At 43.2% G+C, this 115,343-nt stretch carries 107 protein-coding genes and 3 pseudogenes (1 of these 110 running past the window's edge); 18 read left to right on the top strand and 92 right to left on the bottom strand.

The features are described 5' to 3' along the window. From ACXAFV_RS20335 to ACXAFV_RS20325, 3 genes are all read right to left on the bottom strand, one after another. A protein-coding gene (locus ACXAFV_RS20335) for a DEAD/DEAH box helicase (protein ID WP_475129150.1) crosses the window boundary here: on the bottom strand, nt 1-2,137 show its 5' portion. The gene continues 443 nt to the left of window position 1, outside the view; only the first 2,137 of its 2,580 coding nucleotides appear in the window; its start codon is at nt 2,135-2,137; its stop codon lies off the left edge, out of view. Nucleotides 2,138-2,367: 230 nt separating this feature from the next. Continuing rightward, entirely contained in the window at nt 2,368-2,823 is a 456-nt protein-coding gene (locus tag ACXAFV_RS20330; RefSeq protein WP_475129148.1) for a CoxG family protein, read from the bottom strand. A gap of 80 nt (nt 2,824-2,903) precedes the next feature. Next, entirely contained in the window at nt 2,904-3,689 is a 786-nt protein-coding gene (locus ACXAFV_RS20325) for an HAD family hydrolase (RefSeq protein ID WP_475129146.1), read from the bottom strand. A gap of 169 nt (nt 3,690-3,858) precedes the next feature. On the opposite strand from ACXAFV_RS20325, the gene ACXAFV_RS20320 reads away from it, so the two are divergent. Further along, nucleotides 3,859-4,155, top strand: a complete 297-nt coding sequence (locus ACXAFV_RS20320; RefSeq protein WP_475129144.1) for a DUF948 domain-containing protein — start codon at nt 3,859-3,861, stop codon at nt 4,153-4,155. A gap of 151 nt (nt 4,156-4,306) precedes the next feature. Here ACXAFV_RS20320 and ACXAFV_RS20315 read toward each other — a convergent pair whose 3' ends face one another. The 4 genes from ACXAFV_RS20315 to dcuS form a co-directional block, all read right to left on the bottom strand. After that, nucleotides 4,307-5,209 carry an AEC family transporter gene (locus ACXAFV_RS20315; protein WP_475129141.1) on the bottom strand — a complete coding sequence of 301 codons (903 nt, stop codon included), beginning with the start codon at nt 5,207-5,209 and terminating at the stop codon, nt 4,307-4,309. Between the two features lie 70 nt (nt 5,210-5,279). Then, nucleotides 5,280-6,602: a 2-hydroxycarboxylate transporter family protein gene (locus tag ACXAFV_RS20310; RefSeq protein WP_475129140.1), complete on the bottom strand. Its 1,323-nt coding sequence runs from the start codon at nt 6,600-6,602 to the stop codon at nt 5,280-5,282. 236 nt (nt 6,603-6,838) lie between these two features. Then, nucleotides 6,839-7,549, bottom strand: coding sequence for a response regulator (locus ACXAFV_RS20305; protein WP_475129138.1), 711 nt, complete (start codon nt 7,547-7,549; stop codon nt 6,839-6,841). Beyond that, nucleotides 7,527-9,143: a DcuS/MalK family sensor histidine kinase gene (dcuS, locus tag ACXAFV_RS20300; protein ID WP_475129136.1), complete on the bottom strand. Its 1,617-nt coding sequence runs from the start codon at nt 9,141-9,143 to the stop codon at nt 7,527-7,529. The genes ACXAFV_RS20305 and dcuS overlap by 23 nt, the downstream gene beginning before the upstream one ends. Nucleotides 9,144-9,336: 193 nt before the next feature. Here dcuS and ACXAFV_RS20295 point away from each other — a divergent pair, with 193 nt between their 5' ends. Next, the gene (locus ACXAFV_RS20295; RefSeq protein ID WP_475129135.1) at nt 9,337-9,987 is read left to right on the top strand and encodes an MtnX-like HAD-IB family phosphatase; all 651 of its coding nucleotides are present in this window, start codon (nt 9,337-9,339) and stop codon (nt 9,985-9,987) included. Between the two features lie 272 nt (nt 9,988-10,259). Here ACXAFV_RS20295 and ACXAFV_RS20290 read toward each other — a convergent pair whose 3' ends face one another. After that, the gene (locus ACXAFV_RS20290; RefSeq protein WP_475129134.1) at nt 10,260-10,736 is read right to left on the bottom strand and encodes a FixH family protein; all 477 of its coding nucleotides are present in this window, start codon (nt 10,734-10,736) and stop codon (nt 10,260-10,262) included. A 295-nt stretch (nt 10,737-11,031) separates the two neighbouring features. Here ACXAFV_RS20290 and ACXAFV_RS20285 point away from each other — a divergent pair, with 295 nt between their 5' ends. From ACXAFV_RS20285 to ACXAFV_RS20275, 3 genes are all read left to right on the top strand, one after another. After that, entirely contained in the window at nt 11,032-11,709 is a 678-nt protein-coding gene (locus ACXAFV_RS20285) for a response regulator transcription factor (RefSeq protein ID WP_475129132.1), read from the top strand. Next, nucleotides 11,706-13,118, top strand: a complete 1,413-nt coding sequence (locus ACXAFV_RS20280; RefSeq protein ID WP_475129131.1) for a sensor histidine kinase — start codon at nt 11,706-11,708, stop codon at nt 13,116-13,118. Before ACXAFV_RS20285 ends, ACXAFV_RS20280 begins: the two co-directional genes overlap by 4 nt. 146 nt (nt 13,119-13,264) lie before the next feature. Beyond that, nucleotides 13,265-13,825 (top strand): SCO family protein, encoded by a 561-nt coding sequence (locus ACXAFV_RS20275; RefSeq protein WP_475129129.1) that lies wholly within the window; start codon nt 13,265-13,267, stop codon nt 13,823-13,825. 134 nt (nt 13,826-13,959) lie between these two features. On the opposite strand, the gene ACXAFV_RS20270 is transcribed toward ACXAFV_RS20275, so the two are convergent. The 3 genes from ACXAFV_RS20270 to ACXAFV_RS20260 form a co-directional block, all read right to left on the bottom strand. After that, on the bottom strand, nt 13,960-14,532 hold the full coding sequence (locus ACXAFV_RS20270; RefSeq protein ID WP_475129128.1) for a cysteine hydrolase family protein: 573 nt from the start codon (nt 14,530-14,532) through the stop codon (nt 13,960-13,962). 182 nt (nt 14,533-14,714) lie between these two features. Continuing rightward, nucleotides 14,715-15,647, bottom strand: coding sequence for an NAD-dependent epimerase/dehydratase family protein (locus ACXAFV_RS20265; protein ID WP_475129127.1), 933 nt, complete (start codon nt 15,645-15,647; stop codon nt 14,715-14,717). A gap of 49 nt (nt 15,648-15,696) precedes the next feature. Further along, nucleotides 15,697-16,266: a TetR/AcrR family transcriptional regulator gene (locus tag ACXAFV_RS20260; protein WP_475129126.1), complete on the bottom strand. Its 570-nt coding sequence runs from the start codon at nt 16,264-16,266 to the stop codon at nt 15,697-15,699. 312 nt (nt 16,267-16,578) lie between these two features. Between ACXAFV_RS20260 and ACXAFV_RS20255 the strand changes: the two genes are divergently transcribed. Further along, a complete protein-coding gene (locus tag ACXAFV_RS20255) occupies nt 16,579-17,544 on the top strand; it encodes a quinone oxidoreductase family protein (RefSeq protein WP_475129125.1) in 966 nt (321 codons plus the stop codon). 60 nt (nt 17,545-17,604) lie between these two features. On the opposite strand, the gene rlmD is transcribed toward ACXAFV_RS20255, so the two are convergent. The 13 genes from rlmD to ACXAFV_RS20190 form a co-directional block, all read right to left on the bottom strand. Then, nucleotides 17,605-18,972, bottom strand: coding sequence for a 23S rRNA (uracil(1939)-C(5))-methyltransferase RlmD (rlmD, locus tag ACXAFV_RS20250; RefSeq protein ID WP_475129251.1), 1,368 nt, complete (start codon nt 18,970-18,972; stop codon nt 17,605-17,607). 310 nt (nt 18,973-19,282) lie between these two features. Beyond that, nucleotides 19,283-19,933 (bottom strand): thiamine phosphate synthase, encoded by a 651-nt coding sequence (gene thiE / locus ACXAFV_RS20245; RefSeq protein WP_475129123.1) that lies wholly within the window; start codon nt 19,931-19,933, stop codon nt 19,283-19,285. Beyond that, complete coding sequence (gene thiD, locus ACXAFV_RS20240; RefSeq protein ID WP_475129121.1) at nt 19,930-20,736, bottom strand: bifunctional hydroxymethylpyrimidine kinase/phosphomethylpyrimidine kinase; 807 nt, start codon at nt 20,734-20,736, stop codon at nt 19,930-19,932. Before thiD ends, thiE begins: the two co-directional genes overlap by 4 nt. Further along, nucleotides 20,723-21,544: a hydroxyethylthiazole kinase gene (gene thiM / locus ACXAFV_RS20235; RefSeq protein WP_475129120.1), complete on the bottom strand. Its 822-nt coding sequence runs from the start codon at nt 21,542-21,544 to the stop codon at nt 20,723-20,725. The genes thiD and thiM overlap by 14 nt, the downstream gene beginning before the upstream one ends. A gap of 231 nt (nt 21,545-21,775) precedes the next feature. Next, nucleotides 21,776-22,423 carry a pentapeptide repeat-containing protein gene (locus ACXAFV_RS20230; RefSeq protein ID WP_475129119.1) on the bottom strand — a complete coding sequence of 216 codons (648 nt, stop codon included), beginning with the start codon at nt 22,421-22,423 and terminating at the stop codon, nt 21,776-21,778. Nucleotides 22,424-22,706: 283 nt separating this feature from the next. Continuing rightward, nucleotides 22,707-24,503 carry an L-lactate permease gene (locus tag ACXAFV_RS20225; protein ID WP_475129117.1) on the bottom strand — a complete coding sequence of 599 codons (1,797 nt, stop codon included), beginning with the start codon at nt 24,501-24,503 and terminating at the stop codon, nt 22,707-22,709. 234 nt (nt 24,504-24,737) lie between these two features. Then, on the bottom strand, nt 24,738-25,511 hold the full coding sequence (locus ACXAFV_RS20220) for an IclR family transcriptional regulator (RefSeq protein ID WP_475129116.1): 774 nt from the start codon (nt 25,509-25,511) through the stop codon (nt 24,738-24,740). A gap of 60 nt (nt 25,512-25,571) precedes the next feature. Beyond that, a complete protein-coding gene (locus ACXAFV_RS20215) occupies nt 25,572-26,351 on the bottom strand; it encodes a fumarylacetoacetate hydrolase family protein (RefSeq protein ID WP_475129115.1) in 780 nt (259 codons plus the stop codon). Between the two features lie 112 nt (nt 26,352-26,463). Then, nucleotides 26,464-28,644, bottom strand: coding sequence for a malate synthase G (locus ACXAFV_RS20210; protein ID WP_475129114.1), 2,181 nt, complete (start codon nt 28,642-28,644; stop codon nt 26,464-26,466). Nucleotides 28,645-28,858: 214 nt separating this feature from the next. Then, nucleotides 28,859-30,325: an FAD-linked oxidase C-terminal domain-containing protein gene (locus ACXAFV_RS20205; RefSeq protein WP_475129250.1), complete on the bottom strand. Its 1,467-nt coding sequence runs from the start codon at nt 30,323-30,325 to the stop codon at nt 28,859-28,861. Continuing rightward, a complete protein-coding gene (locus ACXAFV_RS20200) occupies nt 30,325-31,677 on the bottom strand; it encodes a (Fe-S)-binding protein (RefSeq protein WP_475129111.1) in 1,353 nt (450 codons plus the stop codon). The genes ACXAFV_RS20205 and ACXAFV_RS20200 overlap by 1 nt, the downstream gene beginning before the upstream one ends. Beyond that, complete coding sequence (locus ACXAFV_RS20195) at nt 31,678-32,985, bottom strand: FAD-binding oxidoreductase (protein ID WP_475129110.1); 1,308 nt, start codon at nt 32,983-32,985, stop codon at nt 31,678-31,680. A 65-nt stretch (nt 32,986-33,050) separates the two neighbouring features. Continuing rightward, nucleotides 33,051-33,743: a FadR/GntR family transcriptional regulator gene (locus ACXAFV_RS20190; protein WP_475129108.1), complete on the bottom strand. Its 693-nt coding sequence runs from the start codon at nt 33,741-33,743 to the stop codon at nt 33,051-33,053. Nucleotides 33,744-34,534: 791 nt separating this feature from the next. On the opposite strand from ACXAFV_RS20190, the gene ACXAFV_RS20185 reads away from it, so the two are divergent. Further along, entirely contained in the window at nt 34,535-35,329 is a 795-nt protein-coding gene (locus tag ACXAFV_RS20185; protein WP_475129107.1) for a sporulation protein, read from the top strand. An 84-nt stretch (nt 35,330-35,413) separates the two neighbouring features. Here ACXAFV_RS20185 and ACXAFV_RS20180 read toward each other — a convergent pair whose 3' ends face one another. The 20 genes from ACXAFV_RS20180 to ACXAFV_RS20085 form a co-directional block, all read right to left on the bottom strand. Further along, nucleotides 35,414-36,304: an N-acetylmuramoyl-L-alanine amidase family protein gene (locus tag ACXAFV_RS20180; RefSeq protein WP_475129105.1), complete on the bottom strand. Its 891-nt coding sequence runs from the start codon at nt 36,302-36,304 to the stop codon at nt 35,414-35,416. A gap of 116 nt (nt 36,305-36,420) precedes the next feature. Then, nucleotides 36,421-37,194 (bottom strand): Cof-type HAD-IIB family hydrolase, encoded by a 774-nt coding sequence (locus ACXAFV_RS20175; protein ID WP_475129104.1) that lies wholly within the window; start codon nt 37,192-37,194, stop codon nt 36,421-36,423. Nucleotides 37,195-37,364: 170 nt separating this feature from the next. After that, nucleotides 37,365-37,604, bottom strand: a complete 240-nt coding sequence (locus tag ACXAFV_RS20170) for a hypothetical protein (RefSeq protein ID WP_475129102.1) — start codon at nt 37,602-37,604, stop codon at nt 37,365-37,367. Between the two features lie 152 nt (nt 37,605-37,756). After that, entirely contained in the window at nt 37,757-38,464 is a 708-nt protein-coding gene (locus ACXAFV_RS20165; protein ID WP_475129100.1) for an HAD family hydrolase, read from the bottom strand. Nucleotides 38,465-38,535: 71 nt separating this feature from the next. Continuing rightward, nucleotides 38,536-38,997: a GNAT family N-acetyltransferase gene (locus ACXAFV_RS20160; RefSeq protein WP_475129099.1), complete on the bottom strand. Its 462-nt coding sequence runs from the start codon at nt 38,995-38,997 to the stop codon at nt 38,536-38,538. A gap of 128 nt (nt 38,998-39,125) precedes the next feature. Continuing rightward, nucleotides 39,126-39,884 (bottom strand): AAA family ATPase, encoded by a 759-nt coding sequence (locus ACXAFV_RS20155; protein WP_475129097.1) that lies wholly within the window; start codon nt 39,882-39,884, stop codon nt 39,126-39,128. A 401-nt stretch (nt 39,885-40,285) separates the two neighbouring features. Next, complete coding sequence (locus tag ACXAFV_RS20150) at nt 40,286-40,924, bottom strand: 2OG-Fe(II) oxygenase (RefSeq protein ID WP_475129248.1); 639 nt, start codon at nt 40,922-40,924, stop codon at nt 40,286-40,288. A 466-nt stretch (nt 40,925-41,390) separates the two neighbouring features. After that, on the bottom strand, nt 41,391-43,478 hold the full coding sequence (locus tag ACXAFV_RS20145; protein ID WP_475129095.1) for a sigma-70 family RNA polymerase sigma factor: 2,088 nt from the start codon (nt 43,476-43,478) through the stop codon (nt 41,391-41,393). Between the two features lie 205 nt (nt 43,479-43,683). Beyond that, a complete protein-coding gene (locus ACXAFV_RS20140; protein ID WP_475129094.1) occupies nt 43,684-44,832 on the bottom strand; it encodes a metallophosphoesterase in 1,149 nt (382 codons plus the stop codon). A 180-nt stretch (nt 44,833-45,012) separates the two neighbouring features. Next, nucleotides 45,013-45,465 (bottom strand): GNAT family N-acetyltransferase, encoded by a 453-nt coding sequence (locus ACXAFV_RS20135; RefSeq protein ID WP_475129091.1) that lies wholly within the window; start codon nt 45,463-45,465, stop codon nt 45,013-45,015. Nucleotides 45,466-45,527: 62 nt separating this feature from the next. After that, on the bottom strand, nt 45,528-46,175 hold the full coding sequence (locus ACXAFV_RS20130; RefSeq protein WP_475129090.1) for a lysozyme inhibitor LprI family protein: 648 nt from the start codon (nt 46,173-46,175) through the stop codon (nt 45,528-45,530). Between the two features lie 127 nt (nt 46,176-46,302). Then, nucleotides 46,303-47,094, bottom strand: a complete 792-nt coding sequence (locus ACXAFV_RS20125) for an AAC(3) family N-acetyltransferase (protein WP_475129089.1) — start codon at nt 47,092-47,094, stop codon at nt 46,303-46,305. 200 nt (nt 47,095-47,294) lie between these two features. Then, a complete protein-coding gene (locus ACXAFV_RS20120; protein ID WP_475129087.1) occupies nt 47,295-47,588 on the bottom strand; it encodes a hypothetical protein in 294 nt (97 codons plus the stop codon). Between the two features lie 88 nt (nt 47,589-47,676). Further along, on the bottom strand, nt 47,677-49,227 hold the full coding sequence (locus ACXAFV_RS20115; protein WP_475129086.1) for a YndJ family protein: 1,551 nt from the start codon (nt 49,225-49,227) through the stop codon (nt 47,677-47,679). After that, nucleotides 49,202-49,813: a DUF4166 domain-containing protein gene (locus ACXAFV_RS20110; RefSeq protein ID WP_475129085.1), complete on the bottom strand. Its 612-nt coding sequence runs from the start codon at nt 49,811-49,813 to the stop codon at nt 49,202-49,204. Before ACXAFV_RS20110 ends, ACXAFV_RS20115 begins: the two co-directional genes overlap by 26 nt. Next, complete coding sequence (locus ACXAFV_RS20105; RefSeq protein WP_475129084.1) at nt 49,810-50,724, bottom strand: DoxX-like family protein; 915 nt, start codon at nt 50,722-50,724, stop codon at nt 49,810-49,812. The genes ACXAFV_RS20110 and ACXAFV_RS20105 overlap by 4 nt, the downstream gene beginning before the upstream one ends. Before the next feature lie 295 nt (nt 50,725-51,019). Beyond that, nucleotides 51,020-52,486 (bottom strand): sodium:solute symporter family protein, encoded by a 1,467-nt coding sequence (locus ACXAFV_RS20100; protein ID WP_475129082.1) that lies wholly within the window; start codon nt 52,484-52,486, stop codon nt 51,020-51,022. Further along, a complete protein-coding gene (locus ACXAFV_RS20095) occupies nt 52,486-52,707 on the bottom strand; it encodes a DUF3311 domain-containing protein (RefSeq protein ID WP_475129080.1) in 222 nt (73 codons plus the stop codon). The genes ACXAFV_RS20100 and ACXAFV_RS20095 overlap by 1 nt, the downstream gene beginning before the upstream one ends. Then, nucleotides 52,704-54,314 carry an amidohydrolase gene (locus ACXAFV_RS20090; RefSeq protein ID WP_475129079.1) on the bottom strand — a complete coding sequence of 537 codons (1,611 nt, stop codon included), beginning with the start codon at nt 54,312-54,314 and terminating at the stop codon, nt 52,704-52,706. The genes ACXAFV_RS20095 and ACXAFV_RS20090 overlap by 4 nt, the downstream gene beginning before the upstream one ends. A gap of 16 nt (nt 54,315-54,330) precedes the next feature. Further along, the gene (locus ACXAFV_RS20085) at nt 54,331-55,566 is read right to left on the bottom strand and encodes a hydantoinase/carbamoylase family amidase (protein WP_475129077.1); all 1,236 of its coding nucleotides are present in this window, start codon (nt 55,564-55,566) and stop codon (nt 54,331-54,333) included. A gap of 531 nt (nt 55,567-56,097) precedes the next feature. On the opposite strand from ACXAFV_RS20085, the gene ACXAFV_RS20080 reads away from it, so the two are divergent. After that, nucleotides 56,098-56,289 (top strand): hypothetical protein, encoded by a 192-nt coding sequence (locus ACXAFV_RS20080; RefSeq protein WP_475129074.1) that lies wholly within the window; start codon nt 56,098-56,100, stop codon nt 56,287-56,289. A 434-nt stretch (nt 56,290-56,723) separates the two neighbouring features. Then, nucleotides 56,724-57,446, top strand: coding sequence for a 3-ketoacyl-ACP reductase (locus ACXAFV_RS20075; RefSeq protein WP_475129073.1), 723 nt, complete (start codon nt 56,724-56,726; stop codon nt 57,444-57,446). Nucleotides 57,447-57,549: 103 nt separating this feature from the next. On the opposite strand, the gene ACXAFV_RS20070 is transcribed toward ACXAFV_RS20075, so the two are convergent. From ACXAFV_RS20070 to ACXAFV_RS20055, 4 genes are all read right to left on the bottom strand, one after another. Beyond that, complete coding sequence (locus ACXAFV_RS20070) at nt 57,550-58,176, bottom strand: hypothetical protein (protein WP_475129072.1); 627 nt, start codon at nt 58,174-58,176, stop codon at nt 57,550-57,552. Nucleotides 58,177-58,341: 165 nt separating this feature from the next. Next, nucleotides 58,342-58,773: a DUF4181 domain-containing protein gene (locus ACXAFV_RS20065; protein WP_475129070.1), complete on the bottom strand. Its 432-nt coding sequence runs from the start codon at nt 58,771-58,773 to the stop codon at nt 58,342-58,344. 169 nt (nt 58,774-58,942) lie between these two features. Beyond that, a complete protein-coding gene (locus ACXAFV_RS20060; RefSeq protein WP_475129068.1) occupies nt 58,943-59,341 on the bottom strand; it encodes a group-specific protein in 399 nt (132 codons plus the stop codon). 125 nt (nt 59,342-59,466) lie between these two features. Continuing rightward, nucleotides 59,467-60,093, bottom strand: coding sequence for a hypothetical protein (locus ACXAFV_RS20055; RefSeq protein ID WP_475129066.1), 627 nt, complete (start codon nt 60,091-60,093; stop codon nt 59,467-59,469). A 183-nt stretch (nt 60,094-60,276) separates the two neighbouring features. On the opposite strand from ACXAFV_RS20055, the gene ACXAFV_RS20050 reads away from it, so the two are divergent. Further along, nucleotides 60,277-60,609, top strand: coding sequence for a hypothetical protein (locus ACXAFV_RS20050; RefSeq protein WP_475129064.1), 333 nt, complete (start codon nt 60,277-60,279; stop codon nt 60,607-60,609). 214 nt (nt 60,610-60,823) lie between these two features. On the opposite strand, the gene ACXAFV_RS20045 is transcribed toward ACXAFV_RS20050, so the two are convergent. The 3 genes from ACXAFV_RS20045 to ACXAFV_RS20035 all read right to left on the bottom strand — a co-directional run bounded on the left by ACXAFV_RS20045 (nt 60,824) and on the right by ACXAFV_RS20035 (nt 65,112). Beyond that, nucleotides 60,824-62,752 carry an endonuclease MutS2 gene (locus ACXAFV_RS20045; RefSeq protein WP_475129063.1) on the bottom strand — a complete coding sequence of 643 codons (1,929 nt, stop codon included), beginning with the start codon at nt 62,750-62,752 and terminating at the stop codon, nt 60,824-60,826. A 455-nt stretch (nt 62,753-63,207) separates the two neighbouring features. Then, the gene (locus tag ACXAFV_RS20040; protein WP_475129061.1) at nt 63,208-64,512 is read right to left on the bottom strand and encodes a D-serine ammonia-lyase; all 1,305 of its coding nucleotides are present in this window, start codon (nt 64,510-64,512) and stop codon (nt 63,208-63,210) included. 141 nt (nt 64,513-64,653) lie between these two features. Beyond that, nucleotides 64,654-65,112: a GNAT family N-acetyltransferase gene (locus tag ACXAFV_RS20035; RefSeq protein WP_475129059.1), complete on the bottom strand. Its 459-nt coding sequence runs from the start codon at nt 65,110-65,112 to the stop codon at nt 64,654-64,656. A 258-nt stretch (nt 65,113-65,370) separates the two neighbouring features. Here ACXAFV_RS20035 and ACXAFV_RS20030 point away from each other — a divergent pair, with 258 nt between their 5' ends. Continuing rightward, the gene (locus ACXAFV_RS20030) at nt 65,371-66,081 is read left to right on the top strand and encodes a DUF3784 domain-containing protein (RefSeq protein WP_475129057.1); all 711 of its coding nucleotides are present in this window, start codon (nt 65,371-65,373) and stop codon (nt 66,079-66,081) included. Nucleotides 66,082-66,218: 137 nt separating this feature from the next. Further along, nucleotides 66,219-67,313, top strand: coding sequence for an MBL fold metallo-hydrolase (locus tag ACXAFV_RS20025; RefSeq protein ID WP_475129055.1), 1,095 nt, complete (start codon nt 66,219-66,221; stop codon nt 67,311-67,313). A gap of 549 nt (nt 67,314-67,862) precedes the next feature. Here the strand turns inward: ACXAFV_RS20025 and ACXAFV_RS20020 are convergent. The 9 genes and pseudogenes from ACXAFV_RS20020 to ACXAFV_RS19980 all read right to left on the bottom strand — a co-directional run bounded on the left by ACXAFV_RS20020 (nt 67,863) and on the right by ACXAFV_RS19980 (nt 77,081). Beyond that, nucleotides 67,863-69,086 (bottom strand): Bcr/CflA family efflux MFS transporter, encoded by a 1,224-nt coding sequence (locus tag ACXAFV_RS20020; RefSeq protein WP_475129054.1) that lies wholly within the window; start codon nt 69,084-69,086, stop codon nt 67,863-67,865. Between the two features lie 174 nt (nt 69,087-69,260). Next, complete coding sequence (gene helD, locus ACXAFV_RS20015; protein WP_475129052.1) at nt 69,261-71,594, bottom strand: RNA polymerase recycling motor HelD; 2,334 nt, start codon at nt 71,592-71,594, stop codon at nt 69,261-69,263. A 344-nt stretch (nt 71,595-71,938) separates the two neighbouring features. Continuing rightward, nucleotides 71,939-72,727 carry an ABC transporter permease subunit gene (locus ACXAFV_RS20010; RefSeq protein ID WP_475129247.1) on the bottom strand — a complete coding sequence of 263 codons (789 nt, stop codon included), beginning with the start codon at nt 72,725-72,727 and terminating at the stop codon, nt 71,939-71,941. Between the two features lie 21 nt (nt 72,728-72,748). Then, nucleotides 72,749-73,540: an ABC transporter permease subunit gene (locus ACXAFV_RS20005; protein ID WP_475129050.1), complete on the bottom strand. Its 792-nt coding sequence runs from the start codon at nt 73,538-73,540 to the stop codon at nt 72,749-72,751. Nucleotides 73,541-73,546: 6 nt separating this feature from the next. Beyond that, entirely contained in the window at nt 73,547-74,431 is an 885-nt protein-coding gene (locus ACXAFV_RS20000; protein WP_475129049.1) for an ABC transporter ATP-binding protein, read from the bottom strand. A gap of 19 nt (nt 74,432-74,450) precedes the next feature. Then, a complete protein-coding gene (locus ACXAFV_RS19995; protein WP_475129048.1) occupies nt 74,451-75,071 on the bottom strand; it encodes a TetR/AcrR family transcriptional regulator in 621 nt (206 codons plus the stop codon). A 164-nt stretch (nt 75,072-75,235) separates the two neighbouring features. Then, nucleotides 75,236-75,982, bottom strand: a pseudogene (locus tag ACXAFV_RS19990) (phosphotransferase family protein). A 95-nt stretch (nt 75,983-76,077) separates the two neighbouring features. Next, the gene (locus tag ACXAFV_RS19985) at nt 76,078-76,596 is read right to left on the bottom strand and encodes a GNAT family N-acetyltransferase (protein ID WP_475129046.1); all 519 of its coding nucleotides are present in this window, start codon (nt 76,594-76,596) and stop codon (nt 76,078-76,080) included. Beyond that, the gene (locus ACXAFV_RS19980) at nt 76,593-77,081 is read right to left on the bottom strand and encodes a GyrI-like domain-containing protein (RefSeq protein WP_475129045.1); all 489 of its coding nucleotides are present in this window, start codon (nt 77,079-77,081) and stop codon (nt 76,593-76,595) included. The genes ACXAFV_RS19985 and ACXAFV_RS19980 overlap by 4 nt, the downstream gene beginning before the upstream one ends. A 462-nt stretch (nt 77,082-77,543) precedes the next feature. On the opposite strand from ACXAFV_RS19980, the gene ACXAFV_RS19975 reads away from it, so the two are divergent. Further along, nucleotides 77,544-78,209, top strand: coding sequence for a peroxiredoxin-like family protein (locus ACXAFV_RS19975; protein WP_475129043.1), 666 nt, complete (start codon nt 77,544-77,546; stop codon nt 78,207-78,209). Nucleotides 78,210-78,263: 54 nt separating this feature from the next. Here the strand turns inward: ACXAFV_RS19975 and ACXAFV_RS19970 are convergent, their stop codons facing one another. From ACXAFV_RS19970 to ACXAFV_RS19960, 3 genes are all read right to left on the bottom strand, one after another. Next, the gene (locus ACXAFV_RS19970) at nt 78,264-78,761 is read right to left on the bottom strand and encodes a fasciclin domain-containing protein (RefSeq protein WP_475129042.1); all 498 of its coding nucleotides are present in this window, start codon (nt 78,759-78,761) and stop codon (nt 78,264-78,266) included. Between the two features lie 181 nt (nt 78,762-78,942). After that, on the bottom strand, nt 78,943-79,794 hold the full coding sequence (locus ACXAFV_RS19965) for a DUF2785 domain-containing protein (RefSeq protein WP_475129041.1): 852 nt from the start codon (nt 79,792-79,794) through the stop codon (nt 78,943-78,945). Nucleotides 79,795-79,982: 188 nt separating this feature from the next. Next, nucleotides 79,983-80,354, bottom strand: coding sequence for a VOC family protein (locus ACXAFV_RS19960; protein WP_475129040.1), 372 nt, complete (start codon nt 80,352-80,354; stop codon nt 79,983-79,985). Between the two features lie 288 nt (nt 80,355-80,642). On the opposite strand from ACXAFV_RS19960, the gene ACXAFV_RS19955 reads away from it, so the two are divergent. Beyond that, nucleotides 80,643-80,921 carry an ABC transporter gene (locus ACXAFV_RS19955; protein WP_475129039.1) on the top strand — a complete coding sequence of 93 codons (279 nt, stop codon included), beginning with the start codon at nt 80,643-80,645 and terminating at the stop codon, nt 80,919-80,921. Nucleotides 80,922-81,217: 296 nt separating this feature from the next. Here ACXAFV_RS19955 and ACXAFV_RS19950 read toward each other — a convergent pair. The 4 genes and pseudogenes from ACXAFV_RS19950 to ACXAFV_RS19935 form a co-directional block, all read right to left on the bottom strand. Beyond that, nucleotides 81,218-81,923 (bottom strand): annotated as a pseudogene (locus ACXAFV_RS19950) (M48 family metallopeptidase). A 327-nt stretch (nt 81,924-82,250) separates the two neighbouring features. Further along, the gene (locus ACXAFV_RS19945; protein ID WP_475129038.1) at nt 82,251-83,063 is read right to left on the bottom strand and encodes an LURP-one-related/scramblase family protein; all 813 of its coding nucleotides are present in this window, start codon (nt 83,061-83,063) and stop codon (nt 82,251-82,253) included. Nucleotides 83,064-83,638: 575 nt separating this feature from the next. Beyond that, complete coding sequence (locus tag ACXAFV_RS19940) at nt 83,639-84,382, bottom strand: ABC transporter permease (RefSeq protein WP_475129037.1); 744 nt, start codon at nt 84,380-84,382, stop codon at nt 83,639-83,641. 17 nt (nt 84,383-84,399) lie between these two features. Continuing rightward, nucleotides 84,400-85,311, bottom strand: a complete 912-nt coding sequence (locus ACXAFV_RS19935) for an ABC transporter ATP-binding protein (protein WP_475129036.1) — start codon at nt 85,309-85,311, stop codon at nt 84,400-84,402. 278 nt (nt 85,312-85,589) lie between these two features. Between ACXAFV_RS19935 and ACXAFV_RS19930 the strand changes: the two genes are divergently transcribed. Further along, a complete protein-coding gene (locus ACXAFV_RS19930) occupies nt 85,590-86,000 on the top strand; it encodes a VOC family protein (RefSeq protein ID WP_475129035.1) in 411 nt (136 codons plus the stop codon). A 513-nt stretch (nt 86,001-86,513) separates the two neighbouring features. On the opposite strand, the gene ACXAFV_RS19925 is transcribed toward ACXAFV_RS19930, so the two are convergent. Next, nucleotides 86,514-87,176, bottom strand: a complete 663-nt coding sequence (locus tag ACXAFV_RS19925; RefSeq protein ID WP_475129033.1) for an AraC family transcriptional regulator — start codon at nt 87,174-87,176, stop codon at nt 86,514-86,516. A 64-nt stretch (nt 87,177-87,240) separates the two neighbouring features. Then, complete coding sequence (dnaN, locus tag ACXAFV_RS19920) at nt 87,241-88,371, bottom strand: DNA polymerase III subunit beta (protein WP_475129032.1); 1,131 nt, start codon at nt 88,369-88,371, stop codon at nt 87,241-87,243. Nucleotides 88,372-88,605: 234 nt separating this feature from the next. On the opposite strand from dnaN, the gene ACXAFV_RS19915 reads away from it, so the two are divergent. Further along, complete coding sequence (locus ACXAFV_RS19915) at nt 88,606-89,718, top strand: hypothetical protein (RefSeq protein WP_475129031.1); 1,113 nt, start codon at nt 88,606-88,608, stop codon at nt 89,716-89,718. A gap of 357 nt (nt 89,719-90,075) precedes the next feature. Here the strand turns inward: ACXAFV_RS19915 and ACXAFV_RS19910 are convergent, their stop codons facing one another. The 6 genes from ACXAFV_RS19910 to ACXAFV_RS19885 form a co-directional block, all read right to left on the bottom strand. Further along, nucleotides 90,076-90,960 carry a GNAT family N-acetyltransferase gene (locus tag ACXAFV_RS19910; RefSeq protein ID WP_475129030.1) on the bottom strand — a complete coding sequence of 295 codons (885 nt, stop codon included), beginning with the start codon at nt 90,958-90,960 and terminating at the stop codon, nt 90,076-90,078. Nucleotides 90,961-91,168: 208 nt separating this feature from the next. Continuing rightward, nucleotides 91,169-91,576: a DUF4181 domain-containing protein gene (locus tag ACXAFV_RS19905; protein WP_475129029.1), complete on the bottom strand. Its 408-nt coding sequence runs from the start codon at nt 91,574-91,576 to the stop codon at nt 91,169-91,171. A 252-nt stretch (nt 91,577-91,828) separates the two neighbouring features. Then, the gene (locus ACXAFV_RS19900) at nt 91,829-92,152 is read right to left on the bottom strand and encodes a hypothetical protein (protein ID WP_475129028.1); all 324 of its coding nucleotides are present in this window, start codon (nt 92,150-92,152) and stop codon (nt 91,829-91,831) included. Between the two features lie 21 nt (nt 92,153-92,173). Beyond that, on the bottom strand, nt 92,174-92,551 hold the full coding sequence (locus ACXAFV_RS19895; protein WP_475129027.1) for a DUF2178 domain-containing protein: 378 nt from the start codon (nt 92,549-92,551) through the stop codon (nt 92,174-92,176). Further along, a complete protein-coding gene (locus ACXAFV_RS19890) occupies nt 92,548-92,751 on the bottom strand; it encodes a helix-turn-helix transcriptional regulator (protein WP_475129026.1) in 204 nt (67 codons plus the stop codon). The genes ACXAFV_RS19895 and ACXAFV_RS19890 overlap by 4 nt, the downstream gene beginning before the upstream one ends. Nucleotides 92,752-92,838: 87 nt before the next feature. Then, nucleotides 92,839-93,723 carry a LysR family transcriptional regulator gene (locus ACXAFV_RS19885; protein WP_475129025.1) on the bottom strand — a complete coding sequence of 295 codons (885 nt, stop codon included), beginning with the start codon at nt 93,721-93,723 and terminating at the stop codon, nt 92,839-92,841. Between the two features lie 112 nt (nt 93,724-93,835). Between ACXAFV_RS19885 and ACXAFV_RS19880 the strand changes: the two genes are divergently transcribed. Next, nucleotides 93,836-94,459 (top strand): class I SAM-dependent methyltransferase, encoded by a 624-nt coding sequence (locus ACXAFV_RS19880; RefSeq protein WP_475129023.1) that lies wholly within the window; start codon nt 93,836-93,838, stop codon nt 94,457-94,459. Between the two features lie 503 nt (nt 94,460-94,962). Here ACXAFV_RS19880 and ACXAFV_RS19875 read toward each other — a convergent pair. Then, a complete protein-coding gene (locus ACXAFV_RS19875; RefSeq protein WP_475129020.1) occupies nt 94,963-95,133 on the bottom strand; it encodes a hypothetical protein in 171 nt (56 codons plus the stop codon). Nucleotides 95,134-95,446: 313 nt separating this feature from the next. After that, the gene (locus ACXAFV_RS19870) at nt 95,447-96,856 is read right to left on the bottom strand and encodes a sodium:solute symporter family protein (protein ID WP_475129018.1); all 1,410 of its coding nucleotides are present in this window, start codon (nt 96,854-96,856) and stop codon (nt 95,447-95,449) included. 548 nt (nt 96,857-97,404) lie between these two features. Here ACXAFV_RS19870 and ACXAFV_RS19865 point away from each other — a divergent pair. Next, complete coding sequence (locus ACXAFV_RS19865; protein ID WP_446246625.1) at nt 97,405-98,082, top strand: DUF421 domain-containing protein; 678 nt, start codon at nt 97,405-97,407, stop codon at nt 98,080-98,082. A gap of 109 nt (nt 98,083-98,191) precedes the next feature. On the opposite strand, the gene ACXAFV_RS19860 is transcribed toward ACXAFV_RS19865, so the two are convergent. From ACXAFV_RS19860 to ACXAFV_RS19790, 15 genes and pseudogenes are all read right to left on the bottom strand, one after another. Beyond that, entirely contained in the window at nt 98,192-98,392 is a 201-nt protein-coding gene (locus ACXAFV_RS19860; protein ID WP_475129017.1) for an ATPase, read from the bottom strand. A gap of 784 nt (nt 98,393-99,176) precedes the next feature. Then, on the bottom strand, nt 99,177-99,299 hold the full coding sequence (locus tag ACXAFV_RS19855) for a hypothetical protein (protein WP_341981169.1): 123 nt from the start codon (nt 99,297-99,299) through the stop codon (nt 99,177-99,179). 210 nt (nt 99,300-99,509) lie between these two features. Beyond that, on the bottom strand, nt 99,510-100,358 hold the full coding sequence (locus ACXAFV_RS19850) for an SDR family oxidoreductase (protein ID WP_475129015.1): 849 nt from the start codon (nt 100,356-100,358) through the stop codon (nt 99,510-99,512). Between the two features lie 59 nt (nt 100,359-100,417). Continuing rightward, the gene (locus ACXAFV_RS19845) at nt 100,418-101,404 is read right to left on the bottom strand and encodes an SDR family oxidoreductase (RefSeq protein WP_475129013.1); all 987 of its coding nucleotides are present in this window, start codon (nt 101,402-101,404) and stop codon (nt 100,418-100,420) included. Continuing rightward, nucleotides 101,401-102,330: a bile acid:sodium symporter family protein gene (locus ACXAFV_RS19840; protein ID WP_475129011.1), complete on the bottom strand. Its 930-nt coding sequence runs from the start codon at nt 102,328-102,330 to the stop codon at nt 101,401-101,403. Before ACXAFV_RS19840 ends, ACXAFV_RS19845 begins: the two co-directional genes overlap by 4 nt. Then, nucleotides 102,330-104,078 (bottom strand): thiamine pyrophosphate-binding protein, encoded by a 1,749-nt coding sequence (locus ACXAFV_RS19835; RefSeq protein WP_475129010.1) that lies wholly within the window; start codon nt 104,076-104,078, stop codon nt 102,330-102,332. The genes ACXAFV_RS19840 and ACXAFV_RS19835 overlap by 1 nt, the downstream gene beginning before the upstream one ends. Before the next feature lie 94 nt (nt 104,079-104,172). Further along, nucleotides 104,173-105,342: an iron-containing alcohol dehydrogenase gene (locus tag ACXAFV_RS19830; RefSeq protein WP_475129009.1), complete on the bottom strand. Its 1,170-nt coding sequence runs from the start codon at nt 105,340-105,342 to the stop codon at nt 104,173-104,175. 18 nt (nt 105,343-105,360) lie between these two features. Continuing rightward, nucleotides 105,361-106,080 (bottom strand): GntR family transcriptional regulator, encoded by a 720-nt coding sequence (locus tag ACXAFV_RS19825; RefSeq protein WP_475129007.1) that lies wholly within the window; start codon nt 106,078-106,080, stop codon nt 105,361-105,363. A gap of 494 nt (nt 106,081-106,574) precedes the next feature. Next, nucleotides 106,575-107,072 carry a hypothetical protein gene (locus ACXAFV_RS19820; RefSeq protein WP_475129005.1) on the bottom strand — a complete coding sequence of 166 codons (498 nt, stop codon included), beginning with the start codon at nt 107,070-107,072 and terminating at the stop codon, nt 106,575-106,577. 849 nt (nt 107,073-107,921) lie between these two features. Next, complete coding sequence (locus ACXAFV_RS19815) at nt 107,922-109,493, bottom strand: SagB family peptide dehydrogenase (protein WP_475129004.1); 1,572 nt, start codon at nt 109,491-109,493, stop codon at nt 107,922-107,924. Nucleotides 109,494-109,513: 20 nt separating this feature from the next. Then, the gene (locus tag ACXAFV_RS19810; protein WP_475129002.1) at nt 109,514-111,460 is read right to left on the bottom strand and encodes a TOMM precursor leader peptide-binding protein; all 1,947 of its coding nucleotides are present in this window, start codon (nt 111,458-111,460) and stop codon (nt 109,514-109,516) included. Further along, a complete protein-coding gene (locus ACXAFV_RS19805; protein WP_475129001.1) occupies nt 111,457-113,367 on the bottom strand; it encodes a putative thiazole-containing bacteriocin maturation protein in 1,911 nt (636 codons plus the stop codon). The genes ACXAFV_RS19810 and ACXAFV_RS19805 overlap by 4 nt, the downstream gene beginning before the upstream one ends. A 147-nt stretch (nt 113,368-113,514) precedes the next feature. Further along, entirely contained in the window at nt 113,515-113,784 is a 270-nt protein-coding gene (locus tag ACXAFV_RS19800) for a heterocycloanthracin/sonorensin family bacteriocin (RefSeq protein ID WP_475129000.1), read from the bottom strand. A gap of 243 nt (nt 113,785-114,027) precedes the next feature. Next, entirely contained in the window at nt 114,028-114,165 is a 138-nt protein-coding gene (locus tag ACXAFV_RS19795; protein WP_475128999.1) for a hypothetical protein, read from the bottom strand. 792 nt (nt 114,166-114,957) lie between these two features. After that, nucleotides 114,958-115,343: pseudogene (locus ACXAFV_RS19790) on the bottom strand (glycosyltransferase family 2 protein); the annotation flags it as partial.

The raw sequence follows: 115,343 nt of genomic DNA, 5'->3' as shown, positions 1-115,343 counted from the left end.
GATCATACAGCTCTTTTTCTTCAGTCAAAGAAGCTTTTTCTGTACCATAAGGACTTTCAAACCGATCCCATAATTCAAAGAAGCTATCCAGATCATGATAGTAGCGCTGGAATCGTTCAAACACATTGCTTGTAGGGGCAATCGCAAATGTTTGGAGGGATGGGTCATCCTGATTGAGTAAATGCGACATTTTTTTTATGTCCTTGGTAAATGCTACTTTTCCAATATCATAAATGCCTTTACGCCCGGCTCTGCCTGCGATTTGTTTTACTTCCTGAGAAGTAAGCAGCCTTCTCCTTGTCCCATCAAATTTATCGTTTTCAAGAAAGACGATCCTTCTTATCGGTAGATTCAACCCCATACCGATTGCATCTGTTGCGACGATCACCTTTGTTTTTCCTTTAATGAATTGCATCATTTGTTTTTTTCTGGTCTCAGGAGGCATACTGCCATAAATCATACTGACTTTATGGCCGTTGTTCTGCAGCCGCGATGCTGTATCCAGTACTTTCTTTCTTGAAAAACAAACAAGTGCATCTCCCTGCCTTGCATGTTTTAATTTGAATTCTTTCTTTTCAACCTGTAATGGTATCTCTCTTTCATAATTGTGGATTTCAACTTGATCTTCTCCCACTAATTCCAACAGCAGGCTGCGTACATTCTCACTTCCGATGATATGGACTTCCTTTGCTCTCGCTTTCGTAATCGCCTTATACCAAGAGAAGCCTCTATCCTGATCAGCAAGCATTTGTGCCTCATCAATCACGACTACTTCGTATTGATCTTTTTCGTGGAACATTTCCACGGTGCATGCAACATGGCGTGCTTGATCGACCTCTTTTTCTTCCTCTCCTGTCTTGAGGTTGCATGGCACACCTTCATTGTTTAATTTATCAAACACCTCGAGCGCCAATAAACGTAAAGGGGCAAGGTAAATCCCGCTCTCAGCACTCATCATGCGGTTTAAAGCCTTATATGTTTTCCCGGTATTGGTTTCACCGATATGCAGGACGTATTTGATACCATTTCTATAGGATGGACTGTACTCCTGGCCGAATATGTCTTCAAGAATACGGGCCTCCTCTTCTTGTTTACGTCTTATCAAAGCTATCTCTTCAGCTTCGCGTTGTTCTCTCTTAGCCATCGATTCCTTAAATAAGGCAAGGTGGACATCTACATCAAAAGGCTTATCGGCAAGCTGTTCCAAGTCAATGACATATTCATCCTGAATCCACTTGAAAAAGAGAGACTTTTCCTTAAGGAGTACAGGCTGTGACCATTTGATCAAACGCTCTTGAGACAGCTCTTCCCCGAATATATTTTGATAAGAAACAAGGACATCAGCAGGGAGGTTTTCATATACAAAAGAAGTAATGATATGTTCTGTATAATATGAAATAAAACGTTCATAAGGAAAATGATACGTTTCATATTCCCATAGATTACGTTCCCATTGTTCGTTTTTCTTATGGATGGATCCTGTAAATTCCTTTAAGATTTCCGAAACGGTTTTAAAAACATGGCTGCTGAGAACCCCATCTTCTTCTAACTTGTCCTCGATTGCATATGATTCCATTTGTTTATATTTCGGCTTAGTATTCAAATCACTGACTAGCTTTTTGGCAAATAAGTACCTTAGCTCGATATACCAATAAAGCTCCTGCTCCTCCACTTTTTGTTCAAGGAAGTATAGGATTTCTTTTTGGACACTTTTTCTTTGAGAAGCCGTTATCTTTTCTGCCATTTCTGTTACATAACGTTCCCTCGCCTGACGATGACGCGATATCCATTGTTGTTCATCCGGTGTATGATCAATCACCCATTCCTTTACTGGAAAAGGGTGATCGTTTCGTATTTCATTTCGAAACATTTTATTTAAAAGCTTTTTATCTACCCCTTCAACTTCGTATCCCTTATTTCGCAGAAAAGCTTTTTTATGGCTTCTGAGAACATTGTTCGTTACTTTGTTCAACCAAGTATTCAACCAAATCTTATGAAAGAATTCACTTCGTTCAGAAAGATAGTCCTGGAAAGAAGGACACTTCTCATGTGATGCCAGAAAATGTGAAATATCTTCTTCAATTTTAACTTTTGTTTCCTCAATCGCTTTCTCGCGGATAGAATCAAGGTTTTGCATGATATGACCCCTTTTTAAAACTTACTGCTTATAGTTTATTTATTTTTACCGTTATTTTTCATTCTTCTCTGTGACGGACGTAAGCTAAATTATACCTTAGCATAACTTATGTTTTTTCTAAGAACAACTTTTCATTATTAATAGAGGGCGTTTTTTGAAAATAGCTTATAGAATAGGGCACTAAAGAAAGAACCAACGGATTCATACCCGCTGGTTCATCATTATCTGCTTTAACGGCGAGCAGAATATCGTTTTTCAATTTCACTGGCTACATTATTTGTTAACTCTCTTGTCATTTCAGGTACCGTTTTTTCAATGATTGGAGTAACTAGTTTTGCCATGGAGCTGTATGGACTTATGGATAGCCGTCCTTTTATATTTGTCTGGAATCCTGACACACTATTTGCTTCGAAAGAGCCGTCACCTGAAAACTTCTCGTTAAGTCCAGTCAACGTAAAAGTTACTCTGTTTGGCTTTTTCCATTCTTTGATTTCCACCTTTGCGTGGACTTTTTTCTTTAATAATCCAGTATCGACCTTAAACTTCCATTCAGATATTTCTTCACTGATAATCGTATGATTCATATATCCGGGTGCCAGTGGCGCCCAATGATCAAGAATGCTTACAAAGTCCCACACATCCTCGATCGCTGCATCCACCACCATTTCATGAATTCCATCTACCATCCGTGACGCCTCCTTTGTGGCCATAAAGTCATTATGCAGTGCTCATTTTATGAAATATGGACACCAAATATGAAGGGCTGCTAAAATTGTTTCATTAAATGGAGAAGTTCACTCAGTTCCTTTATTTCATAATCAGGGATGACCTCTGAAGACTTGCGGTCATGACGGTTGATCCATACATTTTTTATACCTGCCTGTTTCGCCCCCTTGATGTCTGTCAATAGGTTATCCCCCACCATAATCACATCTTCTTTTCTTAGGGAAAGTCTATCAAGCGCATGCAGGAACATCGCCGTGTCAGGCTTCCCTTTTCCGATTGATCCGGAAATGACGATTTCTTGAAAATAAGGAATCAGTTCCTTTGTCATTTGTAATTTCAGGTGCTGAAGTTGAGGGGAGCCATTGGTTAAGAGAACTAAAACGTACTCCTCTTTTAACGTATTCAATACATGAAAGGTATCTGGATAAACAAAAGGATGATTCTTTCTTTCAATCCTGAAACGTTCAGCTAATTCCTTCCCCAAAGCTTTGTCGTTTACCCCCAGACTTTCTAAACCGCCCGACCAAGCTTTTTCGCGATATCCAGGCACGAGTTCCTTCATTTTCATAAACTGCTCATGATGTTCATCCTGAAATTCACCCCATAATCCCTCAAAAGGATTGATACCGATCATTTGTGTGAATTCATATGTATCGTATGAGGAATACAATTCCCTTGCATTTCTTCTTACTTCTTCTTCTAACGTGAATGGGTCGACATCCACCCTTGAACTTGCATATCTACATGTTTCATCAAAAGCACTTTGAATACTTCTTGAATCCCATAATAATGTATCATCTAAATCAAAGAATACAGCTTTCACCATTCTCTTCCCCTCCGGTCTCATTAAACTTATCAATAGATTACTAGCTCCCTTCTCTTTAGTAAAGGGATACATAAGAATAAAATAATAAGAATACAAAAAATCAGTTAATTTTAAAGAAATTAGGGAAAATAAAAGACATCCTATTAAATCATGCAGAGGTGAAGAGAATATGTGGATTGTTTATATCAGTATCGCGGTGGTGATTGCGGCCCTTATCATGCTTGCCATGAGCATTGTGAAAACGCTCAAAACCACCCGTCCGATCATCAACTCAATCAATCATACCGTTGACAACATGCAGAAAAACGTGAATCAAGTCACTGCAGAAACAGAACAGCTCCAAACCATTCAGGGAGAAATTCAGGAAGACATTCAAATGAAAAAAAGTTCCATCATGCTTACAGTGGAAGAAGCAAAGAGAACCCCTGAGGTAGCAAAGGAGTTTGCAAAAAGCTTGAGAAAGTAGGTAGTGATTATCATCCTGATATGTATTAGGATGATAATTTTTCTTGATATCTGTTAACATAATATTATTATATTATTCCTCCCTTTTAACATGACTTAGACAACATTACAATTATAAAAAAGCTATTGAGAACGAACTCAATAGCTTTTGTTCATGATACAATGGCCAGCATGATCGGAATCGTTATAATACTCATTAAAGTGGTTACAAGTGTACTGGCCGAGACTAAATCAGGTTCCGTATTGAACTGCAAGGAAAACATCGTTGTATTCGCAGCAGTCGGCATACTGGCCAAAATAATGAGAATCGACCCCAGCAACGGGGAAATTGGAAGAAATGAAACGATGATAAGTGCAATGATGGGTGAAGCGACCATTCTCATGATGATAATGAATGATAATGCGCTTCTTTCCACCTTTTTACCTCCCAAAGTAGCCAGCTGCATGCCCAGCACCACCATGATTACAGGAATCGTTGCTTGTGATATTAAATCAATGGTCTGACTCATAAACAACGGGACATCCAGTTGCAGCAATTGAAAACCTAGTCCCATGAAAGCTCCGTGAAGAATAGGCATTTTGATAATCTTCATCCAGATTTCTCTAGATTCTCTGGTTTTATCACTGCCGCTTACCGCATAATACAATCCAATCGTATTCATAAGAAACGACTGGATCACCATCATGATGACTGCGTAGCGAAAACCGAGTTCCCCAAACGCAAACAGGATCACAGGTACTCCGTAGTTACCGCTGTTCATAAAAACCCCTGAAAGAATCATGGCTGACTCTTTCGGTTTCGAATATTTCCTGATTTTAGCCACTATTTTAATAGATATAATCAATATTAAACAAAGGGCTATACAAAAGAGGAAAATATAAAGATAATCCATATTCATTTCATTTTCGTAAAATGTTTTGAATGCGAGAAATGGATACATTAGATAAATGGCCATTTTTGAAATCGAATTGATTTCGAATCCGAGTTTCTTTTGTCCGATATATCCAACAGCAAAAACCAATAATGCAGGCAGTACAATCAATATGACGTCCATTTTTTTGTCACCACAATCCAATGAAATGAGATAGGCTTGACTACAAGAGTCAAGCCTTAGTGTATCATATTTATAACAGAGGTATGATTAATCCGGCTAATAAAAGGATAAGAGCGCCGCCCAAGCGTGATGAAATTTGCGCGAATGGCATGAGCTCCATTCGTTTTGAGGCAGATAATACGGCAACATCTCCTGTTCCTCCCATATTGGCCATACATAACCCTGCCGTGATCGCAGCTTCAATCGGGTAAAAACCAACCACCTTACCAAGGATTGCCGCCCCGATGATCGCACCAAGCACCACTCCGAATACAGTTAATATATATTGAAGAGTAAGTGCTTCAAGAACTGTATTCAAGTCAGTATAAGCAACGCCGATTCCAAACAATAAGGCAAAAGTCCAGTTACTTGCTACAAATTGATACCACTGACTTGCCCCTTCTATAACATTTTCAGGAATCATATTAGAAATCTTGGCTGCAGCCACAAGAATGATCATGATGGCATATGGATGGAGGGGAAGAACATTTCCGAGCAATGTCCCGACTGCAAAAAATGTCAATGCAGCAAGTAAACCGACTCCCATCTTTTCGACATTATATTTTTGCTTTGTTTTCTCATACGTAAAACCTTTCATCAACTGTCCATTCCCGCTTAATGAAGGAACCTTCTTCCCGATCATGTCCAGTACAGAGGCTAAAATGATTGCGAAGACATTTCCTAGCGCAAGAGCAGGCACAAGCATCGAAATATAGTAGCTAGGGTCATTTCCCATCATCTCAGAATAGATTTGACTCATCGGAACAGCTCCCGCTCCCATTCCGCCGCCCATGATCGGCATCGTGATCACAAGAATGGCTTCTTGAAGTGTAAACCCGACAAGGGATCCAAATAAACCGGCGATGATGACGGCTCCTGCTACAGCTCCAAAAATCGGCAGGAAATATCGCAGCCCCACTTTTACGAGAACTTTCGAATTCATTCCTAAAATACTTCCTGTGATTAATGCAGCAATATAAAAATTCAAGAATCCTCCTGACTTCATAAAGTCAGTCATGGAAGTGACCGTTGCTTCTGGCAATAAACCTGCGTAAACCATAAAGGCAGAACCAAAAATCGCAATGATTGCCCCTCCACCCAAAAACGTCTTCACGATAGGTGTACGATCTCCTGCCCAGCCCAACAATTCACCGAGTACCATCATGACAAGCAAGGTCCCGATCATTCCTCCAGGAAGATTTCCAGTATACAAGCTTATGAGAGTGATTCCTGTAAAGACCATGAACCAAAGAATCGGTATGTTGAAAATTTGCAGCATTTGATCTTTGGCAACCGTAACCCTTTCTTTAGCTTTCTCTTCCTTATATGCAAGTGTTGATGTTACTTGTCCCATCCTTTTCATCCCCTTTGCCAAGTTTTTTAAATCTTAATACTGAAGTATTCACCTTGCATGACTTGTCTGAATCCTACTGACTGCTCTCCCCTGCTTTTCTTCCCCAACAGAAACAATATCACCCGTAAGTAATCGCTTACAATGTATTTCAATCTTATGAAAACGCTTCATATTTTCAAAGATTATGAAATTATTGATTATCTTTTGAAATTAAAAAAAGCAGCCAAATGGGCTGCCTAAAGATAGTTTTGAAGTCGTGAGCTGTTTGGTTTGTTAAACGTATACCGATAAACCGGCCTTCCGATCCCATAGATCAAGGTTTCATCCACCACACCTATTCCCTTCAGAAACTTAAGGTATTTTCTTATCGACACCCGCGAAATAGTCGTCAACTCTGCAATATCATCTGTTGAAAACGACTTTTCGCCAAAGCTTAGAATCTCTTCGTAAATGGCTGATAATGTACTCCTTGTCAGCCCTTTAGGAAGCGCAGTTTTTTCTTCAGTTTCTTTTATTTCTTTCAGCAAAAGCAAATCAAGTTCGCTCTGATCGATGGTTGTTTGACTTTGAAGCACTTGTTTACTCTGACGATAAGATGTCAAAGCTTTTTTGAATCGTTCAAATTCGAAAGGTTTAATCAAATAGTCTACAACCCCCATTCGAAGAGCGATTTGTATGTTTTCCACTTCAGATGCCGCCGTAATGAGAATGACATCTATTTCTTGCTGTACCTTCCGGATTTGCTCTAGTAAGTCCATACCGGTTTGATCCCCGGGCATGTAGACATCCAACAGAATCAGATCTACCTTATACTCTTTCATCATACCCTTGGCATCTTCTATGGAGTTTGAAATTCCTATTAAATCAAATCCTTTTATATCCTCTAAATATGTCTGATTGAGCCTGGCCACCATTGGGTCATCTTCAACGATCAACACCTTTATCATACATTTTCCCCTCCTTATAAAAAGCTTGTGCTATCATAGTCGTCCCTGAGCCTTCTTTCGATTCTACATGCAGATTCCCTTTGAGTTTATTTAAACTTTCCTTCACTAAGAAGAGTCCGTAACCTCTCCCTTCTCCTTTTAAAGAATATCCTTTGATAAAAATGTCTTCAATCGATTCCTCAGGGATTCCTTTACCGGTGTCTGTTACAATCATCTCAAACAGTCCATTCCGGTAGGATAATTCCAAAAGCACCTCTTTCACATCGCGATCCGCCGTCGCTTCAATGCTATTATCCAATAGGTTCCCGATCACCGTGATCAATTCATGTGTAACAACCGGGTCTGATGGTTCCGGGATAAAATCGTGACAATCGATGGTTAACACAACATTCTTTTCCCTGGCATAGCTCAGTTTCCCCATGATAAATCCTGCTAGAGCAGGATCTTTGACCTTTGAAGAGACGGTGGTCACTTCATCCAGCCTAAAAGAAACGAGCTCTTTTATGTAACGATTTAACCTTGTATAGTCCTTCATCTTCTCCAGGCCCAGAATCACATGCATTTTATTCATGAATTCATGCGATTGTGCCCTCAGCGCTTCTGCATATGACTTTACTCCTGTCAGCTCTTCAGCCAAGCGATTCACTTCCGTTTTGTCCCGGAAGGTAGAAATGGCTCCAACGACTTCATCATTCACAATTAATGGAACTCGGTTTACCAGAATGGATACCCCATTGATCATTTGCTCTTCATCCAATTCAGGCTTCCCTGTCTCCATGACTCTCTCCAACCTTGTTTGGGGCATATAATCTTTAATGGGTAAACCGACTGGATCACTGCTTAAACCGGCTTTATGAAATATCTTCAGTGCAGATTTATTCACTAGTGAAATCGTTGTATCCCTATTTACGGCCACAACTCCTTCATGAACCGATTGAAGCATCGTATTGCGTTCTTCTAATATTTTCGCTATCGTAATAGGCTCGAGCCCAAATAATATTTTCTTTATGTATTTGGCAATAATTATGGCTCCAATGATTCCGACAATGATCCCAATGATAGATCCCACTAAAATATTCAGGTGACTTTGATTTAATGCTTCTTCCACCCTATTCAGGGAAATCCCTACAGCTACGGCTCCAATTTGTTGATTTTCATCATTATATACAGGTGAAAAAGCCCTCACTGATTTCCCCAAAGTTCCTTCTGAGATTGACAAACTTTCCTTCCCTTTGAGCACTTCTTTCTCATCCCCGCCGACAAAGTGCTTGCCGATTCGTTCTGGATTGGGGTGAGATTTTCGTATCCCATCCATATCCATCACCACTACAAACAAAACTTCTGCAGACTTTTGAATATCAAGTGTGTATTCTTGTATTCCATCAACATCTTCCTCATTCTTTAAACCATCCTTTACAATCGTCGAATGGGCGACCGTTCGGGAAACGATCTTTGCTTTTTCTTCAATGGAAGATTCGATGTTCGCATTGATCGTCCTTGATATGAGCAAGTCGGTAAGTAAAAGGGACAAAAGGACAACGATGCAAACGAAAAGAATGATGATAGTACTTAATTTAAGCTGCTTCTTTTTCACAGGAGTCACTCCAGGTTTTTTAGTATGATTATTTATTTTACATGATTTAATCGTGATGGACAGAGCCATATTTATAAGGGAGTATTCTTGCACTTTCTAAAAGGTTGATTTAGTATAATCATTCAAAAGGTATCCTTTATTGAAAAATGACAAGTATATGGAGAGAAATGTACATGCTGCAGGAGGTTTCAATATGAAAAAGTGGGCTTTTGTATCTGATTTCGACGGCACGATAACAAAAAAAGATTTTTACCATATCGTGATTGAGAAGTACTTTGACGATGGGAAAAAGCTTTATAAGCAATGGAAATCCGAAGAAATAAAAGATATAGATTTCTTAGCGGCTGTTTTCGGTTCCATTGATCAGGAGGAAAAGATCATCATTGATGATATCAAATCAATCGAGATTGATGAAGATGTCCCCTCCTTCATAAAAAAAGTTCAGGAAAACGATGGGGATTTTTTCATTTTAAGCGCGGGAACAGATTATTATATCCACCATCTTCTGAATAATTATGGGGTAGAAGGAGTAAAAGTGTTTTCCAATGAAGGGTATTATAAAGATAAAAACGTGCATTTGAACATTGACAGCAGCCATCCTCATTACTCTGAGAGATATGGAATTGACAAAGAAAAAGTGATAACTGAATTAAAAAGAGAATATGATACAGTTTACTTCGCGGGAGACAGTGAACCGGATTCGCATCCTGCGAAGGCAGCGGATGTAACGTTTGCCTTTTCACAGCTTCAAGAACTCCTGAGGGATAAATCATTGTCATCTATTAATGTAAACAGTTTTAAAGAGATTGTAGATCACTTGCAGAAAAAGGGGCTTATTGACTGACCTTTCATAATCGCCATGTGCTTTACGTTTACCGGTGATAAGTAGTATACTGAATATGCCTCTCCCGAACATTCGCTTGTTGCGGGACACTTAACCACTGTACGGACGGGAGAGGCCTCGAATATCACAATTTATTTGCTTCAATGATTTCGACAAAGGAGATCATTGAAGCTTTTTATATTTTAAAAAAGCGCATGCTTACGGCCACGAAAACATAGTACGTGGCCGTAAGCATGCGCCTAATTGCACATTTATTCACTCAAAAAAATTTTTTAATGTTGATGGTCACTTTCGCTGTGATCATGACCTGTTTCTTCTTCAAGCGATTTCAGCTCTTCTTCAGACACATTTCCTGCTACGATGTGTTTGATTGGCATTACGTGCATGTCACGTGCTGTGACGTGGGTTTGCACGTAGTAAATTCCATCTTCTTTAAACGTAGTTTTTACTTGGTAGATACCGTCTTCCATATGTTCGGCTTCAATCATTTCACTATCGTCCTTGTTACTGCCTTTCCATAATTCAAATTTCACTTCTTCAGCATCGTCAACATTTTCTTCCCCTTGGCTCACCTTTACTTTCAAGGTTGTTTCCTGGTTGAGGGAAACCTCTTCTGGCCCCATAATTTCTGCGTTGACTTGTTCAGGTACCTTTTCACTACTTTCAGGCTTAGCCTGGTCACTGCTTTCCGAGCAGGCCGACAGGATGATAGCAGTCAGCAAAATAAGTAACATAAATAATTTCTTCACTTCTTTTCCTCCGATCATACTATTTTCGCTTATCCAAGCTTTGGTCTTGGCATTTTAAATGAGCTAACAGAATACTAAGGTGCAGCTTCTTATTCTTTTCCCCGTAATTCTGTCTCATATTATCCCTTTTATGGTTATCATAACAAAGAATTGTGAAGAAAGATTGAAGTTGCCAATTATAATTGGATCCTGTATTTCTCACCCCATTTTACACCCCTTCTCACAAAAACTTCACATTTTTACGGTATAATAAGCTACGATAAATGTAAACGGGTTACTAGGAGGTCAGTTAGTGATGAGCACGACCATATTGATCATAGACGATGAAGAGCAAATGAGAAGGCTGGTTCAAACCTTTCTGCAAAATGAAGGATACAAAGTAGCAGAAGCAGCGAACGGGATGGATGCCCTTCATTATATCCGCCAGACTCCACCTGACCTTTTATTGGTAGATGTAATGATGCCATACATGGATGGCTTTACTTTTGCAGAAGAATTGAAGAAAACGCATGATATTCCCCTCATATTTTTGACTGCGAAAGGTGAGGAATGGGATAAGGTGCACGGACTGCGCTTAGGCGGGGATGATTATATCGTGAAACCCTTCCACCCGGGTGAGTTGATTGCAAGAATTGAATCGGTTTTACGAAGATCAAAATCAGCGGCTGTACAAACTGCCTCCTTCACGGCAGGTCCCCTTACGATAATTGTGGATTCTCATTCCGCTATACTTCATGGAAAACCACTTTCTTTGACCTTGAAGGAATTTGAACTACTACTGCTATTGATAAAAAATCAAGGAAAGCTCTTTACTAGAGAACAGCTTCTTCATTTGGTATGGGGTGATCACTATACAGGAAGCGAACGGACGGTGGATACACATATAAAAACGATACGTCTCAAATTAAAGAATGAGGGACAGCTGATACAAACGGTTTGGGGAAAAGGATATAAACTAGAGGTGCCGCATTGAAAAAACAAAAGAGTTCATTAAGTCAAAAGGTCTTTCTTCTCATATTGGGGAGTATTGGAGCGACTATCCTTTTTTCATTCTTCTTCCTTCATTTTCTCTATAAAGATTTGTACCTGGAGAGCATTCGCGATTCTGTACTCCATCAGGGTGAGAATACGGCTGCCCATTATCATTACGGCTCTTTGAACGAAGAAATCATCGAAAAAATTCACTGGTTCAATATTGTTTCTGAGTATGAAGTCATCGTTGTGAATAGCTTTGAGGAGCTTGGCGAGCACTTCCCTTATAATATCGAGAACAAACCTCTCCTCAGCGAGTCAGATCGGGTTAGACTTTCAGAAGGAAACTCTGTCTTGAAAGAAGGATATGTCAAAAATTTCGACCGGGATATTGTCAGTGCCGTGTTTCCCATTCAAGGTGAAACCGGTTTGATCGGGCTCGTATTCATCTATGTCCCCCTTGAGGCCATGCAGGAAGTCTTTCAAGCAAGCATGCCGATATTGATCCTTGCAGGAACGATTTATTTTATCCTGCTATTTCTAGTGGTCAATCGGATTCGACAATCATTGTTCAAACCGCTGCATGATATGCAGAAGCTTTCGCGGGAAGTCGCAAAAGGAAACTATTCCCACCGACTTCATCCAACAGAGTTTGATGAGGTCGGACAGCTTGCTGAAGCATTCAATATCATGAGTTCCTCCCTGGAGGAACAAGAGAATCGGAAAAAGGAATTCATTTCAAATGTAGTCCATGAACTCCGGACGCCTCTCACTTATATTAACGGGTATACAGAAGCTCTTAAACAAACTATGTATTCATCTAGAGAAGAAGCAGACAGTTATTTAACTACAATTCAGCGTGAAACAAACCGCCTAAATCAAATTGTCCATGACTTGATCGACTTAAATTATCTGGAAGAAAGCCTGTATGTCATCAACAACGAGCCCATCGCCGTCGCTCAACTCCTGTATGATACCCTTGATCTCTTCAAGATCCGCCTATCACAGAAACAGCTTCAAACAATCGTAAATATTGAAGAGGATCTGATCATACTGGGGGACCTAAAGCGGATGGAACAAGTCTTCTATAATCTTGTTGATAACGCGGTGAAATACTCACCGGATAATGAAACCATCATGATTGAATTGACCAGGATGGAACACCAAATGTATTTCAGGATTAACAATAAAGGCACGACGATCAATCAGGAAGATCTACCGCGGCTAGGTGAGCGCTTCTTCCGGACAGACAAGGCGCGAACCCGGGCAACCGGTGGTACAGGCTTAGGTTTGTCCATTGTGAAGAAAATCGTCTCTCTTCACGATGGAACGATTACGATTAACAGTGATGTAGAATTGGGTACGGAGGTTCTGGTAGTGTTGAAATTGATGGAGGATACATTTGATTGATGCTCATATGGCTCCTATAGATTTTATATATAAGGCTGGTTACATTGCTTTGGCACCGTTAGCAGTAGTCATGCCCTTAGGAATCGGGATCATCACACCGTAAGCAATGGACATGTGCAAGAATGCCTAATGAAAAGAGGTTTCTCATGAAAAATGTATACATCCCTTTTGTCCTGCTCCTGGTCATGCTGTTGGCAGGCTGCGGAATTGGCAAAAACAAAGAATACCAAATGAAGTCATTCACCTTTACCGACCAGAACGGCGAGCCATTTGGAACCAAAGACTTGAAGGGTAAAGTATGGATTGCTGACTTCATCTTCACAAGCTGCGAAACCGTATGCCCGCCGATGACCGCCAGCATGGCAGCACTGCAAGAGGAAATGAAAAAAGAAGGGGTTAAAGTGGAGTTTGTTTCTTTCAGTGCCGATCCCGAAATCGATACGCCGGAAAAACTGAAAACATTCACTGAAAAATTCGGCGGAGATGCCGGCAACTGGCATTTATTGACGGGCTATACACAGTCAGAAGTTGAAGCATTCGCAAGAGAAGAATTTCAGACACTCATCCAAAAGCCTGAATCATCTGACCAGGTCATCCACTCTACCAGCTTTTATGTCATCGACCAGTACGGCCGCATAACAAACAGCTTCGGCTTTCAGAAAAGTCACTTTGATGAAATCGTGCGGGAGGTTGAGAAGCTGGATTAAGATATTGTTCAGGTGTATCCTTCTTCCCTTTGATTTGAAACGTGTAGTCACATTAAATGATGTAAATGATACAAAAAAAAAACCTGCCGTCCCCTGTTGTATTCGTATGAATATATCGGGGACGGTTGCTTTTTTTACATTCCATATTCTTTTCTATAACCATTGTGGTTAGGTACAAATAAATCTTCATCTGAATGTCTCACGTCAGAGAAATGATCAACGTTATAATGACCATCGAGCACTTGGTTATGGTGCTTGATGATCTGATCCCCCGTCAAAACGGGCGAATCTTTAGTCGAATGACCATCCTCCACCAGCGTCACATCCATTCCGCTGACGGTTGCATATCTGACGGCTGTGTCGATGCAATGTTCAGTTTGACACCCCATCACTACGACATGCTTAACATCTTTATCTTTTAGATAGCTGAGCAATGGTGTTCCATGAAATGAATTCGTCGCCGATTTGTCAAAGATCACGGAATGCTCAGGGACATCGATTCCACTGTGAACCTCGAATCCTGCTCCTTTTCCTCCACCAACATCCAGATCACGAATGAATATGAGGCTCGCTTCGGCTTCAATTGCCTTCCCGATGACGTGATTGATCGTCTCGATCAGTCTTTCTTTCTGTACAACTGGCTGTTCCTTTTCGTTTCCCTCAATTAATTCCTGCTGAGCATCGATGACAAGCAGTGCCTGCTTCAAATGAATCTCCCCTTTTGTTCAATGTCATTCTTCAATTGTTTAGAGCTAATGAATGATTTTTCATAGAAAATTTCCTTATGAGGTCTATATCATTATGTTCGACCTGTGTGAAGGAGAATCCTTTCGGAATGATGATCCATCAGAAAAAATCAAAAAACTCTGCAAACTGTACAGCCTGTTTACTATGATTTCATGAAAGCAATCGTTTCCTCTATTCCCTTCTCATACGGAGTTCCATTCAGTTCACCCATGAACTTTTCTATTTTTTCACCTGAAAGAATAGTAGGTTCCGAGTTTATATACTGCATCTCGAGTGCTTCCCGCATCGCTTTCCCAGCGAAAATAGCGAAGATCGCGAACATCGGTTTTGTGATGAAATAGAGTTGTTTCTCAGCCCCGAGTTGTTTCTTCAGAATCTTCTCCAGGTCGTTTCCGGTTATCGGAGCAACTGCTGGAATATTAAAGCTTTGTCCATACGCATTAGGGCTGTTTGCCAAATCCACCATGATCTTCGCCCCATCTTTTGTATATATGAACTCTCGTGAAACATTCCCTGGTCCAACGAATCCTGCCTTCTTCTTTTTTAAGATCTGCTCCAATGTGTAGTGTATATATGTGTTTGTAGCATTAGGACCATAGAAGTCAGGAAAATGACAAATGAACGCCGGAACAGCAGATCCCTTGATCATTTGTTCTATTTCCAATCGCAGCTTCCCTTTTCGCGTATGAGGATTCTTCACTATATTCTCCGTCAGTTTAGTGCCTCTGCTTTTTCCATAAGAATAGATATTGTCCACCATTGCCAGCCTGGCATTATTTTTTTCCGCTGTTAAGATCACGTTTTCTGTTATGGCAGCTAATTTATTTTTCCATTCTTGATATGGAAGGTTCATTGCATGGAAAATGACATCACAGCCCTTTCCTGCCTCGATAAGCTGCTTTTTCACTTCTGCGTTGCCAGTATGGATTGTAATGAGGTCCATTTCGCCAAACAACCTGCTCAACTTCTCTTTTCCTCGTGCAAATGCAACCACTTGAATCCCCCGGTTGACCAACTCCATGACGAGCGCGTACCCCATTCCTCCAGATGCACCTACAACCATTGCCTTTTTCATCTTAAGTCCCCCTTTTAATTAACCATCGGTCAAATAGCCTCAAAAAATTTTATCCTAAGGATTTCAGGATAAAACTCACGTGGGAATGTGCCAGGTCTTTCACTTCTTCATATGTTTCATCACAACGGCAGTAGTGACTGACAAAACCGTGCAGCGACAGGAAAATAGACCAGGTCTGCTGGATGTTAACCTCGCTCTTACTAAGTTCTATAAGCGAGCGTGCAAATTTTTCATAAGAATCGTTCGGTCCTTTGTTCACATAACATTTGACTTCTTCATCAGCCAGCATGAACATCATTTCATACTGGCTTTTGTGGCTCAACCCGAAACGGATGAATGCCAGTAGCACCTCCCTCAATTTGCTATCGTTGTCCATTTCCTGATTCATCACGTCATCAAGCCACTGATCCAGAAGTTTAAAATCCTTTTCGATCATGGCAAAAAATAATTCTGCTTTGTTTTTAAAATGATAATAAATCGAGCCGTGACTGTATCCCAGCGCTGCCGCAATCTGTCTCATCGATACCTGTTGATAGCCTTTTTTCCTGAAAAGCTCACGGGAGGCGGTCATGACCATATCTTTTGTGAGTTCCCTTTCAACTGCTTTTCTTGGTGCCATTTAAAACATCATCCTTTTTATTGACCAGTGTTTAATTAAACTATATTCTGTTGACTACATTTAAGTCAAGAATATTTTTCCAATATTTCTAATTATTAAATACTGCTTTCAAACTTAAGGACAGTTGGAATATTAGGGGCCCCCTGCAAGCTGAGGTGTAGGATTTGTTTTTCCCTTCCCCTTACGTTATCATCTTTCTGTATCAGTTAAAGAATGGTTCCACTGTAGGAATCCCCTCACAGACTGTGATGTTGCAGTAAAGAGGTGCTGAAAGGCTTCCGATGGGGAAGGAATAGAGAAAAGAGGGAATTTATGAAAGCACTTGTATTTGAGGAATTTGGAGGACCAGAGGTTTTACATTATAAAGAAATTCCAGATCCATCTATCGGACCAAATGAAGTTCTTGTCCGGACAAAGGCTGTAGGCTTGAATTTCGCCGATGTTTATAGAAGAAAAGGGAATTATCATCTTTCAGGTCAGCCGCCTTACCTGCTGGGATATGAAGGTGCAGGAATCGTGGAAGGAACAGGGAGTAATGTGTCAGCCATCAAAAAGGGAGACCGGATTGCATTTGCCGATGTGCCTTTTGCGAATGCCGAACTGGTTGCCGTCCCTGTTGAAAAAGCGATACCTGTTCCAGTCACCATTTCATTCGAAACGGCAGCTTCCATTTTGCTGCAAGGGTTGACGGCCCATTATCTCGTTCACGACAGCTATGAGATTCAATCAGGCGATACGGCGATCGTCCATGCAGCCGCAGGCGGTGTCGGTCAATTACTCGTACAGATGATCATTCTGCTTGGCGGGAAAGTCATCGGTCTCACTTCTTCTCTTGAGAAAGCTGAAATCGCGCAACGAACCGGGGCTTCAGAAGTTTTTTTGTATAGCGACAATTGGGTGGAAAAGATTCTGGACGCCACTGGAGGACTTGGTGCGGATGTGGTGTTCGAATCGGTCGGATCCACATTATCTGATAGTTTCTCTGCTACGAAAATTGGAGGAACAGTCGTGTTTTTTGGAATGGCTGGCGGAGATCCTGAACCAGTGGATCCAAGAATGTTGATGGATACATCAAAAACAATTACCGGCGGAGACTTGTGGAATGTACTGACATCAAGCAAGGAAAGAATCACCCGTTCAAACCAGTTATTTGAATGGATAGCAGATGGTGATTTGAAAGTGGCAGATCCCGTGTTATTCGATTTGAAAGACGGCCGTAAAGCTCATGAACTGCTCGAAAGCCGCAAGAGTACCGGCAAGATCTTATTGATCCCATAAAAAGAAGGCCCGTCCCAGACTGCTTTAAAGCGTTAGCGTAGTCTGGGACGGGCCTTTCTATTATTTATTCAATGTCAATGTAGCGACACATTCAACGTGAACGGTATGCGGGAAAAGATCCACTGGCTGAACAGCGTCAAGCGTATAGCCGAATGGTTCAAGCTCCTTGATATCCGTAGCGAATGTGTCCGGGTTGCATGATACATAAACGATCCGTTCCGGCTGGGAGCGTCCGATTCTTCTCATGACTTTCCCGCCTGCACCTGAACGAGGCGGATCCAGCATCAATAATTCCGGATGACCGAAGCTTTCAAGCACCTGGTCGATCCCTTTGCGTGCATCCTTCGCCAGGAAGTACGTGTTTGTGATCCCATTATCCTCGGCATTGCGCTTAGCGGACTCAATCGAGCTTTCGACGATTTCAATGCCGGCAAGCTTCCCTACTCTGCTGGCGAACGGAAGGGAGAATGTACCGACTCCGCAGAAGAGGTCGATCATTTTTTCCGTTTTCTTCGGCTGGCTCATTTCCACCGCCAAGTCAACGAGTTTCTGGGCCTGCACCGGGTTCGTCTGGAAGAACGTATCAAACCACAGGCGGAAGCGGTATCCATCCATTTCGTCGTTGATATAATCGCGGCCGGCAAGCAGATGAATTTTCTCAGCCTGCGTACGGTCCGCCCAGTCTGTGTTTTCCATCCATAATAGACTTTTCACATGAGGGAACTTCTTCTCCACACGGGCTTTAAGGTCGTCCACTGCAGATTGCAGTTCACCTTCAGGACCCTTCGTAGAAAATACTGCAAGCATCAACTCACCAGTTGCAAAAGACTGACGCACCATCAAATGGCGAAGCAGCCCTTCATGGGTATCTTTGTTGTACCCTTCCAACTCATGATCTTTCACCCAGTCAGCCACTTCCATTGCTGCTTCCACCATTTGCTCGCTGGCGATCAGGCAGGTTTCGAGTGAAATGACTTTGCGGAAATTTCCCTGCTCATGAAGACCCATGGAGCCATCAGGAGCGAATGTGAATTCCATTTTATTTCGGTACTGCCAAGGCTCGTCCATCCCGATCGTGTCACGGACAAGAGCCGGGTCAAAGCCCTCGGCTTCAATCGCTTTCCTCACATGTTTCGTCTTTTCCTTCAGCTGTCCTTCGTACGTCCAATGCTGCCACACGCAGCCACCGCAGCGTTCAAAGTGTGGGCACGGCGCATCCGTCCGTTCAGGATGAGCCTCCACGATTTCATCAGGCATCGCTTTCCGTCTTTTTTTCTCGGGATGATCGACCGTCACGCGCACCGTTTCCCCCGGGAGCGTCTGAGGGATCATCAGTCTTAATTTCTTCGGATTTCCAAGTTCATTCTTTCGCCAAACCTCGGCTTGTCCTGAACCTTTCTTATCCAATCCATGTATAGTAACAACCATTTCTTCATTGGTATTAGGCAATTCCTGGTCCTCCTTGATACATACTGTCTAACTTAATACTTTATTAAATTCAGCGTGTGAATGCAACCTTTTTTGAAAGAGACGTGTGGACGGTTCCAATGCGATAGTGGGCTGCAGAGGGTATACAAAATAAGATTGTATTTAGAATATCTCCTCTTTGACCACTAGGGAGATGGTTGGTCAATATTAAAATAAAACATGGTTGTCTATCATCAAGCAAAATGTGATCAAAATAAATAAAGGACTGTCTATAAAGTGCTTTAATGCACAGTTAGACAGCCCCCTTTTTTTACACAACCGCTTTTTTTAATTCTCCCGTTGCTTTCTTAACATCTTCCGCCGCTGCGATGGCCGAAATCAACGAGACGCCGTTTGCGCCTGCCTGGATGACGTCCCGTGCGTTGGCTGCGGTGATGCCGCCGATTCCTACAATCGGGATGATAATGCCGCTTTTCCGGAAGTTTTCAATGATCGTAAGTCCACTGACCGCGCGTGCATCATCTTTGGAAATGGTCGGGTAGATCGGGCCGAGTCCGAGGTAATCGGCTCCGTCCTCGATAGCCTTCTCTGCTTCTTCGATTGTATGTGCCGATACGCCCAAGATCTTGTCTCCTGCCCTTTCACGGACAAAGTTTGCAGCGAGATCCTCCTGTCCGATATGAATGCCGTCCGCACCCATCTTCACGGCAAGGTCTACATCATCATTCATTATAAAAGGTATTCCTGCGTCGCTGCACACCCGCTGCAATCTTTCTGCGAGCCGCCCCTTTTCAATTCCCTCTAAGGCACCCTTGCCTTTTTCACGGAACTGGAAAAGGGTGATCCCTCCTTCGATCGCCTGTTCAAGGACGTAAACAGGATCCTTCTTGCAGTTCGTACTTCCCATAATAAAATAAAGCTGTAGCAGCTCTTCGATTTCCTGCTGTTGATATTTCGTCATCTGTTGCCCCCCCGTTTGTTATAAGCCCAATGATTCGTAGGACCATGGCCTCCGCCGATGCCAAGCTCGTCCTCAATGGCAGCGCGGATGAACTCTTTCGCTGTCACGACCGCATCCCTCATGGCCAATCCGTTGGCGAGCTGTGCCGTGATTGCTGCCGAGAAGGTGCATCCTGTCCCATGGGTATGGGGTGTGTCGATTCTCGGGGAAACGAGCTCTTCAAAGCTTGTACCATCATAGAATAAATCGACCACTTCCCCGTCATCGGCATGTCCACCTTTGATGACAACAGATTCAGCCCCCATTTCCACAAGAATTTTGGACGCTTTCCTGCGGTCATCCATTGATTCAATCTTCAAATCCGTCAGCACTTCTGCTTCCGGTATATTCGGTGTGATGACTGCTGTCAGCGGGATGAGTTTTTCAGTCATCGCCCGGACCGCTTCATCTTGCAAAAGTTTCGCTCCGCCCTTTGCAATCATGACCGGATCGACGACAACATTCTTCCATCCGTAATGATGAATGCGCTCGCTGACCGCTTCGATCACTTCACTGGAAAAAAGCATGCCTGTTTTCAGGGCATCTGTCCCTAAATCTTCTCCGATTGCATCGATCTGCTTCACAATCCCTTCAATGCTTACAGGGTATACCCCATGTACACCCAATGTATTTTGTGCCGTCACTGCGGTGATCGCAGACATCCCGTACGCACCTAATTCCTGGAACGTCTTGAGGTCCGCCTGGATACCGGCACCGCCGCCGCTGTCCGAGCCGGCAATCGTTAATGCTTTATTTACAGTCATTTTCAAACCCGCCTTTATTCATGATCGTTTCTATTTTAGCAAATTCTTCATCTTTTTCACCAATCATGGAAAGCTGATCGAGCAGTTCGATTTGAAAGCTTCCGGGGCCTTTTTCCGCTGATTCCCGTGCTGCTTTTTCTGCAGCAATCCCGTAAGCAGAAACAGCTGTGGTCGCAGCCATCACCGTATCTTTTTCAATCGCTGCAAAAGCACCGACGATCGATGATAACAGACAGCCTGTTCCCGTTACTTTCGTCAATAGCTGATGTCCATTTCCCACTACATTGGTCGTCTTCCCATTGGAGATGACATCCTTCTCGCCCGTGATCACAACCGTACAGCTGTACTGTACCGCCACTTTTTCAGCGAGTTGTGTGATACTGCCATTGCCGGCACCGGCATCGACACCTTTGATCGCCCATGTTTCACCAGCGACATTCGCCACTTCGGCAGCATTTCCCCTAATGATTGAGATCTTTATTTCCTTCAGTATTTTCTGGGACATTTGCGTACGGAACGCTGTTGCCCCTGCGCCCACCGGGTCGAGTATAACCGGTACACCTTGTTCATTTGCAGCTTTCCCCGCAATGATCATCGCCTCAACTTCTTCACGCGACAAAGTTCCGATATTCAGTACGAGCGCCCCTGCGATCCTTGCCATATCAGCCACTTCTTCTTTGGCATAAGCCATCACGGGTGACGCCCCGAGCGATAGAAGCCCATTAGCGGTGAAATTCGTCACCACGACATTCGTGATATTATGTACGAGCGGATTTTTTTCTCTTACTTTAGTCACCAATTCAAACATAAACGGTCCCCTCCCAAAAATGTTATCCCATTTCATCACTATTTTACCACTTCATCTCTTAAGAAGCCCGTCCCAGCCTGCGTTAACGCGTTAAAGAGGGCTGGGACTGGCCTTTCCTGGCAGTCGGATATGTCTTCACGAAACGAACCTGATCAGGCTAAAAAAGGGGAGAGCGCTTTGATTTAAGTCAGGCTTTTCACTGAAATCATGGGAAAGTCTTATAGCCGTTTTCTATTCTTTCACTTTCAGACCCAGCAGCGAGGCGAAGGAAACAGCCTGCTGAGGAGAAACAATGCATCCTCTCAGGTTATCAGCTTCTACGTTGATCTTCTCAAAGAAGCTTGAACTGATATCGATTCCTTTCAGATTGGTCACTGTAAAATCGATGTCGTTCAAATCACACTGATCAAATGAAGTTTTTTCTAATCGGCTTTGATAGAAATTTGCATTGTGCAAAGTAGATTTTTCAAACAGGACCTGTTTTAATCTCGCCTCTATGAAACTACTGATGTTCAGGATACAATTCTCAAACGAGACATTTTTCAAGTTCGCTTGTGAAAGGTCGATTCCAAGCAGTTTGCAATCTTTGAACGTTACTCTATGGAAAATCCCTTCTTCAAATCGGGTGTTGGATAGATCGCAGTTATCAAAGACTACATCAGTCAAATCCGCTTTACGAAAAGAGGAACTCAAAAGCCTTACACCCTTGAAATATACGCTCGATAAATTCAACTTTTCCAACTCTTCCGCTTCTACAAATGCATTCCGTATCTCACAATCTATCAATAAAGGGTCTTCTTCATAATAAACGTCTTCAAACTGTGCCTTTTTCAGATTTGATTGGATTTTTGGTTTGTCTAATTTATATCGATTCGTCATACTTGCTCTCATCCTTTCATGGTTTTCGAAGAGGTATATACCGTATTGTAGAAAAAGAAAAAATCAAATATAAGACTTTAATTTCGAATAAGACTCTGCTACTCATTGATATCACGCGGCTTCAGCAGCAAAAACAAGGCCCGTCCCAGCGCGCGTTAACGCGTTAACGCATGCTGGGACGGGCCTTTAAAAAAACCACCAGCCCATTCTTCTGGTCTGGTGGTTTTGGACATATATATACTATTTTTTTATACGATTATGTTTTACTCATCTAATCATAACACTATCCCTGCTTCACTTTCGGACCGCCGATATTATTTTTTGAAAGCAGTAAATTACTGCGCTTATTATTCGTGGCAATGATATACATGGCCGCAATGGCGATGGCCGCCACGATAAATGATCCGAGATTGAATAGTCCCTTTTGAGAGTACCAAACGATTGAATAGCCCAATGATCCTGCAAAGAGTGCATAGTAGGCAAACGGAAGCAGCGTTTTCCGAATGACGGCTCCTTCTTTCCCTACCAGCCCTACAACAGCCGACGCTGCCACGACGTTATGAACGCAAATCATATTTCCTGCTGCCCCTCCGACTGCCTGCAAGGCCACTATCCAGGTTGCATCGACACCTATCTGGGAACCTACATCAAATTGGAAAAGGGAAAACATCATATTACTTACGGTGTTACTTCCGGCGATGAAGGCACCGACACCGCCAATGAAGGTAGAAAAGATCGGCCAATACTCGCCGGCTAACGCTGCAACTCCGTTGGCTAATTCGATCGGCATTTTTTCAAAACCGGCTGCCCCGCCTCCTGTATTCAAAAATACTTGAACCATCGGAACGGTGAAGACAAGAGCTGTCGATGCAGCAATCATCGTTTTTCCGGACTGTGCCCATGCCCTTTTGTAGGCGCTTCCATTCATACCATGGAGGAAGAATGTAATCAACGATACGGCGATGAAGATGGTGCCCGGTAAATACAAAGGCTGGAAGCTTGAGCTGATATCCGTACCAAAAATGTTTGGAATCGTTACTTTCCACGCTTGCATCCACTCCAAGAATGGAAGCGATTTCAATCTAGTCAATACTAAAAACAGTCCTACGAGAATATATGGGGTCCAGGCACGAGTCATGCTCATGCTTCCGCTTTTATGAGCGATGTCCTTGATTTCGAGCTTGCCGCTCCATTCAGGATCCCATTTTGACCTTTCTTCAAAATCCCATGCTTCTTCTTTAGGAGGCATAAGAAATCCCTTTTTCGCAGCTGTAATCACGATGGCGAGTCCGACAAGACCACCAATCATGGATGGGAATTCAGGTCCAAGTAAATTCGCTACAAAAACATAAGGGATTGTCATGGCAAAAGCTGCAAAAATAGCAAACTTCCACACTTTGATTCCTTCTGAGAACGACTTGTTTTTCCCAAAGAACCTGGTCATCAACGCAACTACAAACAATGGAATAAGTGTACCCGTGACCATGTGCAGCAGCGCTACTTTCGTTCCGATATCGGTTACGAATGCCAGTAAGTTGGAGGTAATGCCTGCATCAGCCGACAAACCTGTCTGGACCCCCACCAGTATCGGTGTACCGACGGCCCCGAATGATACCGGTGTACTTTGAATCACCATTCCGGCAATAACAGCTGCCATCGCCGGAAACCCCAGACCTACCAACAATGGAACTGCCACTGCTGCAGGTGTTCCGAAACCTGCGGAGCCTTCAATGAATGAACCAAATAGCCATGCAATGATGATGACTTGTATCCTTCTGTCTGCCGAAATGTCGGTAAAGCCCTGACGAATCGTCTTGATGCCGCCACTCTCCTGCAGCGTGTTCAATAACAGGATCGCTCCGAAGATGATGTACAAAAGAGTCCCCGCGACAACCAGTCCGTTCAAAGAGGCTGCTGCCACATTGGCTCCAGGCACTTTCCATACAAATAATGCAAGCCCGACTGCGACTATGTAAGAAATGGGCATTGCTTTACTTGCCGGCCATCTAAGGCCAACGAGGAAAATACCGACAGCCAAAATGGGTAAAAGAGATAAAATGGCCAACATACCAGTACTCATGAAACGTTTCCCCTTTCCGTTTTGTAATACCAAACACTGTTTCCTAAAAACTGCATACTAAGCAACACTGTTATATAACCTATACAATCGTTGTTATATAACATTACGGAATCCTATATAAAATTATACATAGATTACAGCTTGTTTCAATCACTTTTTAGAAAATTTATAATTTTTAAACAAAAAAGCTCTATTTTACCTGAATTGGAAAAATAGAGCTTCTTCTCACTTCCTTTAATTCGTATGAACATGTCCTAGCCGCGCTGAAATCTGCTTTGCAATTTGCGGGATCCTTACTTTCAATTCTTCCATCCGCTGTCCCGACATACGCATAGTTGGACCGGAAATACTAAGGGCAGCAACTACCTTCTCCAGATGATCGAAGATCGGAGCTGCGATGCAGGTGATCCCGTACTCGTTTTCTTCAAGATCGAGGGCATATCCATTTTGCTTCACCCTGATCAGTTCTTTTAGAAATTGATCTTTATCGGTGATTGTTTGATCGGTGTGCATCGGCATTCCCTTGCGATCAAGTATGTTGACGACGTCGTTTGTCGGAAGGTGAGCGAGGATCGCTTTCCCTACCGACGTACAGTGCATGGGCGCCCTTTTTCCAACTTTAGAATGCATCCTCAGCACTTCATTGCCTTCAAGCTTCTCGATATACACCACTTCGCCCTGATCATACACAACAAGATGGATGACTTCATTTGTCTCTTCTTCAAGCTCCAGTAAAAAAGGCTTTGCCTCCTCACGCAGGTCAATTGATTCCAGTAACCTCGAGCTGATTTCAAGGAACTTATATCCAAGCTTATAACGTCCAGTCAATTCATCCTGTTCAATGAATCCGTACTGAACGAGGGTTGATAAAATCCGGTAAACGGAGCTTTTATTTATGTCGATTTGATTCGCGATTTCAGTCACACCCAAGCCGCCCTTTTTCATACTGATTAACAGGATGATATCCATAGCACGGCTGACGGATTTGACCATATTTTCTCTTTCCACATCTTTCACCTCTGCTGACAAAACATCTTGCTTTCCATTATATCACAATCGACAGTGCGCTTAGGATACCCCGACGTTCTTCCCGGCAGCCACAAATGTATTCTTCAGCGTCCCGATCTCTTTGATTTCACATTCGATCACATCTCCCGCTCCAACCATTTCCGCACCTACTGGACTTCCGGTCAGAATGACATCCCCCGGCTTCAACGTCATTACTTTCGTCAAATACGAAATCATCTCCCTGATGGGCACAATCAACAATGAAGTCGGACTATTTTGCTTTTCCTCACCATTCAGTCTTGCTGTAACGTTGATTGTAAAAGGATCGAGTTCTGTTTCAATCACAGGCCCGAGCGGAGTGAAGGTATCGAATGACTTCCCTATCGTCCAGTGACCAGCCTCGTGAAAGTATTGAGGAGCCGTAACATCATTTCCGACTGTGTAGCCAAATACATAATCGAGTATCTCTTCTTCAGATACATTCTTAGCTTCTCTTCCAATGACCACTGCGAGTTCCGACTCGAATTTTACTGAGTCAATGGTTTCTGGTATGACGATGTTTTCTTCGGGTCCGATAACAGATGCGGCCGGCTTGAAGAAAAACACAGGGATTTCCGGAATTGAGTCTGGCAGTTCCTCTTTCTTGGATACGAAGTTTGCTCCGATGCCTATTATTTGATTTGGTTCGAGAGGGGCGAGGAGCTTCACCTTATGTGTTTCGTATACATGCCCCGTATATTCCCAAGCTGAAAAAATATCCCCCGTGATTTGCTTGATGCTGCTGCCGTCGAGGACTCCGGCATATACTTCATTCTCTGTCTGGAAACGAGTGAATTTCATCGTGTGTTCTCCTTTCGGTGAGTTTTTCTTTAACAATACGTTCGTTTTCGTAACGAGGGTCCATTTTATAAAACAGGGCATTCCATATAACAGAATGCCCACCTCAAAGATCCTATTCTTGATTCACCGGATACTTCGCCTTTGCCTCAATTCGTCTTCGGTGCAGAATCGGTTCCGTGTAGCCGTTTGGCTGATCGTAGCCTTTGAATACAAGGTCGCAAGTGGCTTGGAAGGCGATGGAGTTATCATAGTCTTCAGCCATCGGACGATAGAACGGGTCGCCTGCGTTCTGCTCATCCACAACTTTCGCCATCCGTTTCAGCGTTGCCATCACCTGCTCTTCTGTGCAGATCCCGTGGTGCAGCCAGTTTGCCATATGCTGACTGGAGATACGCAGCGTGGCGCGGTCCTCCATCAGGCCTACGTTGTTAATATCAGGTACCTTTGAGCAGCCCACCCCATGCTCAACCCATCGGACGACATACCCAAGGATACCCTGTGCATTGTTGTCGAGTTCCTGCTGGATGTCTTCAGCAGACCATGATGTGTTCTCTGCTGCAGGGATCGTTAAGATATCATCACGAAGCTCCTCTGCTTTTTCAGCCAGCTGTTCCTGTACAGTCGGCACAAACACTTCATGATAGTGAAGGGCGTGTAATGTCGCAGCAGTCGGTGAAGGCACCCATGCCGTGTTGGCTCCTGCCTGGAGATGTCCGACCTTTTGCTGCATCATATCAGCCATCCTATCAGGCATAGCCCACATGCCTTTTCCAATTTGTGCGCGGCCCTGGAACCCTGCTGCGAGACCCACCTGAACATTTGATTTTTCATAGCCCTGAAGCCATTTTGTCGCCTTCATATCATTTTTGCGGATCATCGGGCCAGCTTCCATGGATGTATGCATTTCATCACCGGTACGATCGAGGAATCCGGTGTTGATGAAGACGATTCGTTCCTTCACCTTGCTGATGCAGTTCTTTAAATTAAGCGTTGTGCGGCGTTCTTCATCCATGACACCAATCTTCAGAGTGTTTCGTTCTAAATCAAGCAGATCCTCCACCCTGTTAAATAGTTCATTGGCAAAAGCGACTTCCTCCGATCCATGCATTTTCGGCTTCACAATGTAGACGGAGCCTTTGGATGTATTTTGATAGCTGCCCGTTCCTCGAAGGGTGTGCTTGGCTATTAAACTTGTAATCACCGTATCTAGGATTCCTTCATGTACTTCGCTTTCTTTTTGATCCAATACCGCGCTGTTTGTCATGAGGTGTCCGACATTTCTGACGAACATGAGTGAACGGCCGGATAAAGTGATTTCTTTTCCATCAGGAGACGTATACGTCCGATCAGAATTCAGCGTCCGTGTCATTGTTTTGCCTGCTTTATCAAAGACTGCTGCCAGATCTCCCTTCATAAGGCCCAGCCAATTGCGGTACACAAGTATCTTATCCTCAGCATCGACAGCAGCTACCGAGTCCTCGCAGTCCATGATGGTGGTGACTGCTGATTCCAGCACGATGTCTTTAATGTTGGCGTCATCCGACGAACCGATCGGATGCTTCCCGTCAAATTGGATTTCAATATGAAGGCGGTTATTTTTGAATAGGACGGCTGAAGGATCAGAAGCCTCTCCCTGATATCCTGCAAACTTGGATTCATCAACTAACCCGGCCGTTTTTCCATTTGAGAGCGTAACGGCTAATTTCCCATCGATGACTTCATACTTTAATGCTTCTTTGTGGGAAGCGTCAGTTAACGCAACCGATTGATCTAAGAAGTTCCTTCCAAAATCGATGACCTTTTCACCCCGGACTGGATTGTATGCACCTTTGCGGTCTGCTCCATCTTCTTCACTGATTGCATCGGTTCCATAAAGGGCATCGTACAGGCTGCCCCATCGCGCATTGGCAGCGTTGATGGCGTAGCGTGCATTATTCACAGGAACGACTAACTGTGGACCAGCCTGCAGAGCCACTTCCTCATCAACATTCTCAGTTGTCACGTTAAAATCTTCCACTTCCGGCTCTAAGTAACCGATTTCATTCAGGAACGACTTATATTCATTAAAATCAAATTCTTTATTCCCTTTATGCCAGTTGTGGATCTTTTCTTGATATTCATCCCTTTTGTGCAGCAGTGCTTTGTTTTTAGGAGTCAGGTCATGCACCAGTTCACCGAACTCCCCCCAAAAAGCGTCACTTTCCAGTCCGGTTCCAGGAAGGACTTCGGAATTAATAAATTCATATAACTGTTGATCTACCTTAAGGGACCCTGCATTTACATAATTACTCATTAGTCGATTCCTCCTATTTTTCAAAAGAGTGTTTCTTATTAAGAAACACCGTTTCATATATGTTAAAAAAATGATACCATGTTCAAACGCTACATTCAATTAATTTTCAAATAATTCCGCATTTTAATCATGGTTTTCTTGAGCTGTTCAATCAGAGTTGAAATTTGATTAGTTAGGTGAGAAAGTATATAGCATCCCCACCATTACAATTAAACTACAAGCGAACCGCTTCCTCCTGCGCTTTCAATTCTTTCTTGATTTCAACACAGCGCCCCGGGCTTGGGAATAATTTGCCGCCGTTCAATAGATTGTCAGGGTTGAAGACTTCCCTGATATTACTTTGGGCAATGATTTCATCATCATTGAATACAAAGCGCATTTCTTCTTTCTTTTCAATGCCGACACCATGCTCACCTGTGATTGAACCGCCTGCGTCTGCACAGGCCCTCAAACATTCGCTTCCGGCTTTCAATGCCTTTTCAGTTTCACCAGGGATCCTTGCGTCAAATAGGACAAGCGGATGCAGATTCCCATCCCCTGCGTGAAAAATATTAGCGATCCGCAATCCGTATTCAGCGCTGATATCGTTGATTCTTTTTAATACTTCAGGGAGCCTGCTCCGCGGGATGACACCGTCCTGGACGAGGTAGTCGGGAGAGATCGCTCCCATCGCTCCAAAGCCTGTCTTCCGGTTGGCCCACCATCTTCCTCTCTCAAGCTCGTCTTTCGCCACCTTCACTTCACGGACGTTTCTTGCTCTGCATACTTCTAAAATCTGATTGATTTGTTCATCGATTCCTGCTGATATTCCGTCAACTTCAATCAACAGAAGGGCTTCGATATCCCTTGGATGTCCCACCGGAAAGGCCGCTGCCTCGACCCCTTCAATCGCGATCTTATCCATCATTTCGAGAGCTGCAGGAACAATCCCTTTTGAGATGATGTCAGAAACAGCCTGACTTCCATCTTCCACCCGGTCAAAATACGCGAGGACCGTCTGCTTCGCTTCAGGATTTTTCAGGATGCGAACAGTGATTTTCGTGACGATTCCTAAAGTCCCTTCAGAACCAGTTAAAAGCCCCAGCAAGTCATACCCCGGTGCATCAGGGATTCCATTTTGTCCGATTTCTATGATTTCCCCGTTCGGCAGCACGACTTCGAGTCCAAGAATGTGGTTTGTGGTAACTCCATATTTCAGGCAGTGGGCGCCTCCGGCATTCTCCGCGACGTTTCCGCCGATCGTACAACAATATTGACTGGAAGGATCGGGTGCATAATAATAGCCCCTGTCAGAAATCGAGTTCGTAAGCTTCAGATTCACAAAGCCCGGCTCGACCACTGCCCGGCGATTTTCCAAGTCGACACTTAAGAGACGTTTCATCCGGACGAGGCTGATGATGACCTCCCCATTGATCGGGATCGCTCCGCCCGATAGACCGGTACCTGCACCTCTTGCAAGGAAAGGAAGTCCATTTTCCGAGCAATATTTTACAAGCTTAGAAACCTCCTCAGTATCTTTCGGAAACACAACCGCTTTTGGCAGATGCTTATGAAGGGTAAAGCCGTCGCAGTCATAGGCAATCAAATCCTCTTTGTGATAAAGGATACTATTTGTGCCGCTTACAAGCCGGGCCAGTCCTTTAATAAACGGGTCCTTCGTTTTCAGTTTCTTTATCCCCATCATTTCCCCTCCTCCTGCTCATCCTCTTTTTGATAAGCCCAGTCAAGCAGCTGCACTGTATGAACGACCTTTTGATTTTTGCCGTACTTTTTCACACCCATGGCCATTTGCAGCATGCAGCCCGGATTCCCCATCGAAATCATCTCGACATCTTCAGGGACATTCTGCATCTTACTTTCCAGGACGGCTCCAGCCATTTCAGGATTGGTAATATTATAAATCCCGGCACTGCCGCAGCAGCGGTCTGAATTTGGCATATGGACCATTTCCACACCTGGGATTTTTAAAAGGAGATCGCGCGGCTCCTCACGTACACCTTGACCATGCGCCAAGTGACAGGCATCGTGATACGTAATCCTTGTCTCCATTTCAGCCTTTGGTGTTTTGTACCCCGTATCATGCAGATATTTTGAAATGTCGACGACTTTGTCTGCGAATTCTTCAGCTTGCTCTTTCCATTCCTGATCTTCATGGAACAATTCCGGATAATCCTTCATCATACATCCGCATCCCGCTGCGTTTACGATGACCTTCTCACTATCCTTGAAAGCTTCAATGTTCTGCTTTGCAAGCTTGCGTCCCATCTCACGGTCTCCGGAGTGGACGTGGAGCGCACCGCAGCATGTTTGGTTTTTCGGGATAATGACATCATTCCCGTTTCTCGTCAACACATTGATCGTTGCGTCATTTATTTCACCAAACATTACATCCATCACACAACCCGTCAGGAAGGAAACCTGATGTTTTGATTCCCCTTTTGCTCTGACGACATCTTCATTCTTATATTTTTGACGGACGGATTGTTTGATCTCGGGCATGATTGCTTCCATTTCCACCAGATGTTTCGGCATCACATTGATAAGTCCAGTCTTTCTGACCAGGGACTGCGCACCGCTCTTTTGGTAAAACTTCAGCATGCCGCCTAACGCATTCAACCTGTTGGGATGCGGGAACAATCCTTCGAGGAATGTCTTGCTGACCATCCCTTTCCATCCCTTCAGCGGCATGGCCTGACGTATCTGGCCGCGCGCTTCTTCAATCAACCCGCCTACATCGACATCGGCAGGACATGCGGTCGTACAGGCACGGCAATCGAGACATGCATAGACGGGATCCATGAATTGCTCATTCACTTCTAGCTTTCCTTCAGCCACCGACTTGATTAAATGGACACGGCCGCGGGGCGAATGCTGTTCCTGTCCAGTGAGTTCATACGTCGGGCATGATTCCAGGCACATCCCGCAGTGGACACAGTCTGCCCATTTACTCTCGTCCGGTTTGTCACTCCATAAATAGTTGCTTAAGCTCGTGTCTGAACATGGGGGTGTTTTCGCAAGCTCTTTTACACTCACCTAGATCCCTCCTACAAATCGTTTGTGGTTCAATACTGAATTCGGGTCTACTTTTGCTTTGATGCCTTGGAGTAAAAAGAAATAAGAAGGGACATCCCCCCACACCTTGATCTGCTGGCGCTCTATAAAAGGCAGGCTTTTGACAACCATATACCCCCCTCGTTTCATGACTGCTGCCCTCAATTCATGAATGGCTGAGAGTACATCCCCGCCGGATCCTGTCAGATGCACGGAGCATAATCCATGGCCAAGTCCCCCGTGTGCATCGATTTTCACTTGATAACTGTCTTCGAGAATTTCCACTTCTTTTAAAACATGGAGTACATCGAGATTGATCACACCGATTTTCAATATGGCACTTACTTTGCCATCTGTATCACAGTCTGAGCCCAGCCTTGAGAAATCATCCCAAAATTGTTGGGCTCTACTCTCATCACAAATGAGAAACTCACTTCCCGCAGGCTTCATTTTCCGGACCATTTCCATTTGATAGCGCACAGAACTTTCAACATCCTCAAAGCTAATCGCGACTGTATAGTTCTTAACACCTGCGAGTTTTTCAGCGAGTGGCGGGTTAAGCAGTTCAAGAGAAGTCGGTTCAAGGGTAGAGTCCAGAATTTCAATGACAAATGAACGAATGTCTGCAGGTTCACCTGCCGGAAAAGATACGAGCACCAGACTTTCACACTTTGATATCGGCCGGAGTTTGAGCGTCACTTCACTAAGTACGCCAAGTGTCCCCATCGAGCCGATGAACAATTTGTTCATGTCGTAGCCTGCAACATTTTTCACGACCTTCCCGCCTGACCGGATGGTTGATCCGTCCGGATAAATGATGCGGAGCCCAATGACGTTATCCCGTGCAGACCCATAACCCAATCTTTTGGGACCGCTTTCATTCGCTGCGATGATACCACCGATCGTTGCCTGATCCGGCGAGGCTGGGTCAAGTGCAATCTTCTGCCCATGCTTCTCCAAATAGGTTTGAAGCTCCTTAAAAGTCGTTCCCGCTTTAACAGTCATCGTCAGGTCACCCGATGCGTGCTCCACCACACCTTTGTACTGTGCTAGTGAAAGAACAAGATCCGCGGATTCAATGAGACCGCCGAACCCCTTCTTCGTACCACCGCCTTCCACGATCAATTTCTTTCCATTGGCATTTGAATATTTTAATATTGAAGCAATTTCTTTCTCTGATGTTGGGTATATGATGAGACTTCCACCATTTCCAAAACGGTCAATCTTCCCCTCTTTGATCCGCTCCTCGGGTACTGCATGTTTTAACTCTGCAACAAGCTCAGTAAACATTTTTCACACTCCTTGTTTCGTAATAAGAAACATCGTTTCTGTAAAATGATTAAAAAAGAAACGTCTTATGTATGGATAAGTACGTTAGTTACTAATACCTTTTCAACATAGTTTAGATGAAGTATGATACTTTCCCTGGCTGTGTGAGGCTCACTGGATTGGATTGATTGAAAGATACGGTTGTGCTGTTCTTTGATCTGGCTCGATATCTCACCTTGGCTTTGGATATGCTGATGGACATCAATCATCGCTTTCCTGGTTGCGGCTGAAATGAACTCCATCAATTGTACGATAATCTGATTCCCTGCTATGCGGGCGATCCTCAAATGAAATTCGTAATCTGCTTCCCACTTGTTCCCGGATTCTTGAGTCAGAAGGCTCTTGAGGATCAATACGTCCTCTTCCGTTCTCTTTTCAGCTGCAATCTCAGCCAAACTTGGCTCGAGCATTTTTCTTACCTGAAACAGTTCCCTGATGTCCTTTGTGTCCGGAAGCATCAATTGAGAAGGAAAAAGGCTAGTGGAATCAAACGCACAAACATACGCTCCTTCCCCCTGCTTCACCTGAAGGATGCCCTTCCCTTTAAGTGTCGTCATCGCATCCCGAACCGCCGATCTCCCAACCTCGAACATTTCGCAAAGCTCACGGACACTCGGAAGCTTCTCACCGGATTTGAACATCCCCGACTGAATCATCCCCTCAATCTGTTCCTCTACCAGTTCGGAAACCTTCTTTGTGGAAATCTTGCATTTTGTCAATTTCTCACCACCTAGCTTTTTGATTTTTTTCTTAAGTTGTCACATATCTGATAAGTTAGTTATGACTCTATTTAAACACCAATAAATTGAAATTTCAATTAGTTTTTTGAATTTAGTTAAAATTCTAAAAATAACGGATAGATCGACCTAGCTTAAAAGTCGTGAAATATAAATTATCTGCTAAAATCGAAGGCCCGTCCCAGCATGCGTTAATGCACTAACGCATGCTGGGACGGGCCTTCAAATAATAGATAATAAAAAAGTGTTGAATGTGGAACTCTTTCAACACTTTGAATTCGATTCGTTTCTTTTTTCCGGAACATTTTTAATTATTATCATTTAATAGTAATATAGGGCAGTCATAACAATCGTCTCTTATACCTGTGCAGGTAGCGATGACCTTTTCTGAATCGTCGCTCCCCTTTGCCACGGAGATTTCTACGTTTACGTTCTTTTCCGTCCTGCTACATGAACCAGTCATCCGATATATTTCGCATAAGATAAAGATTCCCCCTTTGCTTTCATTAGGGCTTTACCCTATACAGGAATACGTAAACTAGATTCCTGAAATACTTTTAATATTATCAAAATCAATTCTCATGATTGTGAATCATTACTTATGCATTCTTTCATCCTTCATCGAGGGTTTGATGAATCATCTGCCCGTTCTCTTTCATTGTATATATACGGTTAAAGGCTGGGACGGCCTTTATTATGTTTCATTCATTAAATCGCTACTCTCATTCTCACAATCTATGTTACGATGATGGTACAAGAAGGGGGATGAATTCATGTCAATGTTCAGTAAAGTGATTGCCAGTATAGGAATTGGTTCTGCCATTGTGGATACAAAATTAAAGAGTGCCTATATTCAGCAAGGGGAGATACTCGAGGGAGTCGTAGAGATCAAGGGCGGTAACACAGATCAAAGGATAGAGTCTATCAATCTCAAATTAATGACGATGTACGGTCATGAAGGCAGCGACCGATTATCTCAGGGCACTGTGGAAGTGCACAAATTGAATGAACCATTCATGATTTCGAAGGGGGAACATAAAATCATTCCTTTCTCATTGCAGGTTCCTTTGGATACTCCTATTACAATGGTTGATCCCGAGACACAGAAGAATGTACCGCCGGTTTGGATTGAAACAGGCATCGATATCAAGAATGCGGTTGATCGCAGGGACAGGGATTTCGTATCAGTAGATCCGACAACCGTGCACGAAAACATCATTGATGCAATCAAGGTAATTGGCTTTAAATTCAGGCAGATGGAAAGTCAGAACACCCCTCAATGGATTAAAACGAACCGGCCATTTGTCCAGCAATATGAATTCATCCCTTCGTATGGAAAATACAGCCGGAAACTGGACGAACTCGAAGTCTACATTTTGCAAGGTGATCACGAAACAACAATATACTTTGAGATCGATAAACGTAGCAAAGGGTCAATGGCCGCGCTGAAAGAAAAGCTCAACCTAGACGAACACAGAGGAAGCGTCACCCTCGATAACCAGCAAATCCTTATTAACAGAAGCCGGATAAGCGACACATTCGAACAGATAATCGACGACGTTCTATAAATAGTCAAGGCCCGTCCCAGTGTGCGTTAACGCGTTAACGCACGCTGGGACGGGCTTCTTACTTTGATTATGGAGTATGAAAGATTAATTGTTGGACTCGATCCTCACATATTCAGGAGCTGCTGTCACATAATATACACGCCCCCTGGAATTCCTGACTTCATACATATATGCCCCTTCCACCTTCAGCTTTCTTAATATTATCGGGAATCCATACTGATACTTCAACGTCCCGGCACGGTGAACATCATTGAATGTCGGTCTGTAGTAAAAGTCAAGCCCTTCAACACCCCTGTAAATACTCTCAACCCTTTTTCCCATGTAGTCTGTCGGCACAGATTTTTTTTCAGATACTTCAACAGAACCTCCGCTTCCTGCCGTCACATAGGTAATACCGAAGTAATCACATACTCCTCGTGCCTGCTCTATAGCTGTTTCCCGCTGAAAATCTTCGTCAATCATTAGCAGTGCTTCTCTCTCATTATCCATAAACCCGTTCTCAATCAGTACCGCTGCCTTTTTGAACTCCCTCGTCACATGGAGATTCTGTTCAATAACTCCCCTATAAACCTGCTTTGTCCCTAATCTTAAATAGTTTGCAATAGATTCAGCAAGCTTCCTATCCTCCACATCGTTAAAATAAATATGAAGCGAATGTCCCTGTGGATCTCTTCTTCCGCCGTCGAACTTTCCATCAAAAGCATTAAAATGGTTTGATATCATTGCATCTGCTCCCATGAAATTCGCTAGATCGGTTCGCGACTTCAAAGGAGTATCCTCATCATCCGGCGCCGTCAATACCGTTCTGAATCCGCATCTTTCCAGTTCAGCTTTTAAAAAGAAAGTCACCTTCTTATTGAACTCATTCTCTCGGATCTCCCTTCCGATTGATTTAATATATGGCGTCCGTTTACCAGCTGTCCCGAGGCCATGTCCATCATCCAAAGCAATCAAATAATCACGAGCCATTGCCATTTCATTCAACTCCATTCTACTAGTTAAATAGTAAAATCTTTTACAAATAGACACCTAAACATAAAAAAAGAGCTGCGGGCGGCAGCTCTTACAATGTCCTTTTAAAATATATCTCCTTAAACAATCCCGAATTTCTTCAACGCATACTCAATCCCATCTTCACTCGATTTTTTCGTGACGAAATCCGCCACTTTCTTTAACTGATCATTCCCATTGCCCATGGCGATCCCCAGACCTGCCATTTCCAGCATGTCGATGTCGTTTTCTCCATCGCCAAATGCGATGGCTTCAGATTTATCTATATTGAAATGTTCCAGCACCTTTAAGATGGCCATTGATTTTGATACATCGTCTTTTAAAACATTCAATACGAAAGGGTGCCATCGTTTAAAGGTGAGATCTGGAAATCTGCGTATGTATTTTTTGACCGTTTCTTCATTAGCAAACAGACACATCAGATACACTTCTTGTGTGAATATTTCTTTCTCAACAATTGGATATTCATTTAGTGACAGCGTTTCTCTTAGGGCCTCCAATATCCCCTTATTCCTTACCCCATTCATACTGAAGCTTTCTGTATAGAATGAAAGTCCGTGATTTTCCCTATGTGAGAACTCAACCACTTCCTGGACAATATCCCTATCCATGGCAACTTTATGAAGCACTTCATCCCGGTGTTTCACGAACGCTCCGTTTGCAGAAATAAATGTATCAATCCCCAACTCTCTTATTTCGCTGCACATGGATAAGGGCCTCCCTGTTGCCGCGGCCACGATCACCCCTTTATCTTTTAATAATTTGATTACATCCTTTGTATTTTGTGAAATACTCCCATCTTCATGATGTGTAATGGTTCCATCAATATCGAAGAAAACAATTTTATAGTCCATCATAATCACCTTTTTCTTATATACAATATAAATTTATTAAACCACGATTGCTTAATTATCATGATATAAAAGTGAGCGCGATTCCCTTTTCATAGTGAATGATGTAATGATCTAAGAATGCAAATTACAATCCAATATGTGAGAGTGTTAAACAAGCTTTATCGGCACCGCTATTTTTTTGATAATACCGTTGCATCAATTGGTACCGTGGAATCTATAAAATCCTGATCAATGTTAAAGAAAACAGCTTTTAGCTTTTCTCTCCCACCCATCTTTGCAAACCAATTCCGTACTCGTTTTACATGTTCTTCATCACTTCTGACTTTCTCTTCAATTTCTTCATACTCTTCATGGCTGTTATACTGCCATATAGCGAAAATCTCCACTTCTCCGTCAGGCCGATTGTTCATCCACCTGCCGACTAACTTGCACCATACTTCAGCTGTGCAGACAATAGAGTTCTATTGAAGTGTTCATTAAATTCTTCTACAATGCTTTCGTCGATTATATATGTTTTTCTGCGGTAGATCATGGGATCACGCTCTTCCATAAGTTTTCAACTTTATTTGTTTAACAATACTGTTCTGAGCTCGGTAATTTCTGTGATAACTTCCAAAGGTTTGTGCGAAGTAGAAGGAGACGCATTACCAGTATTTAACCAAATCGCATCCATACCCATTTTAATGGGACCGACTACATCTTGATCCCAAGAGTCGCCTATGAAAATGGTTTGATCCGGAGCCGCATCGAAATGAGATAAGGCTGCTGTGTATAGTTCTGGATCAGGCTTTCTGTAACCAAGTTCTTCTGCTTGAAAGATGGTTTCTTTTTTAAACACATTGGAAAGGTTCATGCTGGAAATTTTCTTGATGGGATCGTAGAGGGCATTTGTCACTATACCGAGGTGGTAATGGTCCTGCAGCTCGTTCATTAAAGAATTGAGCTGTACATCTTCTTTGATACAACTCATGCCTGTTGTTAAGAACAATTCGTGGAATTCATCAATCGTGTCCTGGTCCGGATATATATCGAAACTGGAAAACGCTTGTTTCCACCTGGCCCTTCTAAATTCAAGTGGTGTCATTTCACGGTTTTTAAATTTATTTAATAATGGCAGCGGAACACTTAATTTCTTTTGGAGAAACAAATCTGCGTCGATGTCTATGGTCAGTGCATGAGACTGAATGGTTTTGATGATCCCCTCTTTGAACCACTCGCTTCCCAGCAGGGTTCCATCTAAATCGAAAAGTAGCAAGGTGTGCTTTTTCATTTTTAATTCCCCTTTACGTTTAGGAAAGGACATCCAGGTTTACAAATCTGCACATCCTTGAATCACCTTATTTAAACTCTTCGGTGACCACTTTTTCGAGCCTCAATGTATCCATAGTAGGTACATGTCCCATTCTCTGATAATTCCTTCACCGCGAACCCGCATTTTTCATAAAATGAAAAATTGTTGGATGAGGTATGAGCAAACCAATCACCATGAGGGAGCTTTTGAACACAGAGCTCCACAAGTTTTTGGCCGATCCCTTTTCCTCTGTAAGTGGATGAAACAATTAAATCCATGATATTCGCAGCCATGATTCGATCGGAAATGACCCTGACCATGCCGATCATTTTATTCCCATCCCAGACCGTAAATGCCCACGTGGAGTTCTTGAATATTAATGTGAATTTTTCTTTCTGCCAGTCCGGGGTATTCCTGACCCATCCTGCATCTTTAAACAGTTTCTCCACTTGATCGGCAGGAACCCCTTCTGTGCCTTCCCGGATGATTAGACCGTTGAAATAGTGATACATATATACTCTCCTTTCAAATCTTAGTGTCAGCCTTACATTCAAACCCCTAATCAAGTAATGTATTTTATTAAATCCCTCTTAAAATATTTTGATAAGCTCCACTATTAATAGTAAATAAACACCTGCAATCACTCTCTAAACAAATGAACAAGCAGCCGTTCACGGTCTTCAAAAAATTGCTTCATGATTGAATAGTGACCGGTATCTTCAAGCCTTGACTCTTTCATGCCGGTATCAGCCAGTTCGATGATCTTTGCTTCCGGGTATGCAATGAGGATCGGCGAATGAGTGGATATGATGAACTGGGAGCCTTGATTGACCAGTTCATTTATTCGGGCAAGCATGGAAAGCTGGCGCAGTGGTGAAAGAGCTGCTTCGGGTTCATCAAGGATGTAAAGGCCATTACCGCGGAAACGTTCGGTGAATGCCGCAAAGAACGATTCACCATGCGACTGTTCATGGAGCGACTTGCCTCCAAATGAGTCAATGATCTTTGCGCCAAAGGAAGGCTCACTGTCCATTTCTTCTATATTAGAAGCAACATTATAAAACGTTTCAGCCCTAAAAAAGAAGCTGTCCTTTGCTCTCTCAACACCCTTTATAAGACGTAAATGATGATGCAGATCCGAATGTGAATCGTAGCTTGAAAAATTAAAATTCAGCGTTCCTCCTTCAGGGTTAAATCCCAATGCAATCGCAATGCCTTCAAGCAGAGTCGACTTTCCCATCCCATTTTCGCCAATTATGTATGTGACGTTAGGGTGGAAAGTGATTTCATTGAAATTCTTCATAACTGGGAGACTGAACGGAAATTGCTTGTATGAGGGGATGCAATCTGTTTTAAGAGAGATTCCACGTATATACTGGGTATCGCGGGATAATTTCATTGTTGGATCATTCCTTTCAAATAGGTTGTACACAGCCCACGTTTATCTGTAATTCGATTGATACAGACTGATTTCCTCTAAAATTCCTTCCTTTATTCTGTATGGATGACTGTTTTTCTACAGTAAAGTACTCGTATGCTGACAAGTGGACTGTTATCTTACACCTTTCATCAATAATCTTGGAGTTTTTACTATTAATCTTTCAGTTGCTACGATTAATCTATGAGTTTTCCCCTTTAATCTTTCAGTTTTTAAGATTAATCTATGAGTTTTTCCCATTAATCTCTCAGTTTTTACGATTAATCTATGAGTTCGGTCCAATAATCTATTATTTTTCCATAAAAATCCAAGAGATACAACCCATAAAAATAAGCCCTCCCAAAAAAGGAAGAGCTTTCTGCTTATCTATAAACCTTTCTTCTCATCCACTGCGTTGCTGCCCATTTGTCGCCGATGACGACTGGACCGCCGCCGTGCAGGGTGAGGTCGTTCAATTCCTGATCTTCATAGAAATATTCAAAGTATACTGCCATGCCTTTATGTGGTGAAACAGAAAAATTCAGTTTAGGGAAGTAGGTTTCTCCGCCTTCCTCTACATCATTCAGATACATGACAAGTGTGCTGATTCTAGGATTGTTTACTGGTCTATTTGATGCCGACCGGAAAAAATCAAAGTGAGCCTTGTATTCCTCGCCGATTTTGTAATTCAGGACCTGTAGTCCTTCCCCGTGTTCAACTGGGATATTCATGATTTGAGAAACCCTTTTTTCGATTTTGGCCACTACATCGTTTTCAGCTTCTTCGAAGAACATGCTGCTGCTTGTTCGGAGATCATCTACATGACGGGTGTTGCCGATTCTTGACCGGTTCATCCGGTCTTTTGACAGCTGGATAAGCGTGTCACATTCTTCATCACTTAAGACATTACCCAAAACGACGATGCATGGTTCTTCCATTCTCGCAATGATTTGAATCTCTCTATCTTCGGTTTTGATTTTATTCCCGATGTGATGAAAAATACTTTGTTCCTTAACAGTCATTTCATTAGTTTCCAATGTCAACTTCCCTCAACCTCTTCACTTTTTTAATATTCCGAATACTTCAGGAAAACGAGTCATTCGGCAGGTTTTATAAACTAGAAATACTGAACGCAGCAATCTCAGTGACTGTAGTGGCTATATGTTGTATTTTCGTGTCCCCCAAATCTAATAAATCGTACATTTTTTGATTTTATTTTACACCGTGGATGAGGGAAAGAGAAGCATTTTTTTACCCTTCTATCGACCTATTTGTGACGATACAGGTACAATGAGTTTAGAAATTTCGAAGAACATGCTTGGAGAGCATTTTTTTAAGAAATAATCAAAAAGAAGAGCATTCGCAGGGTTAATGTGAACACTCTTCTTTATCAAATTAGCAATCTAGTTTTCTACATTGTGTTTATCTATGAATGACTTTGTGGATAATCCGGGTAAACCCTATTCTAGTAAGGAGCACCCCTACTTATCAATCCAGTTCAATCTTCACCTTTTCGTCCAAATATTTCGTTGTATTATATCCTTCGATCACAAGCTTGGTCGGTATCACTTTTTCTCCGGAAGTGTCATTAAAGAGTTCAAAGCTTTGAATGGTATGGAAATAACGTGGCTGGTCCAGTTCCTCAAATCTGTAAGGTCCTTTGCGGATATCATATTCCTTTCCATGTTTATCAACAAGGACTCCTTCTGAATTCATCCCCATTGACATCGAAATATTGTCACTTTCATTCTCCTTCTCCCCTGTAACATGGAACTGAAGTGATTCATATTCCCTGTTTTTCAACTCATGGTTACTGATGACGACTTTGGTAGGAAAACCAACTTCCACCTTGTCGATTGAAATGGTACTTCCCAAATACTCGAAGGTTTGTGGATATTTCTGGTCAGGATCAAGTTCAATGGTTTTTGGATCTTGGACTGTCAAATGCATGGATCCAAACTGGACATCCAGCTCCTTCACATCTTCACCGTATAAAGATTCAAAATGTGTTTGAAGTGTATTCCAATTTATATTTCCAGGTGCATCCACGAAAGAACTCCCATACAAGTCGGCATTAAATTTCTTATCGCCAACGTGGAGGCTATCAAAGTTGAGCATGCCAATTTGTTTATCAGGCTGATCGTTTTTAAAACTGTATTGCAGAATTGTTGCTGTTGGAGCGATGGTGAGTTTGTCGAATCGAACAGGGATGCCTCCAATTTCAGTTTCTTGATTCAATTCATGTTCGACTGCAGGTTGTTTTGTCACCGGAATCTCGAAACTCCAATCCCCATGAGCAAATTCCATTTCCTCTGAAGCCCATGGACTCAAATCACCAGAACTGTCAGCATCCTGAATCAGCTTTTGCAGTCTTGTGATCTTCAATTTAACAGTTCCGCTCTGCTCCTTGAGAGGCAGCAGACTCATCTTGCCCTGATAGACGTTCTTTTCATTATGACTATCCGTTTGGGTGACAGGCGGTGCGTACCTTGGATAAGCTGCGCGGTCCATGATTTCACCTTCATTCTGTACGAAAACACCATCATGGACATTCATAGCATATTGATTTTCTTCTTTCATATCGGTGATTTCATAAAAGACAAGTGTCTGCACTTCATCCGCAATCACACCTTTGATCTTGATTTTCACCCCTTCACTTTCTGCTTCTAAATTCAGACGTTCTCCAAGGTCATGCTGAAGATAGGTTCGCCATTCTTCCTGGTCTTCTGTCCAAGTATAGTATAGGCTGCTGAAGCTGCCGGTGACAAATCCTGTACATAGTAACAAAGCAAATACACCGGCAAACGCAAGCCCGATATGATTACGCCTCTTTTTCTTCAGCTGTCTCCGTTTTACTTTTTCCATCAGCCTGTGTTTCACTTTCTCCATGAAACCCGATGGAGCCTGAAAATCTTCTGTGATTCCTGAAAGAGTCAGCATGACATCCTGGAACGCAGCAAGATCCTCCTGGCAGTTCGTACAATGATAGATATGTATTTCAAATTTAACTTTTTCCGGCCTTTTGAGGATTCTCCCCAAATAATCGATATAGTTCTTATGGTATTCCCGACAGCCTGCGAAGTGTGTTCCGTAGCCCATTTCTTTTCTTAATGACCGGATTCCGTAAAATACCCGTTCTTTCACACTTTCTACATCAACCTGCAGAATACGGGATGAAGTATCTATAGAAAAACCCTTTAAATACGTTAACGCAATTGCTTCTCTTTCATCAGATTCTAATTGATCGAGGGCATCGAATACATCCTTCCTCGGTTCGCTTGTCTTTGTATCTTGCACACGATCCTCTTTAGAGAGCTCACGGCAGGTTTGTATAAAAATAGAAGAAGCCCATGTTTCAAATGAAGTCTCCTTTTTAAAACGCCGCAGTCCTTCATACACGTTAGTGATGGCTCGGTAAAAAAGTTCCTCTATTTGCCGCTGATTCCTTAAATATGACCAGCCGAGTGTGTAGAACGATTGTTGATGCTGTTCAAACCAGTCGATGATGGATTCAATGTCTTTCTCTCTTATCCTGCTGATATGAAAGGGATCTGTTTTAACTTTTGCTGAGATCATTTATGTCCTCCCTCCTTTATTGCTTTTCTTCATTGACGAAATATTAAAAATTTTCCCTTTGGTACTATGTTACCATATTCATCCATTGAAGATCATGCTTGTTTTTGAAATAAGCTAGCTATATTAAAATGAGTCATAGTTAAATAGTTAATGGAAATACCAATCTATGAGGACTGACCTTTTGGTGGAAGATAAAGATTTTCACCTATAAATGATCGGAACCCATCAAGTGAAGTTCCTTCTTTTCCCTCCTCTTCAACTTTTGGAGAATGCCTTTTGGAACCCATCCCGCCATCCCATTTTTTTTAATCAAATCGAATCCAGTGCAGGTATCATCCATCAGGGACACGATGTCACCTTTTTTCACGTTGATTTGTGTACAGGAAATATCAGACTTCGCAGTGAAATTGTCCTGTTCACCTTGGTGGATATACTCATTTTTCACCAGGAGCTTTTCATTGGTCCCTTCTTGCCTGCAAATGGTGAAATGTTCATATTTTTCAAGGGGCTGAAGTTCATAAGACGGGTATGAAATAGAACCGGTCATCTTTGACTCTGATTGAAAATCTTCCATCACTTCATATTCAGGGAACTTGTCGATATATGTATACGATAAGACGTCTCCATCAGGAGTCCGGTCAATGATAAAGGCATTCAGCTGTCCGGTCTCTTTTATGATGTTCCCGCCATCGATGGCGATGATTTTTTTGGCTTTATCAATGATTGGATTATGTGAAGCAATGTCCGAAGAGTAGTTTACCACCGGCCAGTGCCCGACAATGACAAACTTGTTTGCTGCATGTGATTTATTAAGGAATAATCGTAACGTAATGGCCGTTATCCGGTCCGTGTCCTTCCAATCTACTTTGTCTTCGAGCCCTGCATGTACAAAAATATAGTCATCTGTTTCAATCGCAGTCGGCAATTCCATCAGCCACTTCATTTCTTCTGAAAAATGTTGTGTCAACCGTTCCTTTATCTCTTTGACCGTTGTCTCTTCGTTTATGGTAAATCCGATTTGTCCCAGCCATTCATGAATGATGGAATGCTTTCTCGCAGTCAAATAGTTTAGTAATTTAGGGTTTTCTCCGAATACATCCTCAACTAACGTATCGCTATTGCCTTCTGTGACATAAACGTCAGGGTAGCTAGATGAAAGTTCCATTATGAAGCGTACAACGCCATGACTGTTGCTTCCTTTTTCACAAAGATCGCCATTAATGATTAAGTAGTCTTCCGGGCTGAAATGCACCTTTTCCAATAATTCTTTGAAAAGCTCCAATTCCCCGTGGATGTCAGAGATTACAATGACTCTAACATTGTCAGGAAAGTTTACGTTTTTAATTTTGTTCACGTGGGTACGCTCCTTTACAATTCCATGGCCTCGGTTTGATTTTAACATAAATTTCCTAGTAACTTGTCAGAATATAAAAAATCGGGTTATAGACCATAGGGACAGGAACCGTGGCTCCATTCAAAAATAGTTCACGATACTTTTTTCCCCCTATTGTCATGTTTTTTCACTGTTCAAGACCTACAAATCTTGTGATAACCGAATCATATCTCTGCACTGTATGCCATTTTCATAGATTTCTTCAGGGTAGTGTCTAACGAAAAAGTCCAGATCGACACCCAAGATTCTAAACCCACATTTCTGATAAAGAGCCAATTGTCCAATGCCTGAGTTTCCAGTACCTACTTCAATTGTTTTAAAACCTTTGGACCTAGATGTTTTGATTGCATCCAACACCAGCTGTTTTCCAATACCTCTTCCATGCAGCTCCTCTGCAACAGCAACGTTCACCAACTCGATCGTCTCAGGTCTAGTTGGGAGCAAAACATACACCCCGACAATCTTCTGCTCACGTTCTGCAACGAAACATTCTCCCCTATTCACATATTCTTTGACAATTTCTTCTGAAGGATCTGCCATTAACAACAATTCCATCGGAAGATCTTCAGCTTTGGTCAGTTTTCGTATGATCATTATTAAACCTCATTTTAATATTTTTTATTTGATCTATGGTACATGGCCCCATTGTTCAAAAATCATTTCATATAGTTTTGAACTAATTCAAAGCATCTTTCTTGTGTGAGATTGTTCACTACCGTTACATATTCTAATTGTTCCATCGTCCCGCCTTCGTATTTCAGGGATGCCTCTTTAGCAGTATGATCCCGGTGATCTATCCATTTACGTTGTTCTTTCCTTAGTTGGGCCATCTCTTCTGATGGAAGCTGCTTCTCCAGGACTCCATATATTTCATTTAGCAATCCATTCCAAACGTCGAATAGATTTCCTTCCACACCTTTTAATGCGTATGTTATTTCATCTTCTGAGTTTTTTCTTATCTTTTCCGTTTCTTTTTTCGTATCATTTAATTTCTTGAGATATTCCTCCTTCTGATCCGCTGAATTACCTGTGGAGGAGTCTCCTTCTTTACGTTGATTACTTGAAGTTTCTGCTGTTTCAGTATTCCCTGCATCATTTGCATTTCTTTTTGTGTCTTCGATTTCTGAGGTATTCTCTATCGAATCTGGATTAGAAGAATCGGCGTCTGTGTTTTGAGTTGATTTATTATCTTTTGACTCGCTGTCCAACTTGGCACTTGACTCATCAGATGACTCTCCACAAGCAGCCAGTAGAACGAATAAACCTATTAATATTCCCACCAAAAATGTACGATTGTATTTCATGTGAAAAAAACTACCTTTCTTCTTTTGTATTCTAGGGTTTACCTTGATTGATGTTTCTCATTTACGTATATGGAAAAGGCAGACCAACTTGAGGAGATTGAGCTTTCTAAGCGCCATGTCCCTGAATTTACTCCCTGTTTGTGTTCATCCACTTGACTCCATACTCAACCATTTCTCTCATCGGCATTAGATAACTTCTTGCATCACCAACTTTGCCTTCTATTACATAGTTTGTTTCTCTATGAAAGTCAGCAAATATTTTGTCGAAGTCATGTGAGTCATTGTTGATGTCCTGATACGTTGTCCATATTTCTTCATTATGTAATTCAACTTTCACATCCCATATTTTTTCTTTAACAAATGTATTTTCTTGTCTATATTCCGCTAAGTGCAGGGATGTATTTGAATCTGCCGGTGCTCCCAGCAGGAGGATGTATCCATTTAGTTCGTATATTTTCCCTAAAGGCGAGTGAACATTCAGCGCAAAATTCATATCATGGTTTTCTGTTATGAATTCAGCATTCTTTCCCCATGCAGAAAATGAAGTGTGCGGATGGGAACTTCGGTGCACTCCCTTTTGCTTCCTGAACGTTTCCGGTATAAAGCCCATATAGCAGGTAGGTGTCAAATCCGGGTGATAAATCGGCATGTGCTCTCTTATTATACGAATCTCTTCATCTGTATAACCGCTTCCATATACTGTCGGATCACAAAGTTGCTCGGTCTGCGTAGGCATAACAATGTTTCCAGCTGCTCCGACAGCTTCCTCCAAAGCTAAGATTACTGAAACAGGACCTCCAATAACTCTTCCTATAGATTTTAAAGAAGAATGAACAATTACTGTCATTCCTTTTGTCACGCCTAAATTCACGAGAGCATCTTTTAATTGATTTTTCGTGATTAAGTTCCTTTGCTTCATGAACCTCTCCCCTTATGATTAGAAATCAGTATCCTTTAACGATACCCATTATCCATTAATTTCTAATTACCCACAACACTTATTTCCATTAAATGTACATCAAATGAAATACCAACTCTTAGCTTTTGCTCAAGAAAGTTTCAATAACTAAAAGAAAGCTGGAGATCAGTTGTCTGAACTCCAGCTTTTCTTTATTACCTTCAACCCTTCAAATATAGATACACAATAAGAAAAACAATCAATCCCATTAGTAAGATCGGCCCAATCCCCATTCTGTATACGATGTAAACTTTCGCATGGAGGACGAAACGTATGACATGAATGATGAGTAAGAAAATCAAAATGAAAATGGAAATATTCACAAGTGGATTCCGCTTATTCCGATACATTGAATCAGCCCCAATCCAGAGCTTTAGTAAAGATGCAAGTGCCATATTCGAACTTGTACCATGAGTCTTTTTATATACATATTCACTTTCGCACTCATCATTCATAAAAAATTGTCTGCATGGATTTAGGCAATAAACAAGTAAGATAAAAACAGGATTTGCCATTATTAAAAAGTGAGTCTGGCCAGTAACCTTACAATCCATGACGAATCATATAATGAATCTTCAGGAAATGTATACCGAATATCTTCATATTGTGCTGGGCAGTAAGTGAACCTGCACTGGTTTCCTCGATCAAGAAGGTCTCGGATAACGGAAGCTTTAACAGGCTTTTGCCGACAGCCAGATAAATCCCGGGATCTCCTTCCCCTTCGCTCGTCAGGATAAGAGAGCCATTCAGTTCGTCGATTTGAAGGATTCCCACCATGGATGAATGAGGAAGTGGAAGTGCGATGTTCATATAGGTCCTTCCGTTTGTTTCGTGCTGAGAATAGATGGCACAAAATACCGTGGAATGGTTCACCTGGCGGACCCATGCTCTTGGATGTTTCCTGCCGTCTACGGCGGGATCAACCTGCAGGATTTTCCCCGTCATTTCAGTCATTTTGCTTGAGATCGGAAGATTCAATTGCTGCATTCTTGCACTTATTAGCTTATAGCACCATGCAAGGGGCTTGAACCAGGCCACCCATTTTACAGAAGCAGCCAGCTGGTATTCCTCTGTGTGCTCATAGAAATGGACGATGGATTCAGGTAAAGATTCCACATCAACGAAGTCACTGAGGTCATCGACGAGACCGGGATGCTTGTCACCAGTCCCTTTTAGAGTACCTCGTATCCGGCTCACCGGAAAATTCCACACATCCTGTTTCGATGGGGGAGGTGCCGACGCCCAGCCGATCACGCTTGCTATTCCAAAAAAAACACAGTTCACGAGACCATGGAACATGAGCATAAAATCAATACTGACATACCAATGTCCAAACGCACGATTCAGAGCATAAAGCAGGGAAAATAGAATGGTCACTCCAAGCGCACAATAGGAAATCCTGATCAGGACCGCCTGCTGACGGGATGGGAAACGTGTTCGAAAAGAAAGGTCGATCAAACTGTAAATCGCTAATATGTACATCAGCACGGATAGAACTTCAAGAAGCGGCCAAAAGGTAATGCCGATCGCCACAAGCATCGGACCTGCTAAAATCATCGGTACGATCCACCGATATCGGCTCGAATTATGCAGCCTTCCAAAAAAACCGAGAGATATCGGCAGTAAAAAGGCAGAGTAATGAAAATGAATGGCTGTTAGCCATGTGATCAATGGGCTAAAGCCGGTATCCATTCCAGTCACATAAGCAAAGAACCATAATCCTCCTACAAACAGATACATCATTCCGATATCGATTGAAATCTCTGCCCTATTGGTAAACCCTCTCTTTACAAACCGCTTCAGCCCATAAACGGCGACAAGGAAGGTGAAGCCTACATATAGAAACGAAAGAATCATTTCTGCCCTGCTCGATGACACGACTTGCAGCAGGAACACGGAGAGCATGGCAATCCAAATGATCAGAATATGTACTCGGTTGATTTCAATGATCTGCTGAAGCATGACCGGAATGAAAATCAACTGTGCCGCTGACAGCATCAACAAATAAGGTTCATCCGCAACCCCAATGCTTGCTATGAAAAGAATAAGACCTGCCAGGGAGATCGGGTTAAACAGGCTGGGCTTTAAATTCACCTTCGTAAGTCATCACCCTTCCTGCAATTTTATTTTGTATATCTACTTTAATTGTAAAGGCTCCCCGGGCATCATCATATCCTTCCTCAACCGTGACAACACCTCTTAATATTGGCGGTAGTGGAATTTCCAGATTCCCGATCATGCTCCGTTGAGAACCGGAGCGGATGCACATGCGGCCATCGGGAGTTACCTCAAGATTCAAATCTGAATAAAATATGCTGGGCTCGCCGAGGTAATCCTTCACCACTCCACGCTTCACATTGATTGTCATGAAAGCATTAAAATGACGGGTCACTTCTTTAAAATAGAAGGACCGCTCCCAATAAATCTCTGTCTCTCCATTTGGCAGGACCCTGCTGCTATTTTTAATCGTGAACGGTACATCCTTCCCGCTTTCAGGAAAAAGGAATTTCCGGCGGACAGCGAATGTCAAAAAGGGTTTTAGCCATGCTGATCCCGTTTCTATTGTCGACATTATCCCTGTCCCGTGAAACGGTTGACCAAGGGCCAGAGCATACCGCTCTTGAAGTTTCGGGTGAAGTTTCTTGAAGTCTTCTCCTAAGAGCTCTTTATAAATGGTCACGATCCACCACCCTCTCTCGTACGTTTGCATCTAGCTGCCGTGGGCAAATCTTTTGCTAGGAAAAACCCGATGATGGAAAGAACCCATAGGCTTGCATTAAAGGTAACAGGATTGAATGGATGATATGAAATCGAAGGATCCGCGAATATAGCACTGATCGTCAAAACAGGAAACACGACCATCTGAATCCCATGTAAATGCCTTTTTTTACGGTATAAAAGCCAGACGAACCCGAACAAGATCTCGAGCACACCTATGATTTCCACACCACGGACAGCAGCCGTTCCCTCCAGTGGAGTCAGAGCTGAAAGCATTGATACTTCCTCACTATGTCTGGCAATGATCTTGGGGACGAATCCCTGATATAGCCAAACAAAGAAAAACAGCATAGTCAACATCGCGCTGCTAAAGAAACGCATATACTGCGTTCGCGGAGGCTCGCCTTTTTCGATCCACTGTTTCAGCACGTCAAAGCTAAGAGCTGTCGCCCACCCCATAAGAGGGCGAAATAACAAGTCTATTAGTCTGCCAAATACACCAAAACGGACGTCATATCCATATTGAGTCAGAAAGGTGGTACCGTTCCTTGCAGGTATGTACCGCCAATACCCTCTTCCTTCACGGATAGGTGAGATTTTCTGGTCTGTCCCAAAATGAAGAGACGAAGTCATTGATCCATCTTCTTTATGATGTGTACCGATACTTTCACCCCAGCCCGCTACCTTAAAAACTCCGAGTTTCGTCTCATATAGAAACGATTGCGGATGATCTGATGATTTTTTGGGGAGATATGTGATCGATGTAAATCGCAAATCCCACTGCTCATGGAGCCCGGGATCCTGAGACATCTCCCACACTTTTTCTACAGGTGCCTCGATGGGGATTTCTACATAGATTGGTTTGTTTTTCATGAAGTGTCACCTCTGTTATTAACATACCATAATTCACAGTTTATTAGGGGGTGCTTGGATAATAAGACGAGGGGTGCTAATGATTTGATATAAAATAAGCCCCCTTCAGGTTTGTAATTCCATGATTTAAACAGGTGACAAATCAACAATTCTTTTTCCAATAGATGAACTAAAAATACACAAACAAAATAGCAGGTCTTATTCATTTACGAATCAGCCTGCTATTTTTGTCTTAAGGGAAAAGCTCCCCTGCTTTATTTTGATTGAGCCACGGGACCTGTCCCCATGGTTTCACCTACCCGATATTCCGATACTCCTCCGCCATCTTCTCGCTGTTCTGCTGGGTGAATGCGCTGACAGCGACAACGATGATGATGTTGCAGATCAGTCCCAGGATGCCGGCATGGATATCAAATGGCGTGGTTTCTGCAACGAGCTGGAAATAGTAGTTGACGAAAGTACCGACGACAAGGCCAGTGATGACGGCCGGCCCTGTCACTTTTTTTGAATAAAGGGCGCCGTAAACACCAGGAGCGAATTGGACGATGGATCCATAGGCCCCGAGAAGAAGGGCGATGAGTCCCTGTCCCCCGAATACAGTGATGACATATGCTAGTCCGCCGACTACGAATACACCTGCTCTCATGAGGAACAATGTCGTTTTATCGGGAAGATCCGGCTTTATGTTCTTGATGACTCCGTCAGTAAACTCCAATGACGCACTGTGCGTGATAGCATCGGCTGTCGACATGGCAGCTGCCAATGCACCTGCACCTACGAGTCCGTACACCCAGCCTGGAAGACTAAGGACGGTGGTGATCAGATAGGGAAGAATTTCATCCGGTGCACCGATATCCGCCGGGTTCACCACGTTGACTGCAGAAAAACCTACAAACAACAATGGGATTAGGAAGAGAGCAAACACCGGGTACACCAATACAGTCTTCTTGATCGTACGAGCATTGGAGGCGTATGATTTGGAGAACAGATGCGGCCACATCAAGAATCCGATAAGAGACACAAGGATCGTTGTTGTATAGCCCGTCCCGGACATGGCAGATCCTTCATTTCCGATTTCCAGGAATTGAGGGGTCTCCTTTACGAGATTCGTGAACATCTCTCCGACACTATCATGCAGCTGGTTGACGATTGCCAGCCCTACGACCCAGGAAATGATGATCATCAAAAGCCCCTGGAAGACGTCCGACCAAGCCGCTGCCCGGAGTCCCCCTGTTGCGACATACACGACGACAATCCCATACGCCAGCAGGGCACCAAGCCATAGCGGGATCCTTCCTTCCGTCATGATATTGAATATGTACGCCATCCCTTTCATTTGTGTGGCAAGATATTGAATGGAGGCGAGCAGCGCGATGACCCCGATCAGGATCGGCAGCGTCTTGCCGCCGTAACGTTTTTTCATAAATCCTGCTACCGTGTAAATATTGAACTTGCGGCCGATTTTCCCGATCTTAGGACCGATGATATACCATGGGAGAATGGCAAATGCAGTATAAGTTAATATATAAAGTGCCGGGGCGCCTTTGGAATACGCCCAACCGGGAGCTCCAAGGAATGAAAAGGCACTGAACACGGCCCCTCCCATCAGGAACCACATGACAATAAGGCCAAGTCCTCCACCTGCTACCGTAAACTCATCCAGCGAATTCTTGTCATGACCCCTGCCCGCCATCACACCCACGATGAGTGCGATCACCAGGTAGCCGATCATCATGATCATTGCAATCTGCCAATCTGCCATCAGTTTACCTCCTCTTCATCTTTATCGGGATCAATTCGATAGAGTCCAAGTACTATTAAAAACGTGATGATGATCCACAGAATCACCCAGAACACTGAGAATGGCATCCCCATTACGATAGGTGTGGCTCTATTCCCTAAGGAAAACAAAGGGAAGATGAGTAGCAGAAACGGTATACCCAGAGAAATGCAATATAGTTTAGTAAATGTGCTTTTGCTCATATGACGCCCTCCTTTTTCGCTGCGTATTCGATTTTCCCATCTAAGATGGTTAACTCTACTTTCAACTCTCTCAATCTTTCAGGATCACATGTTAAAATCGAACCACTCAATACAATAAGGTCCGCAAGCTTTCCTGGTTCGATGCTGCCTTTTAAGTGTTCTTCGAAACTAGCGTAAGCCCCGTTCCAGGTATAGGCCTTGATTGCTTCCTGGACGGTGATTCGCTGGCCCGCCCCTACCACATTACCGGATATACTCTTTCGGGTGACTGCCGTGTAGATGCCATGAAGGGGATCCACCGAAGTGATCGGGCTATCGGAGCCGATGGCAAAAGGGATGTTCATTTCTGAAAATCTCCTTAATGGGAACATGACGTTCACCCGTTCTCCATAGTCCCTTATGTAGCCGTCTCCGAATTCATGAATGAACGCGGGATTGGGAATGGGGATGATATTCAGCTCTTTCATCTGCCTGAGAAGATCTTCTGGAGTCATCCCTGCATGTTCGATCCGGTGGCGGTGATTTTCCCTTGGATCATGTTGCAATGCATTCCGGACAGCTTCGATCATCATTTCAACCGCTTCGTCCCCGATGGCATGCGCCGTGATCTGCCAGCCTGATTGATGCGCGCTTCCAAGGTATTCATTCAATTCTTCTTGATTCAGGTATAGGATTCCAGAATCATCCTGATTGCTTGTATAAGGTTCCCTCGTCTTAGCGGTGGGACCGCTGCTGCTTCCATCTATGAAGACCTTGGCAGGGCCGATTTTCATCCATTCATCGCCTAATCCTGTACCAATGCCGCTTGCAACACCTTTTTTGAGCATTCCCGGTGAATCATGCAGCGATCCGTATAGAGCATATATCCTTTGTTTTATAAGCTTTGATGCAACAGCTTTATGAAGGAAGCGGATGTGTTCGGGTCCATAACCGCCTGCGTCGTGCACACTAGTGATCCCTTTTTTTAAATAATCTTCTGATGCGAGGGAAATCCCTTGCTGCACCTCATCTTCTGTATAGTTGGCAAAGAGGAACATGTCCATATGAGCGGCTTCCATCAAAAGACCTGTCGGGTATCCATCCTCCCTGACATATTTACCGCCGGCAGGGTCTGCAGAACTTGAGCCAATCCCTGCGAGCTCCAGGGCTTTGCTGTTCACACAGGAAATATGTCCGCAGGTCCGGACGACGATGATCGGATGCTCGGTTGATACCTGATCGAGGTCCCATCTTGTTAAATGCCTGTTTTCTTCGTAATGATTCTGATTGTATCCCCATCCTCTGATCCATTCTCCCTCAGGAGTCGTTTTCGCTTTTTCTTTCAGTTTTTCAAGAAGTTCATTAATGCTGGATGCTTCTTTACCATTCACTCCGAGCCTGTTTGTACCATAGAGTTCGAGGTGTGCATGTGCATCGATGAAGCCGGGCAGGATGCTTCTGCCCTCCAGATTCACAATCTTTGTTTGTTCATTAGCAAATGCCAGGATTTCTTCATTCGTCCCCACTGTGAGAATTTTATTACCTTGAAGGGCCACCGCTTCACTTACAGAAAATTCAGAATCCACAGTGACCACTTCTCCATTTACAAAGAGCATTGTGGTGCTCACATCAACACCTCCTGTTTTATGATTGGCTGATGCGAACGGCTGTTGCGTACAGCAGCTGCACACCTTTTTCGATATCTTCCATCTCTGCGAATTCTAGTGGATTGTGGCTGATCCCTTTTTCGCAGCGGACGAAGATCATCCCGTAGTCACTGATATAGGACATGATCAGGGCATCGTGAAATGGTCCGCTCATCAAAGTTGGGGAATCGAATCCAAGCTTCCCATCTTCTTCTTTCATGATGTCCTTTATCCAATCGGCGCAATACCTCGGTTCACTGCGGGTATCTTCCTTGATCTCATATTTCAGGTTGTGACCTGCTGCGGTCTCTTCAATGATTTCATAGAGCTTTTCTTCGAGTTTGGTACGCGCTGTCAAGTCGATATCACGAAGGTCGACCGTGAATTCCACTTTCTCGGCAATGATGTTCCTCGAGTTCGGGAAGACCTGCATACTTCCGACCGTTCCCACTGTCGTTTCCGTGCCTTCCTTTTTTACGAGGTCATCGAATCTCCGGATGATTTCAGATGCGCCTACAAGGGCGTCCTGCCTCATCGGCATTGGAACGGATCCCGCGTGTCCGGCAAACCCTTCAAGTTTGACCGTCAGCCAGATCGGGCCCGAGATCCCGGATACGATACCGACCGGCTTATTTTTCTGCTCAAGGACAGGTCCTTGTTCGATATGTAACTCCAGGAATGCGGCAAGATCGCCTTTTTGATAGACCGGACTTTGAGAAAGATCTGGTTCTACGCCGAATTCCTTCAGTGCTTCCCTTCTCGTGACTCCTTGTTTATCCTTGCGTTCTAGTTCTCCTTCTTCAAGCATTCCAGCCAAACCGCGGACACCGAAGATCCCTTTGTTGAACCGGCTGCCCTCTTCATCGGAAAAGCAGATCACTTCAATGGTCCGCTGAGGAGTTATGCCATTCTCCTTCATACTGTGGACGACTTCAATCGCTCCGAGTGCCCCCGCTGTGCCGTCGAATCTCCCTCCATAAGGCTGTGAATCAATATGTGACCCGAGTATTAGGATGGGCTTGTCTGGTTTCGATCCTTCAATTCTTCCGATCAAGTTTCCGAAGCCGTCTATCTTTGTGCTCAGGCCGGCTTCTTTCATCCAGCCTTCAACGACTTCCACTGCCTGGCGGTCTTCCTTTGAATGGGCCAATCGGCAAACGCCTGTATCGCCGATTTTCCCTATTTCTGCCAGCTCTTCAAGATGTGTCTTTAAACGTTCACCATTAATGGACATTAAATGAGCCCCCCTAGAGTTGTGCAGGGATGTCTGCTGTTTATCAAGTATAGACCTTCCCGCTGTTTGGTTTGTTTTACGATGTATAATTCATTTTATGTCGACAAAGCTTACTATTCATTAGACACTCTGTCTATGAAAGTGTGAAGAACCCTTACAAAACGTTAAAATGAGGGAATATTCGGAAAATAAACAGGATAATCCATTTAACGTTTCGTCTACTGCACCTCCTTGTTTCTTACATTTTATGATGCCCCCTTGTAGTAGTGGTTCTATACTTGATGGAAATTGTCCTTCTCTGGCTTTGAAAATGAAGCAATGGTCTCAAGAAGGGGTTGTTTAATTTCAACCATTCATCTTCCAATCATTCCTCTAGCATTATCGAGCTCTGCCACTCTCTTGAACCATCTTAAAAAGCCTTTCCCTCCAAAAAACTAGTGGAGGGAAAGGCTTTTCACTTAAGGTTTCTTCTTATGTTTAAACACCGCTTTAGCAGTGTTCTTTAGTACTTTCGAAGAGGTGTCGACCGTTTTGCCGACCACATCATTCCCTGTGCTGGAGACATTTTTGATCACGTCGGATGCCGCATCCGCCGCTTTCCCTACTAAACCGTCTTTTCCCGAAACGGTTTTGACAATATCATTCGTGCTGTCGGCCGCTTTATGGACGAGGTCATTGGCCTGGCTGCTTGCATTCTTGATGACATTTTCCCTTTTCTTATGATCTGAGATTACAATCCCCTCCTTGTTTATTCTTTAATACCTATGTGGGGCTAGGTACCATTATTCGTTTTATTAAAACGACTTGTGAAGGACAGTCTTTTTGATAAGAGCTTTCTGTCCATTTCATGTTTCGATCGATAGGTTCCGGCACCTTTTCCCTCTCATCATACGAGTCCACTTCCCCGTAGATTCTGATTGAATGCACCGTCTTGTTCCATATAGATTCGTGCCTTTTTGACTTCTTTCTCCAGTTCGAAATAGCCTCTTGCATAGGTCTGCTGCTTTTAGATAATTTCATATTTCAGTTCTTCGATGATGGTTCTTAATCTGAACATATTGGTTAAAAGGGGTGCTTGTATAGAAAGAAATATTTGATTCTCCCTCCAATCCTCCGTACACTTGCGGTAGATAGTTAAACTGAAAGGAGAATTCAAAATGGCACAATCCATTAAAGGAAAAATCGCTTATATCACCGGTGCCGGCCGTGGAATCGGAAGGTCGACGGCATTGGAGCTTGCCCGGGAAGGAGTTCAAGTAGGATTGATTGCGCGGACTGAAAGCGCATTGGAACAAGTTGCGGAGGAAGCGAGATCGCTTGGCGTGAATGCCAGTGTAGCTGCAGCGGATATTGCGGATATGGATCAAGTGGAAAAAGCCGTTTCTTCACTTGAAAATACATTGGGTCCAGCGGATATCCTGATCAACAACGCAGGTATCGGTACATACGGGAAGTTCCTTGAAATTGATCCGGCAGATTGGAAGAGAACGTTTGAGGTGAATGTGTTCGGTACGTATCATGTCACGCGTGCCGTCCTGCCTCAGCTCATCGAGAAAAACCGAGGGGACATCATCAATATTTCATCAAGCAGCGGATTGAAGGGCACTGCGAACAGCACAGCATACAGCGGATCAAAGTTTGCTGTCCAAGGTATGACAGAAGCATTGATGCAGGAAGTCCGAAGACATAATATACGTGTGATGACACTGAATCCGAGCCTTGTCGCAACGGACCTGACATTTGGGGACAGACTGGATGAAGCAGACAAGGAGAAGTACATGCAGCCTGAAGATCTGGCGGAGCATATGGTCGCTCAGTTGAAGCTGCATCCACGGATATTCATTAAGCAGTCGCTGCAGTGGGCGACGAATCCGTTCTAAATATAGAGCATAGAAAACGACTCGTTCCATGTTGGACGAGTCGTTTTTATTGGGATTATTCGCTATCATACCAAGATATATGACAGTGATATTCCTTAACTAGTTACTTCAATATTCCAGTGATTCTTTCATCAAGTGTATGTGTTTTACTGCGGTTTATCGTTTCAAAAAACAACTCTTTCAATCTATCAGCGGATATCAATAACGTTTCCTCGTTGATATGATTTGGATAGGTTTGAAGGTACTTACTTATGAATTCCGGCTCCAGTGTTTCATACGCCTTGAACTGATGGAGTTTCTTGTTCTCATGCAGGGCTTGGAGTCGAAGTGTATGATCCCTCATGGCCTCAAGCATTTTTAAGGCGTAGATAAGATTCTGACGTTTCAGTTCTGTTTGGAATTTTCTCATACTATAAATAAAATCGAAAGCAACATCTTGACTGAAGCCATACTTTTCACGTTCAAAATACTTATGTGCAGCCTCCATCTTTTCTGAAATCTCACCTGTTTTATCTATAACGACTTTCCATAAAGGCGATTTTACACTTAATAAATATTTGGAAAGGATCGATACATTGAATTCGAGACCATTCTCCAAGATGGCTATGATAAGGTAAATATGCTCTCTCAGCTTCAATTCCTTTATGTAGACAGACCCGAGTTCACTGAAATACTGGTGCAGGAATGACTTGGCTTTTTCCACATCGGCAAGTGCTGCAGCGGATACCATTAAATCGATATCCGACAGTTCATCCTTGTATCCGGCAACCCAACCCCAGAGCCTATCTGAACGACACCTTCAATTAAATCCGAAGACTTTAATCGGTTGATGGTGCTTGTAAAATACTGCTCTCTTTCTTTATGAGTATACATTTGCTCACCCTATCCGCATTTATTATCCAAACAATCCACCAAAATCCGTCCCAATCAGCACAATGAACAATATAGATATAAACACCAATTGACTGATCGTGAAGAGATGATCGTTTTTATTTTCCGCATATTTCTTTTCCATAACTGCCCTGACTATTTCCGATACAATGATGAAGACGAACGGAAGGACATAAGGTTTCAATACCCATATACCCTCATTAGGATCGTTTTCGACACTGGAGAAAATACTGACCACAAGAAGGAGTATAAAAACAGCATTAATGATCCGGTCAATTTTCTTATGTGTCTCATTTACGTGATAATCAGCCCAGAACTTCTTCCTTTCAACCTTTAGCAGCCTCCTTATCATTTTGTTATATAAAAATAGCACGATACTCAAAATGGTCACGACCAAAACGAATTTCAACCATGAATATGGCTCGGCACCGTACATAAAACACTCCCCTATTCTATGCGTATTCTATATTGCAACCGCTTCTTTATTGCTGAAACTCTCTGTAGTTATATGTAAATGGGACCTTTATTAATATCGTCCACATCATGAATGGTTTCGAATTTCCTCGACTAACCTGAGATCCTAATCCTGAACAGTATCGCAAGGATCAATTGAGAGCGGGGTTTTTTTCTAATATAAAATCCACTAACTCTTCTGAATCACCCAGGAATTTCTCTACCTCGGCTAAGTGATAAAAAGTACTTGTTACAGTGAAGTCATTAACTTCTCCATTGGGTGAATGAAGGATGATTCTTTTATTGAGGCCAAGTGCGATCCCCAATTCGATGTGGCTTCCTTTTCCTGCTGGCATGAGCACGATGACTATATCTGAATGCATCACAGCCTCTTTTTCCTTCTGCCCAATTTCTTTCAGTTCTTCAAATGAAGTAGCCCGACCATGTTTGGTCCAGTCATAAGTTTGATTGTGACCCGCCGCTTTCAGCTGTTCACTGATATAACGGACATTTTCGATGTTTTTAAAGCTTGATGCTATGTAGAAATTCATTATGTCACCACTTTCCAGTTCATATATTAGCTATGATTTTATACCAATTATTTCAAAAAAGTGTGATTTACTCAATGTTTTTTGGTCAGAAAAAAAGAAGGACAGCGGAACTTTCCCCTGTCCTTCTATAGTTCGATTCCTTTGTTTTGTGTGAGATCATCGTTTATAATTCCAATCCCCTCTATTTTACCGGCTTTTATTTCTGGCTGAATAGATGGATTGGATGGATACGTTTTTCCATCAAATACTAGTTCCCGATACGCTCCCTTAATACCTCCTCCTGAAACATACATGATAATATCTTTCCATCCATTTGTTTCTTTATCACTTATTAGTATGGGATTCCTCACCAAGCTAAAGCGGGATACCATTTTATACTTGTTGTCTTCCTCCTGAAAAATGACGGCACTGCAGCCTCCTGTACCGCAAACGAGCGGGCCGGTCACAAACACGAATATTTCCGGTACTTGATCATTATTCAGGTCAACCCTGTTGTAAAAATATCGTAAGCTGCCGCCGTCCTCTACATCGAATAATTCTTTCAATGCTGTCTCTAATTTAGCATTTCTTTCTGTTTCTGATTGTATATATGTAACCTGACTGAGATCCAGCTGGTGTGCACCTTCCACCGTGCTGGCTTGCCCGGCCAATACACCCGTTAAAAGAGACATAACCACTAAACATCTGCGAAACATACACATACCTCCAGAATTTTGATAGTTATTATTCCAGAAATTCCATTCCGTATTCATTGTATCCCCTCCCCTGAGAGAGTTACTCAGTAGAGGCCCGTCCCAGAGTGCTTTAACGCGTTAACGCACTCTGGGACGGGCCTTCAATATGGTCTTCAAAATAGCACCGCTTTCTTAAAAAGTTGCATTTACGAAGACAAGCATGAATATCTTTGATTATACAAGTGATTGAGGAGGATAATGATGAAGAGATGGGCATTATTGATGATTTGTATGATGATAGTAAGTGGTTGTAATAATGGGAAAGAAACGGCTTATGAATTATGTGGCGATGGACCGATGATGGTGATCGGGGGCAAAGAATATCTACGGGTCGACGCTAAGAAGAAGGTAACCCTTGGGGAACAGCTTGGCAAGATCAAGGAGCAAATAGACGAGAATTATCATCCGGTTGAGAATTTTTCATCGAACACGCTGGCAGCGGGATCCACTATCTACAGTGTGAAGGGGCATGATCATTATCTGGTCGCCAAAACACAAGATGAAAAATATGTATTATTTGAGTTGATAAATTAAATAAGATCTGCCGGGTAAGACGTTCATCGTTACTCGGCAGATCTCTTTTTCAATACTCACCACTTCTTCTAGTGGTGACCTTCGTAACTCTTTTCTTCACTAGGAGTTTGCTTTTTCGGGAAGTTCTTATCACTTTCGGTCCTCAACAAGTTAAAGCGTTAATGAAGTCTTGGAAACTTCATTAAAAGGGAGATATCCTCTTTCACTTGAGTCCCTATTCCCTGTCTATCGTCAATCCTTCTACAAATTTTCTCCCCATCAGTTTATCTTTTTTCCTGTTTTCTTTGCTTTCGAAGATGATGTCCAAGTCATAGTCTTCCGGGTAAAGTTCGGCTGCTGAGATATAGAGTGATAAACGTTTGTACGGGATCTCTCGTTTCTCATTTTTCACCTGGACAGTGTAGCATCCCATATCATCCGGACCTTCGTATACGATGCCTAATTCTCCTGCGGGTGAAATTTTGACATTATCCCCTTTTGAGAATTGAGCCACCACTGTTTTGGCCTGTTCCTTTTTGCTGTGATCTCTTTTTTTATATTTGCTGACGATGACCTGCTTCTCCATTTCCTTTTTCGCATCAAAGTCTTGTTCATCTGTGCTGTAGGTTTTTGATTCCCGATAAGTGATTCTATGTGCTTTTTCAATGATTGCAGGATGCATGCCGAGCTTCAAGGCAATTGAGAACGCCTGGCTTTCCCCGCCTTTACCAACGATGAGCCTGTAAGTAGGCTGCAGGGTTTCTATGTTGAATTCCATACTGCCGTTAATGAATCCTTCATGCTCTTCTGCAAAATGCTTGATTTCACTGTAGTGAGTCGTTGCGAGCAGTGTTGCCCCTTTTTCGTAAAGCTGATCGAGGATTGCGGTCGCAAGCCCCATACCTTCCATCGGGTCTGTTCCTGAACCGAGCTCATCCAGAAGTACCAGCGTCCGGTCGTTTGTATCCTTCAGGATCTCGATGATGTTTTTTACATGGGAGCTGAATGTGCTCAAGTTCTGCTCCAGGCTTTGCCCGTCCCCGATATCCAGCAAAATCCTTTCAAAGATGCTGATTTCACTTCCTTTATCTGCCGGTATGTGGAGACCGCATTGAGTCATAAGTGTGAGCAGTCCGACCGTCTTGATGGTGACCGTCTTCCCTCCTGTATTCGGCCCGGTGATGACCAATGCATGAAATGTGTCTCCCATCTTGATTGTCAGCGGTACAGCTCCTTTTCCTAATAAGGGATGGACAGCATTCTTTAAATGGATGCGGTGACTTTCGTTAACCCCTGCGCTCACTCCTTCAATCGTGCGGCTGTATTTGGCTTTTGCAAAAAGGACATCGTAATGAACCATTGTCTCGATGGCAAGCTTAAGCTGAGGTTCATAGGTCTGTACAAGGCCGGTCAAAGTCCATAGGATGTTTTCAATTTCCTGGTCCTCCTGCAGTTTATACATGAGAAGCTGATCCTGCTGGACGCTCAATTCTTCTGGTTCGATGTAGAGTGTGGAACCCGATGCGGAAGAATCCAGGACTGCCCCTTTCACTTTTCCTCTGTACTCCTTTTTGATTGGCAGAACATATCGTCCGTTCCGCTGACTGACGATTGCCTCCTGCAAGAATGATTTGTACTTGGCTGATTTGACGATGGATTGAATTTTGTCCTTTAACCTGTCTTCTTGGATACTTAGCTGCTTTCGGATGCGAAGTAATTCTTTGCTTGCATAATCATCGACCCGCCCGTTCCTGATGCAGCGGTTGATTTCATCTGCTACTTCGGGGATTTCTTCGATGGAATATACATATGCCGACACCCTTGGCGCTAAATATTGCTTGTCGTCCATATACTTCTTCAGCTTTTTGCAAGCGTCGAGAAAATAGTAAAGACTAGTCAATTGATCAGGCCTTAATGGGACACCTTTGTTTAAATTGGCAACAATTTTTTCCACACCGTCCATTCCGTGAATCGGTACGCTGGCACTTTTTTCAAGGATCTGAACTGCTTCTGTCACCTCATCGAGACGCATCTCAATCTGGCGTTTGTTCGTCGATGGCACCATGTCCAATAATTCTTTTTTTCCTTCGTCTGTGAGGGCAAAATTCGTCAGTTCTTCCTTCACCCGTTGAAATTCCAGTGTTTGAAATGTCTTTTCGTTCAATGTTTTCTCCTCCAATAAATAAAAATAGACCACAACAGAACAATGTCCATTGTGGTCGTAATGACTTGTATACAAGGGTCCCTTTTAAAGGCTGCATTGATATACATGTGTCGCTTCACACGCCCTTTTGTACACAAAAAGAGCTGTGCACAAAAGACACAGCTCTCCTGAATAAAGGGATGTATAGGCTATGACCATTGTTCTTAACTACATTTTGCAGGCACAGCTAAATAAGCGTATCATCCGCCTTAAATTTCGAAAGACGAATGCCGGCAAAATGTCCGTATTCTTTTCACGGTTAGTTAAGAACGACACCTAACATATAACATACTCCCTTTTTATACAAAGATAAATTCACATCATCATTGTATGATGACGGTCAGAAAATGTCAACATCAGGCCCGTCCCAGAGTGCGTTAACGCGTTAATGCACTTTGGGACGGGCCTTTAGCTGATTAAAGAACTTTCTTCCCTTTTGTAACGTAGTCTTTCATGATGGATTCAGGGACCAGGTTACCTCCTGTTGCCCATACCAAGTGGGTTGCACGGCTTAATTCATTTCCAGTAAGTGATAAAGATTCCAGATGTGCCCGTATTTGGGGCATTGCAGGTCCGAGCATGCCCGCTAATGCAGATGGCTCTAGAGAGATGGACTCTGATTCATGTAAAAGAGCGAGCATTTTATACAGGTTTTCGTCGCTGACGGTATACACGCCGTTCAGGAGTTCTTGAATCATTTTCCCTGCAAGGGCTGATGGCCGGCCGACAGCTAATCCATCTGCTTCTGTGAGGTTGCTCAAGGCTATGTCCTGTACTGATATGCCTTCGTGTTTTCCGGAGGCAAGTCCCAGCAGCATACACGGGGAATTCACCGGTTCTGCAAAGTAGCAATGAACATGTTCACCGAATACATGTTTCAATCCGTACGTCACTCCGCCGGGTCCGCCGCCGACTCCGCAAGGTAAATAAACGATGAGGGGGTGGTTCTGGTCGACTTTGATGCCTTCGTGTGCGAACTGTTTTTGAAGTCTCAGCGCAGCCACAGCGTATCCCATGAATAGATCCTTTGAATTTTCATCGTCAATGAAAAAACATTGTTCGTCCGTCATACATTGCTTCCGTCCTTCCTCGACCGCATAGGAAAAGTCATTTTCATGTTCGATGACCTGGACACCCTTTTCTCTTAGAAGGTCCTTCTTCCATTGCTTGGCTTCTTGAGACATATGCACTGTCACTTTAAAACCAAGCGCGGCCCCCATTGTGCCGATGCTCAATGCGAGGTTGCCGGTTGAACCGACAGCGATGGAAAATTGTGAGAAAAAATCTTTAAAAGTGCTGTTTGCTAATTTAGAATAATCGTCGGTTTTTTCTATCAATTTGTATTTCAATGCCAGCGTTTCCGCCAGTTTCAGCACTTCATAAATGCCTCCTCGTGCTTTGATGGAGCCTGCAATCGGCAGCTGATTGTCGCACTTTAGCATCAACTTACCTGGTATGGTTGACTTGTAATAGTCTTGGAGTGCCTTCTGCATAAATGGCAGGTGTTTGATGGGGGATTCAATGATCCCGTTCGCCTTCCTGGTTTCAGGGAACACTTCTTTCAGATATGGAGCAAATCGTAATAGCCTCTGTTCTGCTTCTATGATGTCCTGCGATTCCACTGGGCTGAATGGTTTTAGCAGGCTGTTCGCCCAAAACGTTTCCTTCTTCCCTTTTAAATCTGAAAGCAGCTCCGTGTCTAATCCATATATTTTTTCCATACTTGGTTGCCTCCTTTATGTGATATCTTTTATTATGTAAAACATATCATATTTTGTTTGTGCAACAGGTCCCATTAAAGATCTCATAGGCCCGTCCCTCGATGCAGTAACGTGTTAACGCGTCGAGGGACGGGCCTTCTTCTAATATATTTCCTTTGTCATGAACATGCTGTTTGGATCTTTTCTATATCCGGCAAATGGTTCACAGTAGATGAATCCAAAGCTTTCATACAGTTTCCTTGCAGGTACGAATGCAGCCATCGATCCTGTTTCAAGGCTCAAACGCTTATAGCCCCGTTCTTTTGCCACAGCAATGATATAGAGAAGAATACTCTTCGACACACCTTTTCTTAAGTGTGAAGGAGATGTTTTCATTGACTTGATCTCCCCATGCCCAGGGTCGAGTTCTTTCAGTGCCCCGCAGCCAACCAGTTCTTCCCCTTCCCATGCACTCCAGAAAGTGATATCAGGCTGTTTCAGCCCATCCAGATTGAGGGCGTGCCTGCTTTCAGGGGGAGAATGCAGCGCCATATTTCGAAGGTGGTCCATGATCAGGTCGGATACTTCTTTACCGGTTAGGCAGTCTTGTTTGATTTCCACCGCTGTCTCTCCTTTGCGTACATTCAATTGCATTAATATTCTAAAGCAGCCTCATAAAGAATTCTACATGATCACTACATATACCTTCTGCGAATGGGAATGAGGAATCACCAATAATGAAAGCTGATCGTCTGGTTTGTCCGTAATCTAACAAGCACTTAGCTGCTTTACTCATGCAAGGAAAATGAGTAAAGTGAAACCATGAGTATCCATCATACGTATTTATTAGTAACGATTGTTTACACAGGAGGTATTAGCATGGCCGTCCTCATAGGCATACAATTATTTGTTATTGCGTTATTTTCATTGCTTGGCTGGGCAATCCGATATAAAAAGATGTACGGGTTGATTTCCGGCTTTGTCACCCGCCCTGAAGAAGAAAAGGAGGAACTGATCAAGAACGGGTATCCTCAGAAGACCGGTTCTTTACTGATCTTGACCGCATCAGGAATGCTCATCCTGCTCCCGCTTGTCTTCACTTCCTTCACTTACACGATGGAAGTGCAATTTGGCTTCATGATGATTTTTCTGATGGGAGGAATGATTTATTTATCCCGATATGAAGTCCCTGGCAAAAGAAAGCGAAGCTATTGGATCAGTTCCCTCCTTATGCTCGTTGTATTTGGTGTAATAGCGGGTCTCACTTTAGCGGGCTATCAGAAGAATGAGTTGATTGTTTCCGGGGATTCCTTCGAGATTACCGGCATGTACGGAGATATGTGGGAAAAAGAAGACATCGAAGAAATAGAACTGCTGGATGAAATGCCGGAAGTCACATGGAAAATCAATGGATTTGGGCTTTCAACGAAAGCAAAGGGTGTTTTTAAGGTGAAAGATTACGGAAGAAGCCTATTGTTCATAAAAAAGGAGTCTCCTTATATTTATATAAAAGTCGGGGATCAACATGTGTTCATTAATGGCGGTTCGCCAGAAGAAACACTGGAATGGTATGAGGAGTTAACAAGTTAACCTTGTTTCTATAATTATTCTAATCAACCGATTCCCAAGTCCTATCACCACTTAAGGACTCTTAATTTTGGACACAATAATCATTATTTGAGATAGTTAAATATAGATTCGACTACTAATCAAAGGGGATTCCCGGCATGATACCTGTTCTACTAATTCTATGTGTGATAATCCTGGCAGTCTATTTGGTTCTGAAATTCCACCCTGCTTTTGGACGGAAGCCATCAAAAAGCAAAGTACAGGCTTCACCTCAGTATTTTAACGGATCATTTAAGAATACGATCCCTACTTCTATGAGTACAGATCTGAAGACTTCCTTCACGATGATTCGGGATATGTTTAAGAAAAATGCAAACAGAAAGCCTAAGGATGCACTTTCGTTTACAAAATTCCCTGCACTCAGCCATCCGTATTATAAAACGAACATCACATGGTTTGGCCATTCTGCCTGCATGATTGAAATTGACGGAAAACACCTCTTTCTTGATCCCATGTTTGGTGATGGCCCGTCCCCTTTCCCTTGGTTCGGAGGCAAGAGATACAGTAGAAAATTACCATTCACATTGGAAGAGCTTCCAAAAATCGATGCCGTTGTCTTCTCTCACGACCATTATGACCATCTTGATTACGGGACGATTAAAAAACTGCGTGATCGGGTTGAACAATTCTTTGTTCCAATCGGAGTTGGAAGCCACCTTGAACGCTGGGGCATTGCCCCTGACAAAATCATCGAGCGTGACTGGTGGGAGGAGACCGACTTTAAAGGACTCACGCTGGTTTCTGCACCGGCAAGACATTTTTCCGGAAGGAGCTTACATGACCGGAACAGTACATTGTGGTGTTCCTGGATCATAAAAGGCAAGGATTCAAGTATCTTTTTCAGTGGAGACAGCGGGTATGGTCCTCATTTTAAAGAGATTGGGGAACGTTATGGCCCATTCGATCTTACCTTGATGGAATGCGGTCAATATGATGAGAGATGGGCACCTATTCACATGCTGCCCGAGGAAACCGTTCAAGCTCATAAAGATGTAAAAGGCAATCTCTTGCTTCCCATACACTGGGGAGCCTTCACTCTGTCCTTTCACGAATGGACGGATCCGATAAAGCGTGTGACGAAGGCCGGAGAGAAAGAGGGCGTTCGGATTTTAACACCGATGATCGGAGAAACTTTATTCGTGCATGGAGGTCCCTATTCTACATATAAATGGTGGGAGGATAATGGTGTTTAGCAAGCTCATCGGCTTGAAAAAAGCTCCCTATATCGAAATTTCGATGGGTTCAACCTTGAAGGAAAAACATTAAACCGCAGCTTTCCCTGCTATATCAATACTTGCTGAGAGCAATGAATCAATGAGTATAAAAAGTAAAAAACCCAGATCCGAATGGTTCTGGGTTTTTCTCCGTTTATATATATTTGCTACTGATGAAGGCTCTATTCAGTGTGCTAGCTAGTTTGCTTAGTATAAATTAGAATAATTATTAAAGGATCATAAATTTGGAAAATGGACCGTATTTTTTCAAAATAGATCATAAATCTACAGAATGGAACGTATTTCCGAAAAATGGATCATAAAATTCGAAAATGGATCATAAACCAGTGAGCACGAGATATAGATACATCGTCTTGGCGCGATCCTCCCTTGCATATCCATCTTTTACAGCATTATCTTAAATATAATCAGTAATAGATTAATTTATTGATAGCCATCCTTTTGTTCTTCAATAAAAACCATTAGTATTCACCTGTAAAACACTAGTTGATAAAAAAGTAGAGTCGCTTACTTTTCTCTCGACACGGAACCTGTCCCCTCGTCCTGCTTGGTTAGCGTAAAAAATGCAGCTGCTCCAAGCAGCGCAGTTGAGAATAGGACGGTGCCCATCGGTACAGCAGTTGTTTCGTCTATGCCGACAAGCGGTGCGACGAGTGAACCAACAACAAGCGGCAGCATGCCCAGCATGGCGCTTGCGCTGCCCGCACGGTGGCCCTGTTTTTCCATAGCCAGTGTAAAGGTGCTTGTCAGAATCATACCCATTGATGTCATATAAATGAAGATCGGGATGACGAGTGTCGCAAGCGGCCCTTGGATGATGGTTGCAATAAGCAGGACAGAAGTGGCGCTAACAGCTGTGACCACGGCGATCCGGAGCAGGTTTCTTTCCGGGATGATATCGCTGAATCGTCCGATCATGAAACTGCCTGAAATGATTGCGAGTCCGTTAATGCCGAATAGGATACTGAACGCCAGAGGCGATACTTCATAAATCCCCTGGTACACGAACGGAGTGCCTGCAACATAGGCAAAGCTTCCGCCATGAATGAGTCCAATCGTAAGCACATAGCCGACAAACGTACGATCCGTCATCAGACTACCCATCGTTCTGAGTGAAGCGCCAATTGAACTCGGGATCCTTTTTTCAGGTGGAAGTGTCTCCTTCAACTTCATGGCAATCGTCAACACAATCACCAAACCTATCAAACCAAGAAAATAGAAAATCGTATGCCACGAGGCAAACGGCAACAGCAGGATAGCTCCACCTGTAATCGGGGCAACCATCGGCGCAGTAGCATTGATCACCATTAACAGGGCGAAGAATTTCGTCAGCTCCCTCCCGCTGAACACATCACGCACCACTGCACGCGAAAGGACGATTCCCGCTGAAGCAGTGAACCCCTGGATAAAACGTGCTGCGATCAGCACCAGGATATTCGGTGCAAGCGCACAAAGAATCGAAGATACCCCAAATAGAAAAATAGAGATTAATAGAGGCTTCCTTCTCCCCTTTGCATCACTGATCGGGCCGATGACAATCTGCCCGATGGCGAGACCGATCAGACAGGCAGTCAGACTGAGCTGCACCATTGAAGCACTGGCGTTCAGGTCAGCTGAAATGCCTGGAAAACTCGGCAGATACATATCGATATTCAGTGGACCGAGGATGCCGAGCATGCCCAGTAGAAACGCGAGCCCGATCCGTTCTTTCCCGGTTGGTTGTTGGTTCATAGAATAAACACCTTTCTAAGCTTCCTATACTTGTACTAAATCTTTGTTGATTCTAGCAAAGGAATGAGGTGTTTACAATGTATTTGACTCGGGAAAAAAACGTCGGCCCACCCCCGAAAACTTTATCTTGATAAAGTCTGCAGGGAAGGGCCTTTGAGTCGGGATCTACAGCTGCTAATTTATTTGAATCGTATCACCATTGGTTTCAATAAAAGGAGTCGGTTCACCAAGGCTATATATATGAAGCTCGTGCATCGCTCTTGTACAGGCGGTGTAAAACAGGCGGCGCAGACTCTCTTCACCGTATTGACGCGATGATCCATCATGGATGATGACTGCATCAAACTCAATCCCTTTGGCTAAATAGGCCGGAATGACGACCACACCCTGCTCGTACTCGAGTGCTCCCTCTCTCATGATCTTGAGATCTTTCACATCACTCAGCCCTGAATAAGCAGCTTCACTTTCAGCAGCTGATTTGCATATGATTGCGATAGAATGGAACCCATTATTTTGCAGTTCTTGGACCCTCACTTTAATACAGTGATGAAGTTCTTCCTGACTCCCCACTTTTGTCAATGAAGGCTTTTCACCATCGCGTTCGAAAGCTGTGATTTCATGTCCTGCCGGTATCAGTCGCCGAGTAAATTCAATGATCGGCCGTGTGGATCTGTAACTTTGCGTCAATGAGATCGTGTCGGTTTCATCCTCTCCGTAGATACTCATCAACATATTGAAATCCACGTGTTCCGTCGCGTGAGCAAAGATTGCCTGGTTAAAATCTCCCAGCACCGTCATCTTCGCCGAAGGGAACAGCCGCTTAAGGAACTCGAATTGAAACGGAGAATAGTCCTGAGCTTCATCAATAAGTACATGTTTAATAGATGTATTCATCTTGAACCCCAGAATCAGTTCCTTCAACAACAGATAAGGGGTCGCATCTTCGTAATTCAACTTTCCTTCTAAAAGCATTTCCACCGTCAACCTGCTCATTTCACCCCAACCCTCTGGAAGGTCTCCATCCACCAGGGAATTGATGACAGATGGATCGGCAAAGAGTCTGTTGTACATTCCTTTAATATCTATGAACTGAAGGTTTTCGATTTTTTTCCGCAGACCCTTGAACCTCTTCTTGACAATCATTCTCGTCAGTACGTCTCTTTCCTCGTCATAATTATCAAATGACTTTTCTTCCGTATCATTTCTTCTATTCAGATACTTGAACGCCTTCTGATACTCCTCTTTACTCAGCAGCTCGATCTTCTCTTCCACCCAGGGCTTTGTGCGTTCGCGTTTTTCAGCTGCTTTAAGCTGGTCTTTCAGCCAATCCGTCAGTTTGTCGATCAGGTTGTGGAATTTGATTTCTGGCTCATACGAATAAAAGTGTTCGGAGATCTGTTCAGCAGTGACGATCGACTCACCTCTGAATCTGATTCCCTTGAAAATCATACCGGACGATTCAAGGGAGCGCCTGTAAGATTTAATTAATTCAAAGAAAGCGTTCGATGCTTTAAAGCGAATGGCCATCGAGCGCGGATCGTATGCGTCGTCTTCTTTGTTGATCAATACATATTCCAGCTGTTGATACGGATCCTCAACATCGAATTCATCACGAAGCCGGTGGTTCAAATAGTCCTGGAAAGTTACCTGCTCCATATTTTCCTCACCGAGTTCAGGCAGCACATTGGACACATAACTGCTGAACATCGCATTCGGAGAGAACAGGATGATTTGATCCGCATTCAAACTGCCGCGGTATTTATAGAGCAGGTAGGCAATTCTCTGAAGGGCCGCCGAAGTCTTGCCGCTTCCTGCTGCACCATGGACGATGAGCAGCCGGCCGAAGTCATGCCTGATGATCTGGTTCTGCTTCTGCTGGATGGTGGCGACGATACTGTGCATATAGTTGTCGGTCCTCTTTCCGAGAACCTGCTGCAATATTTCGTCTCCGATTGTGAGGCTCGTATCGAACATGGACTCCAGGGTCCCGTCTTTGATGATATATTGCCATTTTTTCTCTAGTTCACCATTCACCGTGCCACCAGGAGTTTCAAATGTTGCAGCTCCCGGTGGATAATCATAGTACACACTCGAGATCGGGGCACGCCAGTCATACACAAGAAAATGTTCTCCTGAATGGTCTGTCAGGGACCCTATACCGATATGAACTTTTTCTGCAGAAGATTCACCTTCTTCAAGAAAATCAATGCGCCCGAAATAAGGTTTTTCTTTCATCCGACCAAGTGAGGATAGCTTTTTCACCGCCTGCCGGTGTGTGCTCTGGCTTACAGTCAGGACTTGTGCCTGCTGCCTCAAACTTAGCACCGTCTCAAGAAAATCATCGAACGTATCCGTGTTGACCTTGACCTCATCCCAGAAGTTTTTGCGGATGTCCACGACTTCTTCTTGGCGTCGTCCGGTTTCATTTTCAAGACTGACTATTTGCTCTTTGATGGTCTCAATGACTCGATCCACACGTATTTGCTCACTGCGAATTTCAGGTTTCATTTAAGCACTCCTTTTCAGTCATAATTTCAGGGTTGACACATTGATTGATTATGATATATAATTATTATTGAGGTAATATGTTTTATTTTCCCATTTTTATGTGTTTCTGTATTATTTTATTACAATTTCAACTCTAAATCAATAGTTAATTTACGACTGCCTGGCGAAAGGTGATTCCTTCGTCAGGCAGTTTTTTTCGAGCGTAAGTTTCAGGTCAGGCACCTCGCCCCAACCCGACCAAAATAAAATGGCCCATCCCTTCAATACGTTAACGCACGTTGGGACGGGCCTTTCAGTTTAATTTTCTATAACACCCGGGACAAGGAAACCGAGCTTCAGTCCTTTTATACCTTCAAATCCCGCTTCCTGTAAAACCCAAAAGTAACCACACCAAGCACGAGGACCAGCCCAAAGGATATTCCTACAAACAAAGGATTCAGTCCTCCATCCAACACGTTCTTCGCATCGAAGTACTTAAACGGAGTAAAGTATTTCAGCCCTTCTATCTTTTCGCTTAAGTCGATCGCGAAGGACAGAATGAAGGTGGCAAGTAGAATGCTGGTTGCCAGGACGGATGCTTTCCCAGGCCGTTTGGTCACTGCAGCGACTGCAGTACCAATTACGATAAATAATACTTGGAGGATAACCATTCCAGTCATAAGGCTTCCGATATCGCCCATGACATTCCTATCTTCGGCATAGTGGCCGACGATTGCGATTGATACACCCCATGTAACAAGATTCAAAATCACCGCATTGGTTAAAGCCGCAAGCATCTTCACGGATACTACCTTCCCCCGTGTCACCGGCTTCACAAATAAGAATTCAACCGTCTTATCCCGTTCTTCTTTCGACAAGATGGTTGCCCCGAGCATCGCAGCATGAATGGTTGCCATCAGGATAATGTACAGAAATAGAAGGCCGTAGTATCCGACAGCGGTTGACAAATCCAGGCCGCCGCCCCCCATGAAGGATTGCATCGCTTTAGGCATACTCTCCATTAACTCATTCATTGACTGACCCGAAGACGTGAAAGCACCATATTCGCTCATCCCTGCGCCGATCAGCGCCGCCATCCCGATGCACCAGATGATCAATGATTTACGATGTGCCTTCAATTCTCTCACATACATATTCACGAACAATCCCTCCTTCTATACCGTTTGAATGTCCTTTTTCTTATACACGATGAAGCTCATGATTAAGGAAGAGATGATGATGGCAGCCCCTACTATCAAATAAGGCCATTCATAGACCTCTTCTTTCATTACATACGCATAATCCACATACTTAAATGGAGAGAAATAACGACCTGCTTCTTCCAGCCCTGCGACCATTCCAAGAACGAAGAATCCAAACACCACGCCAAGTGAGACACTGACAACGGATTTGATTTTAGGAAAAAGAACCGCCAGCAGCGTACCAAGTGCGAACATGATTAAACTGATGATCAATAAGCTCAGAGAGATTAATAGAAAAGCAGTCAAGCTGAATTCATCATTCGCCACCGCTTTCGCGATGATGACTGCAGCTGCCACATACACGATGTTGGTAAAAAGAATACTCGTCAATGCCGCCAGTAATTTGGAGAATAGAACCTTTGAACGCGTCACTGGTTTTGTGAAAAGAAAATCTGCCGTCTTCTCACGGATTTCCTTCGAGCTGATGGAAATGCCCAGCGTCATCGCTTGGATGGCCCCGCATAACGCAATATACATAAAGGTATATGAGTAGTACCCATTGACAGATCCAATGGTCTCAACCTGCAGCCCCAATGCTTTTCGAACGCCTTCAGGGAAACCTTCCAACGCTTTTTTGAATTCGTCGATCTCCTTTGCGATCGGCGGGAACATCGACATGAACAAAAGTGCAAGTCCGATTAGGGCAAGTGTCCACATGAGTGTATTTTTACGGTACGCCTTCAATTCATACAGATACATGTTCATGGAGGATCAGGCCTCCTTCTCGTAATAATGCATAAAGATTTCTTCCAGATCAGGTTCCTCTATCCACAGATTGGCAATGTCGATCTCAGCGATTTTCTTCATGACTTCATTTATATCGCCCCTGAATAAGAAGCTGATGTGATGACCACTAGATTCCAGATTATTCACGCCCGGCATATCAAAATAAGCAGATTCGATATCATTCTTCACTTCTATTTTGAATTTCTTATGATTGTTTTCCTTGAGTGTACTGATTTTCTCGACCTGGACAATTTCTCCTTCTTTAATGATCGCGACCCGGTCGCACATCCGCTGGACCTCACTCAGGATGTGAGAAGAAAATAAAATCGTCGCTCCTTTTCGGTTTTCTTCCTTCAACAAATCAAAGAATGTCTGCTGCATAAGCGGGTCAAGCCCGGATGTCGGTTCATCCAGAATAATCAATTTCGGTTCGTGAAGCAGTCCCTGGATGATCCCTACCTTCTTTTTGTTCCCGAGGGAGAGATCATCGATTTTCTTGGTAACATCTAAATCAAGCTTTTCTGCCAGCTCTTTGATTCTGTCGCTGCAGTCCTTCTTGTAAAAACTTGCAGAGTACTTTAGTAGATCCATCACCTTCATATTGTCGTAATAGAACACTTCCGATGGCAGGTATCCCACATCCTTTGCAATTTCAGGAGCATGCTCTACGCAGTCTTTCCCAAATATCTTCGCGCTTCCTCCTGTGGGTTGAATCAGAGAAAGAAGCGTGCGGATCGTCGTTGACTTACCTGCTCCATTTGGTCCAATGAATCCAAAGATTTCTCCTTCTTCCACGTTGAAGCTGATATCAGTGATGCCCCTTGATGAACCATATGTTTTGGTCAATCCATTGATTTCAATCACATTCATGTACTGCCGCCTCCCCTTTTTATTTATAAAACGACTTCTTGAGCAGCTCGGTATAAGAGTTTATTTCTGCAATGATTTCTTCTTTATCGATTTCTGCCACCGACATCGTCCTCACCTTCACCTGCTGCTGTTTCGCAAAACCTTCGAACGTCCAATAAATAATTTGGATCGCTTTTTCAACATCAATGCCTTCCCGAAACTTCGTCGCATCGATATTGCTGAATAGTTTGGTGAAGCTGCTGTCAATCAGTGATGCCTTTATTTTTTCAATTCCGTCTTTCACTTCCGGCGCATCTTCATGAAATGCACGATTCAGGAAGTTGATCAAATCAGGATACGTCGAAAACATCTCAAGTTTTATGAGAGAAACCTTTCGGATGATCTCGAATATGTCCCGCTCCTCCAAGTCGATTTTTTTATAGATCTTCTCAGCAAACATATCCGATAAATATTCATACAGTGACAAATATAACTCTTTCTTGCTTTTAAAATAATGAAAAAGAATGCCCTTTGAAATACCCGCTTCCTTCACAATCGCATTCGTGGATGCACGTTGGTAGCCATTCTCAGCAAATACCTTCGTCGCGGCATTGATGATCCTGTCTTCCTTTTCAGTATCTAAATTTAATGATTCGAACAAAATAAAAGGATCCCTCCTTTAGCTGGACAAACTATTGACCAATCTGGTCAATTCCATATTACACCTTTTGACCACCGTGGTCAATACCGAATTCAAAGGCCAAATTCAAAGGCCCGTCCCAGAGCACGTTAACGCGTTAACGTGCTCTGGGACGGGCCTTTAGATCAGGTACAGTACTCATTGACAATTTTGATTAGCCGCTCGTTGTTTTCAGAAGAAACGTTCTCTGATAATCTCGCTCCTGCTATGATTGGAGCCCACTCAAGTATTTCTTCCTTTGATAGACCGCTTCTCAGACAGTAGAGCCGCATATACAGTTCGGCGAGTTGTACTGAAACTTGTGAATAAAGTAGGTAGGTCCGGTATACGTCAGCTCGGATATCACCGCTGCTGGAATCAGTCCAGTCGATAATCGTGACTTTGTCATCCGATTTAATCAGATTATTCAGATGAAAATCCCCGTGGCAAAGTCTATTTTCGAATTTCATGGACATAAACTATTCAAGCAGTACAATCTTATATTTCTTCCCCAATCCCTTTGCAGATTCAATTTGCCGGGTCAACTTTTCACTCATGGGTTCAAGGGAATCAGCTTTCATTGAATGGATTCGCATTTGGATTTCGACAGAAAGCCCAATATATTGTTCTGCATTTTCCATGTCTTCAGAAGCGAGTTCTCCTAGCGTTTTTCCTTTAATATATTGCATGATGATTGCCTGTTTACCGTCTATTTTTGTGACGTTCAGTATTTCTGGTACAGAAAGTCCATACGAGTGGGCCAACATTTGCTTTTTTGCTTCATATACAGCTTCCCCATCAGGTAAATGGTCATCGAACAATTTCACCACTCTGTTCTCGTGAAGATAAATGTTTGCTGTATTTCCCGAAGCGATTGGTTTTACCAACTTCATTTGTATTCTCCTTTGCTACTTGCAGCATCCTAATGGATTACCATCAGGAACATAGAAAGTAAAACATTTTGTCCTTCCATGTCCCCCGATGGGATTCACTTATACCCGTTCGAATCAGCTTCCCCCGCAGGATATTCCATACGAAGAAATTCATATGTACCTCCATTCGTCTCCTGCATAAACGTTTCTATCTCTTTGAACCCTATCTTCCTGTAGACCTTGATGGCCCTTTGATTGAATGTGGCGACGGATAATGTGATTTTACCTGGTGTAAAGCGTGCTTTCACAAAGTTCAGCCCTGCAATCAGGAAATCCATTCCCATGCTTCTCCCGGTCAAATCCGGTCTCATACCAAGTCCTATATCATAAATCGCAGGAGCAACTTTGTTGACACTATAAAAACCAACGAATTCTTCCCCTTTATAAACGGCGAACACCTTATCTTCCCGTTCTTCAGGGTCCAAAAATTCAGCAAGGTCCTCTTCATCAGCTTCCATGTCGTAAAATGAGTATTTTCCGTCATAGTGCCAGTTGTATGCAATATCTTCAGCCTGTAGCTGAGTCATCTTTTCAAACCTGTATGTCACGTCAATCGCCTCTATTCTTTTACTCATGAAACAATCGAATCCAGAAGCTCCACCTTGACGTCACCAGGATTCCCGGGATCATTCTCCTTATCATATATCTCCAGATTCCAACCGTGATTCCAACGTTCAAGACCTTGTCCGGAAATCCACCGGTGCAGCTCTTCATAGCTCTTCCTTATCTGATCATTCGGTCCATGATGCATAATGGACGCGTAAGATTGAGGAGGAATAGTCAACGTCACCATTCCTTCAGGGATCTCACCATACTTACCTACCTGAACACCGATCCAATATCCATCTTCATCCGGAGTCGATTCCTCCACAACAAACGCCCCGATTTCCTGTCCATTGTGCAAGATATGCTTAACTTCGTTGACACGTTCCTTAAGTAATTGAGCTGCTTTAGGAATTTCTTCTACATACTTACCACCGTCACACAGGACACGAAAGCCGACGAGCTTAATTTCCTGAAAGGTTTTTATCGTTTTTTGATTGATTGTTTCTTTTGACATCTAAATCATCTCCTAATGCTACCTCAATGTTATTCAGTCGATCAGATCCTTGCACTACAATTAACAGATATCCTCAATGTAAAATCCAAATTGCCCGCTGACCCGACAAATAAAATGCATATAAAAATCATAATTTTATCCATTTCACTCAACACTTTATTTAGAATTTTCCGAACATTATTATATCACAAAAATGGGTATTTGTGGGATTTCTTTAAATTAATGGCCACGCCTTCAACATTCATTCCATTTCCATGTCAAAAAACTTTTGAATAGCATCTTAATTGACACCTTCCAGTCGTTAAAGTCGAACGCGGCGAAGTCTGTTCAAATCGATTTTTTTATGTCAGCCTATTGAAAATCCATCATTGCACTCCATTAAAAACCGATTAAACAAATTACTTTTATATGAATTAGAAACCTTTTATACTTATAATAATCCAGTGAAAGGAATGATAGAGAATGGGTAATCCCAACATGCGCGAACAATATGAAGAGTACATCTCAACATTTAAAAAGAAAGCTTCACCCGAGGTCCAAAACAAAATGAGTCAGGCAATCGCAGAATTAGAGGATTCAAACTCCGGGAAAGGGTTGTCTGCTGGGGACAAAATCCCATATTTCACGCTCCCGGATGCAACTGGTAAAGAAGTGAACATCAAAGAAGTATTACAAAAAGGCCCTGTCATCCTGACCTTCTACCGGGGAGGCTGGTGCCCTTATTGCAATATGGAATTAAGAGCATATCAACAATTACTTGATGAGATTCATGATGCCGGAGCCGAACTAGTGGCAGTCAGCCCGCAAACACCTGATGCTTCCCTGTCAACAAAAGAGAAAAATGAGCTGGATTATGTGGTACTGAGTGATGAAGGGAATAGAACGGCAGAAGACTTCAACCTGGTGTACAAATTGCCTCCTTATTTAGTTGAAATTTATAAAGAAAGAGGATTGGACCTGGAAAAAGCAAATGACAGTGATGAGTGGACGCTTCCAGTCTCAGCCACATTCATTGTCCAACAAGACGGAACCATTGCATACGAATATACCAAAGCAGATTATAAGGATCGTGCTGAACCGTCTGACGTAGTGGGAGAGCTTAAAAAATTGTCGTCAACAGGTCAATAAGCAATGCAGAAAAAAAGACTGAATTCATCAGAATTCAGTCTTTTTCTCTTCTTATTATGGAATTAATACCTCATCAATAACATGAATGACACCGTTGGAAGCCTGGATATCCGCTTTGACGACATTGGAATTATTGACGCGTACAGGGTCAAGTGAGATCGTCACCGGTTTCTTCCCAAGGGTTTCTGCCTGCATGCCATCTTTCAGATCAGTTGACAGTACTTTCCCCGATAAGACATGGTACAGCAGAATGTCCTTCAAGTCCTCCCTCGCTAATAATTCTTCCGCAGTGATACCCAGTTTCTTAAGAAGCTTATCAAACGCTTTATCCGTCGGAGCGAAGACCGTATAAGGCCCTTCACCCTTCAATGTCTCAACCAGGCCGGCTTTTTCCAAAGCAGCGGCCAGCGTCTTGAATTGTCCTGCTTCTACAGCTGTATCGACAATATCCTTATCAGCAGGGGCTTTGGTTTCAGCGGCCATCACACCATTTGTAAGTGAGATCAACATCATGAATACCGCCAACATCAATGCAACATGTTTCTTTTTCATCATCCTACCTCCTGTAATGAACGATGTAAACGATGAAAGAAGATTCGCTTTATTAATTCGTTCAGCAAAGTCTCTAAACGTTTACCCAACAGGTAGTATGTGTCTAATTTACATGTTTATCCAAAATTCCTTTTTATCTTTGTTTTACATTCATCAATCTGACCACGTTTGATTTTCCTGCCTATAATTGCTCCATACATTTTTCAATACGTTTCTTTATTGAAAGATACCTTGTATCTCCATCTATCGTCATATAAAAGCTTTTTAAAAAAATCTTGCTATTGAAAACCAGGAACCTGTAATGTTTAGCATCCAACTGTTCATTTCTGGCTTTTAATTCAGATGGTATATTTTGTATTAAAGCTTCCACCTCCTGCACGTCCAGGCCATTGTTCATCATTTCAACGATCGGGGTAACCACTCTTTCATCCTCTTGTTGAATATAGACGCTCTCGGATACCAACATCTTATTCCATAATGATAGAAGGATTTCATGAAAAAACCCCTTATCCAGCTTTGGATTTTTCACAAGTTCATCAAAGGTGTCAGCGACATGTGCAATACTATGGGCCCAGCCTTTCCCAGGAACATATCCCCTCAAATCCCTCTCATTGTTCATATACTGAATCAAATGACCTTTCACTAAACCAATTTGACTCTTTTCAAGGAAATGATCCTTGTTGTCCCTATATAAAATTAGAGCAATCAAAAGTGTAGTGAAGGCTCTTGTAAAAACGGTATCCGTTCCGTTTTCACCAATCCCCATAAATAATCGGTCATTTAAACTAATTTCCAATAAATTGATTAAGACTTCCGTTTCCAGTTGGTTCTGTTCAATGATCAATTGATAAAAACAGTTGTAAATCAACTGGTCTCTGAGTTCAGCATCGACACTACCAATATGGGTGATCATTGACTTTACAATTGAAAGTCTATCTACTTCCGACCAGCTTCTTTCACCTGATTTAATTGCCGTTAACATACATTTCAATTCACTTTCGTTCAAGATATCTTTACTTAATTGCAGATTCATAGACTTCCTCCTATTTTTCTAATTCTATTAATCAGAATGATTTCGCTTCTTTTACCGGTCAATACACAATAATGGTTGTACCAATTACTTGGTCCAACAGAGAGACAGCATGAAATGAATGAAAGATTAAAAAGAAGCTATTTCTCAGTAGAGAAAAGCTTCTTTGAAAGAGTGGTGGTGTGTGTATATCATCTATGCTGATCAATCAAAATAGGATTCCCATCCGGATCTTCAATCATCAGGCTTCCAGGCCCCTCACTCGTTTCATCTGCTTCAGTCAATAGTTTTATTCCTTTCGCCTTAATCTCTTTCTGAAGGTCTCTGACATCCGTAAAAGATTCAAGATTTTCAGCATTTTGATCCCAGCCGGGATTGAATGTAAGAATGTTCTTTTCAAACATCCCCTGGAATAATCCAATGATATGACTGCCATTCTTCAAAATCAGCCAGTTCTGGGAAATGTCTCCCCCTAGAGTTTTAAATCCAAGATTTTCATAAAACTCTTTGGATTTATGTATATCTTTTACATTAAGACTTACCGAGAATGCTCCTAGATCCATTTCTTCTCCTCCTGATATTGAAAATTCAGATAAACTGTAATTCAAGTGTACACGATTGAATGGGAGAAAACACCAATATTTTTAAAATTCCCTCAATTAGTGCTTAAGCCTATTCCATCAACCACATTTAAGATTACTTAGGGGTGCTTAGCCCACTTTTAATGACAAAGAGGGATTGCAACCTGTTCCCCGTGTTTTTAGCCTCTTTTTCGTATTCAATAAACAAGCTGACAAGCCCCAGCATACTATATTGGTGAACAAGAAATTCATTAACAGGAGGTGAGCTTTATGGTTTCTAACCACAGAAAATGTTCTTGCAGCGTTTTCGATATTTTCCTTGGAGTGCTGACTGGATTGATCTGGTTCCTGCTTGCGGCTTTAGAAGTAATTACAGACGCATTTGCATTGATCGGACTTACCGGCGGATTTGCTGATTTTGTAGCAATATTCATTGGGGTAGTAGGATTCTTAGCAATTGTGCTATTCGGATTCTGCCTATTCAAGAAAATTTGGCACTGCTGTTTCGGAAGAAGAAGAGGCGGCGGCGGTGGCGGCGGTGACTGCTAATGGATCATACTAGCATAATGCTAGATAGCTTGTCACACTCCAGTAACTGACGTACCACTCTAATTGTTTTTTCAGGTGCCCGTCCCTCACTGCGTTAAAGAAAAAACAGTGAGGGGCGGGCACCTGACATTTACTTCAGCTTACTTCTATTTTCTTTACATACACACTTTTTCCAGATCCTATATATATTATTAACTATCAAATCTATTAAATCGTAGTAGTACGAGCGATTACGACAATGAAGCCACTAAAAAATGAGATCATGTCCCATCATGAAAGCTTAATCACTCTATTAACTAAACCGTCATCTTCCAGCTGGAAAACGCAAGCCACCTCTCTTTTTCCTGATAATCGGGCATTATTTTCCCAACAAGCCGCCAAAAGGATCGATCGTGGTTCAAGTGAACCATATGGCACATTTCATGAACAACGACGTACTCGATGACTTCCTGAGGGGCCATCGCCAATCTCCAATTAAAGGTCAGATGCCTTCTTGAGTCACATGTCCCCCACGTGGTTTTACTGTCAGAAATACGAACGGATCGCGGTTTTCTTTTAAATCTGCTCTGATGAATCGAGATGCTTTTCTCTACTAAAGCTTTACACTGCTGATAATAGAAACGACTTAGAGCTTGCTTAATTTTCCCATCCTCAAACTCCCTTACATAGATAAGCAGTGTTTCTCCATCAAACACTACATGGTCTTGGATGATCGAGGAATGTTGATCGATTCTTATGGGGTATGTTTTTCCAAGATACAGGAACGGTTCCCCATGAGCATAGACCTTCTCCTGCGGGCCCGTCATCCTTTGCTCGTTCTCTTTTATTTTCTGCTGAATCATACCCCATCTTTCTTCCAGTAACCTAAGCACCGTTTCATCCGGAGTCCCTTTAGGTGCATGAACTTCTATCATTCCAAAGCTGTCGAGATAAATCCCGATGGATGTGCGGTTTTTGTATTTGATTAAAACGAAGTGTCTCGCTTGAATAAGTGTGGGTCATGTCCTTCATCATTTTATCCCCTATATTTTGTAATTAAAACTTTTGTGAAATGCAGTGTAGATCTAGATCGATTGCCCACGGCTTGTCTATATAGGTTGCATAGACCTTCGTCCAGGTTCCCAATATACTCGTAAGTGAAAAGTTTTGTACGTTCAATTATATCTAAAAACCGATATAAAAAAACTGCAGAAGAAATTTTGACACTCCCCAAAGTGGCAATCTTATAATAGATTACAAAAAGTTTCCTTTGAAGATAGTATGCAGTAACCTGTATAGAACTCCGCTGTTGGAGCCGTTATCCCCTTTCAACATTTCGTCCTCATGCCACTACCCCCGGCTGTTCCGGTTCAAAAAAAGATATCCTACCATCCCCAATAAAAGGACCTTCTGATTCTCCGGAAGTTGATCTGATATGTCTACGATATCATTATAGACGTCGCGAAAGATGTTGGTATATTCGTGCGGGAACAGGCCGTGGTAAAATCTTGCCCATAAATGCCCTTGTGAATCATGAAGGGTGAAATCCCCCGTAAAGCCGGAGCTTTTCACCTCCAGAAGTGTTTCACCACGGGTATCTTTCAACTCTCCCACAATGTTGACCATGCTTTTGAACTCTTCCTGTATGTATGATCCAACAGTCTTACCATCTGGGCCGGAGATTTCGACCACGCTTTGTTTGAAACCCTTTCTCCTGCAGGAAAATAAGACCTCTCCTTTACATGAGGTGAAATGAAGTTCAAACGGGAAAAATGTCAATAAAGAAGACTGATAGAAAATGAAAGGGTACGCCCACCAGGGAATCTTTTTAATATGAAAAGCGCCAATGAAACTGCCATTTTTTTCAAACGCAAGTAATCTCGGCAGCCAGCCAGCATCCTTCTTAATCACAAGGTGATCCAGATCGGTGATGCTGACAATCGATTCTGAAATGTCCGCAGCCTTTACCTTGTTGTATTTACTGCGGCTTGCAAATGCAATTCCGAGCATCATCATAGCCGGTAAGAGCAGCGCCACACCCTCCAGCCACTGCTCTGTCGACTCAGGTGTGGTATAGGCGATGAACCCTCCAGCTATCAACATAAGGGCAGCGAATACGATATAGGCAAGCTTTTCTCTCCGTTTATACATGCTGGCGATCATGTTTGATTCTCCTTTTTCATATATTTTACTATGAATCTCCTAAAAACTCCTTATACAAGCTATCCTGAAGAATGTCCGCTGCGTTCGTCCCGTCCACTCTTTCAACTTTAATCCGGATTCTCCAAATAGTCCGGCATGATAAGATGACCACCCTGTCCTGAAAAAATGGGATAATATTAAAGTTCTGGTTTTCATATGAGAATTCCACTGATTCTTGTGCAGGAAGATCTTCGATATGTAACACTTTAATATTTTTTTGTTCTGAACAGGCAGAAAGAGTGAGCAGCAGGATTGCCCTGATGGTGAGGGATTGCTTTTCATGGATAGGTCGACCACCTTCCAGTATATAGAAATTAGTTAATAGATATACGATAGATGGTCGGAATCGGTTCCAATTTCTCTTTAACCATTTAAAAAGCACCTATCCCTTGTTGGCAGGTGCTTTTTTACAGCAGTTTTGTAGAAAATGAAAAGACGGTACATCCGCTTTTCTGCTGAAAGTTCTGCCAAGCCCATGGCAAGAAAAATTCATGTTCTAAAATATTCCAACCAACTAAGCCAAGGACAATTTTTGTTCAACTTTTTGAAAAACGAAGAAACCGGGGATACGCAGCATAGGCAATGATTCCGCCTGCCAGACCTGCGATAAATAAAATCATGACGTTGAATAGAATATCTCCAGTGGTTCCATTTCGAAGGATGATTTCTTTGTACCCTTCGATTGCCCAGTACTGAGGAATTGCTTTACTGATGGTCTGCATGAAGTCCGGCATCAGTTCGACAGGAAGCCACAATCCCCCAAGCATCGCGCCTCCCAGTGCAATGATCTGGGTCAGAGCGATTCCCATATTCTCAGTTTTGACAAGAACGGAGAGGGCCATCCCCCAACCGGAAACGATAAAAGCCAGCATGATCGACAGGACTATGAGTGCAGCCGGGTCTCCTAAAGGAAGATCGTAAACAATGACACCGAAGCCGAATAATACAGAAATTTGAATCAATACAATGACCATAAAGGGAATCCACTTGCCAATAAAATAGTCTTTGATCGGAAGAGGGGTGCTGGCAATCCGCGCGACCATCCCTTTATCCCTATCCTTTACAAATACGACCACCATGCTAATCATGATATAGAATGCGAACATGATCGTGTAGCCAGGTATGATTTGAGTCACGACTTCTTTATAACTTGTATTCTCATCCCCTGAAAAAATGGCAACAAAAGCGACCATGAAGACAATGGGTAAGATAAAGGTCCAGAACCATAATCCCTTATCTTGAATATTCTTCTTTAATTCTGTCCGTGCAATGGACCACATCGGCGTTCCCTCCCTTTCTATGAATCTCGGAGCTGTGTTCCTGTCAAGTTGAAGAAAATATCTTCAAGCTTTGGATGATAAAGCTCCAGCCTTCGCGGTTCGATATTATGAAGGCGAAACTCTTCGATCAAACCTTGGAGTGCAGCAAGTGGTGTTTCACTTTCCAATAAAAACCCATCCCCTTTTGGCTCAACATGACCGTGAGTGGAAAGCATATCCCGATCCAGATGGTCCCCCGAAACAAATAAAGACGGTTTGTTGTGTTTATGAAGCAGTTCACCCATCTTCCCGCATTCTACGAGCTTCCCTTTATCAATTAGTCCGATACTGTCACATAATTGCTCCACTTCCTCCATATAGTGACTCGAATAGATGATTGTACTGCCGTCTGCTTTTAATTGATTGATGATGGAGAAAATCGAATTTCTCGATTGTGGATCGATTCCGACAGTAGGTTCATCCATGATGACAATCGAAGGATTATGGAGCAAGGCACAACCAATATTGAGCCTCCGTTTCATCCCCCCTGAAAACGTCAACACCTTGTCTTTCCCCCGTTCCTTCAACCCGATCTGCTCTAATACTTCTTCCGACCTGCGCTTTAAATCCTTCCCTTTCAAACCGTATAGACTCCCGAAGTAAGTCAGATTTTCTCTTGCAGTAAGCGTTTCTTCCAGACAAATATCCTGTGGTATGTAACCAATCCTCCGTTTCACCTTCAGCCGATCCTTAACGACTGAATCACCGTGGACCATGATATCCCCCTCAAAGCTTTGCAACACACCAGACAGCATCTTCATCAAAGTCGACTTTCCAGCTCCATTGGGTCCAACAAGGCCGAAACAACTTCCTTCTTCAATCGTAATATGAATCCCATCCAATGCTTGTATCACACCATACCGCTTACTTACGTTGACAACTTCAATCACTCAAAACACCCCTTTCATCACTTGATCTTCTACTAATATATTTTATTTAAATGAATATACGAATCTATTTTGGTAAAAGTTTCATTTAATTCTGAAGGTTGATACACAGACCTTCTTATTATGAGGAGTCGGCTTTAACAAAAAACAAACCTAAAAAGAACCGGTTTATAATGATTGGGCCGTTCAATTTCAATTTGGCAACATCGAGAGCCCCCCTTATTCGTCAGAAATAAATTATGTTAAGATAAAGAATACACAATCAGACTAGGAGAATGACCATGAAAAAGACTTTAGATCATATTGGCATTGCTGTCAGAAATATAAATGACACTATTCAATTTTACGAAAATGTACTCGGCGCTACCCTGATCGACCGTTACAGAAGCGATGCGAAAGGCGTCGAGAGCGAAATCGCAATTATGGACGTAGACGGGGCCAGGACTGAATTGCTTGCACCGACCAATAATGTGACATCACCGATTGCCCGTTTCATTAAGCAAAAAGGAAAAGGTGTTCATCATGTTGCCTATCGTGTGGATGACCTTGATGCTGCTTTGGCAGAACTGAAGGATCAGGGAATTCGCGTATTAGAGGATAGTCTCCGCACTAACAAACACGGCCGGCGATTGATATATTTAAATCCGGCTGATACAGAAGGGACGATTATTGAGTATTGTGATTATCCGTGATGATTCTGGCTATTCATCTTTAAAGGAAGTCCTTTCAAATAATTTCTTCTGATGAAAATGTCATCATAAATGATCAGGCTGAAATACGGGTTAAAGGACCTTGACCCGTTGAGGACATATAGAAGGGCAGGCTCCCTGATTTGGGGGAACCTGCCCTTTTTGATGATTTCTTCATGGTTGCTGTAAAAAGTTGATTATTTTAATCCATTTCTTGACTTACGTCCAGTTTTTCTTAAACACAACACAGTTATTTCGGGTTGAAGATGCACTTGGTAACGAGTTATGATCCATTTTCTGAATTTATGATCCATTCGACAAAAAATACGCGCCGTTTTCTGTATTTATGATCTTGTTAAGGAAAATACGATCCATTTTCGAAATATATGATCTTTTGATAATCATTCTAAACTGGGAGTGTGGATCTAACTCGATAATTGGAGTGCCAAGTTCAGGTAACTAACCAAGAGATATGCCTGATTGCTTAGATACTTTACCTTCTATCCCAATAATCTGTCAACGATTTTGACGATAAGATTGTATGATTTCAACGTATTGTGTATCTCCCAAGCCAAGGTCTTTGAAATTTTGGATTAGGGCAGGTACGAGCTCCTTAATCGGGACGTCTTGGTGCTTCTGAATATACAACATTAGATCACTATCTTTCTTTAAATAATTCAGATAAAGGTCAATCCCCTTCTTTAATGGGCTTGGTTGAACTTCCTGAGGGGTCGTTTTATGAATTAGAACGTGTTTGTAAAGTGGATCATATCCTTTTGCCTTTAGGTTGTAATGGCTTACAGGCTGAAAATCATCACCGACAAGCTGGAGGTCGATTGAACCTTTATTATCTGTTTGGTCTAACCAAGCAAGTATGGTGAGAAGATTGATTTGACAGAACATATCCTCATCAAACCATAGTGTTATGCGATCAAAATCTTCACTAAAAAGAGGCTGCAATGGCAGCAGGGTGACGTCAGCATATTGTGCCGGCGTTACATGATGAACGTTCGCACGTATTTGCGTGAATTCATCGGAAAATATATCCTCGTGAGCACCCCCATAACACATGGCCTCGTTAAAGGGAATCATCAAGTCGGGTTCAAGAAATTGTTTTTCTTTGAAATTGTTATACATTTCTGTTCCATTTAAAATATGTACTGTTCTTGTTCCAATCACATTGATTCCTCCTGTTCTATTTACATATATGTTGACTTCGTTCGAGCATGTCCTCCTTCCGATGCTAATATGACCGCACTGGCGAAATGAGATGCAGACAAGATGAGTTTTCAACAGGCTCGATTAATACGGGTTTCATCGAACCACCGAAACTAAACCTGATTTCTTCCTCTTTTATTGTCTTTAAAGCTTCCATCAGAAAATTCCCATCAAGTGAGATGCTTAAATCCAGCTCACCCTCAATGTTCTTTATCGTTTGTGTTTCTTCTATCCGCCCTATTTCTGAAGAGTTGGAAGAAATCTTTAATTTCGTCCCGTCTTTGATTTCCAAGTGCACATTGTTATTCTTCCATTCACTTGCAAAAAGACAGGCTCGATCGACCCCTTTTAAAAATCTCTTTGTTTCAAGAGTCATGATCGTCTTCGGGTCTTTTGGGATCAAGCCTGAAACGTTTGGATAATTCCCCTCGATCAATCGTGAATAAAGAGAGGCAGTATCCGACTTAAAAACCATATATCGATCTGTTACATAAATATCGATGAATCCCGTCTCATGATGGATCAATTTCATCAGCTCATTTAGGCTTGAACTTAGGACAATGAATGAACCTGTAATATTTGAGTCAATTGTCATTTCTCTTAATGCCAGACGGTGGGAATTCGTTGCAGCACACGTCAGACGGCCTTGTTGGAATGACAAGTGGACCCCTGTCAAAACGGGTCTGACTTCACTTTTTGATACTGCAAAAGCTGTCTGTTTAATCAGCTCCATTAATTCAGTACCAAGAATTCTTATGTGATGGGCTTCGTCTATTTGAGGAAGGCTCGGGTATTCTGCAGAATGAAAGCCATTGAGTTTAGTAACAATTTCAGCTGATTTCAAAGTAGCCACGTGTTTCTCGTTTACTTTTATTTCAATATTATCTGGTAATTTCTTCACTATTTCACTTACATATTTTGCATGTATTACAACACTGCCCGTTTCCTTTACCTCTAATACCTTCTCGCCATCGATCGTCAAGGGAATCATTTTTTCAATGATGATATCCGAGTTGCTTCCGATAAGGATCAAGCAATCTTCCGCTGCAGTCATCTTAATCCCCGACAAAATGGGAAAAGGTGTTTTTGAAGATACGGCCTTTTGAACGTCTGTTATTGCTTTATTGAACGTTTCACTATTAATCTTACATTCCATTAAAAAGTCCACCTCATTTTCGTTGCTACTTAAAACATTCGACAAAATTCACTAATATTCCTTTACTGGAAAACTTCCTCCTTTTTCTTCTGCTGTCTGCTGTGTTCTTTTCATCGAGGTCCGCCACCGATTTTTCCATTACGATTTTCTATCATTCTGTTTACATAGGTTTCTTGTAAAGGAAAATGTGATAAAGTCCTCCATATTCTTCTGCAAAAGAAAGGATGTGCAGTAGTGAAGAAAATATCGCTGATGTTTGCAGCTGGACTTCTGATACTGGGGGCGTGCTCGAATTCTTCAACGTCAGAGAAGACCGGAAAGGAAGTGACGTCTTCAGAACAGGACAAGTTAGATCTGGCAAAGAAACAAGAAAAGATTGAGAAAACGAAAGATACGAAAAACAAAGAACCCGAACACCCTTTTACAGCGCTGAAACCTTCTGAAGAAGCTGTGCCTCTGAAGGAGCGCCTGTCAAAAGAGGAGCAGCAAGAGTCTGATCAAGAGGGACAGGATAAGAGTCTGGAACGATCGGTTCCTGCAGGGGAAACCTTGGCTAAAGGGAAAGAAGATCCCTCCGATGGACCATTAAAGGATCATCGGCTGGTCACTTTCTACGGTACTCCACAGTCAGAGAATATGGGAATTCTGGGCACGATGGAGCCGGAAGAATTTATGAAGAAGCTGAAGGAACAGACACAGGCCTATTCCGACGCTGATCCCGAGCGTCCTGCGGTGCCGACGATTGAGTTAATCACGACGATGGCACAGAATGAGCCGGGTCCGGACGGGGATTATGTGCAGATGACATCGGAAAAGAATATTGAAACATATGTGGAGCTTGCAGAGAAGCATGACGCGCTCGTGATCCTCGATATCCAACTCGGAACGGACTCGGTCATGAATCAGGTGAAAATGGTGGAGAAATGGCTGAAACACCCGCAGGTCCATCTGGCAATCGATACCGAATTCCACGTCGCTGAAGGAGAGAAACCAGGCGAGGATCTGGGGCAAGTGGACGGAAGGGAAATCCAGGAGGCCGTCAACTATGTATCGGAGCTTACAGAAAAAAACAACCTGCCGGATAAAATGGTCCTCGTCCACCAATTCACAGGTCACGTATTGACGCATAAAGAGGCAATCCAACCGACAGACAACGTAGAAGTCGCCATCAATTTTGACGGCTGGGGAGCAGCTGCGGACAAGCAGACCCTGTACCGAAAGTATATACGTGATGAACCGAACCAGTATGGCGGCTTCAAGATCTTTTATGATAAAGATGAACCTGTGTTGACGCCTGAGGAAGTGTTGAAGATGGATCCGAGTCCTGCCATCATCAACTATCAATAATGACCAAGGAAGTATGGGGACGGTTGAACTGTCCCCATACTTGATCTGTGGTGAAGTAAAAACTCGTCATTCTTTACACTCATTTCCCTTTTTGACCCTTAATCATTATGACTGCCAGGGTAACAAAACATATTGCCCCTGAGAGGTAAAAAACGAATGTCACCATTTCCAAATTTTCTTCAAGTCCAAAGTAATACCCTATCGATGCTAAGATTAGTCCAACAAAAAACAGCAAGTACTTACTCATTCATATCACCTCTAACCTCCTAATTTTCCACGGGTACCATGGTTCGTTCTATAAATTTTTGGACTATCCCACGGCCCCGGGGTAGCCCGTGCCACTTTTACCTAAGATTATTATAAGTGAACCTCATAAAACACCAATTCATGCTCCGCCACAAATCCCGCAGCTGTATACAGACGTATAGCCTTCATATTTTCCACACTCACACAAAGTGATATTTCATGGATAGTGCCCATTTCAAATAATCGTTTTACTGCAGCTCGGACAAGTAAACCACCGATTCCAGTTTTCCGATGATGAGGAGAGACAGCAATGTATTCAATACTCCCTTCCCCATGTTGGCGCGATGCCTCGATATACACATAGCCGGTGAGTTTGCCATTTTCACCATGGGTGGTCAGCAACTGATTTTCATTATTCAGTTTGTCGAGTATATCTTCACCGCTATAATATGTATCAGGGAAGGATTCTTTGTGTAACGTTAAAAATGCTGCCTTTTGTTCAGGGGTATACGGGGATATTCCACTAACACCGTGCAATTGAATCGTTTCTTTAGAAGCCTTTAAGGTAACACGTTCTCCCAGGTGGATACCATTCAATAATGAAACGAAGTAAATGGAATTCCTGTTTAATTGATTTAAGAAAAAAGAGACGTACCTCATTTCATACTTACCGAGCATCACCAAGGATTGTTCCCATAATGAATCGGCAACATCTTGCCAATCTTCGCCTTCATCAATAAAAGGGCCCCAAACCTCTGCAGTTTTCTCCTCAAGATCAAAATCAAACCCAACTGCTCCCACAATCCTGTCATCCCGGTACGCAACAATGAATGAATCCTCAAGTTTGATATCAGAAAAATCGTTCAAAAGGGTATCTAAGATTTCTTCTTTTTCTTCCCCACAATAGCCCACATGGCTTGAATGTCTCGTATTTATTTTCTCAATAAATAATGCGAGCTTTTCTGCATTGACTGGTGAGTGTATGGAAATGCTCATGTTATCCCTCCTCTTTTTCTCCATTCCTTGAATACCATTAAACAATCGTACATCTAGTGTATTCACAGGAATCTCTCTGCCCTGACAGATTAAAATTCCATCATGTACCTCTTTCATAAAAAAATTCATAGTTTCTATGAGTTTTTCTAAAAGAGTCATTGGATGGGTACAAATCCAACCGTGTCTCCCTATATTGGAACTCTCCCAATCAAGTACCTAGCAACCCCATTTGAAATACCATGAAAATTGCCATTACCAAGATCAACAACTCAGCCATCGTCAATATCGCTTGTTTTGGGTATTCACTATGTTTCCATTCAAAAAATGCTCTTACTCCATAATCCACTATCATGAAAAAGACCACACCGATCAAGAATAAGTACACGTGGTCTTCATTGTAGAACAACAGAGCCCAGCTAAAACCAATAAGAGTGACTGTTGTAGTAATCCTTATCCATTTATCAATTTTGCCATGCAGGTCATTTATATGATTATAGGAAAACCAGTCTTTTTTTAGTTTTTCTATTTTTAATAACTTCCTTAACATCAACTTAATGAATGATGTAAGTATTAAAATACCGACAACAATGATGCTGAATTTTATCCACCAAAGCATCTAATTCCCCCTGTTACTGGCAAAAAAGTTGTTTATTACACCGTAGACTCCTTCCAATTATTTCAAATATCTATCACAGAGACAAGGGATTTTTTATGAAAAGAGACTTACCCATCCTGGTCCTGGATAAGTCCCTATTTCCATTTTCCTTAAAAAGTACGGATGTTTGACTTGGCCAGCTTAGACCTAAAATGGATTGAACGAGCTTCATCTATTTGATGGATGAACTCAAGAAGAAAGCCTCAGGGTTCATTAAGAACTTGCCTGGGGCTTTTTAGTTTCCTTATATTTTTCAAATAACGTCCTATAGGAAGCAGTGACCAATACGATTCCGAATATGATCAAGTAGATATCAGGTAAACCCGAAATGACAATGGATAATAGAAAGATAGCAGAAACAATAAAGAAAACACTTTTTATCATTTTTTGCCGATATACCATCATGATCACATCCGCTGCTGCAAATATCAGTAAAGCAACCCTGATCACCATAAGATGGTCCGTAAAGAAGAAACTGATGGCGATGACAATAGCAGCAATCGCATCAATCAAAATATGCCATTTGATATCAGACAAATTTCTTCCCCCTATCTTGCATCAATATTTCCTCGCATAATAAACCATATTCAGGAACACGACTGATATATAGAGGGAAGCAATCAGGAGCAATAAATGATATGCAGAAAGTTGTACGGGTCCCACATAAGGATTAACCAGGGCCATCAGGATGATGATGATGCCGAGCATCCAGAAGTAACTGACGAATACGCCCCGTTCCCTTATTTTCTGAGCGCGTTCATCCTTCGCGGCAAAGTGATCGGATAAGTAGGCCATGCAAAAGCTCATGATGGTAATCGCAACGGTCATAAGGCCTTCCGGGAACTTCCCTGCGGATATGTAAGCCCAGTTGACAAGACACGCATTCAACAACAAGATGAAACCCAGAATCAAAAAAACCGTTTTTTTGTTCTTCATTCGTTGTCCTCCTCATAAATAAAAATATCTTCGATGCTGCACTGAAAAACACGCGCAATCTTGAAGGCCAGATTAATGGATGGATTATATCGTTCTCTTTCCAGCGAGATAATGGTTTGTCTCGAAACATCCAGGCGGGCCGCCAGCTGATCCTGGGTCATCCTTCTGTCAGCCCGCAGTTCTTTTATCTTATTTTTCATCCATTCACCTTCTTCGTGTAAAGTTAACTTTACGTACAGTTTACTTTACATCTTGTAGATAGTCAATAAAGGTCTGGACCACCGGTTTTATCCCCATGACCCTCCCCTTACTGTTTTCAAAAACCGCTGAGCGGCTGGGGGCAGGGACTGTTCACGGTCCAGGCTCACCAAGGCGATCTCTCTATAGAATAAAGGCATATCATTTGGCTCGAGTTTCACCAGTGTCCCTTTTTCAATGAGATCCCTCACCATTGACTCTGTTAGCAGCGCTGTTCCCTGTCCATGATGGACGAATTCCAGTGCTGTGGCCGGCGGCATTTCGAGTGACTTCCTGCCAAAGGACATATTCGCCCTTTGCCAATGCTTGCTCTCCTCACTCCAATCCGTCATGATGTATGGTTCACTGTTTGCGAAAATATCCTCTACCCCATAACTCATCATCCCGTCTAATGGGTGGTCACGATGGGCAACGAAGACCAGGGGTTCTTTTATCGTATGAAGCTTCTTCAGGTCTTTATTAAAAAACGGGGACGTGATCATCCCCAGTTTGACAAACCCGTCATAAAGCATGTCGATGATCTGTTGGTTATGACCTGTATGGATGGTTATGTCGATATCTGGAAAAACGGTGTACATTTCCCTTACTACCGAGGTAAAAAGACCGGTTGAAAAAGTCGGAAGGGTACCAATCGTGATTTCCCCTCTTTTGCCTTCTTTTATGGATAAAGCTCTTTCTTTCCCTTTGTGTAATACGTCGAGTGCCTGCCTGGCATAGGGAAGGAACCCTTTTCCTAAATCCGTCAGCTGCATTTGTCTACCGGCTCTGACAAAAAGAAATCCCCCTATATCTTTCTCTAATTCTTTTATCCGCAAACTGATCGTAGGCTGAGACACATCCAGATATCTCGAAGCTTTGCTGTAGGACCCGAGCCTCGCAACCAGTTCAAATGCGATTAGCTGATTGATTTCCACAATACACCCTCCCTACTATAAAAAAATTTAATAGTAACTATAACTGATATCAGATTGTTTAATAGATATAAGAAAATTATAGTGGAAATACAGAAACAATAGGAGGTTTTTTATGAAACTGAAAACAAAATTCCAAAGCATACTGGACACCCAGTATAGCCGGCCCACAGGAGTGCTCGGCTGGTTGATCGGGGAGAAAATGGTCAGGCAGCATAAACTAGAGACGATGTGGACAATTCAAAACCTGCGCCTTCAGAAAAATGAACAGATCCTCGAGATTGGATGTGGTGCGGGGCTTGCATTAAAACATATTGCCTCGCTAAACGGTGGTTACCATATCACCGGATTAGATATATCCAAGACCCTTCTCCATTCCGCTGCAATTCGCAACAGAAAAGAACTCAGACAGAAGCAGATGACATTAGTCCACGGCAGTGTTGAAGAACTGCCCTTCACTGATGAGCAGTTTTCAACAGTGTTCTGTATTCACTCGGTTTATTTTTGGGAGGACCTAATCAGATCTTTTGAGGAAATACACAGGGTACTAACGCCTGGAGGCACCCTCATGATTACACTTTGCGATGGAAAAAACGGAGAAGACTGGAATTCGATAAAACGTATGCTCCAATGTAAACTGATCCCGGTTATGGAACGATTAAAGTTCAGAGAGATCCAGGTATTGGGCGGTCCGGTTTCACGGGGGTATCATACAGTTGGAGTTTTTGGGGTTAAATGATGTTCTCCCCCAGCGGCACATTTTTTAGAAAGAACCTTAACTTAACAAAATTTGATATTTTTAAGTTACAAGAGCGGCTTTTTTCATTTTTTTGATTCATTATGCTAAATTCTACTAAATTAATTGCCTCAAACGAACCGCGAAGGGATCCTGAAACCAAGAATATGAATTTATGAGATTTAATTGGACCGCTTTTGGAGTAATTGCGCCAGAATCCTAATAATTGCGCCGCTTCCCGGAGAATTGCGCCGAAATCCTGTTTATTGCGCCACTTTGTAAGATATTCGAGCCAGATGTCGAATTTTCTTTACATCTATATCCGCCTATGGCCTTGCCCACCTTACAAGTAGTAAATATATTAGTAAGTGATCTTCAATACAAGCATCCGGTATCCCAAACAACTATCCACTTACATATTTCATACACTAAAACAGCATACTTTTCAGAACAGCAAACTTAAGAATAAGAAATGGCTTGGGGAGGACTCCCAAGCCATTTGATCACTAATGGATCTCTTGTTGAACCTGCTGGATTTTCTGTTGTGCTTTCTCAAGTTCGTCTATAGCAAAACGACAACCTTCAGCTTCACTACTGTTTGAATTTACTTGCTTCAAATGAAGATGTGCTTTATGGATAATATCCTGAGCTTCTTGCAATTCGCTTTTATAATTCAAAGTCACTCATCCCTTCAGTCGTTTATTCTTATTTATCATTCTCCATATTCCATTGAAATACACATTATCAGTCTTAGCTTATATTCAGATTTGGCTAGACGAATGTGTGGAACATTTCAAAAAGAATGATTCAGTCGACAAAAGGACCACAGGACCTAGTCCCCCTACAAAAAAAGCAAAAAAAAGAGCGTGTCCACCAAAAGGTAAGCACCTCTGGGGACAGCCTCTTTTATCTTAGGTTTTCTCAACTACATTAATTTAAAGTCTTACACGCATTTAGAGTAATCGTCTGTGGAATACTTACTCCACCGATTTATGCTGTTTTCTCTAATGTCATCTTCTCATCATTTTTTGTAAGAAGCGTTGCGACAATCAGAACAATGATGGCAGCAGGTACTGCGATGACAACACTGTTTAATTCAAATGGTTTTTGGAGAACAACTTCCCAAATCAGGGTTGTTGCTACACCAGTTACCATTGAGGAAAGACCTCCGATTTTCGTTACACGTTTCCAGAAGAATACCGCCAGTACGGCTGGTGTGATTCCTGCTCCATACACCGTGTAAGCATACATTTGGACACTTAGTACGCTTGGGAAGTAACTGATGATGACAAACGCCATAACACCCAGCATGACAATAAATGCTTTCGTCATATTTAGCTGCTTTTCTTCTGTGGCATTCGGATTGATATAATTTTTGTAGATGTCGTATGATAAATTAGTTGCTGCTGACAAGAGGTATGAATTCCCTGTCGTGATAATAAATGATGCTGCAGCTGCAACTAAGATTCCACCGACTGCCAATGGCATGACAACCGTTGTGGCCATTAGAGCCATTCCCGGGTCGATGTTAGGGAATAGTGAACGTGATGCAAAAGCGATTAATGAAATCGCAGGTGAAATCAATAACATAGCGATTAGCCAACCGATTTGAGCCTTCTTCGCAGACTTATCTCCCTTTGATGCAGCTAAACGCTGATACATGTTCTGGTCACCAAGTAGTAAGAATAATGAAGGCAGCAAATACCCCATTAATTGAATCGTTGATAGTTCTCCCGTTGCTGACATATGCGTTTGGGGTACATTTGAAACGATTTCACTCCATCCGCCAGCAATAATAAAAATTGTTGGCACGGTAATGATCAAGCCGCCAACCATTAAAAAGCCACTTAATGCGTCCGTTTGAGATACAGAACGAAGTCCGCCAATCATGGCTAAGAAAATGATCAAAGCGGCACCTATCATAGTACCTGTCTCTACACTCATCCCTGTCGTCAGATTCAAAATGAATCCAAACCCTTTCATTTGATAACTGACAATACCAACATACGCCAGGATGATGATGACACTTGCTAAGTTTCTTGAATGCTTACCGTATTTTTCTTCTAGGATACCTGATACTGTATACTTACCAAACGCTCGAATTTTCGGCGCAACAAAATATAAAATTCCGATTCCTACTAGTGTAGGGATCATTAATAGTAACGAGGGAACAACACCATAGCTGTAAGCCATGGACGTCTCTCCGCCGGAAATACTTCCGCTTCCGGTCCACGTCGCTAACAATGTACCCATTAACACGAACGGACCTAAACTTTTACCCGCAAGGATAAAGTCCTTTGAATTTGACACTTTTTTAGACATATAAATGCCGATACCAACCATCAATACTGCATATATACCAATAAACCATAATAATTGTGGATTTGATTGAATTTCCATTTCTTTTCTCTCATCTCCTCATTTTTTTGCTACCTTTTATACCATTACATTTTTACGTTGCAACGTCGATTTTTGTAATGCAATTGAAAGCTTTGTGATAGCTTTTTGCGTGACGTAAAACACTGTAACATAATTTTTACATGCTTAAAAATCCTGATTTATCGGTTTTTTTGACGTTATTTCACCCGTAGATGCTGATTTCAAATTATTAAAAAAATTTTGCAGACCCTTATCTTATCAATCTAATTTCATTTATAAAAAGACTATTAAAATTCTGATAACTCCCAATTGAACAGCACAGAAAATAGTCGTATAGTCCCGAATTTAAAATCCGTTATATAGGATTATAGTACTTATTATTTACCAAAATAAGGGCCTGACCCCCGACACTTTAAAGCTATACTGTGTCGGGGGTCAAGCCCCAATATCTTTAATCAAGAGCGCACTTTCTTTAATTAAACAAGAATCTTTTTAACGTGTATTGTCAAACATAAAAAGATTAGAAATTTAACACGATCAAGTGTTTGCTTGAATGGAGTTTTTATAATATGAAAGTCATATATCTTACTGCTGAACTTATCATTGGATTTTTCCTTCTTTTTATTATCGTTAAGCTTGTTGGGAAGAAAATCATTAATCAAATTACCCCTTTCACTTTTATTGCCGCTATTGTATTGGGAGAATTACTTGGTAACGCATTATACGACCATGAGATCGGTATTTTTTATATCATATACTCAATGGCATTATGGGGATGCTTACTTTTCTTGGTCGAATATCTTGGACAAAAGTTTTTAGCGTTTCGAGGCATTTTTGAAGGGAAACCGTCTGCTCTTATTAAAAATGGAATAGTGGATCGAGAAGAATTGAAAAAAAACCGAATGAATATCAACCAGCTGCAAAGCCTGCTTCGGCAAAGTGAAACCTTTTCGATCCGAGAGGTTGCTTTTTGTTATTTAGAATCGAACGGCTCCATTAGCATATTAAAAAAGACAAAGTATCAAAAAACGACTCAAGAAGATTTCAATATGCCTGCAAAATCTGTTTATGTTCCAGTTACGTTAATTCGCGATGGGGAAGTTTTATGGGATGAACTAAATGATTTAGGTTTTAATGAGTCTTGGTTAAAAAAACAACTCAAGTCACAAGGTATTGTTGATTATAGAGATATATTTGTAGCCGAATGGCTGGAAGATGACGGGTTTTTTGTACAAACGTATGAATGAACTCCATGACATTCCGGTATTACAAAATACCTTCCCGTCGACAACAAGGGCCTGACCCGCGACACTCTAAAGCTTTCCCGTCTCGGGGGACAGGCCCCAATATCCATTACTATTGAGATCTCAATTTGAACAAACGTTCACTAACAACCCCCACTAACATCCCAACAGCGATTGGCAGTAGAGCAATCTCAGTCTCCGAGAGTGATATTTTTAATTTAAGAAAATCTATATCAGCTGCAAAGCCTATGATATAGAGGAATATCATCGCTCCAAATGAAGCCATTAACGGAATCCAAAAGGACTTACCCACAACTTCACCTCCCTTTCATATAATTAATTGCTCAACTAATGCCCCCGTTATTTCAATTAGACTACGGAATACGGTTACTTATTCTTTTTAATACGTGAATGCCTTGAGTCAACTGCACTTAGAACAAATAAAGAAGCAAACCCCAAGATAATAGCCTGTATAATCATCGTGATCCAATTACCAATAGGGAACAAGTGTGAAAACAAAAATAAAAATAATGGACTAAATAATGTTAAGGACAGTCCAATAAAAAATGCCTTCTTTTCAGGTAGCGCTTTAATTTTAACTAACATGTTTATCACCCCACAAACTTCCTTATTGACAAAAGTAAACGAACACAGGGAAGGTTCAGATACTACGAAGCCTTCAAGAAAACCTTCCCCTCACACTTCCGACTCACGACCAGCTTATGTGCAAGGGCTGGTTCCCTAGGTCAAATACACTCGCAATCAGAAGCGTCACTTTTTTCAGTAGAAAAGAGGTCGAACACTTCCTCCGCAACGGGCCTTAACCTTCTTTAGCCGTATAAACGTTTTTCATTTATAACTTACTTACAATTATTTCAAATCATCACAACTTACTCAAGGAAAAACATTCAAATAAAAAAGAGCTTTCCCTGTTCAGGAAAAGCCCCCGATTGTTGTGTACACCACACTTTTGATCCTCTCAGCATGATCCACACTTTCTTTTGATAGCCTACACACATTTTATAAGGAAAACTTAAAAATCAATGCTGACCCCCTGTTACAAAAAACTTCGTTATGCAAGGGGGGCACTCACCTCATTACTTATTTTCTCTTTCCTCCGTTTTAAGGGCCAATTTTTCAAGTCCGTTTTGAGCAAATTCCACATCGGTCTTCGGCATCGCTTTATTATTCTTACGGTCCTTATTCTTCTGTTTAGACATTTTTTCACCACCCTTTACGTTCTGTTTATATCGTGCACATGGATGCCGGCAAATATGAGGAAATTCAATTTTTTGCCTGGCGATGAATGATTATAAGCCGATTCCAACTGGAATCGGTTTAATTAACACTGAAGTCAGGGGCTGGCCACAGAATCCCGAAGGCCCGTCCCAGCGCACATTAACGCACGCACGCTGGGACGGGCCTTTGATTTATAGATACTTACTCTTCTCTGCTTCCTCACCCTTATGACGAAACTCCGAAGCCATATTCCTCTTCATTACCCACCTGTACAAGTCAGGAACAAACCGGCTCACTACTAAGGACAACTTCGCAACCGGACTAATATAGATCCTTTTTCGATTAGACAGAACCCCTCTTACAATCTGTTCTGCCACATAATCCGGAGTTAACACATTCCCAACAGTCTGCTTCTCCTGTGACACATGCTTCCCATTCCCGCCAAACGCCGTACGCTCCATGGCTGTTTTCATGAAGGACGGGCACACCATGAGGACGTTGACTCCTTCATCCTCCACTTCCGCACGAAGCGTCTCGAAGAATCCATGAAGCGCATGCTTGCTGGCAGCATACCCGGTTCTCCCCATCAACGGTGCAAACCCCGCCACACTTGATACAACGACATATGAACCCTTCGATCGCAAGATGTGATCGAACGTATAATGAGTAAGGTTGATCGTTCCATTGATGTTCACAGCGATGATCTTCTCCAACACTTCCAGGTTTGTCTCCTTAAACGTACTGCGGTGGGAGATGCCGGCATTATGGATGACCATATCGATGGAGGAACCTGAACGCTCAATCTCACCTACCATGTGCCTGCATTGATCTTTGTCCGCAATGTTGCATACAAAGGTGCTGCATGGAATGTGTTTCTCCTCCAGAAAACGTTGCAAGTTCTCAAGAGCCTCCACATGCAAATCCAATGCAATGATCCTGGCTCCCCTGCTGCCGAATGCAAGACAGAGCTCCCGGCCTAGTCCGCCTGCGGCACCGGTGATGAGAATTTTTTTTTTCTTGAAAGAATCTCTCTCTTTCATCCAACTCCCCCCTTTTTCTTTATGTAAAAAAAGGCCAGTAGCCACTGACCCCACTTTCCCTACGACGCAGTCTGAGTCGACTCTTTCCGTTCACTATCGGTTCTCTTTTCTAAAAAATACTTGAATACTTCCTCAGAAGTAAACGACGGGGTATATCCAAATTCCGTTTTCAATCGTTTATTATCAAGGACTGGCCGGTACCGTAAAAAGTTCACTTGTTCTTCCCCGTACTTGGTCAGGGACAATCTTTTCAAGACAAACAACGCCGATTTCAACACCCATGCAGGGATCCGCAGCACATGCTTCCCGAGGATGCCCGCAATCTCATCAATCGAAAGTGCGCCATCCCCTGCGACATTAAAGATCCCCGTCTTGCTTCCTGTGATCCCCCTGAGCAGGCATTCCACCACATCTTGATCCCAGATGAACACAAACGGGCTGTCTGAACCAGAGACGCCTATCATCATTTTCTTATCGAACAGCGATGTGATCTGATTCTGGGTGGACTCACCAAGGATGGTCCCGATCCGGAAGACCACCTGCTCGAGTTCATGGTGGTCTTCCCGATACCTTGCCAGCATCTCCTCCACTAAGCGCTTATGATACGAGTAAGCGAATTCCTCATTTCCTCGGATGGGATCTCCCTCTTTGAGCCACTCCGCATTATCGGGATGATAGCCGTAGGCCGCCCCGCTTGAAGTAAGGACGATACGCTTCACCCCATTTGCCACACAGGCTTTCAGCACATTTTCCGTGCCGAGGACATCAACGGAATACTCGAATTCCCGGTTGCTCTTCCTCCCCGGTGTAACAATCGAAGCAAGATGCACGACGGTTCCAATTTGATGCTGCTTCATCACCTCATTCACTTTCTCCGAACGAATATCCATTTTTACAAATTTAACACTCGGATGGTGAACGCTGATCCTCTTAATATCGGCAGCGACGATCTTCCATTTCTCATCCGTATGATCGATTCGTTTCGTTAACCGTTTCAGGAGCGTGCTGCCAAGATAGCCTGCCGCTCCCGTGATTAAAATGTTCATGCCTGAACCCCTCCATTGACCGGCGGAACTGCAGCTGGTTCCCTTTTCGACCAGAAGGCTGCAATCGAAAGGCCTGAAATCAGATGCCACACGCCCCACCATGCGGCCACGATCGCCATTCCTCCGAGACCGTCAAAGAAATTAAAGATCAACACCAAACCGAGGCCCGAATTTTGGATCCCCACTTCAATCGCAATCGCTCTCCGGTCACCTTCAGGCAGCTTGAAGGCACGAGCTGTAAAATAACCGGATAGGAGAGCGATAAGATTTTGCAGGAAAACAACCAGGACAACCATACCGACAAATTGGACAAAATAAGTAAAGTTCGCGACGAGGGAAGCTAACAAGAATAAGACAAAAAAGCCAATCGATAAATACTTCATCCCTTTATTCACCTTCATCGCCCAAACAGGATAGTTGTATCGGATGAGCATCCCGATGACAAGAGGAAGCCCGAGCATCAGAAAGATCGTAAACAGCATATCAACCGGATTAATGGTAAACGTTCGAAGCAGGGACTCCGTTCCCTGATAAAGTGATCCCCAGAACATCACATTCACCGGGGTCAGGAAGATGGCCACGACCGTTGACACAGCTGACATCGAGATGGACAGCGGTGTATTCCCTTTTGACAGATACGTAATGAAATTCGACAGGTTTCCGCCCGGACAGGCTGCCACCATGAATAGCCCCAGTGCAATGCTTGGAACCGGATTAATCAACGAGACTAATAGAAACGTGAAAGCAGGCAGTAATAGAAACTGTGCGGTCAAGCCGATCAACATCGGTTTAGGGGTGGAAAATGTCCGCTTGAAGTCTGCCAATCTCAAATCCAGCGCTACACCGAACATGATGAAACCGATGACGATATTCAAAATGGTCAGCGTAGTCGGATTGAAATTCAGCTGAATGGAATCGATGCCCATTATTTGCCCTTAGGCTCCTGGTGCATATCTTTGAAATACTTCAGGCCGGGCGCCCACATATGTTTTACTGGATCGACATCCACATGGATCACCGAGCACCTGCCCGTTTCCAACGAACGCTCGATGGCAGCCTTCAGATCCCTCGGATCATTGACATGCTCCCCATGCGCCCCCATGCTTTCCGCCAGCTTATCAAATTGGATTACCCCCAAATCTGCATTTATCGTTTCTTCCGGACTTAATGACTTTTTAATCAAAGTCTTCACTGGTTTCAACGCAAATTGCTGGTTCATCTTGACCATCCCCCACTGCTTATCGCACATCACCAGGAAAATGATCTGCAGCCCATTTCGTACGGCCGTCTCGATTTCCTGTGGATGAAAGCCCATGGCACCGTCCCCGATGATACAGCAGACCGGACGTTCGCGGTTCGCTGCCGCTGCCCCTATTGCCTGCCCCGGCCCTGCACCGAGCATCCCGAACTTATACGTGGACAGGACCGATCCCGGTTTATTGACCTGATAAAAGAAGTTCGACCAGATCACCGTGTTTCCACCGTCGAGCACGAACGACGTCTCATCCGGGAACACATCCTGGCAAATGGACGGGATATGCGCCGGATTCATCGGAACCGCCATGTCTTCCAGGTGCTGATCCAGCTTCTTGCGGTTCTTGTCTTTTTCAGCAATTATTCTCTGGTTCCTTGCTTTCCGGGAACCTGTAGATATTTCGTTCCTCCGTGCCAGCAGCCGTTCGTGAAGCTGGGTCAAAAAGGTCTTCACATCCGCCTGGATGGCGACTTCCACAGGCTTATTGGCTCCGAGTATCGCAGGATCCAAATCTACCTGGATAACTTTTTGATTTTGATTCCAGTACGGTGCCTTCCCCCACCAGTCAGTTTCCCCGAGCCTTGAGCCGAGGACCAGCACGACATCCGCTTCATTCCGCAGTTTATTGTTCACCGCAATATGGACCATCGGCAGCATCAGCGGGTTCGTCTCCGGGATCGCTCCCCTTGCAGCCCAACTCGTCGTCACCATCGATTGCAGCACCTCGGCTGTCATTTCCACTTCTTCATAGGCACGGGCATGCACCACCCCGCTTCCCGCATGAATCATCGGATACTCCGCGTTAACAAGCAGATCAACGGCCCTTTCCAATTGTTGCTCCGACGCACCCGGCATCTCTGTCACCCTGTACTGATGAGGCGCCCAGAAGGATAGGTCACATTTTTGCTTGGAATTTAAAATGTTCTCAGGTATATCGATATGGACGACCCCTGGACGCCCTTCATAGCATTTCCTTAGAGCCGTCCGCATCATTTCAGGGATGCGGTCGAATGAAGGAACGGCTTTGCTCCATTTGGCCATATTCGAGATGACTCCCGTCTGATTGAAGCACTGATACGTACCGCCGCGATCAGGATACATGATCCCGGTCCTTCTTGAACTTGTAATCACAAGCACCCGGTTCCCTTCGCCTTCCTCCACCACGAGACCGGGCAGGATATTCGCCACACCAGGTCCGTTACTTGCCATGCAGACACCGAGCTTCCCCGTCACCCGTGCATAAGCGCCTGCCGCGTGGGCAGCACTCGTCTCATGCCTTGGCGTGATCAACTCAATCCCATTACTCTCAAGATTAGAATAAAATCCGAAATATGTTCCATCAATGATGCCAAATACCTTCTCAACCTGTTCCATCCTTAGCATATGTGCAATTACTTCGCCGCCCGTCATCTCTCCCATACTTTCCCTCCTGAAAATCAAAATGTTTAACTCCTATATGTAAACCGTCCACATACAAGTAAACGCTTACACTTAATCCCTGATTCTCTTTCATTCATCGATGAACCTGTATTTCCATCAGCAGCTTTCCATATATCCTCTTAATATCGCTCTCATCCGGTATCCGCCGATTCGTGGCGATGCCATTACCTGATAAGGCGTCTTTTATCAATAAAGGGATCATCTTTTCAAATTGATCCCCTTCCTGAAAGTACGTAATACCATCCTCCCAAATCCGAAACCGATTATTAAAATGACGCACCTTCATCACGGCACCGATTGCCAGCTTCATAGAGTCGTCCTCTTCACAACCGAGTGCACGGCCGACTTCTGCGTAACGCTCCTCACAAACCCCCAGTCCAAACTCCATGACAAAAGGCATCAATAAAGCAACACTCAATCCATGCAGCAGGTGGAACCGCGTTCCCAAGGGCCTGCCTGCTGCATGTGCTAGATTCGTAGAAGCATTGGAAAATGCAATCCCAGCGTAATAGCTTCCGAGGAGCATATTCTCCCTTGCCTCGAGATTCTTCCCATCCTCGTAAGCCTTGGGCAGCCATTTCCCGATGATCCGGATTGCTTCAAGAGCAAAGAAATCACTCATCGGCGTGGCCTTTGTGGACACATACGCTTCCATCGCATGGGCGAGCGCATCAAGACCGGTATAAGCGGTCATCTGCTTCGGCAAAGTCACAGTCAAAGCAGGATCCAGAATGGCCGCATCCGGAATCAAACTTTCATGCCCCGGGTTCTTCTTCACCTTACTTTCCTTATCCGTGATGACGGTCACTTTCGTTGCTTCCGACCCGGTACCGGCAGTTGTCGGAATCGCAATCAAAGGCAGCCGATTCAATCGCTCCATCTTTGGTATCGAATCAAGTGTCGCTCCGTCATTCACCCCCATGACAGAAAGAGCTTTGGCCAAATCGATAACACTCCCGCCGCCAACCGCTATCACACAATCAGCACCGCACTGTTTGAACTCAGTCAAGGCTGCAGCCAAATGCTCAGTCGTCGGCTCCCCCTCCATTCCTGAAAAGACTGTAGCTTCCAAGCCACTCTCCAGAAGAATGGCTTCAAACCGGGAGTGGAATGGTTCCTTCATTAGCAACGAACCTGTCACCACAAATAAATGCCTGGCCTGAAGTTCTTCCGCCACTTTCCCCAATTCCTGGAATGCCCCGGCGCCCGCCTTCAGCCTTCTTGGGAGCCATAAGTCCTTCATCTACTCAAATACCCCCTCTCATTTTTTTCGTTTCGTCTTCATCCGAAAGACATACATATCGGGCCTGAATACACTCGTGTAATATTCAACAGTGTCCCCCCGAGTATCCGTCATCAACCGTTCCACACACAGAACATTAGATCCAAACGGGATATCGAGATCGACCGCATCTTCTTCACTGACAACCTTGCTCGATATGAACTGCTCCGCTTCCTCCAATTCAATGCCCAAATCGTGTTCAAGCAAGTCATAAATCGTGGTCGCTTCCAGATCATACTCCGCCAGCTTCCTGCCGATCTCCTTGGAATAATAATGCCGTTCGATTGCAATCGGCTTAGCGTCAGCAGTGCGAAGACGCTCAATCGTGTAAAAATCCTCCACATTCAAGATGTCCGCAATCACTCCGCCTTCTTTTACCACCCGGCAGCCGAGCAGCTTCGAACCCGGTACCATTCCCATCTTCCTCACCGTATCCGTCAGGCTATTCAGCGAATCCAGCCATTCATGCACCGGCGGCTTCTGAGAAATGAATGTCCCTTTCCCATGGATTTTTTCCAGGATCCCTTCCGTGACCAAATGAGAAATCGCCTCCCGAATCGTCGTACGACTCACCGAAAACCGATCCATCAAATCCCTCTCACTCGGAATCCGTTCCTTATAAATCCCCTCCCCAATTTCTTTTGTCAGAATATCCTTGATCTGCAGGTGATAAGGCACAGGATTGTTTGTATCGATCAAATGGGCTACACCTCTTTCGTGAAAAATACATCGCGACGTCCGTACCAGTATCGACAAAATTTAAAGCCTCGTTGGTGTTTAACACAGGCTGTGCGTATAACTAAGTGTATGAAATTGAAACATGTTGTATGAGTTTTTATTATGTAGTCTTTGTTGAAGTAGTGTTAAAAGAAGTTTTTTGTTTGAAATGTGATTAGTGGGTGAAATCTAGTGAGTGGTCGTATTCTATTCTTTAAATAGAACAGATGATGTAACTAAATAGTATTATATTTCTGAATATTCAGCAAGTTGTTTTTCATATTTTTATCTATTGGCAGATATATATATCGTTACCATTCACATCCCATCTTTTTAAATCTTGTTCCTAACTTGAAATCCTAAAAAAAGAGCATATTCATCCGTTTGCTAAGAAAACGAATGAATATGCTCAATCTTCCTCCCACTTACGAAAAAAGTTTGTTTCATTTTGACTGAAAAAAAGTTCACTTCAACAGTTATACTTGATCCACCCAGTACATCTGCTTGTTTCCAGTTGTCAGATCCACAGTTTCAATATAATCCGGCACTTTATCAAATGTGTGTCGGGCCCATTTTACAACAGATTGTATGAACGTTTGGATTTGCTGCTCCATCGGATAGACTACATACTTGCGGACGCTGAATTGTACAGTACCCTGTCTCACGATCAAGTATTCCACTGAAAAATGCTGATGAATTTGTTCATCATACATTTCCCAGAATGTGCAGACCCACTCATTCTGGTGTGTTATTTCCTTCTTATCTATACTTTGCATTAAATGATCAATGATTTGGGCCAACGATATATAATAGCATCCATTTGAAGGGAATTCTTTCCGATTCAAAGTAGATTGCAAATCGGAAATAGCACTCAACACAGACAGCATCGTCCGCTCACTACAAGGAAGCTGATATACCTTCGATATAACTTCATCTACAAATGATTGCAGGTCATCCTTCCAGTTACTAATCATCACTTACTCTCCACTCCTCTTACTATGTATGCATATATTTTAATTGATAATGATTATCAATGTCAATAATATGATGCATTACCAGTAGCCAAGCCTCCTTACGTTCCTGAGTACCTTAGTGATAAATCATTTATAAAAAAGTAGAGTCGGAACCGTCCCCACTCTAGTCCAATCTCATTGAAGCAAGAATGTTTCAGCTAATTCAACCTGATCCATCAACACCACATTAATGCTCGTTTAACTGAATCACTACGTAGAAAAGGCAGATGACTGCCTGATCCCACTTCACCTCGATCTCTGATGGCCTCGGGTTGGAGTTAAATGGGGACGGTTCCCATCCTACTTTAAAAGGAGAGTGAATCGTCCCCTCACATCCTTAGAGTGAGATGCTTACCGACAACCGTTTAAAGATTTTTCGACATGTAGCTTGAATAGTCAAAATGTGGCATGTAAATTTGGAAAGTGGCATGTAAATTCTAAAAATGGCATGTATTTTTAAAAAGTGGCTTGAATGTGGTACAAAACGGCTTGAATCGTTTGTTTGGAACACATAAGAACCAGCTCCGCGGCTTACATCCATCCTCTTACCCGGGGTCTATTGCGATTTATGCTGACTTTTCAGGATTTATGCTGAAAAAAATGAGTTTATGCGGACTTTTCAAGATTTATGCTGACTTTTTTCGTTTTATGCTGAATTTAACAAAAATATCCAAATTCAAACAAGACATTTTCAGTTAAATCAGGACGGTTCCCATCCTACTTTTTAGTTATCTATAAAAAACGTTCTCTTTGCCACCCGATATATATTTGCGAACAAAAAAATAGAGCGGGAACCATTCCCGCTCGACCCTAACTCAGCAAACTTCCCCTCACCCAAGCCCGATCCCGAAAAGGTCCGATTGGTATTTGAATCAAGGTGGTCCTGCCCTCTGAATCCAGTTTGTAAATCCGATCCGTCAACGTCGTATCAAACCCAAGCAGCGGGTGTCCGCCAAACCCGGCAGCGGACGACGCCAAAAGCAGTCGCTGTACAAGCATTCCGGCTTCCATTTGCATGATTCTGTAACCTCTGTATCCCAGGGTGTCCTTATCGTAATCTTTGTTCCCTATGATATGAAGGCACATTGGCACCTGAAGCAAATTTACGTTATCAAGAGACAGGCCCGTTTGCAGCTGAAGACGATAATCCCCTGTCCCGATTTCCCGCAGTGAATGGCGTTCGCTGTCATATGCGTATGCGCCATTTTGTATGCCTTCCACATTATAGAAACAGCCATAAATTGAAACACGGGGTACTCTATCGTAAGAAACATCGTCTATGTCACTTCTAAAAGAGTGAGCTGAATTTTTCAATAAAGCAGCCAGCGCCTCCTGACTGACCTTCCCCATGACAAAATCCAGTTCCGGTGAATGGCGATTTTTGCATGCTTCAGCAAAATCATACGGTAAGCACTCGATCTCGGGCAAATGGATTTCTTTCTCTCCGGCTCTAAGCCCTAGTTGTCTCCCGAGTTTCTGGAAATCACCTGTACAATCTACTTTGGAAGCTTCATTTACTGCCAGTAACATAGGAAACTTTCTAACCTTTTCAGACCGTTCAAAGTGTTCTGCTGAAATGGCCGGCAGCTCCCGGCATAATTCGTCAGCGGTTGATGTCCTTGCTGTTCCCCTCCCGTTTCCAGCCCAATTCGTTGCAGCAGCCGAAAGTGGGATGACGCTATAGACGTTTTCCTCTTCCTCGGTCAGTCCAAGCAGATGGTTGAACGCTGAATCCAGAAATTGAACATACACCCCTGACTCGAATCCAAACCGTTTCGCCGTTTCCAGCAGCTGTCCCATCAGGACGCCGGCATCCAGTCCCTGCAGCCGGTAGGAAAAGTTATTGTATTTAAAAAAGTTTTTCCAAAACCTTGTGGAGACAAAGGCTGTGCCGAAACACGATGATATGTCGCAGCGGTTGCCGAGTGCCCGTTCTACGTACGAATCAAAATTCCCTTCCCTGAGTAAGTCGAGGCGATGACGGGCGGCATCATATTGGTAGATTCCATCGGGCAGATCATCCAGCTTCAAATAGAGGTATAGTTCATTCGGATACAGTGCCCCTCCGGATGGAGCAAAACGCCGATAGGAGTGGATGGGGTAAGATTCCTGCTCGGGTAAATCATCAGGCTCCATCGACTGGCTCACCCCCGTGATGCCATAAACATACCAGAGAAAATGACCGATCCTTTCTAAATTGGGTTTTAACGGCGGCTGGCTCCCGGTTAGCGATAGCGGTACTTCTAGAGACAATGGCACACCTCGCAATCCCCGGTACAGCTTATAGGGAAGAGGCGCATCCTCCCAGTCCGCTTCCCAGTTCGGCTGATTGGCGCGCTCGATATTAAATTGCAAATTGTGCAGAAATTCTTCCAGACTCATCCTCCTTACCTCCCAGCACCCTAAGGGAACGGATGCGGTTTTTGATTGAGCTCTTCAAATGTCAATGGCCGGTCGGCATATCCCAATTCCGCCGGGACGTTAAGGACCCTTTCAAGTCCTGTCAGACGGGTAAGATGCTGCCCGAATGTCATGGGAAGCATGCCGGGAATCAATACTTTCACACAGTGCAGGCCGTTCTTTTCAAGTTCAGGAGCGGTTTGGTCAACGACAATGACATCAAGGTTCCGGCTTCGGAATGTGGCAAGAATATCCTTCAGGTCATCTGTAAGATCTATGTGATCGGACGTCCATTTGAATTCCTCCTGGAAACTCCGCAAAGGCAGGCTGTCGTTCAGTAAAAACCCCAAACGTTCTTCCGCTTGCGGCAATCCATACAGCATGCCATGATCATCCATCTGCCTCACCAAAGAATCATCGTAAAGCATTTTTTCATAGTTTGCCTTGTTCTTCTCCAACTTTTCATCAAGATTCAGCATCATCCCGGCAAGCTCCTGGATCGCGCTTTTTGCCGCCCTTACAGGATCCAGGTGGGCACCTGCCGCGAGGATCAGATTCAATCCTTCATCCTTCCTGTTCTTTGCCATCGCAAAGACGCTTGGAATTCCGTGCTCCATTGTGGAGTTATACAAATAGAGATCATACCCTGCGACTGCACGCATGCGTTCAATCATTAACTCCAGCTCCTCGTCCCCTGCTGTAAGAGGATCAAGACGCGGAAGGTTGAGCTCTGCATACCAGGTCAAAAGGAATGAATCCCGTTCGACCACCTCCATGATTCCATAAAAAATCGCTTCTTCCCTGCTTCCGCCAAGGGCACAGCCATTGGACGTTTCATAGACAAAACCGGATGAGCCGCAGCCCAGACTGTAATAGCTCAGGAGCTCAGGGACGAGAATCTGCTGCTCTTCGATGAGTGAATAACCCCACACCCAGTCAATCTCCCTGTCAGGGTCAAACTTTTCAAATGGGAAACCCGCCATAGCGTACTGTTCGTCAGAGTGCACGCCGACCTTCAGCGGATTGAGTGCCTGTTCTTTCACATTCCGGTAGCTGTCATGGATGACAGTTCGTTTGCCGCGGGGCTCCAGCCCGCAGTGACGCTCCAATCCTTCAAGGATGGCAGTCAGCTCGCTGTCCGAGTAGACTTGCGTCCGTCCGGCCGTCCCTTCATCCCCGGAGAGCATCGGCATATTCACACTCGCATCCGCAAACGGCGTCACCAGATCATACATTTTGCTGTTAAAAAGTCCGGTCCGGTTATCCAGATAGTCTTTTATCAAAACTTGTTTCAGTTCACCCAGGGGAGTACATCGGAAACTGACCCTATCGATTTTCGGGCTTGGCTGAAGGGAAACACGGGCTAATTGCGGCGAATCATCCGGTATCAGGCTGCAAACCCGGCATAATGAGTCGGGAACGAAGGAGTGCCAGGAGCTGTTTAATGTTTTCAGTTCGGTTAAACAGACCCGTCCTTCCGAATGTGCCTTTTCACCTTCAAGGACCCTGACAGCTTCAGATGCGATGATGTGAGCCATATGCAGCAAACCGGTATTCGAAGCCCATGGGTCTTTCATCATCCCACCGACTTCAGCGAGTTTCCCTTGTACCTCCCGCATCTCATGTCGTTCCTTTCCTCCAAGGAGTCGCCGCAGATCTGCACATTGGGAGCATCCCGGTGTGCCGGGCCGGACCAGGGGCCCGATGATCCCATCCCCAAACGCAACGAAGCCTCTCAGCCACGGTACCTGAGCCTCCCTCATCACTTCTTCTGCCTGATGATGAACAGCTGGATTCCACGCGTCATCCAGGGCCAGCACCAAATCCGTACGTGCAGGGAATCTTTTTTCAAAACTGCTCTGCCTAAACACGGGATACCGGGCTGAAATTTGCGCACAAACACGGTCCGCAAGCAGCCCCTCCCCCACAATCACCACGAAAGAACTCATTGGATTTCCTCCTCTCGCAGCAGCACAGCAAACACACCCTCAAGCTCCTGTTTAAAAACAGGTTCAATATCCAGTTCATACACCGTTAACTGCTTCTGATTCCTTTTCAAAGTTGCGATTGCATCTTTTAGGTTTTCAGGCTGGATACCGTCTTCATTGGCTGGAATGACTATTCTTTCTGCACTACTTTCCTCTAACAAAGCGGAGACCGGTTTTGCGTCGAAGGCGTCCAAATCGTTCTGAGCTTGAAATAATGCATGCTGCAGAGATTTACGCAGCGCCAGGGTGAGAGATAAACCGGTATTTCCATACCAGCCCTTCTTCCCCCGGACATAGACGACAGGAAATCCAGCCAAATCCTTACCTATTCCAATTTTTGGCTCTTCTTGCATCGTGCTCAGTGCCTTTAGATAAAAACGGCATCTTTCATCCTCAACCCCATCTAATTCCAGACGGGTAATGGTACTCTTTTGAACCGATTCCCTTTTTCTCAGCCCATCAGTCAAACACTTCTGAAAACCGCGTCCAACGCATTCTGCAAATGTCGCACCCGCTCCGATGGCCATGTATTCATCTGTCCCATGAGGAACGACCGTACTTCCCAATCTTGAAGCGTATGCCTCTACTCCTTGTAACCCCGCTTCCCGTCGTGCTTCTTCATGTGTCAAGCCGCTGCAGATTACCTCATTCAGCAGTTCTGCCGGACCCCCGGACAGGACATCGACCGGCTGGACACGGCATTGAGCAAGTGGAAGCTGCTTCGTATCTCCTTCCTCCCATACATGAAAAATCCCAGTCTCTTTTGACGTCAGCAGACTGAAGAAATACAGCATTTTTTCTCTATCAATTCTTTCAGAAGCCTGTTCCAGCCGAGTTTCCAAACTCTGAACAACTTCAGCAGCTCCATTCCCAGTCTCCAGCGGATGCGGTAAAAATGAATGCCAGCTCCCTTCAAGCGTTTCTGCATCCAGGAGAAAAATTCTGTTTCTCTGATTGGATTTTGTCACTCCTGTTACCTCTTTGAATAATTCAAAGACAATCATGTTCGCAAGCATCGCTCCGGGAATCGCCGATTGGGCACGAGCCTGATTTTCTTTTCTTAATGCAGTGGTGTGAATGCGTCCCCACGCAGATTCCCAGCCAGCCTCGGAATCGGGATGGATGATCGGTCCGGCAATTCCTTTCTGTTTGTTGCAAACCGCCGGAACAAACAGCTTCTTATCCTTCCTGCAAATGGCATGAAGGAGCTCCAATTCCTGGAGGTTTTCGTTTTGGGTCACATATAAAATCGAATCGAACGGCTGCAGGGTCTCCCGCCATCCGTCTTCACTGAATCCGATTTCTACAAGCTCCAGCTCCGGATCTGTTTGACGGGCATGGTCCACAAGCTCCCTTAGCCGCCTTCTGTTCGTGGGCATCTCATCGGTCATGAGCACCTGCAGATTTGACAATCCAGAGTCAATCAGCGATGAAACCAATGAAGTCAGAAAAGGACCAGACCCCACTGCCAGGACATTTGAATCGCGGTAGATCTCAAACCTTGCAGCTCCCGAACCTTCCAAACTATCGACAAATTCAATCTGTGAGGCGAATTTTTTCACTGCATGTTGGGGCAGCTCGTGCGGCAGGTCCCTGCTCACATCCCGTACAAACCCATTCCCATGCAAAACCTCCGCGATTTCCATCACCCTGTTTTTATATGGACCAGGCAGTCCGTTCGTCAAATACTCAAGAGAATACTCCCCATTGAACATCGGCAGCAGCTTCTCAACCCATTGATCAATCCCGCTTCCTTCCATCCGGAAAGAGCATTGGTTGTTCCTAAAATAAACACCGCTGTTTGGTTCAGGGAGGTAAAATGTATCCCTCTTTACTTTCAATCGCATAGAAGGGTCCAATTTTCCCATATCGCTCCTCCTTCCCCCCGCAAATATCCATTTGTATTGTGATTATCTTTACATCGTATGAGTCTTAATTTGTCCTTTATGTATAAACAAAGGCCCCTGTATTGAAACCTACAGGGGTCCTTTTGAACACTATATTCTAAAAGCTGATTAACGCCCGCAGCGTCCACATCTGCCGCATCCTCCGCATCTTCCACATCCGCCACAACGACCGCATCCGCCACAGCCTCCGCAACGGAAGCATCCACCGCAGCCAAAACAGCTGAAGAAGCATGCGAAACCAAATCCAAAACAGCCTCCAAAACCAAGGAAAATACGTTCGTCATTCGGATCATACATATGTTGATCCCAAGATACAGGCTGTGTTGCCTGGAAATCACCTACATTCAGACTTTGAAGTTCATGGTGAAAATTATTCATCCTCTTCATTACCTCCCAAATAAATTAGCCAATGGCTCTCACACAATTAATCTTTCTAAGAAAAATATTCTGTCATTAGATACATTCACTAAGAATGTGAACACTCCCAAACAATTTATGTCATTTTGCTGGGTATTGTTACTGATGCAGAAGCCTAATTTATAGGGACATAATGTAATGGAGAACACAAAAATACTCCAGTCAAGGGACTGGAGTTTGGACTATATATCAGGGTTTATGGAGTTAAAACGGCTTTATGGCTTTCTCGTTTTTACCAGTTTGAGGCTGTTTTTCAATTCTTCTTTCTTCCGCTTCCTTAGGAATGTTCTTAAGGTGTTTATTTACTTCTTCCACTTGATTTGTCGTTCTGATTTCATCCATTTTCAAAACCTCAATTCACTAAAATTTTTGATAAAAATAGTATGCAGCAGTAAAGGAGATTTTATGTCTCCTGTAGTCAAAATCACATGTTTTTTAGCACCGCAATTTACAAGCTTTTTTATACAGTGTTATTTAGAAACGGAACCTAGAAACAACTTATGTAATAGTGCGAGATGCTTGGCGGCAACAGTCAATTATGGACGGTCCCATCCTACTTTAATGGGTAGAGTCAATCGTCCTCTTTCTATCCTCTTTATCATCCTTATTTAGCAAGATGCTTGCGGTAACAGTTTAAAGTTTTTTCGACAAGTTGGTTGATATATGGGAAAAGTGGATTGTATTTTTGAAATGTGGCACGTAAATTCGGAAAGTGGCATGTATTTTTAAAAAGTGGATTGAAAGTGGTTCTAAGTGGATTGAATCGTTTGTTTGGCGGCCATAAGAACCGCGTCCGCGGCTTACATCCGTCCTTAGACCCGGGTTCCATTACGATTTATGCTGAATTTTCAGGATTTATGCTGACTTTCTTGGACTTATGCTGAAAAAAATGAGTTTATGCTGACTTTTCAAGATTTATGCTGACTTTTTTCATTTTATGCTTAATTTAACAAAAATATCCAAATACCAAGATAATTCTTATTCCTCAGAAGCACGAGAAAGAATTGTCACCGCTCTTCTTGAGTAGGTCAAGTTACGCTGTCTCCCCAACCCGCCCCGTGCCTACGGAAAAGAAGCACGGGAACCTCTCCCGCGCCTCTTAAAAAAGTAGAGTGAAAACCATCTCCACTCTACTCACACCTTTATTTTCCGCCCCTTCCACGTCACAGAATGAAAAACATTCACCCGGATGAAGGAATATAGATAGACTCCTGCGAAAAACAAAAACAGTATCGGATAAAAAGGGAAAATCGCCCATCTGAAATTACCGACCCTGCGGGCAAACCATGCCATTTGAATACTATAGAGGATATACAATGCCCCACCCAAAAACATGGTGATGGGGTTCCATTCAATAATGGAAGAGATAAATGCACCCGCAGTGGTCAAACTGCCGGAAATCCAGACGATGACCATCAGCATAACGACTGGATGAGTAGACTTGGAACCGACGGCAAAACTTTTGCACCAGCCTTCGATAAGGCTTCCCAAGCCTTCCGGGTACATGCGCAACGAGATGA

Source organism: Rossellomorea sp. ABR4_012 (assembly GCF_056159545.1).
The sequence above is the reverse complement of the archived record's forward strand: the minus strand, read 5'-3'. Positions and strand labels throughout refer to the sequence as shown.

Bases quoted from the DNA above. Each gene is read 5' to 3' on its own strand.
- ACXAFV_RS19975 (WP_475129043.1), top strand. From the start codon at position 77,544: ATGGGTAATCCCAACATGCGCGAACAATATGAAGAGTACATCTCAACA.
- ACXAFV_RS20065 (WP_475129070.1), bottom strand. From the start codon at position 58,773: ATGTACGGTGCCGAGCCATATTCATGGTTGAAATTCGTTTTGGTCGTG.
- ACXAFV_RS19810 (WP_475129002.1), bottom strand. From the start codon at position 111,460: ATGAGTTCTTTCGTGGTGATTGTGGGGGAGGGGCTGCTTGCGGACCGT.
- ACXAFV_RS20315 (WP_475129141.1), bottom strand. From the start codon at position 5,209: ATGGACGTCATATTGATTGTACTGCCTGCATTATTGGTTTTTGCTGTT.
- dnaN (WP_475129032.1), bottom strand. From the start codon at position 88,371: ATGGAATGTAAGATTAATAGTGAAACGTTCAATAAAGCAATAACAGAC.
- ACXAFV_RS20025 (WP_475129055.1), top strand. From the start codon at position 66,219: ATGATACCTGTTCTACTAATTCTATGTGTGATAATCCTGGCAGTCTAT.
- ACXAFV_RS20030 (WP_475129057.1), top strand. From the start codon at position 65,371: ATGGCCGTCCTCATAGGCATACAATTATTTGTTATTGCGTTATTTTCA.
- ACXAFV_RS20050 (WP_475129064.1), top strand. From the start codon at position 60,277: ATGAAGAGATGGGCATTATTGATGATTTGTATGATGATAGTAAGTGGT.
- ACXAFV_RS20135 (WP_475129091.1), bottom strand. From the start codon at position 45,465: ATGATCATACGAAAACTGACCAAAGCTGAAGATCTTCCGATGGAATTG.
- ACXAFV_RS20185 (WP_475129107.1), top strand. From the start codon at position 34,535: ATGTCAATGTTCAGTAAAGTGATTGCCAGTATAGGAATTGGTTCTGCC.
- ACXAFV_RS20225 (WP_475129117.1), bottom strand. From the start codon at position 24,503: ATGAGTACTGGTATGTTGGCCATTTTATCTCTTTTACCCATTTTGGCT.
- ACXAFV_RS20210 (WP_475129114.1), bottom strand. From the start codon at position 28,644: ATGAGTAATTATGTAAATGCAGGGTCCCTTAAGGTAGATCAACAGTTA.
- ACXAFV_RS20040 (WP_475129061.1), bottom strand. From the start codon at position 64,512: ATGGAAAAAATATATGGATTAGACACGGAGCTGCTTTCAGATTTAAAA.
- ACXAFV_RS19815 (WP_475129004.1), bottom strand. From the start codon at position 109,493: ATGAGTCTGGAAGAATTTCTGCACAATTTGCAATTTAATATCGAGCGC.
- ACXAFV_RS19985 (WP_475129046.1), bottom strand. From the start codon at position 76,596: ATGAGTAAAAGAATAGAGGCGATTGACGTGACATACAGGTTTGAAAAG.
- thiD (WP_475129121.1), bottom strand. From the start codon at position 20,736: ATGACTGTAAATAAAGCATTAACGATTGCCGGCTCGGACAGCGGCGGC.
- ACXAFV_RS19890 (WP_475129026.1), bottom strand. From the start codon at position 92,751: ATGAAAAATAAGATAAAAGAACTGCGGGCTGACAGAAGGATGACCCAG.
- ACXAFV_RS20145 (WP_475129095.1), bottom strand. From the start codon at position 43,478: ATGATCTCAGCAAAAGTTAAAACAGATCCCTTTCATATCAGCAGGATA.
- ACXAFV_RS20060 (WP_475129068.1), bottom strand. From the start codon at position 59,341: ATGAATTTCTACATAGCATCAAGCTTTAAAAACATCGAAAATGTCCGT.
- ACXAFV_RS19970 (WP_475129042.1), bottom strand. From the start codon at position 78,761: ATGAAAAAGAAACATGTTGCATTGATGTTGGCGGTATTCATGATGTTG.
- ACXAFV_RS20095 (WP_475129080.1), bottom strand. From the start codon at position 52,707: ATGAGCAAAAGCACATTTACTAAACTATATTGCATTTCTCTGGGTATA.
- ACXAFV_RS20120 (WP_475129087.1), bottom strand. From the start codon at position 47,588: ATGAATGATGAGTGCGAAAGTGAATATGTATATAAAAAGACTCATGGT.
- ACXAFV_RS19880 (WP_475129023.1), top strand. From the start codon at position 93,836: ATGAAACTGAAAACAAAATTCCAAAGCATACTGGACACCCAGTATAGC.
- ACXAFV_RS20165 (WP_475129100.1), bottom strand. From the start codon at position 38,464: ATGAAAAAGCACACCTTGCTACTTTTCGATTTAGATGGAACCCTGCTG.
- ACXAFV_RS20325 (WP_475129146.1), bottom strand. From the start codon at position 3,689: ATGGTGAAAGCTGTATTCTTTGATTTAGATGATACATTATTATGGGAT.
- ACXAFV_RS20230 (WP_475129119.1), bottom strand. From the start codon at position 22,423: ATGACGAATCGATATAAATTAGACAAACCAAAAATCCAATCAAATCTG.
- ACXAFV_RS19960 (WP_475129040.1), bottom strand. From the start codon at position 80,354: ATGGATCTAGGAGCATTCTCGGTAAGTCTTAATGTAAAAGATATACAT.
- ACXAFV_RS20170 (WP_475129102.1), bottom strand. From the start codon at position 37,604: ATGAACAATCGGCCTGACGGAGAAGTGGAGATTTTCGCTATATGGCAG.
- ACXAFV_RS20020 (WP_475129054.1), bottom strand. From the start codon at position 69,086: ATGAACCAACAACCAACCGGGAAAGAACGGATCGGGCTCGCGTTTCTA.
- ACXAFV_RS20105 (WP_475129084.1), bottom strand. From the start codon at position 50,724: ATGAAAAACAAACCAATCTATGTAGAAATCCCCATCGAGGCACCTGTA.
- ACXAFV_RS20085 (WP_475129077.1), bottom strand. From the start codon at position 55,566: ATGTCCATTAATGGTGAACGTTTAAAGACACATCTTGAAGAGCTGGCA.
- ACXAFV_RS20265 (WP_475129127.1), bottom strand. From the start codon at position 15,647: ATGAAAAAGGCAATGGTTGTAGGTGCATCTGGAGGAATGGGGTACGCG.
- ACXAFV_RS19910 (WP_475129030.1), bottom strand. From the start codon at position 90,960: ATGAGCATTTCCATACACTCACCAGTCAATGCAGAAAAGCTCGCATTA.
- thiM (WP_475129120.1), bottom strand. From the start codon at position 21,544: ATGTTTGAATTGGTGACTAAAGTAAGAGAAAAAAATCCGCTCGTACAT.
- ACXAFV_RS19820 (WP_475129005.1), bottom strand. From the start codon at position 107,072: ATGATTAGTAACTGGAAGGATGACCTGCAATCATTTGTAGATGAAGTT.
- ACXAFV_RS20155 (WP_475129097.1), bottom strand. From the start codon at position 39,884: ATGAAATTATCCCGCGATACCCAGTATATACGTGGAATCTCTCTTAAA.
- ACXAFV_RS19870 (WP_475129018.1), bottom strand. From the start codon at position 96,856: ATGGAAATTCAATCAAATCCACAATTATTATGGTTTATTGGTATATAT.
- ACXAFV_RS20125 (WP_475129089.1), bottom strand. From the start codon at position 47,094: ATGAAGCAAAGGAACTTAATCACGAAAAATCAATTAAAAGATGCTCTC.
- ACXAFV_RS19840 (WP_475129011.1), bottom strand. From the start codon at position 102,330: ATGGGCATCGATTCCATTCAGCTGAATTTCAATCCGACTACGCTGACC.
- ACXAFV_RS19845 (WP_475129013.1), bottom strand. From the start codon at position 101,404: ATGAACATTTTAATCACGGGAGCGGCAGGCTATCTTGGCAGCACGCTC.
- ACXAFV_RS19865 (WP_446246625.1), top strand. From the start codon at position 97,405: ATGAAAGTCATATATCTTACTGCTGAACTTATCATTGGATTTTTCCTT.
- helD (WP_475129052.1), bottom strand. From the start codon at position 71,594: ATGAAACCTGAAATTCGCAGTGAGCAAATACGTGTGGATCGAGTCATT.
- ACXAFV_RS19795 (WP_475128999.1), bottom strand. From the start codon at position 114,165: ATGGATGAAATCAGAACGACAAATCAAGTGGAAGAAGTAAATAAACAC.
- ACXAFV_RS19930 (WP_475129035.1), top strand. From the start codon at position 85,590: ATGAAAAAGACTTTAGATCATATTGGCATTGCTGTCAGAAATATAAAT.
- ACXAFV_RS19835 (WP_475129010.1), bottom strand. From the start codon at position 104,078: ATGGGAGAGATGACGGGCGGCGAAGTAATTGCACATATGCTAAGGATG.
- ACXAFV_RS20310 (WP_475129140.1), bottom strand. From the start codon at position 6,602: ATGGGACAAGTAACATCAACACTTGCATATAAGGAAGAGAAAGCTAAA.
- ACXAFV_RS20275 (WP_475129129.1), top strand. From the start codon at position 13,265: ATGAAAAATGTATACATCCCTTTTGTCCTGCTCCTGGTCATGCTGTTG.
- ACXAFV_RS19945 (WP_475129038.1), bottom strand. From the start codon at position 83,063: ATGATCGCCAGCATGTATAAACGGAGAGAAAAGCTTGCCTATATCGTA.
- ACXAFV_RS19905 (WP_475129029.1), bottom strand. From the start codon at position 91,576: ATGCTTTGGTGGATAAAATTCAGCATCATTGTTGTCGGTATTTTAATA.
- ACXAFV_RS19850 (WP_475129015.1), bottom strand. From the start codon at position 100,358: ATGAAAGAGAGAGATTCTTTCAAGAAAAAAAAAATTCTCATCACCGGT.
- ACXAFV_RS20070 (WP_475129072.1), bottom strand. From the start codon at position 58,176: ATGGTATCCGCTGCAGCACTTGCCGATGTGGAAAAAGCCAAGTCATTC.
- thiE (WP_475129123.1), bottom strand. From the start codon at position 19,933: ATGACGAAATATCAACAGCAGGAAATCGAAGAGCTGCTACAGCTTTAT.
- ACXAFV_RS20320 (WP_475129144.1), top strand. From the start codon at position 3,859: ATGTGGATTGTTTATATCAGTATCGCGGTGGTGATTGCGGCCCTTATC.
- ACXAFV_RS20175 (WP_475129104.1), bottom strand. From the start codon at position 37,194: ATGGACTATAAAATTGTTTTCTTCGATATTGATGGAACCATTACACAT.
- ACXAFV_RS20255 (WP_475129125.1), top strand. From the start codon at position 16,579: ATGAAAGCACTTGTATTTGAGGAATTTGGAGGACCAGAGGTTTTACAT.
- ACXAFV_RS20180 (WP_475129105.1), bottom strand. From the start codon at position 36,304: ATGGCAATGGCTCGTGATTATTTGATTGCTTTGGATGATGGACATGGC.
- ACXAFV_RS19940 (WP_475129037.1), bottom strand. From the start codon at position 84,382: ATGTGGTCCATTGCACGGACAGAATTAAAGAAGAATATTCAAGATAAG.
- ACXAFV_RS20150 (WP_475129248.1), bottom strand. From the start codon at position 40,924: ATGACTGTTAAGGAACAAAGTATTTTTCATCACATCGGGAATAAAATC.
- ACXAFV_RS20075 (WP_475129073.1), top strand. From the start codon at position 56,724: ATGGCACAATCCATTAAAGGAAAAATCGCTTATATCACCGGTGCCGGC.
- ACXAFV_RS20260 (WP_475129126.1), bottom strand. From the start codon at position 16,266: ATGGCACCAAGAAAAGCAGTTGAAAGGGAACTCACAAAAGATATGGTC.
- ACXAFV_RS20205 (WP_475129250.1), bottom strand. From the start codon at position 30,325: ATGGGGATAAAGAAACTGAAAACGAAGGACCCGTTTATTAAAGGACTG.
- ACXAFV_RS19830 (WP_475129009.1), bottom strand. From the start codon at position 105,342: ATGAAGGACTTATGGCTCCCAAGAAGGCTGAAGGCGGGCGCCGGGGCA.
- ACXAFV_RS19955 (WP_475129039.1), top strand. From the start codon at position 80,643: ATGGTTTCTAACCACAGAAAATGTTCTTGCAGCGTTTTCGATATTTTC.
- ACXAFV_RS20005 (WP_475129050.1), bottom strand. From the start codon at position 73,540: ATGAACATGTATCTGTATGAATTGAAGGCGTACCGTAAAAATACACTC.
- ACXAFV_RS20295 (WP_475129135.1), top strand. From the start codon at position 9,337: ATGAAAAAGTGGGCTTTTGTATCTGATTTCGACGGCACGATAACAAAA.
- ACXAFV_RS20305 (WP_475129138.1), bottom strand. From the start codon at position 7,549: ATGATAAAGGTGTTGATCGTTGAAGATGACCCAATGGTGGCCAGGCTC.
- ACXAFV_RS20160 (WP_475129099.1), bottom strand. From the start codon at position 38,997: ATGTATCACTATTTCAACGGTCTAATCATCCGGGAAGGCACAGAAGGG.
- ACXAFV_RS20055 (WP_475129066.1), bottom strand. From the start codon at position 60,093: ATGAATACGGAATGGAATTTCTGGAATAATAACTATCAAAATTCTGGA.
- ACXAFV_RS19895 (WP_475129027.1), bottom strand. From the start codon at position 92,551: ATGAAGAACAAAAAAACGGTTTTTTTGATTCTGGGTTTCATCTTGTTG.
- ACXAFV_RS19980 (WP_475129045.1), bottom strand. From the start codon at position 77,081: ATGTCAAAAGAAACAATCAATCAAAAAACGATAAAAACCTTTCAGGAA.
- ACXAFV_RS20130 (WP_475129090.1), bottom strand. From the start codon at position 46,175: ATGAAATACAATCGTACATTTTTGGTGGGAATATTAATAGGTTTATTC.
- ACXAFV_RS20215 (WP_475129115.1), bottom strand. From the start codon at position 26,351: ATGAAATTCACTCGTTTCCAGACAGAGAATGAAGTATATGCCGGAGTC.
- ACXAFV_RS20285 (WP_475129132.1), top strand. From the start codon at position 11,032: ATGAGCACGACCATATTGATCATAGACGATGAAGAGCAAATGAGAAGG.
- ACXAFV_RS19800 (WP_475129000.1), bottom strand. From the start codon at position 113,784: ATGAATAATTTTCACCATGAACTTCAAAGTCTGAATGTAGGTGATTTC.
- ACXAFV_RS20100 (WP_475129082.1), bottom strand. From the start codon at position 52,486: ATGGCAGATTGGCAGATTGCAATGATCATGATGATCGGCTACCTGGTG.
- ACXAFV_RS20195 (WP_475129110.1), bottom strand. From the start codon at position 32,985: ATGTTTACTGAGCTTGTTGCAGAGTTAAAACATGCAGTACCCGAGGAG.
- ACXAFV_RS19805 (WP_475129001.1), bottom strand. From the start codon at position 113,367: ATGGGAAAATTGGACCCTTCTATGCGATTGAAAGTAAAGAGGGATACA.
- ACXAFV_RS19965 (WP_475129041.1), bottom strand. From the start codon at position 79,794: ATGAATCTGCAATTAAGTAAAGATATCTTGAACGAAAGTGAATTGAAA.
- ACXAFV_RS20010 (WP_475129247.1), bottom strand. From the start codon at position 72,727: ATGTATGTGAGAGAATTGAAGGCACATCGTAAATCATTGATCATCTGG.
- ACXAFV_RS19855 (WP_341981169.1), bottom strand. From the start codon at position 99,299: ATGTCTAAACAGAAGAATAAGGACCGTAAGAATAATAAAGCGATGCCG.
- ACXAFV_RS20330 (WP_475129148.1), bottom strand. From the start codon at position 2,823: ATGGTAGATGGAATTCATGAAATGGTGGTGGATGCAGCGATCGAGGAT.
- rlmD (WP_475129251.1), bottom strand. From the start codon at position 18,972: ATGGTTGTTACTATACATGGATTGGATAAGAAAGGTTCAGGACAAGCC.
- ACXAFV_RS20000 (WP_475129049.1), bottom strand. From the start codon at position 74,431: ATGAATGTGATTGAAATCAATGGATTGACCAAAACATATGGTTCATCA.